This is a genomic window from Hoyosella altamirensis (assembly GCF_014191505.1).
GTDB classification, from domain to species: domain Bacteria; phylum Actinomycetota; class Actinomycetes; order Mycobacteriales; family Mycobacteriaceae; genus Hoyosella; species Hoyosella altamirensis.
In genome coordinates, this window is record NZ_JACHWS010000001.1 from 1,482,618 (window position 1) to 1,595,536 (window position 112,919).

Annotated in this window: 114 protein-coding genes and 3 pseudogenes (2 of these 117 cut by a window edge); 59 read left to right on the forward strand and 58 right to left on the reverse strand. The window is 61.8% G+C overall.

Annotated features, from left to right (window positions below):
• From FHU29_RS07240 to FHU29_RS07255, 4 genes are all read left to right on the forward strand, one after another.
• On the forward strand, positions 1 to 1,213 hold the 3' portion of the coding sequence (locus FHU29_RS07240) for an MFS transporter (RefSeq protein ID WP_064442150.1). The gene continues 11 nt to the left of window position 1, outside the view; 1,213 of the gene's 1,224 nt are visible here — the last part of the coding sequence; its start codon lies off the left edge, out of view; its stop codon occupies positions 1,211 to 1,213.
• A gap of 102 nt (positions 1,214 to 1,315) precedes the next feature.
• On the forward strand, positions 1,316 to 2,347 hold the full coding sequence (locus FHU29_RS07245; protein WP_183377488.1) for an ABC transporter substrate-binding protein: 1,032 nt from the start codon (positions 1,316 to 1,318) through the stop codon (positions 2,345 to 2,347).
• Between the two features lie 270 nt (positions 2,348 to 2,617).
• A complete protein-coding gene (locus FHU29_RS07250) occupies positions 2,618 to 3,379 on the forward strand; it encodes an ABC transporter substrate-binding protein (protein ID WP_183377489.1) in 762 nt (253 codons plus the stop codon).
• Between the two features lie 48 nt (positions 3,380 to 3,427).
• Positions 3,428 to 4,414 (forward strand): TroA family protein, encoded by a 987-nt coding sequence (locus FHU29_RS07255; protein ID WP_064442147.1) that lies wholly within the window; start codon positions 3,428 to 3,430, stop codon positions 4,412 to 4,414.
• Here the strand turns inward: FHU29_RS07255 and FHU29_RS07260 are convergent.
• From FHU29_RS07260 to FHU29_RS07280, 5 genes are all read right to left on the reverse strand, one after another.
• Positions 4,404 to 5,189: an ABC transporter ATP-binding protein gene (locus tag FHU29_RS07260; protein WP_064442146.1), complete on the reverse strand. Its 786-nt coding sequence runs from the start codon at positions 5,187 to 5,189 to the stop codon at positions 4,404 to 4,406. The two genes, FHU29_RS07255 and FHU29_RS07260, sit on opposite strands and share 11 nt — an antisense overlap.
• Positions 5,186 to 6,253: an iron chelate uptake ABC transporter family permease subunit gene (locus FHU29_RS07265; RefSeq protein WP_064442145.1), complete on the reverse strand. Its 1,068-nt coding sequence runs from the start codon at positions 6,251 to 6,253 to the stop codon at positions 5,186 to 5,188. Before FHU29_RS07265 ends, FHU29_RS07260 begins: the two co-directional genes overlap by 4 nt.
• A complete protein-coding gene (locus FHU29_RS07270) occupies positions 6,250 to 7,299 on the reverse strand; it encodes an ABC transporter substrate-binding protein (protein WP_064442195.1) in 1,050 nt (349 codons plus the stop codon). Before FHU29_RS07270 ends, FHU29_RS07265 begins: the two co-directional genes overlap by 4 nt.
• A 213-nt stretch (positions 7,300 to 7,512) precedes the next feature.
• Positions 7,513 to 8,562, reverse strand: coding sequence for an IS3 family transposase (locus FHU29_RS07275; RefSeq protein ID WP_183377490.1), 1,050 nt, complete (start codon positions 8,560 to 8,562; stop codon positions 7,513 to 7,515).
• Positions 8,535 to 8,993, reverse strand: coding sequence for a hypothetical protein (locus tag FHU29_RS07280; RefSeq protein ID WP_232323104.1), 459 nt, complete (start codon positions 8,991 to 8,993; stop codon positions 8,535 to 8,537). The genes FHU29_RS07275 and FHU29_RS07280 overlap by 28 nt, the downstream gene beginning before the upstream one ends.
• 196 nt (positions 8,994 to 9,189) lie before the next feature.
• On the opposite strand from FHU29_RS07280, the gene FHU29_RS07285 reads away from it, so the two are divergent.
• The 5 genes from FHU29_RS07285 to FHU29_RS07305 all read left to right on the forward strand — a co-directional run bounded on the left by FHU29_RS07285 (position 9,190) and on the right by FHU29_RS07305 (position 14,145).
• On the forward strand, positions 9,190 to 10,542 hold the full coding sequence (locus FHU29_RS07285) for a flavin monoamine oxidase family protein (protein WP_064442689.1): 1,353 nt from the start codon (positions 9,190 to 9,192) through the stop codon (positions 10,540 to 10,542).
• Between the two features lie 81 nt (positions 10,543 to 10,623).
• Positions 10,624 to 11,619: a GlxA family transcriptional regulator gene (locus FHU29_RS23640; RefSeq protein WP_064442688.1), complete on the forward strand. Its 996-nt coding sequence runs from the start codon at positions 10,624 to 10,626 to the stop codon at positions 11,617 to 11,619.
• 9 nt (positions 11,620 to 11,628) lie between these two features.
• Entirely contained in the window at positions 11,629 to 12,408 is a 780-nt protein-coding gene (locus FHU29_RS07295) for a DJ-1/PfpI family protein (RefSeq protein WP_064442687.1), read from the forward strand.
• 256 nt (positions 12,409 to 12,664) lie between these two features.
• Complete coding sequence (locus FHU29_RS07300; protein WP_232323104.1) at positions 12,665 to 13,123, forward strand: hypothetical protein; 459 nt, start codon at positions 12,665 to 12,667, stop codon at positions 13,121 to 13,123.
• Positions 13,096 to 14,145: an IS3 family transposase gene (locus FHU29_RS07305; protein ID WP_183377490.1), complete on the forward strand. Its 1,050-nt coding sequence runs from the start codon at positions 13,096 to 13,098 to the stop codon at positions 14,143 to 14,145. Before FHU29_RS07300 ends, FHU29_RS07305 begins: the two co-directional genes overlap by 28 nt.
• A gap of 72 nt (positions 14,146 to 14,217) precedes the next feature.
• Here the strand turns inward: FHU29_RS07305 and FHU29_RS07310 are convergent, their stop codons facing one another.
• The 4 genes from FHU29_RS07310 to FHU29_RS07325 all read right to left on the reverse strand — a co-directional run bounded on the left by FHU29_RS07310 (position 14,218) and on the right by FHU29_RS07325 (position 16,305).
• Positions 14,218 to 14,751 (reverse strand): hypothetical protein, encoded by a 534-nt coding sequence (locus FHU29_RS07310; protein ID WP_064439074.1) that lies wholly within the window; start codon positions 14,749 to 14,751, stop codon positions 14,218 to 14,220.
• Positions 14,752 to 14,833: 82 nt separating this feature from the next.
• Positions 14,834 to 15,454 carry a dihydrofolate reductase family protein gene (locus FHU29_RS07315; RefSeq protein ID WP_064439073.1) on the reverse strand — a complete coding sequence of 207 codons (621 nt, stop codon included), beginning with the start codon at positions 15,452 to 15,454 and terminating at the stop codon, positions 14,834 to 14,836.
• A complete protein-coding gene (locus FHU29_RS07320) occupies positions 15,454 to 15,960 on the reverse strand; it encodes an SRPBCC family protein (protein WP_064439072.1) in 507 nt (168 codons plus the stop codon). The genes FHU29_RS07315 and FHU29_RS07320 overlap by 1 nt, the downstream gene beginning before the upstream one ends.
• Positions 15,961 to 15,963: 3 nt before the next feature.
• Positions 15,964 to 16,305: an ArsR/SmtB family transcription factor gene (locus FHU29_RS07325; RefSeq protein ID WP_064439071.1), complete on the reverse strand. Its 342-nt coding sequence runs from the start codon at positions 16,303 to 16,305 to the stop codon at positions 15,964 to 15,966.
• A 336-nt stretch (positions 16,306 to 16,641) separates the two neighbouring features.
• On the opposite strand from FHU29_RS07325, the gene FHU29_RS07330 reads away from it, so the two are divergent.
• Both FHU29_RS07330 and FHU29_RS07335 read left to right on the forward strand, forming a co-directional pair.
• A complete protein-coding gene (locus FHU29_RS07330) occupies positions 16,642 to 17,739 on the forward strand; it encodes a glycosyltransferase (RefSeq protein ID WP_083962138.1) in 1,098 nt (365 codons plus the stop codon).
• A 62-nt stretch (positions 17,740 to 17,801) separates the two neighbouring features.
• A complete protein-coding gene (locus FHU29_RS07335; protein ID WP_064439070.1) occupies positions 17,802 to 18,491 on the forward strand; it encodes a type 1 glutamine amidotransferase domain-containing protein in 690 nt (229 codons plus the stop codon).
• Between the two features lie 37 nt (positions 18,492 to 18,528).
• On the opposite strand, the gene FHU29_RS07340 is transcribed toward FHU29_RS07335, so the two are convergent.
• The 3 genes from FHU29_RS07340 to FHU29_RS07350 all read right to left on the reverse strand — a co-directional run bounded on the left by FHU29_RS07340 (position 18,529) and on the right by FHU29_RS07350 (position 20,728).
• Positions 18,529 to 18,891 carry a hypothetical protein gene (locus FHU29_RS07340; RefSeq protein WP_064439069.1) on the reverse strand — a complete coding sequence of 121 codons (363 nt, stop codon included), beginning with the start codon at positions 18,889 to 18,891 and terminating at the stop codon, positions 18,529 to 18,531.
• Positions 18,892 to 19,229: 338 nt separating this feature from the next.
• Entirely contained in the window at positions 19,230 to 19,907 is a 678-nt protein-coding gene (locus FHU29_RS07345) for a hypothetical protein (RefSeq protein WP_157094917.1), read from the reverse strand.
• 182 nt (positions 19,908 to 20,089) lie between these two features.
• Positions 20,090 to 20,728, reverse strand: a complete 639-nt coding sequence (locus FHU29_RS07350) for an isochorismatase family protein (RefSeq protein ID WP_064439067.1) — start codon at positions 20,726 to 20,728, stop codon at positions 20,090 to 20,092.
• A 138-nt stretch (positions 20,729 to 20,866) separates the two neighbouring features.
• Between FHU29_RS07350 and FHU29_RS07355 the strand changes: the two genes are divergently transcribed.
• From FHU29_RS07355 to FHU29_RS07370, 4 genes are all read left to right on the forward strand, one after another.
• Complete coding sequence (locus FHU29_RS07355; RefSeq protein WP_064439066.1) at positions 20,867 to 21,835, forward strand: GlxA family transcriptional regulator; 969 nt, start codon at positions 20,867 to 20,869, stop codon at positions 21,833 to 21,835.
• 287 nt (positions 21,836 to 22,122) lie between these two features.
• Entirely contained in the window at positions 22,123 to 22,518 is a 396-nt protein-coding gene (locus tag FHU29_RS07360) for a nuclear transport factor 2 family protein (RefSeq protein WP_064439065.1), read from the forward strand.
• A 95-nt stretch (positions 22,519 to 22,613) separates the two neighbouring features.
• Positions 22,614 to 23,057, forward strand: coding sequence for a MarR family winged helix-turn-helix transcriptional regulator (locus FHU29_RS07365; protein ID WP_064439064.1), 444 nt, complete (start codon positions 22,614 to 22,616; stop codon positions 23,055 to 23,057).
• 778 nt (positions 23,058 to 23,835) lie between these two features.
• Positions 23,836 to 24,495, forward strand: coding sequence for a class I SAM-dependent methyltransferase (locus tag FHU29_RS07370; protein ID WP_074390731.1), 660 nt, complete (start codon positions 23,836 to 23,838; stop codon positions 24,493 to 24,495).
• 457 nt (positions 24,496 to 24,952) lie between these two features.
• On the opposite strand, the gene FHU29_RS07375 is transcribed toward FHU29_RS07370, so the two are convergent.
• The 9 genes and pseudogenes from FHU29_RS07375 to FHU29_RS07415 form a co-directional block, all read right to left on the reverse strand.
• Positions 24,953 to 25,645 (reverse strand): hypothetical protein, encoded by a 693-nt coding sequence (locus FHU29_RS07375; RefSeq protein WP_064439062.1) that lies wholly within the window; start codon positions 25,643 to 25,645, stop codon positions 24,953 to 24,955.
• 42 nt (positions 25,646 to 25,687) lie between these two features.
• Positions 25,688 to 26,986, reverse strand: coding sequence for an NAD(P)/FAD-dependent oxidoreductase (locus FHU29_RS07380; protein WP_064439061.1), 1,299 nt, complete (start codon positions 26,984 to 26,986; stop codon positions 25,688 to 25,690).
• A gap of 2 nt (positions 26,987 to 26,988) precedes the next feature.
• Positions 26,989 to 27,366, reverse strand: a complete 378-nt coding sequence (locus FHU29_RS07385; protein WP_064439060.1) for a hotdog domain-containing protein — start codon at positions 27,364 to 27,366, stop codon at positions 26,989 to 26,991.
• A complete protein-coding gene (locus tag FHU29_RS07390) occupies positions 27,363 to 29,030 on the reverse strand; it encodes a flavin-containing monooxygenase (RefSeq protein WP_064439059.1) in 1,668 nt (555 codons plus the stop codon). The genes FHU29_RS07385 and FHU29_RS07390 overlap by 4 nt, the downstream gene beginning before the upstream one ends.
• Positions 29,031 to 29,145: 115 nt before the next feature.
• A pseudogene (locus FHU29_RS23645) lies at positions 29,146 to 30,503 on the reverse strand (flavin monoamine oxidase family protein).
• Between the two features lie 30 nt (positions 30,504 to 30,533).
• Positions 30,534 to 31,991 carry an aldehyde dehydrogenase family protein gene (locus FHU29_RS07400; protein WP_064439058.1) on the reverse strand — a complete coding sequence of 486 codons (1,458 nt, stop codon included), beginning with the start codon at positions 31,989 to 31,991 and terminating at the stop codon, positions 30,534 to 30,536.
• A gap of 57 nt (positions 31,992 to 32,048) precedes the next feature.
• Positions 32,049 to 33,143 carry a Zn-dependent alcohol dehydrogenase gene (locus FHU29_RS07405; RefSeq protein WP_064439149.1) on the reverse strand — a complete coding sequence of 365 codons (1,095 nt, stop codon included), beginning with the start codon at positions 33,141 to 33,143 and terminating at the stop codon, positions 32,049 to 32,051.
• A gap of 14 nt (positions 33,144 to 33,157) precedes the next feature.
• Entirely contained in the window at positions 33,158 to 33,952 is a 795-nt protein-coding gene (locus FHU29_RS07410; RefSeq protein WP_064439057.1) for an enoyl-CoA hydratase/isomerase family protein, read from the reverse strand.
• Between the two features lie 10 nt (positions 33,953 to 33,962).
• The gene (locus FHU29_RS07415) at positions 33,963 to 35,675 is read right to left on the reverse strand and encodes a class I adenylate-forming enzyme family protein (RefSeq protein WP_232322873.1); all 1,713 of its coding nucleotides are present in this window, start codon (positions 35,673 to 35,675) and stop codon (positions 33,963 to 33,965) included.
• A 147-nt stretch (positions 35,676 to 35,822) separates the two neighbouring features.
• On the opposite strand from FHU29_RS07415, the gene FHU29_RS07420 reads away from it, so the two are divergent.
• Complete coding sequence (locus FHU29_RS07420; RefSeq protein WP_064439056.1) at positions 35,823 to 36,503, forward strand: TetR/AcrR family transcriptional regulator; 681 nt, start codon at positions 35,823 to 35,825, stop codon at positions 36,501 to 36,503.
• A gap of 66 nt (positions 36,504 to 36,569) precedes the next feature.
• Here FHU29_RS07420 and FHU29_RS07425 read toward each other — a convergent pair whose 3' ends face one another.
• Genes FHU29_RS07425 through FHU29_RS07435 form a run of 3 tightly spaced genes read right to left on the reverse strand, consistent with a single transcriptional unit; the run spans position 36,570 to position 39,359 of the window.
• Entirely contained in the window at positions 36,570 to 37,343 is a 774-nt protein-coding gene (locus tag FHU29_RS07425) for a gamma-glutamyl-gamma-aminobutyrate hydrolase family protein (protein ID WP_064439055.1), read from the reverse strand.
• Positions 37,340 to 38,695: a glutamine synthetase family protein gene (locus FHU29_RS07430; RefSeq protein ID WP_064439054.1), complete on the reverse strand. Its 1,356-nt coding sequence runs from the start codon at positions 38,693 to 38,695 to the stop codon at positions 37,340 to 37,342. Before FHU29_RS07430 ends, FHU29_RS07425 begins: the two co-directional genes overlap by 4 nt.
• A complete protein-coding gene (locus FHU29_RS07435) occupies positions 38,688 to 39,359 on the reverse strand; it encodes a hypothetical protein (protein ID WP_064439053.1) in 672 nt (223 codons plus the stop codon). The genes FHU29_RS07430 and FHU29_RS07435 overlap by 8 nt, the downstream gene beginning before the upstream one ends.
• Positions 39,360 to 39,513: 154 nt before the next feature.
• Between FHU29_RS07435 and FHU29_RS07440 the strand changes: the two genes are divergently transcribed.
• The gene (locus FHU29_RS07440) at positions 39,514 to 40,473 is read left to right on the forward strand and encodes an alpha/beta hydrolase (protein ID WP_064439052.1); all 960 of its coding nucleotides are present in this window, start codon (positions 39,514 to 39,516) and stop codon (positions 40,471 to 40,473) included.
• Here the strand turns inward: FHU29_RS07440 and FHU29_RS07445 are convergent.
• Positions 40,427 to 40,957, reverse strand: a complete 531-nt coding sequence (locus tag FHU29_RS07445) for a winged helix-turn-helix transcriptional regulator (protein ID WP_064439051.1) — start codon at positions 40,955 to 40,957, stop codon at positions 40,427 to 40,429. The two genes, FHU29_RS07440 and FHU29_RS07445, sit on opposite strands and share 47 nt — an antisense overlap.
• A gap of 62 nt (positions 40,958 to 41,019) precedes the next feature.
• Here FHU29_RS07445 and FHU29_RS07450 point away from each other — a divergent pair, with 62 nt between their 5' ends.
• The gene (locus FHU29_RS07450; protein ID WP_157094916.1) at positions 41,020 to 42,012 is read left to right on the forward strand and encodes an NADP-dependent oxidoreductase; all 993 of its coding nucleotides are present in this window, start codon (positions 41,020 to 41,022) and stop codon (positions 42,010 to 42,012) included.
• A gap of 137 nt (positions 42,013 to 42,149) precedes the next feature.
• The gene (locus FHU29_RS07455; RefSeq protein WP_064439148.1) at positions 42,150 to 42,776 is read left to right on the forward strand and encodes an HD domain-containing protein; all 627 of its coding nucleotides are present in this window, start codon (positions 42,150 to 42,152) and stop codon (positions 42,774 to 42,776) included.
• A 113-nt stretch (positions 42,777 to 42,889) separates the two neighbouring features.
• Here the strand turns inward: FHU29_RS07455 and FHU29_RS07460 are convergent, their stop codons facing one another.
• On the reverse strand, positions 42,890 to 43,453 hold the full coding sequence (locus FHU29_RS07460) for an LmrA/YxaF family transcription factor (RefSeq protein WP_183377491.1): 564 nt from the start codon (positions 43,451 to 43,453) through the stop codon (positions 42,890 to 42,892).
• Positions 43,454 to 43,578: 125 nt separating this feature from the next.
• Between FHU29_RS07460 and FHU29_RS07465 the strand changes: the two genes are divergently transcribed.
• Positions 43,579 to 45,303 carry a phytoene desaturase family protein gene (locus FHU29_RS07465; protein WP_064439048.1) on the forward strand — a complete coding sequence of 575 codons (1,725 nt, stop codon included), beginning with the start codon at positions 43,579 to 43,581 and terminating at the stop codon, positions 45,301 to 45,303.
• An 11-nt stretch (positions 45,304 to 45,314) separates the two neighbouring features.
• On the opposite strand, the pseudogene FHU29_RS23125 reads toward FHU29_RS07465, so the two are convergent.
• Positions 45,315 to 46,019 (reverse strand): annotated as a pseudogene (locus FHU29_RS23125) (cytochrome P450); the annotation flags it as partial.
• Between the two features lie 21 nt (positions 46,020 to 46,040).
• A complete protein-coding gene (locus tag FHU29_RS23130) occupies positions 46,041 to 46,529 on the reverse strand; it encodes a cytochrome P450 (protein WP_232322871.1) in 489 nt (162 codons plus the stop codon).
• An 84-nt stretch (positions 46,530 to 46,613) separates the two neighbouring features.
• Between FHU29_RS23130 and FHU29_RS07475 the strand changes: the two genes are divergently transcribed.
• Complete coding sequence (locus FHU29_RS07475; RefSeq protein WP_083962136.1) at positions 46,614 to 46,994, forward strand: hypothetical protein; 381 nt, start codon at positions 46,614 to 46,616, stop codon at positions 46,992 to 46,994.
• A gap of 514 nt (positions 46,995 to 47,508) precedes the next feature.
• Positions 47,509 to 48,654 (forward strand): fatty acid desaturase family protein, encoded by a 1,146-nt coding sequence (locus tag FHU29_RS07480; protein WP_064439047.1) that lies wholly within the window; start codon positions 47,509 to 47,511, stop codon positions 48,652 to 48,654.
• 184 nt (positions 48,655 to 48,838) lie between these two features.
• On the opposite strand, the gene FHU29_RS07485 is transcribed toward FHU29_RS07480, so the two are convergent.
• Both FHU29_RS07485 and FHU29_RS07490 read right to left on the reverse strand, forming a co-directional pair.
• Positions 48,839 to 49,747, reverse strand: coding sequence for an oxygenase MpaB family protein (locus FHU29_RS07485; RefSeq protein ID WP_083962135.1), 909 nt, complete (start codon positions 49,745 to 49,747; stop codon positions 48,839 to 48,841).
• Positions 49,744 to 51,624, reverse strand: a complete 1,881-nt coding sequence (locus tag FHU29_RS07490) for a linalool dehydratase/isomerase domain-containing protein (protein WP_083962134.1) — start codon at positions 51,622 to 51,624, stop codon at positions 49,744 to 49,746. The genes FHU29_RS07485 and FHU29_RS07490 overlap by 4 nt, the downstream gene beginning before the upstream one ends.
• A 232-nt stretch (positions 51,625 to 51,856) precedes the next feature.
• On the opposite strand from FHU29_RS07490, the gene FHU29_RS07495 reads away from it, so the two are divergent.
• The gene (locus tag FHU29_RS07495) at positions 51,857 to 52,525 is read left to right on the forward strand and encodes a TetR/AcrR family transcriptional regulator (RefSeq protein ID WP_064439045.1); all 669 of its coding nucleotides are present in this window, start codon (positions 51,857 to 51,859) and stop codon (positions 52,523 to 52,525) included.
• Between the two features lie 62 nt (positions 52,526 to 52,587).
• Here the strand turns inward: FHU29_RS07495 and FHU29_RS07500 are convergent, their stop codons facing one another.
• Positions 52,588 to 53,166 carry a TetR/AcrR family transcriptional regulator gene (locus tag FHU29_RS07500; protein WP_074390741.1) on the reverse strand — a complete coding sequence of 193 codons (579 nt, stop codon included), beginning with the start codon at positions 53,164 to 53,166 and terminating at the stop codon, positions 52,588 to 52,590.
• Between the two features lie 294 nt (positions 53,167 to 53,460).
• Between FHU29_RS07500 and FHU29_RS23135 the strand changes: the two are divergent.
• The 4 genes and pseudogenes from FHU29_RS23135 to FHU29_RS07515 form a co-directional block, all read left to right on the forward strand.
• Positions 53,461 to 54,543, forward strand: a pseudogene (locus FHU29_RS23135) (flavin-containing monooxygenase); the annotation flags it as partial.
• Between the two features lie 234 nt (positions 54,544 to 54,777).
• A complete protein-coding gene (locus FHU29_RS23140; RefSeq protein ID WP_064439146.1) occupies positions 54,778 to 55,575 on the forward strand; it encodes an SDR family NAD(P)-dependent oxidoreductase in 798 nt (265 codons plus the stop codon).
• Positions 55,575 to 56,321 (forward strand): acetoacetate decarboxylase family protein, encoded by a 747-nt coding sequence (locus tag FHU29_RS07510; protein WP_064439043.1) that lies wholly within the window; start codon positions 55,575 to 55,577, stop codon positions 56,319 to 56,321. The genes FHU29_RS23140 and FHU29_RS07510 overlap by 1 nt, the downstream gene beginning before the upstream one ends.
• Positions 56,321 to 57,526, forward strand: coding sequence for an NADH:flavin oxidoreductase/NADH oxidase family protein (locus FHU29_RS07515; protein ID WP_064439042.1), 1,206 nt, complete (start codon positions 56,321 to 56,323; stop codon positions 57,524 to 57,526). The genes FHU29_RS07510 and FHU29_RS07515 overlap by 1 nt, the downstream gene beginning before the upstream one ends.
• A gap of 31 nt (positions 57,527 to 57,557) precedes the next feature.
• On the opposite strand, the gene FHU29_RS07520 is transcribed toward FHU29_RS07515, so the two are convergent.
• Positions 57,558 to 58,817 (reverse strand): PucR family transcriptional regulator, encoded by a 1,260-nt coding sequence (locus tag FHU29_RS07520; RefSeq protein WP_083962131.1) that lies wholly within the window; start codon positions 58,815 to 58,817, stop codon positions 57,558 to 57,560.
• A gap of 142 nt (positions 58,818 to 58,959) precedes the next feature.
• Between FHU29_RS07520 and FHU29_RS07525 the strand changes: the two genes are divergently transcribed.
• From FHU29_RS07525 to FHU29_RS07535, 3 genes are read left to right on the forward strand one after another with little or no spacing between them, the layout of a single operon-like run.
• Entirely contained in the window at positions 58,960 to 60,426 is a 1,467-nt protein-coding gene (locus FHU29_RS07525) for a long-chain-fatty-acid--CoA ligase (RefSeq protein WP_064439041.1), read from the forward strand.
• Between the two features lie 59 nt (positions 60,427 to 60,485).
• Complete coding sequence (locus FHU29_RS07530) at positions 60,486 to 61,907, forward strand: aldehyde dehydrogenase family protein (protein WP_064439040.1); 1,422 nt, start codon at positions 60,486 to 60,488, stop codon at positions 61,905 to 61,907.
• Between the two features lie 30 nt (positions 61,908 to 61,937).
• Positions 61,938 to 63,887, forward strand: a complete 1,950-nt coding sequence (locus FHU29_RS07535; protein ID WP_064439039.1) for a GMC family oxidoreductase N-terminal domain-containing protein — start codon at positions 61,938 to 61,940, stop codon at positions 63,885 to 63,887.
• Positions 63,888 to 63,984: 97 nt separating this feature from the next.
• Here FHU29_RS07535 and FHU29_RS07540 read toward each other — a convergent pair whose 3' ends face one another.
• From FHU29_RS07540 to FHU29_RS07575, 8 genes are all read right to left on the reverse strand, one after another.
• Entirely contained in the window at positions 63,985 to 64,134 is a 150-nt protein-coding gene (locus FHU29_RS07540; protein WP_157094914.1) for a hypothetical protein, read from the reverse strand.
• A gap of 386 nt (positions 64,135 to 64,520) precedes the next feature.
• Positions 64,521 to 64,739 carry an antitoxin VbhA family protein gene (locus FHU29_RS07545; protein ID WP_064439038.1) on the reverse strand — a complete coding sequence of 73 codons (219 nt, stop codon included), beginning with the start codon at positions 64,737 to 64,739 and terminating at the stop codon, positions 64,521 to 64,523.
• Between the two features lie 184 nt (positions 64,740 to 64,923).
• Positions 64,924 to 65,337 (reverse strand): type II toxin-antitoxin system VapC family toxin, encoded by a 414-nt coding sequence (locus FHU29_RS07550; protein ID WP_064439037.1) that lies wholly within the window; start codon positions 65,335 to 65,337, stop codon positions 64,924 to 64,926.
• Positions 65,334 to 65,570, reverse strand: coding sequence for a type II toxin-antitoxin system Phd/YefM family antitoxin (locus FHU29_RS07555; RefSeq protein ID WP_064439036.1), 237 nt, complete (start codon positions 65,568 to 65,570; stop codon positions 65,334 to 65,336). The genes FHU29_RS07550 and FHU29_RS07555 overlap by 4 nt, the downstream gene beginning before the upstream one ends.
• A gap of 261 nt (positions 65,571 to 65,831) precedes the next feature.
• Entirely contained in the window at positions 65,832 to 66,245 is a 414-nt protein-coding gene (locus FHU29_RS07560; RefSeq protein WP_064439034.1) for a type II toxin-antitoxin system VapC family toxin, read from the reverse strand.
• A complete protein-coding gene (locus FHU29_RS07565; RefSeq protein ID WP_064439033.1) occupies positions 66,242 to 66,478 on the reverse strand; it encodes a type II toxin-antitoxin system Phd/YefM family antitoxin in 237 nt (78 codons plus the stop codon). The genes FHU29_RS07560 and FHU29_RS07565 overlap by 4 nt, the downstream gene beginning before the upstream one ends.
• Complete coding sequence (locus FHU29_RS23840; RefSeq protein WP_423785864.1) at positions 66,456 to 66,941, reverse strand: TetR/AcrR family transcriptional regulator; 486 nt, start codon at positions 66,939 to 66,941, stop codon at positions 66,456 to 66,458. Before FHU29_RS23840 ends, FHU29_RS07565 begins: the two co-directional genes overlap by 23 nt.
• Before the next feature lie 347 nt (positions 66,942 to 67,288).
• Positions 67,289 to 67,882, reverse strand: a complete 594-nt coding sequence (locus tag FHU29_RS07575) for an HAD-IA family hydrolase (RefSeq protein ID WP_064439031.1) — start codon at positions 67,880 to 67,882, stop codon at positions 67,289 to 67,291.
• A gap of 163 nt (positions 67,883 to 68,045) precedes the next feature.
• Between FHU29_RS07575 and FHU29_RS07580 the strand changes: the two genes are divergently transcribed.
• The 3 genes from FHU29_RS07580 (at position 68,046) to FHU29_RS07590 (ending at position 69,159) form a co-directional block, all read left to right on the forward strand.
• Entirely contained in the window at positions 68,046 to 68,513 is a 468-nt protein-coding gene (locus tag FHU29_RS07580; RefSeq protein ID WP_064439030.1) for a DUF6653 family protein, read from the forward strand.
• A gap of 95 nt (positions 68,514 to 68,608) precedes the next feature.
• The gene (locus FHU29_RS07585; RefSeq protein WP_064439029.1) at positions 68,609 to 68,800 is read left to right on the forward strand and encodes a helix-turn-helix domain-containing protein; all 192 of its coding nucleotides are present in this window, start codon (positions 68,609 to 68,611) and stop codon (positions 68,798 to 68,800) included.
• A 182-nt stretch (positions 68,801 to 68,982) separates the two neighbouring features.
• A complete protein-coding gene (locus FHU29_RS07590) occupies positions 68,983 to 69,159 on the forward strand; it encodes a hypothetical protein (protein WP_198156508.1) in 177 nt (58 codons plus the stop codon).
• A gap of 105 nt (positions 69,160 to 69,264) precedes the next feature.
• On the opposite strand, the gene FHU29_RS07595 is transcribed toward FHU29_RS07590, so the two are convergent.
• Complete coding sequence (locus tag FHU29_RS07595; protein WP_064439028.1) at positions 69,265 to 69,903, reverse strand: TetR/AcrR family transcriptional regulator; 639 nt, start codon at positions 69,901 to 69,903, stop codon at positions 69,265 to 69,267.
• An 87-nt stretch (positions 69,904 to 69,990) separates the two neighbouring features.
• On the opposite strand from FHU29_RS07595, the gene FHU29_RS07600 reads away from it, so the two are divergent.
• Both FHU29_RS07600 and FHU29_RS07605 read left to right on the forward strand, forming a co-directional pair.
• The gene (locus FHU29_RS07600; RefSeq protein WP_064439027.1) at positions 69,991 to 70,938 is read left to right on the forward strand and encodes an oxygenase MpaB family protein; all 948 of its coding nucleotides are present in this window, start codon (positions 69,991 to 69,993) and stop codon (positions 70,936 to 70,938) included.
• Positions 70,939 to 71,623: 685 nt separating this feature from the next.
• Positions 71,624 to 71,950: an alpha/beta fold hydrolase gene (locus tag FHU29_RS07605; RefSeq protein WP_064439025.1), complete on the forward strand. Its 327-nt coding sequence runs from the start codon at positions 71,624 to 71,626 to the stop codon at positions 71,948 to 71,950.
• A 448-nt stretch (positions 71,951 to 72,398) separates the two neighbouring features.
• Here the strand turns inward: FHU29_RS07605 and fdxA are convergent, their stop codons facing one another.
• Positions 72,399 to 72,719 carry a ferredoxin gene (gene fdxA / locus FHU29_RS07610; protein WP_064439024.1) on the reverse strand — a complete coding sequence of 107 codons (321 nt, stop codon included), beginning with the start codon at positions 72,717 to 72,719 and terminating at the stop codon, positions 72,399 to 72,401.
• Positions 72,720 to 72,729: 10 nt separating this feature from the next.
• Positions 72,730 to 75,198: a molybdopterin-dependent oxidoreductase gene (locus FHU29_RS07615; protein WP_064439023.1), complete on the reverse strand. Its 2,469-nt coding sequence runs from the start codon at positions 75,196 to 75,198 to the stop codon at positions 72,730 to 72,732.
• Between the two features lie 192 nt (positions 75,199 to 75,390).
• Here FHU29_RS07615 and FHU29_RS07620 point away from each other — a divergent pair, with 192 nt between their 5' ends.
• Positions 75,391 to 76,578, forward strand: a complete 1,188-nt coding sequence (locus FHU29_RS07620; protein WP_064439022.1) for an epoxide hydrolase family protein — start codon at positions 75,391 to 75,393, stop codon at positions 76,576 to 76,578.
• Positions 76,579 to 76,603: 25 nt separating this feature from the next.
• Here FHU29_RS07620 and FHU29_RS07625 read toward each other — a convergent pair whose 3' ends face one another.
• Entirely contained in the window at positions 76,604 to 78,025 is a 1,422-nt protein-coding gene (locus FHU29_RS07625) for a lipase maturation factor family protein (protein WP_064439021.1), read from the reverse strand.
• Positions 78,026 to 78,113: 88 nt separating this feature from the next.
• The gene (locus FHU29_RS07630; RefSeq protein WP_064439020.1) at positions 78,114 to 79,082 is read right to left on the reverse strand and encodes an NAD(P)-dependent alcohol dehydrogenase; all 969 of its coding nucleotides are present in this window, start codon (positions 79,080 to 79,082) and stop codon (positions 78,114 to 78,116) included.
• Between FHU29_RS07630 and FHU29_RS07635 the strand changes: the two genes are divergently transcribed.
• Entirely contained in the window at positions 79,069 to 79,794 is a 726-nt protein-coding gene (locus FHU29_RS07635) for a dihydrofolate reductase family protein (RefSeq protein WP_083962152.1), read from the forward strand. The two genes, FHU29_RS07630 and FHU29_RS07635, sit on opposite strands and share 14 nt — an antisense overlap.
• 110 nt (positions 79,795 to 79,904) lie before the next feature.
• Positions 79,905 to 80,963 carry an RNA polymerase subunit sigma-70 gene (locus FHU29_RS07640; RefSeq protein WP_064439018.1) on the forward strand — a complete coding sequence of 353 codons (1,059 nt, stop codon included), beginning with the start codon at positions 79,905 to 79,907 and terminating at the stop codon, positions 80,961 to 80,963.
• On the opposite strand, the gene FHU29_RS07645 is transcribed toward FHU29_RS07640, so the two are convergent.
• From FHU29_RS07645 to FHU29_RS07655, 3 genes are read right to left on the reverse strand one after another with little or no spacing between them, the layout of a single operon-like run.
• Entirely contained in the window at positions 80,960 to 82,249 is a 1,290-nt protein-coding gene (locus tag FHU29_RS07645; RefSeq protein WP_064439017.1) for a glycosyltransferase, read from the reverse strand. The genes FHU29_RS07640 and FHU29_RS07645 overlap by 4 nt on opposite strands.
• Positions 82,246 to 82,692 (reverse strand): SRPBCC family protein, encoded by a 447-nt coding sequence (locus tag FHU29_RS07650; protein WP_064439016.1) that lies wholly within the window; start codon positions 82,690 to 82,692, stop codon positions 82,246 to 82,248. Before FHU29_RS07650 ends, FHU29_RS07645 begins: the two co-directional genes overlap by 4 nt.
• Positions 82,689 to 83,369 (reverse strand): hypothetical protein, encoded by a 681-nt coding sequence (locus tag FHU29_RS07655; RefSeq protein ID WP_064439015.1) that lies wholly within the window; start codon positions 83,367 to 83,369, stop codon positions 82,689 to 82,691. Before FHU29_RS07655 ends, FHU29_RS07650 begins: the two co-directional genes overlap by 4 nt.
• Before the next feature lie 78 nt (positions 83,370 to 83,447).
• On the opposite strand from FHU29_RS07655, the gene FHU29_RS07660 reads away from it, so the two are divergent.
• Positions 83,448 to 84,119, forward strand: a complete 672-nt coding sequence (locus FHU29_RS07660; protein ID WP_064439014.1) for a TetR family transcriptional regulator — start codon at positions 83,448 to 83,450, stop codon at positions 84,117 to 84,119.
• Here the strand turns inward: FHU29_RS07660 and FHU29_RS07665 are convergent.
• The 4 genes from FHU29_RS07665 to FHU29_RS07680 all read right to left on the reverse strand — a co-directional run bounded on the left by FHU29_RS07665 (position 84,076) and on the right by FHU29_RS07680 (position 86,941).
• On the reverse strand, positions 84,076 to 84,786 hold the full coding sequence (locus tag FHU29_RS07665) for a CE1759 family FMN reductase (RefSeq protein ID WP_064439013.1): 711 nt from the start codon (positions 84,784 to 84,786) through the stop codon (positions 84,076 to 84,078). The genes FHU29_RS07660 and FHU29_RS07665 overlap by 44 nt on opposite strands.
• Positions 84,783 to 85,229 carry a MarR family winged helix-turn-helix transcriptional regulator gene (locus FHU29_RS07670; protein ID WP_064439012.1) on the reverse strand — a complete coding sequence of 149 codons (447 nt, stop codon included), beginning with the start codon at positions 85,227 to 85,229 and terminating at the stop codon, positions 84,783 to 84,785. The genes FHU29_RS07665 and FHU29_RS07670 overlap by 4 nt, the downstream gene beginning before the upstream one ends.
• A complete protein-coding gene (locus tag FHU29_RS07675; RefSeq protein WP_064439011.1) occupies positions 85,229 to 86,404 on the reverse strand; it encodes an LLM class flavin-dependent oxidoreductase in 1,176 nt (391 codons plus the stop codon). The genes FHU29_RS07670 and FHU29_RS07675 overlap by 1 nt, the downstream gene beginning before the upstream one ends.
• A gap of 84 nt (positions 86,405 to 86,488) precedes the next feature.
• Positions 86,489 to 86,941, reverse strand: a complete 453-nt coding sequence (locus FHU29_RS07680; protein ID WP_064439010.1) for an Lrp/AsnC family transcriptional regulator — start codon at positions 86,939 to 86,941, stop codon at positions 86,489 to 86,491.
• A 111-nt stretch (positions 86,942 to 87,052) separates the two neighbouring features.
• Between FHU29_RS07680 and FHU29_RS07685 the strand changes: the two genes are divergently transcribed.
• Positions 87,053 to 87,682, forward strand: coding sequence for a LysE family translocator (locus FHU29_RS07685; protein WP_064439009.1), 630 nt, complete (start codon positions 87,053 to 87,055; stop codon positions 87,680 to 87,682).
• 11 nt (positions 87,683 to 87,693) lie between these two features.
• Here the strand turns inward: FHU29_RS07685 and FHU29_RS07690 are convergent, their stop codons facing one another.
• Positions 87,694 to 89,391 (reverse strand): sigma-54-dependent Fis family transcriptional regulator, encoded by a 1,698-nt coding sequence (locus FHU29_RS07690; protein WP_221194692.1) that lies wholly within the window; start codon positions 89,389 to 89,391, stop codon positions 87,694 to 87,696.
• A 182-nt stretch (positions 89,392 to 89,573) separates the two neighbouring features.
• On the opposite strand from FHU29_RS07690, the gene FHU29_RS07695 reads away from it, so the two are divergent.
• The 13 genes from FHU29_RS07695 (at position 89,574) to FHU29_RS23150 (ending at position 103,170) form a co-directional block, all read left to right on the forward strand.
• Positions 89,574 to 91,205, forward strand: a complete 1,632-nt coding sequence (locus tag FHU29_RS07695; protein ID WP_064439008.1) for a ferritin family protein — start codon at positions 89,574 to 89,576, stop codon at positions 91,203 to 91,205.
• Between the two features lie 86 nt (positions 91,206 to 91,291).
• Positions 91,292 to 92,335 carry a 2Fe-2S iron-sulfur cluster-binding protein gene (locus FHU29_RS07700; RefSeq protein WP_064439007.1) on the forward strand — a complete coding sequence of 348 codons (1,044 nt, stop codon included), beginning with the start codon at positions 91,292 to 91,294 and terminating at the stop codon, positions 92,333 to 92,335.
• A gap of 59 nt (positions 92,336 to 92,394) precedes the next feature.
• Positions 92,395 to 93,501, forward strand: coding sequence for an aromatic/alkene monooxygenase hydroxylase subunit beta (locus tag FHU29_RS07705; RefSeq protein WP_064439006.1), 1,107 nt, complete (start codon positions 92,395 to 92,397; stop codon positions 93,499 to 93,501).
• A complete protein-coding gene (mimD, locus tag FHU29_RS07710; protein WP_064439005.1) occupies positions 93,498 to 93,839 on the forward strand; it encodes a propane 2-monooxygenase effector subunit MimD in 342 nt (113 codons plus the stop codon). Before FHU29_RS07705 ends, mimD begins: the two co-directional genes overlap by 4 nt.
• 46 nt (positions 93,840 to 93,885) lie before the next feature.
• Positions 93,886 to 94,929, forward strand: a complete 1,044-nt coding sequence (locus FHU29_RS07715; protein WP_064439004.1) for an amidohydrolase family protein — start codon at positions 93,886 to 93,888, stop codon at positions 94,927 to 94,929.
• Positions 94,926 to 95,669, forward strand: a complete 744-nt coding sequence (locus FHU29_RS07720; RefSeq protein ID WP_064439003.1) for an iron-sulfur cluster assembly protein — start codon at positions 94,926 to 94,928, stop codon at positions 95,667 to 95,669. The genes FHU29_RS07715 and FHU29_RS07720 overlap by 4 nt, the downstream gene beginning before the upstream one ends.
• A complete protein-coding gene (locus FHU29_RS07725) occupies positions 95,666 to 96,691 on the forward strand; it encodes an NAD(P)-dependent alcohol dehydrogenase (protein ID WP_064439002.1) in 1,026 nt (341 codons plus the stop codon). The genes FHU29_RS07720 and FHU29_RS07725 overlap by 4 nt, the downstream gene beginning before the upstream one ends.
• A gap of 38 nt (positions 96,692 to 96,729) precedes the next feature.
• Positions 96,730 to 98,379 (forward strand): chaperonin GroEL, encoded by a 1,650-nt coding sequence (gene groL, locus FHU29_RS07730; RefSeq protein ID WP_064439001.1) that lies wholly within the window; start codon positions 96,730 to 96,732, stop codon positions 98,377 to 98,379.
• 21 nt (positions 98,380 to 98,400) lie between these two features.
• A complete protein-coding gene (locus tag FHU29_RS07735; protein ID WP_041451018.1) occupies positions 98,401 to 98,724 on the forward strand; it encodes a putative quinol monooxygenase in 324 nt (107 codons plus the stop codon).
• Positions 98,721 to 100,091 (forward strand): FAD-binding oxidoreductase, encoded by a 1,371-nt coding sequence (locus FHU29_RS07740; protein ID WP_064439000.1) that lies wholly within the window; start codon positions 98,721 to 98,723, stop codon positions 100,089 to 100,091. Before FHU29_RS07735 ends, FHU29_RS07740 begins: the two co-directional genes overlap by 4 nt.
• Before the next feature lie 109 nt (positions 100,092 to 100,200).
• Complete coding sequence (locus FHU29_RS07745; protein WP_064438999.1) at positions 100,201 to 101,955, forward strand: sigma-54-dependent Fis family transcriptional regulator; 1,755 nt, start codon at positions 100,201 to 100,203, stop codon at positions 101,953 to 101,955.
• Positions 101,956 to 102,097: 142 nt separating this feature from the next.
• Entirely contained in the window at positions 102,098 to 102,322 is a 225-nt protein-coding gene (locus tag FHU29_RS07750; RefSeq protein ID WP_064438998.1) for a hypothetical protein, read from the forward strand.
• Between the two features lie 74 nt (positions 102,323 to 102,396).
• A complete protein-coding gene (locus FHU29_RS23150) occupies positions 102,397 to 103,170 on the forward strand; it encodes an ANTAR domain-containing protein (RefSeq protein ID WP_064438997.1) in 774 nt (257 codons plus the stop codon).
• Here the strand turns inward: FHU29_RS23150 and FHU29_RS07760 are convergent.
• Entirely contained in the window at positions 103,155 to 103,775 is a 621-nt protein-coding gene (locus FHU29_RS07760; RefSeq protein ID WP_064438996.1) for a hypothetical protein, read from the reverse strand. The two genes, FHU29_RS23150 and FHU29_RS07760, sit on opposite strands and share 16 nt — an antisense overlap.
• A gap of 150 nt (positions 103,776 to 103,925) precedes the next feature.
• Between FHU29_RS07760 and FHU29_RS07765 the strand changes: the two genes are divergently transcribed.
• Together FHU29_RS07765 and FHU29_RS07770 are read left to right on the forward strand one after the other, a co-directional pair.
• Positions 103,926 to 104,615: a hypothetical protein gene (locus FHU29_RS07765; RefSeq protein WP_064438995.1), complete on the forward strand. Its 690-nt coding sequence runs from the start codon at positions 103,926 to 103,928 to the stop codon at positions 104,613 to 104,615.
• Between the two features lie 102 nt (positions 104,616 to 104,717).
• Positions 104,718 to 106,985 (forward strand): heavy metal translocating P-type ATPase, encoded by a 2,268-nt coding sequence (locus FHU29_RS07770; protein WP_064439142.1) that lies wholly within the window; start codon positions 104,718 to 104,720, stop codon positions 106,983 to 106,985.
• Positions 106,986 to 107,007: 22 nt separating this feature from the next.
• Here the strand turns inward: FHU29_RS07770 and FHU29_RS07775 are convergent, their stop codons facing one another.
• Both FHU29_RS07775 and FHU29_RS07780 read right to left on the reverse strand, forming a co-directional pair.
• Positions 107,008 to 107,634 (reverse strand): hypothetical protein, encoded by a 627-nt coding sequence (locus FHU29_RS07775; RefSeq protein WP_198156506.1) that lies wholly within the window; start codon positions 107,632 to 107,634, stop codon positions 107,008 to 107,010.
• Between the two features lie 44 nt (positions 107,635 to 107,678).
• Positions 107,679 to 107,933: an SHOCT domain-containing protein gene (locus FHU29_RS07780; protein WP_064438994.1), complete on the reverse strand. Its 255-nt coding sequence runs from the start codon at positions 107,931 to 107,933 to the stop codon at positions 107,679 to 107,681.
• Between the two features lie 275 nt (positions 107,934 to 108,208).
• Here FHU29_RS07780 and FHU29_RS07785 point away from each other — a divergent pair, with 275 nt between their 5' ends.
• Both FHU29_RS07785 and FHU29_RS07790 read left to right on the forward strand, forming a co-directional pair.
• Positions 108,209 to 108,889 (forward strand): ATP-binding cassette domain-containing protein, encoded by a 681-nt coding sequence (locus FHU29_RS07785; RefSeq protein ID WP_083962128.1) that lies wholly within the window; start codon positions 108,209 to 108,211, stop codon positions 108,887 to 108,889.
• Positions 108,886 to 110,400, forward strand: a complete 1,515-nt coding sequence (locus tag FHU29_RS07790; protein ID WP_064438993.1) for an ABC transporter permease — start codon at positions 108,886 to 108,888, stop codon at positions 110,398 to 110,400. The genes FHU29_RS07785 and FHU29_RS07790 overlap by 4 nt, the downstream gene beginning before the upstream one ends.
• A 14-nt stretch (positions 110,401 to 110,414) precedes the next feature.
• Here FHU29_RS07790 and FHU29_RS07795 read toward each other — a convergent pair whose 3' ends face one another.
• Positions 110,415 to 111,404, reverse strand: coding sequence for an LLM class flavin-dependent oxidoreductase (locus tag FHU29_RS07795; RefSeq protein WP_064439139.1), 990 nt, complete (start codon positions 111,402 to 111,404; stop codon positions 110,415 to 110,417).
• Positions 111,405 to 111,466: 62 nt separating this feature from the next.
• On the opposite strand from FHU29_RS07795, the gene FHU29_RS07800 reads away from it, so the two are divergent.
• Positions 111,467 to 112,231, forward strand: coding sequence for a sulfite exporter TauE/SafE family protein (locus FHU29_RS07800; protein WP_064438992.1), 765 nt, complete (start codon positions 111,467 to 111,469; stop codon positions 112,229 to 112,231).
• A gap of 53 nt (positions 112,232 to 112,284) precedes the next feature.
• Positions 112,285 to 112,743, forward strand: coding sequence for a PPOX class F420-dependent oxidoreductase (locus tag FHU29_RS07805; protein ID WP_064438991.1), 459 nt, complete (start codon positions 112,285 to 112,287; stop codon positions 112,741 to 112,743).
• Positions 112,744 to 112,747: 4 nt separating this feature from the next.
• Here the strand turns inward: FHU29_RS07805 and FHU29_RS07810 are convergent, their stop codons facing one another.
• Positions 112,748 to 112,919: the end of a patatin-like phospholipase family protein gene (locus FHU29_RS07810; RefSeq protein WP_064438990.1), read on the reverse strand. It continues 794 nt past the right edge of the window; 172 of the gene's 966 nt are visible here — the last part of the coding sequence; its start codon lies beyond the right edge, outside the window — the gene reads right to left on this strand; it ends in the stop codon at positions 112,748 to 112,750.

The window sequence follows — 112,919 nt, forward strand, 5'->3', positions numbered from 1 at the left end:
GTTCCGCAGGTTGCTGATCGTTCTGCTCGCGGGATTCACGGCACACCAAATGTTGGTGCCGCTCGTTGCACCGCTTGGGCGTGCGCTCGCCCTCACCGAAACCCAGATGGGTCTGGTTGTTTCGGTCTCCGCGCTGTCTCTCGCCGTATCGAGTCCGATATGGGGGCGGGCACTCGACAAGTACGGGCCGACAGTCGTACTCACGTCCGGATTATTATGCGCGACAATCGGACTGGCGGGCTTTGCAATCGCCGTCTCCGCGGGCCTCGATCAGACGCTCGAACCCGCGACGGTGATGACCGTCATGCTCATCACGCGAAGCATCTTCTTCGGTACGGGCATCGCCGCGCTGCCCGTCGTCGCCATCGCAGCAGCCACAGCGTCCGCGCGTGATGAGGCACAGCGCACGAAGGCCGTAGGATTCGTAGGCGCTGCGCAAGGCCTCTCGCTGGTCTTGGGGCCCGCAGCTGGTGGTGCACTTGCTGCGGCGTCTTTGATGGCACCGCTGATAGTTTCACCGATCGTTCTTGGACTGCTGGGTGTGTGGGTCGCGGCACGTGTGCGCCCAGAGGTTCGCGCGACGTCAATCGATACAACACCACTAATCCGTGTCCGCCCCTGGGACACAAAAGTCTTTGCTGCACTTAGCATCGCATTTCTGCTGTACTTATCCTTGGCGCTTATCCAGGTTGTAATTGGCTTTCTGATCGCTGATCGGCTCCTTCTCGGCCCAGAACAGACCGCGGGCGCGGTCGGAATCGCTCTGTTTCTGACGGGCGTCGTGCTCGTCGTCACCCAGGCGGCGCTAGTGCCACGGCTAGGCTGGCCAGCGTTACGGCTCGTTCGAGTTGGGGCGCCGATCGTAATCGTCTCGTTCGCGCTACTGCTCGGCGCAGGTCAGCTGTGGGCTATCACGGCGGCTTTCATGTTTCTTGCGCTCGGACTCGGGCTCGCCATTCCGGGATTCACGGTTCTCCCGACACTCGCCGTCGATGAACGCCAGGCAGGCGCCGTAGCTGGGCTGATCACTGCCACAACCGGGCTGACTTTCGTCATTGGTCCGGTGACGGGCACGGCGCTGTATGAAGTCAGTGAATATGCGCCTATCGCGGCATCGATCGTCGTCGCGACGATAGCCGGAGTGGTTGCGTTCTCGTCCCGTGCGCTGCGCGCAACCAGGCAACCGGGTGCAACGGTTTCTGCACCGCGTTAGCTAAACAGTGTAGGTCTGCGCGAAGGAAATAGGTTAGGTAAGCATTGCCTACTGCAATGGGCTAAAGTTCTACGCGATAGCGAAATAATGATTGGAGCGTCCGTGTCGGCAAGCACCCTGCAACCACTAGGCATTACCGAATCTGTGGCCTTCGACATGATCGTTGGTGACTTGACGCGGAGAAGTTTCTTTACCGGTATGGCAGCGACCACCCTGGCAGCTGCTGCCGCGTGCTCAACTACGGACGCAACCGATGGCCTCGGCAACTCGGAGACACGCACGATCACAACACATTACCGCCCAGTCGAGGTGCCCCGCAGCCCGCAGCGCGTCATTGCTGCATCCTACTGGATACCATTTCAGATGTATGCGATCGGCGTTCGCCCAATCGGCGTGTACGACTACTCGGGCAACTTCGATCAGCTCTCACCCGCCATGCAAGAATTTATCTCCAATGTATCGGTCATCGGGAGCTGGGCTGACCTTGAAATAGAAGCCATCGCCGCCCTGCAGCCGGACCTCATAATCGGTAACGCAATGGAGATCGACGAGGGAGTTTTTGCCTCACTCTCCCGGATCGCGCCGACTGCGGTCTTCTCGGCTGATACCCGTGCTGATTGGATGACGATCCTCGACGGTGTTGCCGATTCGCTAAATCAAGCTGATGCGCTCAACGGACTCCGCGCCGAATACGAGCGGACTGTCGCTGAAATCGCCGAGAAGTACCTGGGAAAGATCAGCGAGCATACCTGGGCTTCAGTGTCATTTGGCCACGGAGAGGGCGAATTTTCCCTGCAGCATCCTGACAGTGCAGCTGGCGCACTGCTCGCGGCCATTGGTGTGGAGTTTGGCCGTGCGGCGGCCGCTACCGGCACTGAATACAGCTACACCACGTACTCAACTGAGAACTTCACGGTGATAGACGACGTCACACTGGTCGTACATCCCGTCGGTGGACGAGGCGAGCCGCTTGCAGCGGTCGAAGCAGTTCTCGCACAACCAACATTTCAGGCCACACCGGCCGCCCAGACCGGTCAGGTCTACGGCGTCCGGTCTCTGTACGACGTCAACGATTATCGCGCAGCGATCGATGCGCTCCGCAACCTTGAAGCAACCGTTCTTGCACAGCTGTGAAAATTAGTCCCAAAAAACATAAGGAAAGCTATGGCAATTGTCGCGCCCGTACGTGTTCGCGAGCGAATTCCTGCGTCCCGCGGAGGGCAAAGACCGGTAGACACGCTCTCTCGCCGCGGATTTCTTGGCGCTTTCAGCGTGTTTGCGGGGAGTGCCCTAGTAGCGTGTGGAGGCGCGTCTCCCGGCTCCCAGAGCACCTCGCAAGGCAGCATTGAATTCGAGTTCGGCGACTACCGTGCTCTTTTACCGCTGCACCCTAAGCGTGTTGTCGTGCTTGACTCTCGCGCTGCGCTGGATTTTGCAATTCTCTCAGGTTTCCCGATCGTCGCGACAAATTGGGATGAAGACAGTTTTCTCACTGGCCTTCTGCCGGACGGAGTCGAACGAATCGGAGGGACTAACACAGAACCGGATGTGGAGTCGATTCTGAGCTTCAATCCGGACATGCTGGTTGTGGGTAGTGGCTGGTTCGATCATTACCGTGAGCACGGGCTGCTGAATTTCGATATGGCTCCCACATTCGTCGTCGCCCAGGGTGATCCGACTAGCCGGTGGCGCGAGGTAATGACGCAGCAACTCCACAGCATTGGGCGGGGGAACGAGGCCTCCCAGGTTCTGCTGCAGTACGAGCAGCAGCTCGACGCGTCCAGACGCCAGATAGGTTCGCTGCTGGACGGAAAGAAAGTAGCTATTGGCGGTGCCTGGCAGGGGGAATACTGGCTACAGGGTGACACCTTCTGCACGTCTGTTGCCGAGGACTTAGGTATGACGCTCGTCCGGGATACGTCGACGCCGCCGCGTGACGGGAACTGGTTCTACAGCGCTGAGACAATCAGCGTTTTCAATGACGCAGATCTAATTATCATGCAGAACATCGATGCCCCGGAAGTCGAAGCGCCAACCTGGCAGCGAATCCCTGCCGTTACTGCGGGTCACGTGGCCGAGTTGACTTACGACAATAACAACGGACTTGCCCTGACCGCGATCGACTTCGCAAAGAGTTTGGCCGATTCCGCTCAGCTTTTACGCTGAGGGATTCTACGAGGAACTAGTCGACGATCTCGAGAGGACCCAGAATATATGACGATTACGCGCGCTTCCGCACCGTATTCCGAAGCCAGGTGGAACCAACTGGTTGATCAGCTGACGCGGCGAGACTTTATGATCGGTTCGGCGTCGCTCGCCGCTCTCCTCAGTGCCTGCTCGGTACAGCAGGGGGACAGCGACCAAGGCGCGTCGGCAACTCGGACAGTAACGACCGCTCTCGGGACATACGACATTCCCCTCGAACCACGCCGCGTCATCGCCATCGATTCTCGACTTGACCTCGAACCGGCTGTTTCGCTGCAGCTACCGCTGGTCGGTTACAGCTACAGCGAAGCCGAGCGGTGGGTTCCCGTGGAAGGAGATCTCGAAGTCTTGACATCACCGGTGAACCTCGAAGAGGTCGCCGCTCTACAACCCGACCTCATCATCTGCACGGACCTTGGTACTGAAGACCCTCAGTGGCCGCGGGAAGCACTAATGCAGATTGCGCCCGTTCTGCCGTTGGACTTCACGCTGCCATGGCGGGAATCACTGACCCAGCTTATTGGCTGGCTTGGCATTTCCGATACGGGAAAAGCACGGGCGGCCACCGCCGAATACGAATCCAAGCTCGAGGACATACGTGGACGCCACAGAAGAGGGTTAGCGGAACACAAGATCGCCCTCATCAATTACGGTTCCGGCGGAGCAAACGGCACTGCACCTTCCGGAATCGCGGCACAGGTTGCGCACGACCTTGGCATTGAACTGTACCGGCCTGTTGAAGGCAAAGATCCCATAAGCCCAGAACGCTATGACCTTCTAGCACCTGCTGACGGGCTCCTGGTCACCACTGCAGTCGATGGTGCCCCAGACCGCGGCACCGACGTGCTGTGGGGTGAGATTCCAGCAGTTGCGGCCGGCGCCGTAATTTACAGCAATGGCAATGTGAATTTTGGCTCCGTTTACACTGCCAGCTATTGTCTCGACCTCTTCGACGACCTCTTAACGCGCCTCAATGCGCGTGGCGTCAATGGGTGAGAACGGGAACCGGACCCGGTTCGAACCTTATCGACAGCCGTCCTGTGGCGTCGTCGACGACAACCTCGGCGCGGACGTTGTACACCGTGGCAATCAGTTCAGTTGTCAGGACTTCAGCGGGCGCTCCTCCAGCAACAACCTGCCCGTCCTTCAGTACGACCACACAGTCGCAGAACATGGCGGCAAGGTTGAGGTCGTGCAGGGCGATCACGCTCGTAACAGGCAGCCGGGTAACGAGGGCCAGTAACTCCAGTTGATGGTGGATATCGAGGTGGTTGGTCGGCTCGTCGAGTAGCAGCTCACGGGGATTCTGCGCGAGAGCGCGCGCGATCTGCACCCGCTGCTTTTCACCGCCGGACAGTGTGTGCCACAACCGGTCCGCCTTTGCCGTGAGACCTGTGTGCTCGAGTGCCGAGGCCACGGCGGTGTCGTCGGTCGCCGGGTCACCACCAAATGTTCCGCGGTGCGGGATTCGTCCCAGACGCACCACATCGCGAACGGCGATGTCGACTTCCGTATCCGCGTGCTGACTCACGACCGCAACAGCACGCGCGATGTCTCTGCGCCGCAATGTCGTCAGGTCGTGTCCGTCCAGTGTCACGACACCCGCAGTCGGGCGAACGACTCCATTCAGAAGGCGCAGGAGCGAGGACTTCCCGGACCCGTTGGGACCGAGCAGTCCCACCGTCGCACCCGGTGCCGGCGTAACCGTCACACCGTCGACGACCAGCGAGCCGCCACGATTCCAGGTGACACTTTCGGCGTGCAATGTCATAGGGCCCTCCTCCGCCGGGACAGAATGACGATAAACACGGGAACACCAATTAGGGCGGTACCGACACCCACCGGCAGCGGTGTGGGAGCGAAAGCCACCCGGGAGATAGCGTCCACCCACACCATGAATACGGCCCCCATAACAGCGGTCGCGGGAATCAGCCGACTGTGCCTTGAGCCCACCAGAAGCCGAGCCGCGTGGGGGAGCACGAGCCCTACGAAACCGATAGCACCGGCGACGCTCACCAGTGTCGCGGTGATGAGTGCGGTCACGACGAGAAGGAGCAGCCGGACCTTCGTGACGGAGATGCCCAGGGACGCAGCGACATCTTCACCAAACGCGAACGCGTCAAGAACATATGCGTAGTGCAAGCAAATGGCGGTGCCGAGCAGCACGATGACGGTGCACAGCACCACGTCGTTCCATCGAACGCCTTCGAGCGAGCCGAGCAGCCAGAACATCACGCCGCGGGTCTCGTCGGAGTCGGCGAACGCGAAAATGACGAACGATGTGAGAGCCGAAAACAGTTGAGTAGCAGCCACACCCGCGAGAATGACGCGGTCATTGCTGCCGCCGGACAGCCGCGCGAGCAGTAACACCAGCCCGAACGCGACGAGCGAGCCGATGAATGCACCTCCGGACAAACCGAGCGCCATCCCTCCGACTCCAAGCACGCCCACGACCACGGCACCCGTCGACGCCCCAGAGGAGATCCCAAGAATGAACGGGTCAGCGAGCGGGTTCCGGAGAAGGGACTGCATGATGACGCCGCACAGGCCGAGTCCGGCACCGCATGCGGCGGCCACTAGCGCGCGGGGGAGACGTTCCTCCCACACGATCGCGTTCTTCGTCGGCCGCACCGGGATGTCCGCGAGCCCTGCGTGATTCAGCAGGACGTCACGGACATTGACCATTGACACGTCCGCGGGCCCTAGCGTGATCGCGACAAGGATCGACAATACGAGCACGAAGAATCCTGCGCACGCGATCAAGGCACCGAGTACCCACCGCTGCCGAACCGGCACGCGTCCACCGGTTTCTGCGGACTCGAGCGTAAGGGTCAAGACGGCACCTTCAGGTCGAGGAGTCCCGCGGCGAGTTTCTCGAGCCCGTCAACGGTCCGAATAGAGGGATTCATTTCCGCGCCGTGCAGTGCGATGTAGTGCCCATTGCGCACCGCATCGAGGTTCCTTGTGAGGGGATCTGATTCGAGGAAGGCAGTCTTTTCCGCCAGGAGATCCCCGGGGAAGCGGTTGCGCAACAAATCACCGAGCACGAGGACATCGGGATTGCGTTCGACTACAGTCTCCCAGCCGACAGGCGCCCAGTCGTCCGTCAGGTCCGAGAACGCGTTCTCGGCGCCGACGCTGTTCGCGAGCAGGTTCGGGGAACCGAGACCACCGGCCACGTAGGGGCTCTTAGTATCGGCGAACCAGAAAGCCAGCGAGACATCCGCTGCCCCGATGCCTGCGAGCGCGGCAGCCTCGCGACCCTGCAACTCTTCGATCAGCTTCTCACCCCGATCGCTGACGTCGAAGATTGCCGCGAGTTCGCGGATCTCCTGATACAGCGCGTCCATCGTCAGCGGACTGGTGCGCTTGCCACCGCCGTTGATGCTCACGCCGTTATCGCAGTCCGTGGGAGAGAGGTATGTCTCCATGCCGGTTTGTTCGAAACGGTCGCGATCGGCCACACCGCCCTGTGCGAAATGCCGGCCGAAAGACGCCGTCACGAAGTCCGGATCTGCGCCAAGGACGACCTCGTAGGTTGGAGCGTTGTCTGCGAGTCGCGAGACCAGCGCGTTGGCTTCCGCAAGATTTTCACGGATAGGATCCGTCCACGACGCAGTGCCCACCACCCGTTCGGCGAGCCCCAGGGACAGCAAGATCTCAGTCGATCCCTGGTCCAGCGAGACCACCCGCTGTGGTGCGGCGTCGACTGTTACTGTCCTGCCGCAGTTATCGAGGACGAGCGGGTAGATCGTCGTGCCCTCTTCATTTGAAGCGGCGGCGCCGCTATCTACAGCCTCAGATTGCCCACATGCCACCAGTGCGCTCGCTAGTGCTGCGGTGAGAACCAAGATGCCAATTCGCCCTGCGGTAATGCTCATAATCGTCAGTGCCTTCTGCTTCGTCCAGATCAATGCGCCACCCGAGCGCAGATCCGTAGACAGTGATCAAAAGGCGCGCGCGAGGAAGCGGGAGAACTCTAGCATGAAGTGAGCCTAACCTAAGTGCCGGTAGCGGGTCATGTGGCGTTCACGCGCGCGCTTCTGCAGATTTCCTCAAGAAACCATCAATGCCCGTAAGAAACACGGTAGCTGTCAACCTGTCTGAGACAGGTGGGGTGGTTTGATGTTGATTCCGGTGGCTTCGGGGAGCCGGGGTGCTTGTGGGGGTTGCCGGAATCGTTTGGGGTGGGCGGCGTAGTACTGGTCGAGGTGTTGTTGCCGCTGGTGCTGCACGTGGTGGGCGGTGCTGTGGTAGACGCTGGCGGGGGTGTGCCAGTTCAGGCCGCTGTGGCGGTGCTGGTGGGCGTAGGTGTGCAGGTACTGCCCGGTCCATTCGCGGGCGTGTTCGATGCTGTCGAAATGGTCCGGGCAGTTCAGGTCGTATTTCAGGGTTTTGAACATTGATTCGGAGAACGGGTTATCGTCGCTGACCCGGGGCCGTGAGTACGACATGGTGGCGCGGTGGGGGATATTTTCGAGCAGGCTGGTCAGCTCGCTGGCGCGCATGGCGGCGCCGTTATCGGAGTGCACGATCGCGGGCGCGCCGTGCGCGGTGAGCGCGGCGGTGAACATGTTTTTCGCGTCCGCGGCGTTCTCGCTGTAGCCGATGTACCAGCCCACCGGGTAGCGGGAGTACACGTCCACGATCAGTCCGAGCCGGTAGCGGTCCTGATTACGCGGCCCGCGCAGTTCGGTGGTGTCCCAGGTCCACAGCTCATTCGGCGCGGCCGCTGCCACGACGGGTTTTACCCGTTTGCTGCTGGCGCCTCGGCGGATCCGGCGGCGGTCCCCGGTGAGCTTCTCGCTGCGGGCAACGCGGTAGAACGTGCTCAGCGAACAGCCGATGTTCTTCGCATCGAAGGCCCGCCAGTACGCCTGCAGCACCGACAAATCCATGTGCTCCTCGCAGCCGAGCAGGTCAATGATCGTGTCACGCTCGGTGTGACTCAGCGCCGCGGGCTGCTCCCGCCGGGCTTGCGGTGTTGGATCGGTGACCGGCCGATAATGCTGATAGCCACGGGTGATGCGGTAAAACGACGACCGCGCAACACCAATGAGCGTGCATGCGGCGAGCACGCTCATCCCGGCCGCGATAAGAGCGAGGAGCACGCCGGTCAGGACAGGTTCTTGCGCTGCAGCCACCGTGCGTACTCGTCCGCGCTCATCAACGCTGGCGGGATCTGTTCGTGCTGCTCGCTGGAGCTCTCGTTGATCCCATGCAAGAGCTCGTAGGCTTTTCCCAGGATTTCCTGAACGGCTTCAGCCTGGGCGACCTTCTTCTTCAGGGCCTCATTCTCGCTGCGTAACCGCGCTAACTCGGCCCGATCACGATTACTCACACGGTTCCTTGACTTCTCTGAGGCAGCCACCATCGCGGTGGTGTATTGCCCCCGATCATATGCCTGCAGCCAGGGGCGAACAGTTGCCTCATCCAGGCTGAACTCGCGCAGCAGCCGGGCCTTCGCACCACGCTCGGTGCAGTCCTGCCAGCGCCGCACAAAATTTACCCGGAAGGCCAGCGGAAACATCCGCTTTCCAGTCGGGGACCGGCCGATCTCAACATCACTCGTCACGGGGATCCAATCCCCGCCCTACCCGTCAGACGGTGTCTCACCACCATCCTGACAAATACGGAACAAACCGAGGAGATCGATGGTTTCTTGAGGAAATCTCGCGCGTGCGAGCCGTAAAGGACCCTGGTGGAGTTCGGGCAGATGACCCTACCCTTGGGGCATCTCAGTCATAGGACTGACTTGACGAGGAGAACGCATGCACGACGTCGACGTCATCGTTGTAGGCGCGGGACTCTCCGGACTGAGCGCGGCGCGCAAGCTCGTGGACGTGGGTAAGTCCGTTCGAGTGTTAGAAGCGCGTGACCGTGTGGGCGGCCGCACCGAAGGTGGTGTAGTTCAAGGGCATCCGATCGAACTCGGCGGCACGTGGCTGGGCGAAGGCCACACCGAAATGTACGCCCTGGTGGAGGAACTCGGTCTCGAAACCTTCCGAACCTGGAACGATGAAGGCAAGCTGCTTCTCCATCTTCTCGGCAAGAAGGCTCACCTCGCCCCAAAGAAAGGGGCCATTCCAAAACTCAACCCGATCGCGCTCGCCGACCTGTTTCAGGGCCTCATCCGATTCGGCCGGCTCGCGCGCACCGTTGACCCCGCCGCGCCTTGGCTGCACCATCGGGCGCGTAGCCTCGACGGACAGACCTACGAGTCGTGGGTGCGCCGAAACCTGCGGACACCAAGCGGCCGTGCCTACTTCCGCCTTGCCGCGGAGGCGATCTTCTCAGCCGACGCGGCCGATATCTCACTCCTCCATGCGCTCTTCTACACCGTAAGCAACCGGGACCTCGAAACTCTGATCTCCGTCGACCAGGGTGCACAGAAGGACCGCGTAGTCGGAGGCTCGGTTCTGGTGGCGCAGCGCCTCGCGGCGGGCCTCGACGTCCGTTTGGGCGCCGCGGTCGGCGACGTTTCACAAGCCAGCACGGGCGTCTCCGTACGTACGCGATCCGGCGAGACACACTCCGCGCGGCGCGTTCTCATCACACTTCCGCCGACACTGGCCGGTCGACTGCACTACGAACCAGCGCTTCCAGCCTGGCGGGACCAGCTCACGCAGAAACTCCCGGCGGGGACCGTCATCAAGAACTTCGCGGTCTATCCGACACCTTTCTGGCGCAGGAAGGGCTTGAACGGGCAGGCGATCTCGGACCAGGGACCAGTGAAAGTGACTTTCGACGTCTCACCGCCCGGCGGTGAAGTGGGCATCCTGATGGGGTTTGTCGAGGGAAGCGAAGCTCGCCATTGGCAGCGCCTGCCCAAAGACGAGCGGCGTGCCGGTGTTCTTGACTGCTTTGTCCGGTACTTCGGTCCGGAAGCCGCCGATCCTATCGACTACGTGGAGAAAGATTGGAGTGCAGAGGAATTCACGCGCGGCTGCTATGGTGCCCACTTCGCACCCGGCGTGTGGACCAGCTACGGGGAGGTCCTTCGCAAACCCGTGGGGCGACTGCACTGGGCGGGGGCAGAGCACGCGATCGAATGGAACGGCTATATGGAAGGCGCAGTCCGTTCGGGCCACCGAACCGCGGACGAGATCCTCGCGGTGCTTTGATAACGCCGCGCCTCCTGGTGTGGCTGAAATCGTCAGTTACTTGTCCTTGCCGCCAACCGTCCTTCCGGAGACGATCAATGAGTGCAGTGTTCAAGCGATGTCCGTGAGGTCGTTGTCGTCGTGTTCGACGGCTGCAACCTGCTCGACATCGCCGGCCCAACGGATGTCTTTCGGACCGCATCGTTGCTGGGCTCGAACCCCGGCTACACGGTTAGGCTCGCGTCGCCGGGCGGCAAGACAGTGCGCACGGAGAGCGGCATCAGCATCGGTGTGGACGCTTCGCTCACTGACGCATCGCAGCAGGCTGGAATCGACACGCTACTCGTGGCCGGTGGTCTGGGTGTTTATTCCTTCGCCGACGATCACCCAGCCGCGATTGACGACCTTCGAACCATTTCGGCCACCACGAGGCGCACCACCTCGGTGTGCTCAGGTGCGGCGATCCTCGCGCGTGCTGGCCTGCTCGACGGTTATCGGGCGACCACACACTGGGCCGCATGCGGGCAACTACAAACTGACCATCCAGCCATAGATGTGGAGGCCGACGCCATCTACGTTCGCGACCGTGACCGGTGGACGTCAGCTGGCGTCACCGCTGGCATTGACCTGGCACTGGCATTGGTCGAGAACGACTGCGGTTCTGAGATCGCACATCAGGTGGCGAGCTGGCTCGTGGTCTTCCTCCGCCGCCCCGGCGGGCAGTCGCAGTTCAGCATGCACATGCGCAATCCACCGGCGCGCACGCCAGCACTGGTGAAATTGCAGCGCTGGCTGCCCGATCATCTGGCGGAAGACCTGTCCGTCGAAACTCTTGCTTCACGCGTAGACATGAGCCCACGGAACTTCGCCCGCTTGTTCCGCAAGGAAGTTGGGGTCACGCCAGCGGTGCTCGTCGAATCGTTGCGGGTCGAAGCGGCGAAAGTCCTTCTGGAAACCACCGATCTGCTCATTCCCGCGATCGCGACCCAAGTAGGGTTCGGGCGCCCGGAGACCCTGCACCGGGCATTTGCCCGACGTGCAGCAACAACACCTGGCCGGTACCGGCAGCACTTTCAGACCAAACCAAAAATTTCCTGAGGAGCAAGCATGCAGATCGCGATCGTGGTGTACCCCGGTATGACCGCGCTTGACATCGTCGGCCCGTACGAGGTGCTACGTTGCATCCCCGGAGCTGACTTGCGTTTCGTATGGACCGAGCCTGGGCCCGTGATCGCTGACAGCGGCGTTTTTGTCATGGCAGCCACGCATTCCTTCGACGAAACTCCCGCGCCGGACATCGTATTGATCGGTGGGTCCGGAGCTGCCAGTGGCACCATCGCAAAGAACCAGCAGTTACTGGAGTGGCTGCGGCGAACACACGAAACCACGCAATGGACCGCGTCGGTCTGCACCGGGTCGGTGGTGCTGGCCGCCGCCGGCCTGCTCGATGGAAAGCCCGCGACTACGCATTGGTCGGAGATGTCCGTGCTCAAAGGACTCGGGGCTCAAGCCATTAGCGACAAGCGAATAGTGCACACCGGAAAGATCGTCACTGGAGCCGGCGTCTCAGCAGGCATCGACCTCGCCCTATGGCTAGTCGGAAGAATCGCGGGGGATGACGTTGCCCGTGCCGCACAGCTAGTGATTGAGTACGACCCGCAGCCGCCTTACGACAGCGGGAGCCTGCAAAAAGCGACTGCTGCCACGAAACGCAGCGTGGCTGCGTTCGTCGGCCGGGAGGCGAAAAAGCTGGCTGTGACCGAACCGCGCGCCTTCCTTCGCGAAACCACCGCCCTGTCCGAACTAGCGTGGCGTATCGCCGTCCGCAAAGCACGACGTCACAGCCCTGGGCGTCGCCGAGCCAGGGGGTCCAGCGGAGCTGCGTGAACGAGTCTGCCGACCATCTATCGAGGTCGGCCTGCGGCCCGCGGATCTGTTTCCCAGCCTTGGTGGCACTGCTCTAAGGGAGCGTCCGCGCTGATAGAAGAATGATGACGATCGCCGGTCGTGTCACTACCTCCGCTCACAGGCGTCGGGCCATCACAGATTTGCGACAGAAACCATGGATTTCCTCAGGAAGTTCCGTATTTGTCAGGATGGTGGTGAGACACCGTCTGACGGGTAGGGCGGGGATTGGATCCCCGTGACGAGTGATGTTGAGATCGGCCGGTCCCCGACTGGAAAGCGGATGTTTCCGCTGGCCTTCCGGGTAAATTTTGTGCGGCGCTGGCAGGACTGCACCGAGCGTGGTGCGAAGGCCCGGCTGCTGCGCGAGTTCAGCCTGGATGAGGCAACTGTTCGCCCCTGGCTGCAGGCATATGATCGGGGGCAATACACCACCGCGATGGTGGCTGCCTCAGAGAAGTCAAGGAACCGTGTGAGTAATCGTGATCGGGCCGAGTTAGCGCGGTTACGCAGCGAGAATGAGGCCCTGAAGAAGAAGGTCGCCCAGGCTGAAGCCGTTCAGGAAATCCTGGGAAAAGCCTACGAGCTCTTGCATGGGATCAACGAGAGCTCCAGCGAGCAGCACGAACAGATCCCGCCAGCGTTGATGAGCGCGGACGAGTACGCACGGTGGCTGCAGCGCAAGAACCTGTCCTGACCGGCGTGCTCCTCGCTCTTATCGCGGCCGGGATGAGCGTGCTCGCCGCATGCACGCTCATTGGTGTTGCGCGGTCGTCGTTTTACCGCATCACCCGTGGCTATCAGCATTATCGGCCGGTCACCGATCCAACACCGCAAGCCCGGCGGGAGCAGCCCGCGGCGCTGAGTCACACCGAGCGTGACACGATCATTGACCTGCTCGGCTGCGAGGAGCACATGGATTTGTCGGTGCTGCAGGCGTACTGGCGGGCCTTCGATGCGAAGAACATCGGCTGTTCGCTGAGCACGTTCTACCGCGTTGCCCGCAGCGAGAAGCTCACCGGGGACCGCCGCCGGATCCGCCGAGGCGCCAGCAGCAAACGGGTAAAACCCGTCGTGGCAGCGGCCGCGCCGAATGAGCTGTGGACCTGGGACACCACCGAACTGCGCGGGCCGCGTAATCAGGACCGCTACCGGCTCGGACTGATCGTGGACGTGTACTCCCGCTACCCGGTGGGCTGGTACATCGGCTACAGCGAGAACGCCGCGGACGCGAAAAACATGTTCACCGCCGCGCTCACCGCGCACGGCGCGCCCGCGATCGTGCACTCCGATAACGGCGCCGCCATGCGCGCCAGCGAGCTGACCAGCCTGCTCGAAAATATCCCCCACCGCGCCACCATGTCGTACTCACGGCCCCGGGTCAGCGACGATAACCCGTTCTCCGAATCAATGTTCAAAACCCTGAAATACGACCTGAACTGCCCGGACCATTTCGACAGCATCGAACACGCCCGCGAATGGACCGGGCAGTACCTGCACACCTACGCCCACCAGCACCGCCACAGCGGCCTGAACTGGCACACCCCCGCCAGCGTCTACCACAGCACCGCCCACCACGTGCAGCACCAGCGGCAACAACACCTCGACCAGTACTACGCCGCCCACCCCAAACGATTCCGGCAACCCCCACAAGCACCCCGGCTCCCCGAAGCCACCGGAATCAACATCAAACCACCCCACCTGTCTCAGACAGGTTGACAGCTACCGAGTTTCCTGAGGAAATCCATGGTTTCTTAAGGAGATCTCGCGCGTGCCTAGCTAGGCCGTTGCTTATTCCGCGCTGCCACTGAACAGGAGAGTCAGAAGGTCCGGCACGGCGGGTTCTGCGGGTGTTGGAGCCCCGCCAGGAATGGTGACAACCCTCGATGCTTCCTGGACCGTGAACGCGGTGGCGGGGAACAGTTGCAGTGTTTCTTCGATGCCCGGGTAGTCGGATACCCACATGGCAGGGTCAGTGTCGTCGCTTGAGCACGTGGCGAGCACGACGTATGTGCCGTCCGGCACGTCGCTAACCGTTTGTGTAGCGCCGCCCGGCTGAACTTCGCCGACGGCGTAAAGCGTCTGACCGTTGCGAAGAACTTCCTCCACCGGCGGCAGGACGCCCTCTGGCGCGGGCGCAAGGGAAGTGGCGCACTGAAGCACTGAACCTGAGTTGTTGGTGATGGTATTGGTGACGCTCGATCCGCTCACCGCGTATGCGTAGCTGACATCGGTGGGCTCGGCTGCTGCGGCCAAGCCGGGGGACGTCAAAGCGAGCGGAAATGCCGCTGCGGCAACGAGTGCGGTACGAGCGATCGGTCGCATCAAGTGTCCATTTCGATTCGAAGTGTCAGACGATGCTCGTCAGCTTCCCACACAATGCCCTAATGGTGTGAGGTAGATGCAGTTACCGCTCCCGGACCGCGTAGGTCAGGTGGGTCACCCGCTGCGTCGGCTCCGCGCGGACCGGCTCCAGGGCCACGCGGGCCGCGTCGACGCCCTCGAACAGGCGGATTCCGGAGCCAAAAAGCATGGGTGAGAGCGCGATTGAGAATTCATCGATCAGGCCGGCGTTCACGTACTCCAGTATCGTTGCGCCGCCACCCGCGATGCGGATGTCTCGGTCGCCCGCGGCCTCGCGGGCCTGCTCGAGCGCGGCCTCGATGCCGTCGTTGACGAAGTAGAAAGTGGTCCCGCCCGGCCGCTCCCAGGGGTCACGCGTCTCATGCGTCACGACGAACACCGGCGTGTGGAACGGCGCCTCCTCCGGCCACGCCTGCTCACCGGCATCGAACATGCGCTTGCCCATCACGCTCGCGCCGGTGCGCTCGAACGTCTCCCGGACGATGTCATTGTCGCGCCCTTCCTCGCCGCCCTTGCCGAGCTTCAGGTTCTCCCGGAAGAACCGTTGCGGGAAGATCCACTGCTGCAGTTCCCTCCACTGCCGTCCCATCAAGTCCTCGACCGACTCAGGCGCAATGAAACCGTCCAGCGACATCGTCACGCTGAAGAACACCTTCCCGGCCATCAGTTCTTTGCTTTCATCTGAAGGGTCTCGGTGACGTAGGCAGCCAGGTTTCTCAGGGTCTGCTGTCCGCCCTCGATCGCGTGGTACTTCTCGACCGCCTCGTCACGCAACTCCTTGGTGGGGAACACCGTGCGCATCTCGATCCGGGTTACTGCACCGTCGGGGGTGAGCGTGATGACCGACTCGAAAGCGTTGGGGTCGCCGCGAGATTCACCGTGGAGTAGCGCGATCTGTTGCGGCGGGGTGATCTCGGTCCAGGCGATCCACTCCTGGTAGTCCGTCCCGTCCGGTCCGTGCATCACGAAGTTCCACTCTCCGCCGACGCGGAACTCGAACGCCCGCGTGGTGGTGGTGAACCCGTGCGGCCCCCACCATTTCGACAGGTGCCTCACGTCGGTGAACGCCTCAAACACCAGTTCCCGTGGGGCACTGATGACTCGGGAGATCACTATCTCCCGGTCAGCCGTCGCTGACTGCGCCGGCGCTCCTCGTCCCATCTCGCTCATCAGCTACTTCTCCTGCGTTGTCTGCTTCAGGTCCTGCACGTATGCGTCCAGTCGGTCGAAGCTCTCGTTCCAGAATTGCTCGAACCCGCCGGTCCACTCGTGGATCGGCCGCAGTTCGCGGGCATCAAGGCCGTACAGGCGCTGCTTGCCCGCCTTGCGATCCCGCACCAGCCCGACTTCCCGGAGTACCCGCAGGTGTTTGGACGCCCCCGGCTGGGTCATCCCCAGTTCCTCGGCCAGCTCGGTCACCGGCCGCTCACCCGCTCGCAGCAGTACCAGGATCTCCCGGCGCTGCGGCTCGGCGATCGCGTTGAAGACGTCCGAAGTTGTCGCTGCTCGTGCCATAAATGCCATCATATTCCGATATCGGCATGCGTCAAGCTATGGAATCTGGCGGTCTGTTACGAGACGTTCGTGACGCTTGTCAGCGGTGCGGAACGCGCATCCCGGATAGGGGACTGATGCAGACGAGTTCATCGAGACTGCAGGGCTAGTCTCACTGGAATGAGGATACTGATCTAGACGCATGGAACTCGCGGCGACGTCCAGCCGTATATTGCACTCGCGCACGCTCTCAAGAATGCCGGCCACTCGCCGACCATCGCGGGGCCACGCTGCTTTACCCACGTCGCCGCGCCGTATGGGCTCGAGTATCTCGGCCTCGATGACCAGTGGAACCGATTGACCGACGACCCGGACGTCCGGTTTGCACTGGAATCGAATTATGCAGGGCTGAAAGGTAAGAAGCTCGCGTTCACCGTCGTCCGCCGTACGCGCCGATACATGGACACCGTGCTTGAAGAGATCGCCGGTGTTGCTGCGCACGCAGACTACGATCTGGTCATCCACCACACGCTCGTTCCAGGTCAACATATCGGCGAGTACCTCGGCGTCGCGGCTGTGCCCGTCGCGCTCCAGCCCGTATGGGTGCCCACATCGGCGTTTCCGTCACCGTTCGGCCCGCAGTCACTCCCAGCATTCCTCAACCGCGCGACATATCTCTCCTCACAACTTTTGTCACGAGCCACAGTGGGCGGCATCGGCTCCTGGCGTTCCCGCCAGTTGGGTCTGGCCAGAAAAAGGCGCGGGATGCACAACCAGTTCCTTCAGCCTGATGGCACCCCGGCCACTGTGCTTCAGGCTTTCAGCAGCTCCGTTTTGCCAAAGGACCCAGACTACCCAGATTCGGTTGTCACAACTGGCTTCTGGTACTTGCCCGACCCCGAAGGCTGGGCTCCCGACGCTGCGCTGCAGAAATTTCTCGACGCGGGAGAACCCCCGGTTTATGTGGGATTCGGATCGATGACCGGCCGCGATCCAGACCAGACCGCAGAGACCGTTGCGGCGGCGCTTCGCCTCGCAAAAGTGCGCGCGGTAGTGGTGACAGGCGAGGGCGGAATCAGCGCCAATCCCTTCACTGAGAACGTATTTGTGAGCGACGATGTGCCGCACAGCTGGCTCTTCCCGCGCATGAGCGCAGTTGTGCACCACGGCGGAGGTGGCACAACCGCAGCGGCGATGAAAGCTGGGGTACCTCAGGTGGTCTGCCCATTCACCGGGGACCAACCATTCTGGGCGCGGAAGATGCACCGAATCGGCGTGGCGACGCAACCCGTGCCACAAGCTGCGACGACACCTGAGAACCTGGCACAAATTATCACTCAGGCGGCCACGAGCCACGGGATGAAGGAGCGCGCGGCAGACGTGGCAGCCGATCTCGCCTTGGAGCGAGGTACAGCCCGTGCTGTTGAGGTAGTCGAAAAGTTGGCACCAATTTGACCCGGCCCCGCTGAACAATTGCAACCACCGCCCAGCAACCACAATTGAGGAGGTCTACGAACGTGGCCCAGCGAATTCTGCACGTCGTCACCAACGTCGATCATTACGACGATCCATCGCACCCGACCGGCCTGTGGCTCTCGGAGCTGACGCACGCCTGGCACGTCTTCGAAGAGGCCGGTTACGAGCAGGACATCGTCAGTCCTAAGGGTGGGTTCTCCCCGCTCGAGCCACGGTCGCTGAAGTTCCCGAACGTCGACAAGACAGCGAAAGCGTGGAAGGCGGATCCCGCCCGGATGGCGCTGCTCGAGAACACCAGGTCGCCCGACAAGATCAACCCGGCTAATTATGACGCGATCTACTACACCGGTGGTCACGCCGTAATGTATGACTTCCCGGACAGTGAAGGTCTGCAACGTATCTCGCGTGAGATCTTCGAGAACGGGGGAGTTGTCTCGTCCGTGTGCCACGGCTACTGCGGCCTGCTGAATGTCAAACTGTCCGACGGTTCGCTACTGGTCGAGGGTCGTAAACTTACCGGCTTTGCCTGGACTGAGGAAGTGGTAGCCCGCGTCGACAAACTTGTGCCGTACAACGTCGAGGAAGAAATGAAGAAGCGCGGCGCGGTCTACGAGAAAGGTCTCGTGCCGTTCACGCCCAAGGCCGTAGTCGACGGGCGCCTGGTGACCGGCCAGAACCCACAGTCAGCGAAGGCGACCGCGAAGAAGGTCGTGGCCGTACTCGAAGGATGACGGGCCGGGAACCAGGGTCGGCACGCCTCTGGGGATACTACTGGCCAAACGTGTAGCGAAGATCCTTGTTGATCAGCTCGTTCAACCGTTTGCACATGTGGCCAATCGCGGATGCATCGTAAACCATCCCGTCGCTGGCGAGGAGTGTCCACCTCACATCTGAGCCACCATGGTGGTCGTCGACAATGTCGAATCTGATGTGAATATCCGGTCTACGCGGCCAGATTGAGCTCCAAGAAACAAGGTTTGGGAAAGCTGCCCCAAGAATTGCCGGTGCGCGCTCATCCTTAAGCAGGATCAGCCATGGCCTCGTCGGGTCGCGATGGAAATCCGTCAGAGCCTCGAAAATTGCATGGGGCGGCGCTGGCTGCCTGCGCCGTCGAGACCCTATCTCACCCACCTACGCACGTTAACCCATCTCATTTGCTGCGCAGGCCGGTTGCGTGACCACAGCTTGGACGGCGCCACGTCGAGCGCGGGCGTCGGTCAGATCATGGCTGCCCAGAGTAGGCGGCTCCGATCGTGCACGCGAGGATCGTGAGGCTGAGCGCTGCGGCGGTGGACAGGAAGGTCCCAAATCGGGCATGCAGTCTGTCTGACCGGGGTTCACGCAATCGCTGATGCCTGCTTCAGCCAGCGCCAGTACATCCACGTTGCTCACCGTCCTGCTTCGTTGGCCCTGAGAAGCTTTCGCCCTGGTAGGGCCCATCCTGGTCGATGGTCGGCGCGGGGACTTCTCTACTTTTGCTGCCAGATCTGGATCAGGTACGTCTCATCGGTGACGTTTGTGAACCAGCCGCGGTTTTCGAGGCGCCCGTTGATGTGGATTCTCACTTGGTAGGTCCCGGGCTTATCGGTGAGGGGCTCATTGATACCGGGGAAGCGTGTTGCCATGCCTGTCCAGAGGTAGAGATCGCCGGTTGTGGAGGTGACATGGGTGTCAAATACCTCTTGCCATCCTGTTTCAGGCTGTGCCGGCGGGGCGGGCAGAGTTTCGACGGTGACCGAGATGTCACCGTATTGTGCGCCGGCGCAGACAAAGATGATCTTTCCGTCCGTAGCTGGGGCGATGCAGTCGTCCGGGAGCAACGGAAACCGCGGTAGCGCGGTGGGCTCGTCCATGATCGTGAAATGTCCATCCGATTCACCTGCATCGTGCTGAACGATCCTGTCCTCCATCTTGCGCTCCGAATGTTCAGTAACCATTGGCGTGGTGGCGGACTGTTCGGCTTCGCTTGGGGTGTTCGCGCATCCTGCCGTAACCGCCGCTGCGACAGCGAATCCCGATCCCCATGCTGCGAGCGCCTTTCCAGGTAGCCGCGCGTGTAAGCGGGAAACGGACTCTGAACAGAGGTCACCGAGTGCTTTCACGCTTGAGGCAACGCTGCTGCAAGTAGCCGAGTGCGATCGAGTCATATGCGCAATCATGGCTAACCGTTTCGGTGACATCGGCAGCGGGTGGGGTAGTTCGACCATGGCTGAGCGTCGAGGCCTGCTTGTACCTCTGGACGCCGTTCATCCAATACCGGTACCCCCGTAGCGAAACCCACCCTGCAGGTGGCTCCCGCTACGGGGAGTGGTTTTCTTGGGCTGCCTCGTCATACGAGGGCGGCTGCTGAGCGGCCTTCCAGCGCGGAGACGACCAGGTTGCTTTTGGCCAAAGCCGAGTTGGTGTGCACGGCGTCGGCCCATTGCGCGGTCGTGGTGACGGCGGCGAGGTTGGACTGCAGCAACACCATGAGTGTCTTGTGGAGTTCTTCGGCCGATACGCGTCCCGCCTCGTTCGCGAGGTGGATAGCACCGGAGGCATCGGACAGGATCTCCGTCGCGAAGCCCAGCCCTTCCGCCTCAACAGCGGTGGCGATGTCGCAGTTGTTGGTCATGTAACCAGCAATGGTGATGGTGTCGACATCCTTCGCGCGCAGCCACTCCGCAACGTCGGTGCCCGCGAACACGCTCGAGTACGTTTTGTTCACGTGCTTCCATGCTTGGGTGACGCGCTTTTCGATCTCTGGGTGCAGCGCCCACCCTTGCGAACCCTCCACGAAAACCGGTGCACCCTCTGGCATCTGGTGCTGGACAATTACGACCGGCACGTCGTTCGCGGCAGCGGCCTCGACCACGGTGACGATGTTGGCCAGAGACTCGTCGCGGGGCGGGTACTGGACCTGCAGCGGTCCGTCGAAGTATTCCTGCTGTACATCGACAACGATGAGGGCGCGGCGTGGTGGGGTCATGGGGTTCGCTCCTTGCGTTGGATCAACTCGTGTGTCGGGCCTGTATTGGGCAGCCGCCTTCGATTCTGCGGTAGGTCTATCCTTGAAACGAGTGGCATGAATGCAAAGTTTCGATGAGATTGGGCCAAAGGAGGCATCGTGCGGATTGCCTTATACGCCTTCGACGGCATCACGATGTTTCACCTGGCCGCGCCCATGATGGTCTTCGGGGAAATACGCCGCCTCGGCATCGCCGACGACTGGGAGACACGGCTGTGGTCCGACCGAGCCGGAGCAGTCCGGACGGAGGAGGGATACTCGATCGGCGATGTTGCGGGACCTGGCACCGCTGACTGGGCTGATATCGTCATTGTTCCTTCCTGGCCACTGGCCCTGACTCCGCCCAGCGACACGTTTGCCCGCACGCTGACCGGCGCCCACACGCGCGGCGCCTTAGTTGCCGGGCTGTGCCTCGGCGCATTCGCGGTCGCCGACGCGGGCCTGCTCGACGGTCGAGCAGGAGTCACACACTGGCAAGCGATGCCACAACTCGCTCAGCGGCGCCCCGGAATCCAGGTCGATTCCTCCGTGCTCTACATCGACCACGGTGATGTGATCACTTCCGCCGGAACAGCATCAGCGATCGACGCCTGCCTGCACATCGTGCGCAAGCATCTGGGATCCGCGGTCGCGGCACGCGTCGCGCGCAGCCTCGTCGTCGCGCCGCACCGGGAGGGCGGCCAGGCGCAGTACATTGAACGTCCGCTCGCGCAGCCTGCCACTGACACCGCGATCTCTGAGTTGATGAACTGGGCGCTCACGCGCCTCGACCAGCCACTCACAGTCGACAAGCTCGCCAGACAGGCTCGGATGAGCCGTCGTAGCTTCATCCGCCACTTCCAGCAAGCCACGGGCACCACTCCAGCCCGCTGGATACTCGAGCAGCGCTTGCATGAGGCGCGCGCGCTCCTGGAAACCACCGACTGGAGCATCGATCGAATCGCCTCAGCCTGTGGGTTTAACAGCACCATCACCTTTCGCCAGAACTTCACTACTGCATTCGCAACCACACCCACCACCTACCGCAGGCAATTCACCAATACGCCGGAGGCGCCGGCCGACTGTTAAAACTGACCCCGCGCCGGAGCCGCATTGGGGCGAGGCGTAGGGCGCGGGTCGGGTGACCGCTGCCGGGTGGGACGCGTAGGTTCGGGCTTTGTCGCCGGTCAACGGAGAGTCGTTTGGGGTGCTGCCGCTAGGTCGGCTCGGCCAGAACGCACATAACTGGAATATGCTTCCTAGGAATATACTTACGTGTTAGCATTTTGGCTGAATGTTCAAGGTTCACGCCCGGGCCGCCCGGGGTGGACAACTAGGCCACCTTCACCGGAGGCACAAACAAGGAGTGAAATCTTATGACCGAGCAAAATATTCAGGTCGCCCGCAGCTACTTCCAGGCAGTTCAGAGCGGGGACTTTGCCACCGTCGGCGCGTTGCTCGCCGATGACGTCCTCTGGCACCAGCCCGGCGCCAACCAATTCTCCGGCAACCACCAAGGCCGCGACGCAGTGTTCGCGATGCTCGGCGCCATGATGCAGGCCAGCGAGGGCAGCTTCGCCATCGACACCATTCACAACTTCATGAGCAACGGCGACCTAGTCGCGGCCCCACTGCATTTTGCGGGTCGCCGTGACGACGCCGCGATGGCCATGGACGGTGTTGACCTGCTGCGCATCAACGACGGCAAGATCACTGAAATGTGGCTGTTCTCTGCCGATCCGGCCGCCGAAGACGCCTTCTGGGGCCAGTAACCTTTGACCTGCAGGAATCTCGGACCACTGAGGAAGCGTGACGTACCGCGGTGGTCGAACGTCACCGGCGCACTGACCTAAATGGAGTATCGGAAATGACCGACCTGAAGTCGCTGTTCGACAACCTGATTCGCACGGAGATTTGGCTGTGGAACGTCGTCGACAACGCTCTGCGGGACGAATGCGATCTGCAGCTGACCTGGTTCGAGATCCTGCGGTTCCTGGCGCGTGACGGCAGCGGCCGCGTCCAGGACATCGCGGCGGAGTTCGGCATCACCGTTGGCGGCACCAGCAAGGTCGTCGATCGTATCGAAGCCGCCGGATACTGTGCGCGCCGCGCCAATCCCAATGACAGGCGTTCCTCACTCGTCGAACTCACTCCTACCGGACATGACGTACTCGACCGTGCCATGGCAGTGTTCGAACGCGAACTCCAGCACCGCATCGGCACGGTACTCGACGGCCAGACCATCGCAGCCGTCACCGCCGCCCTCGCCGCACTACACACCGCCCACCAGGCACCCGCCGACCGACAGTGAACGGACCCCAGCACACCCGCCGTGAAGAGCACCGCAGGCGGATTCGGCGACGTGTTCAGGTCAATCGGCAACGAGTACGGCCGCACTGTGCCTTAAATGTGCTGTGCTCGCGTTGCCGACGGATCACGTACCAGTACGGAGCGATCCCCGTCGCCCCGTCGGTTTGAAACACCTTTGCGACGTCTTCGAAGTACCGCTCGACTTCTTCGGCCCAGAAGAAGAGTTCGAACGAATCAAAACGCACCTCGGCCGGCTAGCTGCTGACCAGAGACCCGCAGCAGAAGACCCATCAATGCACGCACCAATGACGACATGGATGAAATAGCTGCTGCAGCAAAAGAACTCAGCGATGAGGACCGAAGCATCATCCTTGACCTCGTGCGCCGACTGCGTACCAGGCGCCGCAAATAGAAGCCATCCCTCTCTCCCCTTGAGATTGCTGCACCGGGTGAGCACCAGCATTGCTCACGCCGCGGTATTCCTTCACTGGATGCCGCCCAGGCACTCTGCAAAGACATCGACCCCACAGCCACCTAGGCCTGGCCGGGCTCGGGTGGCGCTTGAATCAACTCGAGGCCATTCCGGCAATGGTGGTTCCTTGCTCACGCGGCTCTGAGCTGCTCACACTCCCTGTTCGCGGATTCAAAGGGCGGTATGTCGACGGCGCTCGAAACTGGACAGTAACGGCGCCCTGCGCCGCGCCCAGGAACTCGAAGATGATGCCGCCGACGCACTCGAATCAGTCGGTTGAGACCCTATCGCCCATGATGAGGAGATAATGCGAACCGTGGATGACCACGATTTCCTCACGGGGACACGCACCGGCTACGACCGCACTGCAGGCCGATACGCCGAGCGCTTCCACACTCACCTCGATGACAAACCCCTGGATCGCGCGATGCTCGGCGCTTTTGCTGAACTCGTTGCAGCGACGGACAACAAGCAGGTCATCGATGTCGGCTGCGGCACTGGGGCGACCACGAAGATCCTCCATGACCACGGAGTCGAGGCATTCGGCATTGACCTGTCACCCAAAATGATCGACCATGCTCAACGCCTCAATCCGGACCTCACCTTCGAGGTCGGATCGATGACCAACCTCGCCATTCCCGACGCCAGCGTCGGCGGCGTTTGCGCTTGGTATTCGATCATCCACATCCCCGATGGACACCTGGATCGCGTGTTCGACGAGTTCGTTCGCGTCCTGGCCCCCGGTGGCATGGCTCTATTGGCGTTCCAAGTCGGAGACCAGCCCCGAGTTCTCGAGGAGGCATTCGGCCAGCAGATCGAATTGACGTTTTTCCGCCGCCAGCCCGACGACATCATTCGCAGGCTTGAGCGGACTGGCCTGCGCAGGTATGCCGAACTCGTCCGCGAACCCGCAAACGACGGGTTCGAGTCCACCCCGCAGGCCTACCTAATCGCCCAAAAGTCGTGACGGCCAGGAAGTTCGATCAGCCAGAAGCGAAGATGCCGTATGAGTACCGATGTCGCCCAATCGTAGGGGCCAGCGGATCTTGCTGATGCCGCCGACGTAGATGGTTGTCCATCCGGGCACGGGACGTGGAGCAGAGCGCGGCGATCGCCGTCGAAGGATGTACAGGCTTTCCGAAGATTGACGGAGGGGCCGGTAAATCTTCATCGGCAAGTAACTGCAGTGCCGCCGGGGGAGAGGGCACTCAGATGAACTTCGGTTCATTGAAGCCCACTCGCCGGTAGAGTTCGGCGACGGCGGACTCTGGTGGATAGGGCGGTGTACGAAACCGCTGATGAGATCGGCATGACGGTCACCGGATGGTGGCGGTGGCCGCCTTTCCTGTAGTCATAGTTTCCGGGTATGACACGAGAAGCCCCTCGGCGCAAGCAATCTTCCGCGGCCGCGGCCGCGGCGCAGCTCAAGCCGTGGCTGGTACGGTGCTCAGCGCCCGAGAATCGACACGCTTGTTGTACGCGTCGAAGGCGCGGTAGGCGCGGTAGTAGGTGAACATCTGCAGACCCCACGTGGTCAGCGCCAGAGTGTAGAAGATCGTGCGCTCTGCGTCATCGCCTGGGATGTGGACGAAGTCGTAGGTCGCGGCAATGAGGAACCCGCAGGCGGTGGCAATGCCGGCCCACACTGCGTGGCCGCGTTCGCCGATCTCCCACAGGCGTTTCACGAAGTAGATCAGGAAGATCGTGGTGAGCACGTTGGCCACGATGTAGAAGATCTTGCCGGAGAGACCGATCTCCTCCGCAAACCGACTGAGGATGAAGCCCGCTACTGCAGCGAGGGCGAACACACCGATATCCATTGCCGCGGACGGCTTATACCGGTGGGTGACCTTCATCAGCCCGAGGACCAGGATCAGCGTGATACCGATGGATCGGGAAAAGGCGTCCAGGAAGTACGCCATGGAGTACATCGGACTTTCCTGGCCAGCCTGCAGGAGGGCGTAGATGAGGAAATTGGTCCCCGACGTCGCGACAATGATCCATTCCAGGCCGAGCAGGTAGTTTCTGAAGTTCCGGATGAACAGGACGCCGTAGATGAAGCCGACGGCGATCATCCAGATGTCCGCGACCATGAAGAGTAGTTCCCAGATGGCCATGATTTGCTCCTTGAGGGTGACACCAGCCGACCAGCGGCGTGGTCATTTCGTTAGGGTTGCCAAACGGTCGGAGGCGCGGTCGGCGAGCCAGCCCGCGTACAGCGCGGGGCTGCTGACGAGGCTGGGCCAGAAGCGCTTGCGGCCGTGCCAGATTGCTGCCAGGTCGTCGTGCAGTGGTGTGCCACAAGCCCGGTCCGCCAATAAATTGCCGACATACTGGGCCTGGGCGAACCCGTGGCCATTGCAGGCGAGCGAATAGAGCACGTTGTCAGACGCCTCGCCGGCAACGGGAAGCCACGTGGAGCTCATGCCGATCCAGCCGCCCCACGCCCGCTTCGGTTTGACGTCGCGCAGCCCCGGGAAGCGATCGCGGAATCCGCGCACGAGGTCATCGGCGACACGACGGTCGGGCGTGCGGTCGGGCAGTGGGTTCCGCCCAGTCTGTATACGGCGGGTGCCAAACACGATTGTGTTCTGCGGGGTGACGCGGTAGCTCTCGATGATCATGTGCAGCGTGACCATCGGGGCACGGCTGGTCCAGCCGATCTCGTCGAGTCGCTCGGAAGCGACGGGTTCAGTCTCGACCAGAGAGGTCCACACTGGTGTCGCGAGGTTCTTCGGCGCTATGGAAAGGCCCCCACTGTAGGCGTTGGTGGTTAGCAGCGCCTTGCGAGCCCGAACCGTGCCGCCCGGGGTTTCGACCGTGACCTTCCCACCAGTGTCGGTGACGTCGCGGGCAGGGGTGTGCTCGTAGACGCGCACACCGGCAACGATCGTCGCGGCACGCAGGCCTAGAACGAATTCACCGGGATTGAGCGTTCCACCGACGCCCTCGCGCACTCCGCCCAGGAATCCGTCCGGAAGCCCCGCCGCACGCCCTTCGACGAACTCGGCAGACGATCCGGCGTCCGCCATTGCCTTAGCGTTGCGGCGTGCCCGCCGCAGTTGACCTTTGGAAACGGCAGCCATCACAATTCCGGCCTGTTGGTAGCCGCAGTCGATTCCGTGGTGGGTGATGGCGTCCTCGGCGAAATGCACCGCATTTTCGGCGTACCGGTAAAGGTTGCGCAGCCGCTCGGGCTTGAGCAACAGTCGCAGCATCTCAGGATCGGCGGCGATCGAATTGGTGATGTATCCGGCGTTGCGGGAGCTGGCGCCCCAGCCGAGGGTCTGCGCCTCGAGCAGCACCACGTCGACGCCCTTGCCGGCGAGGCGGAGTGCGGCCGACATGCCACCAACACCCCCGCCGATCACCACCACGTCGCAGGCGATGTCAGTGCTAAGAGATTGTTCGGTACTGGCAGGTGGTTCGGCCCAACCAGTCTCGTGGATCAACTTCATCGTCACCCCTCCGTCTCGGCTGCGGGTATGACGGCGGTACCGCGAGCGCGCACTGCGACGATGGCGGGTTCGACGAGCTGCGACCGGCCAGTCTCACCGACGGCGCGGCAGATTACGCGCAACTCGAAATCGACTGTGCGACTGCGGTTCCCCTTCTTCACCAGTCGGGCCTCTGCTTCTACGACGTCGCCGCCACGCACCGGGGCGAGGAACTCGACCGACGAGTAGCCGGCGAAAAGGCCCTCGTGACCGTCGGTCTCGATCGATAGGTTCGTGCCGACGTCGCCGAAGAGCTTCAATGCGTAGGCGCCGTCGACGAGGTTGCCCGCATAGTGCGCGTCGGAGAAGGCTACATAGCGCCGGTGGACCGTCCTGCTCATGAGATCTCCTGATGGATGGGGCCGAGTTGGCGGGACTCTGATTCGCCGTCGATCGCGATCCCGGGATAGCCGCGTTTTGCGATCTCGGTGCACATGCGGCGGTACTTGCCCACACCGCCGACATAGCCCATGAAGGTGTTCGGCTTACCCTTGACATTGGAGCCGCGATACCAGGAGTCGGTGGTGGCGTACAGGGTGTCGGCGACGGTTTCCTCGCTGATGTTCACCCAGTCGTTCTGCCCCTCGGTGGTGGCCTCGACTCGCGTCGCGCCGTTGTCGCGGGCGTGTTCGATGAGGTCGGCGATCCAGTCCACGGCCTGCTCGATGGTCATCACCACGTTGCTGGCGAGAGCGGGGCTCTGCGGTCCCGCGACCATGAAGAAGTTGGGGAAGTCCGCGGTCATGATCCCGAGGTACGTGCGGACGCCGTCCTGCCAGGCCTCCTGAAGCTTCTTCCCGGACTCGCCAGTGAGGTTCAGCCCGTATAGCGGACCGGTGAAGGCGTCGAACCCGATGGCGAGCACCAACGCGTCCGCCTCGTACGTCTCCTGCGAGGTGACGATCGCGTTCGCAGTCATCGTCTCGATCGGCTCGTCGCGCAGCGACACCAACGACACGTTGGGCCTGTTGAAGGTCTCGTAGTAGTCCGTCCCGAAGCAGCTGCGCTTGCCGCCCAGCGGGTGGTACTTGGGCACGAGCAGCTCGGCAGTGGCCGGATCTTTGACGATTTCGCGGATCTTGTTGTGGATGAATTCTGAAGCGGTCCGGTTCGCCTCAGGGTCCGTGAGCAGGTCGATGAACTCGGCACCGACACCGTTGAAGCCACTAAGCTGGTAGGCCGCCTCGTAGCGCCGCTGCCGCTCTTCGTCCGATACGTCGAATGCTCGGTCCGTCACGGGACGCTCGGGGATTCCGCCAATCGAGTGTCGGCACTCCTCGCGGATCTCGAGATAGTCATCCTTGATGGACTGGATTTGCTCGACGGGGAGTTCGGAGTTACGCGCCGGCATCACGTAGTTCGGGGTGCGCTGGAACACCGTGACGTGCTCCGCGACCTGAGCGATTAGCGGAATAGCCTGCACACCAGACGATCCGGTGCCAATCACGGCGACGCGCTTGCCCGCGAGGTCATCGAGCGAGATGTTCCAGCGGCTGGTCGACACCTGCAGGCCGGTGAAGTTCTTCAGGCCCGGCACGTCGAAGTCCTTAGGGGTCGACAGGCCTCCTGCACCCGAGATCAGGTAGCGGCTGCGGCGCTTTTCGCCGTTGCCCAGCTGGACCTCCCACAACCTGTCGTCCGCGTTCCACGTCGCGCCGACCACCCGCGTATTGAAGGTGAAGTGCTTGCGCAAGTCGAAGCGGTCGGCCACATGTTCGATGTAGCTGAGGATCTCGGCCTGTGGCGCGAATCGCTCGCTCCACGTCCACTCCTGCTGGAGCGCCTCGTCGAACGAATACGAGTAGTAGATGCTCTCGACGTCGCAGCGGGCACCCGGATAGGTGTTCCAGAACCAGGTGCCGCCGACACTGGGCCCGGCTTCGAATCCTGCGAAAGTCCACCCGGCGGTTGTGAGGCGGTGTGCGAGGTAGAGGCCGGAGAAACCGGCGCCGACGCCGATGATGTCGACGACTTCGGAAGGTGAGGTAGAGGGGGAGGAGTTCATCGCATTCAGGCTTTCGTCGAAGGTGGTCAGATGACTCGGTCAAATGACTTAGTATGAGTAAACCAGTGGTACCAATCACAGTCAAGGGGTGAACGCTGGATTGACGTGGCGTCGTCTAGCGCGCTTGGCGCAGGCTCGCCAGTACGGCCTTGGCCGATTGCTCGCCGGACGTGGCCGCGTCAGCGAGAGACGGCATGTCAAGCTGGTAGTCGCCGGCGAGGTAGATAGGTCCGAGCGGGTCACGCAATGCCGGGAGCGAGTTCCTGCGGCCAGGTGCCCAGAAGGGCACGACCCGGCGGTGCCGGCGCACGATGCCCTCACCCAGCTTCCCGTCGAGCTCGGGGAATACGGTAAGCAGGTCCTTCGCGAACTGCGACACGATCTCTTCGCCTGGCAGGTCGAGCAATGCGTCGGCTTTAACGCCGCCCGCGAAACATGCCAGTGCTCCACCCGGCTTTCGGTCGCCGCCACTCCGCAGCGCCGCAGCGTGGTTGAACATGGCCTGGAACGACAGTTGCGGAGTGGAGACGGCGAAGTAGTCGTCCCATCGCTGCGGACCTGGTTCGTCTGTAAAGAATCCGACTACCACGTATCGCCCGTAGGTGATGTCGTTGAAAGCGTTCCGATACTGCTGCGGGAGATCCGGGATAATCCGCTCGGCGACATCCGCGGGTGTGGTCACGATCGCGCGCTTGGCCCGCAGCCGCGCGGGGCACTCGCCGTCGAGGTAGTCGACGACCACGCCGTCAACGTCGCGGCGCACTGAGTGCACGGCGAGTTCAGCCGGATCCGGCAACCAAGTTCTTTCGCCAGGACGTCGGTCAACGTCTGGTTGCCGCCCACCGGCAGCGAGAAGTTCGGGATCTTTTCCGGGTCGGCCAGCGCGAGGCCCACTGAGGTGACGAACTGGGTGGCGGCAGTCTCGTCCACCTCGCATCCCATCCATTGCGCCGACCACGATCGGACGACAGCGCTAGCCAACTCTGACCGGACTCCCTTGAGGAGGTACGAGGCCAGCTTAGTGTCGAGCTTGGCGCGCACCCGTTGTGCGATACGGTTCTGTGATTCCAGGAACGGCATAACCGCGAGGATGCGTGCACCGACGATGGCCATCCCGATGCGGTCGGTCATGGTCATCCGCGTGCGGAACATGAGCGCGACGGGATTCGACGTGTCGACCAGCTCGCCGTTCAGGTACAGCGCGACGCTCTTGCCTGCCAGCGAGCCCATCTCGATGCCGTGACGGTCGAGGGCATCGATAAGCGTGCCGGTGCCCTCGGTGAACTGCGTGCCGACGTTAATCCAATAGTCGCCCTGCCGGACGGTGTCTACACGCCCGCCGGTGCGGTCACCGGCCTCGAGTACAACCACGTCGGTCTCAGGCGACAACGTGGTCGCCGCCGTCAAACCCGCCATACCGGCGCCGACGACGACCACCTCAGTGGTCTCTTCTTGTACCTCGTGCGTGGTCATTTGCGTTTCCTTACTCCCGATCGACGGTTGCTACATGGGAAGGCTGGGTGAGTCGATACCGACGACGCGGTCGCCGCAGAAAACCCGTACGGACTCACCTGGGCCGTGACCACCTATTCCTGACGTGCCCCAGAAGCTCTGTGCAGAACCGTCGGCGAGATCGGCGATCTTGGCTCCGTTGACGCGCACCTCACCCGACAGCACCCGCGATCCGACCTCGATGGCGCGGTCGAGGTCGGAGCCGAAAACATACGCGTCCAGGCCCGACGGACTGGCGTTGGCCACACGCAGGGCGTCCTCGTCGGAATCCACGGCATGCAGGCTGACGATTGGACCGAACAGCTCGTCGGTTGCCACCGACGCGTCGACGCCCGAAGCGACGGTGGGCGACAGGAAGAATCCGTCAAGTGCGGGGAGCTTTGCTGGCTGATGGATCGTCGCGCCATGGGCCCACAGTCTGTCGATCCGGCTCTGCAGGGTGGCGAAATGTGGGGCGTTCGAAACTGGACCCAGCTGCGTATTCTCGTCGAGTGAGTGCCCCACCTCGATGCGGGCGACACGATCCAGCAGCGCTTCACGGAGCGGCTCGAGGAGGCTCTTGTGCGCTAGCACTTTTCCGGGTCCCTCGCACCACTGACCGTTTAGTTTGGTCATCCCTTCGAGGATCCCGTCGGCTGCCACATCGATGTCCGCGTCGTCGAGGACGAGGGCCGGGTTGTTACCGCCGAGCTCGAGCTGAAGCACCTTGAAGTCCTCCGCGGCCGCGCGGGCAATCGCCCGGCCCGCGTTGGGGCCCCCAGTGAACGAAACGATCTTCACGCGGTGATCGCCCGTGATCGACGCGCCCACGTCACCGGCGCCGTGCACGAGTTGCAACGCACCATCGGGCAGCCCGGCCTTGATGAAGCACTCGACGATGATTTGCGCGCTGCTCGGCGCATGCTCCGACGGTTTCAGGATTACGGGGCAGCCGGCGGCCAGCGCACTCGCCATCTTCGCGGCGGGGATGAAACTGGGGCCGTTCCACGGGGTGAGGATGGCCGCGGGACCCCACGGGACCTTGTAGAGCCGGACATCGCGGCCGTCGGCCGCCAGCGACGTGCGCCGGGGGATGGTGCGCAGCTCCGCAGCCGAGGAGCGGATCCGATGCGGAAGGAACTGCGCTACCATACGCGCGTTCGCGATCGGGACGCCGCTGGTGAGAGCATCGGTTCGAGCGATGTCCTCGAGCCGGGCCTCGACGATGTCGGCCGCGCGCTCGAGGACAGCGATGCGCTCCTCGCTCGCGGCGTCATCCCAGCGTTCGAATCCGTAGGACCGCTCCGCGTGGTGCAGAGCTCGTTCCACATCGTCCGGGCTGGTCGTGACGGCACGGTGAACGGGCTGTCTCGTGTTGGGGTCGAGGTTCCACGAATCCGGGATCGTCCGGCACTCGGACCACTCGTCCGCGATGTAATTGATCGGCTGAGGCAGTTCCAGGTTCGGCATCTGCGGCCTCCTTCGGTGGGTAGTTCAGGTATGGGTGGATTCGTGGACTCGGTGTGATCAGGCGGCGAGGTCGGCAACGATGCGGGTGACCTCGCCCGACTTCATTGCCTCGAAACCCTTGTTGACCTCTCCGAACGGGATGACGTCACTCACCATCTCGTCGAGCAGCAGCCGGCCCTGCAGGTACAGGCGTGCGAACTGAGTGATGTCCTCGTGCGCCTGGCCCGAGCCCATGTAGGAACCGATGAGGCGCTTCTCGCCGAAGAAGAAATCCGATGCCGGCAGAGTGAGGTCGGTGCCGTCAGGTGCGATGCCGACCAGACACGCGGTACCCGTGGCGCGGAGGACGGACATTGCTGTCGCCGCGGTACGCGCGGAACCGACCGCCTCGAACGAGTAGTCCACCCCGTCACCGAGGACCTTACGAATCTCGGCAGCGACATCGGCTGCGCCATTCACGACGTGCGTGGCACCGTACTTGCGTGACGCCGCGAGCCGGGCATCGTCGAGATCCACGGCGACAATCGCCGAGGCACCGGCGAGCCGGGCACCCTGGATGATGGCCGAGCCCACGCCGCCGCAGCCGATCACGGCCACTGTGGCACCTGGGCGTACTTTCGCGCCGCGGAACACGGCCCCGACGCCGGTGATGATGCAGCACGAGAGCAGGCACCCGACGTGCAGCCCCACCTCGTCTGGCAGCTTCACCAGCGAGCTCTCCCGCATCAGGGTGTGGCGTGAGAACGCGCCGATGTCGCCGAGCCGCTCGACGGCCTGGCCTCCGGGCAACTGGAAGGCAGGGCGGGGACGCTGCCGGATCTGCGGGACGCGCTGGCACTGCGTCGAGTGCCCAGCTGCACAGTTGCGGCACAGCCCGCACGAAGGGGTGAGGGCCCCGACGACCCGGTCCCCGGGGCGCAGCGAGATCACTGCGGAGCCCACCGACTCGACGACGCCCGCCACCTCGTGCCCAACCACGACAGGCAGGTCGGCGTGCACGGTGCCCGTCATGTAGTGGAGATCGCTGTGGCACAGGCCCACGTTGGACACTGCGATGCGGACCTCGCTGGGCTCGGGATTGTCCACCACGATCTCGGTGAATTCCAGTGGTTCGTTCAGCGCGGTGAGAACTGCTGCCTCAGTGGTGATCATCATCGTCTCCGATCTCAATTGCTCTGTGCGGGCGCTGACGGCGCCGCGTTCTTCAGCGCGGAATTTTTGGATGTCCAGAAGCCCTCGATGCCTTCGCTGAAGGCGCCGGATTCCCAGGACTGCCGGGCGGCGTCGTCTTCTCGGGCAAACGCGGCCTCGATATCTTCGGGACGGGGGCGCAGCAGACTCAGGTGCAGCGCGGTGACGCGCGGATCGGAGTTCCACTGTCTGACCACCTCGACCGCGCGGTTCACCAGCTCGTCCGGGGCAGCGATCTCGTCGAGAAGCCCGATGCGCAGGGCTTCATCCGCGCCGATCCGCTGGGAGCCCAGGATGATTCGCATCGCGTGATTGCGTACGAGTCGACCCATCAGGAAGCTCGAAGCGTTGGAGATGATGATCCCCCGGTGGTTTTCCGGCTGGTAGTACTCGGCGGCGGGGTTTCCGATCCGCGCGTCACAGCACAGCGTGATCTCCGAGGCGCCGCCGACCGCGATCCCGTTCACGGCCGCGATCACGGGAACCTTCGCCTCGAGAATGGCGCGGGTGATGTCGTGGAAGGTCGCGAAGGCCTCGCGAAGCTCCTCGTAGGTGCTCGGCACCGTCTGCAGGTCTTCACCGGCGGAGAAGGCCCGCCCCGTGCCCGTGAGAACGATCCCGCGGACGCGGTCACCGGTCCCGAAGCGGCGGATGGTTTGCGCGAGCAGTACCCGCGTGGCCACGTCCATCGCGTTGAGTTTCCCGGGGCGGTTCAGCGTGAGTATCGCGACATCGTCGACGATGTGCACGTTCAGGTAGGCGTTGGTCATATCTGACTCCTTAGTTGCCATTGCCCGCTATGCGCGGTGGCTTCAGGTCATAGGTGATGCCGGGTTGATCGGCGGAGCGCGCCTTGAGCACCGGCTTGGACACGCGCTCGGAAGGGGTCCGCGGGAAGTCCGCAACGAATTCGACGTATCGCGGAACCTTGAAGCGTGCCAGCTGATTTCGCGCCTGAGTGATGATCCGCAGTGCCGTCGCGCGGTCCTCTGCGACGCCGGGGAACAGCTGCAAGTAGGCTTTGACTTCCTCGCCGAACAGCTCGTCCGGTACACCGACCACTGCCGCAGCAACGACGCTGTCGTCGCGCTCAAGGACGCGCTCGACCTCGGCGCTCGCGATGTTCTCCCCGCCGCGGCGAACCATGTCCTTGATACGGCCGACCAGCCGGTAGCTATCCGCCTCGCGGAGCGCGATATCGCCGGTATGCAGCCAGCCGTCGCGCAAAACCTGGGCCGTGTCTCCGGGCCGGTTCCAGTAGCCGAGCATCATCGGTCTGCCTGAGGTGATCAGCTCGCCGGATTCGCCCTCGGCGACGTCCCGGCCCTGCGGATCGACCACTCGGACCTCCTTCGTGGGAACCGGCAGCCCCAGCCGGCCGCTGCCGATGTCGGCCGTGTTTTCAGGAAGGCTGACCAGATCAACTCCGCTTTCGGTCATCCCGAAGATCTCCCGCCACGGTGCGCCCCAGCGCTGTTCGAGCTGAGCATGCAGGGCGACGGGAATGGCCGAGCACAGCACAAGGCGCAGATCGTTGTTGCAGTCCTGCGGGCTCGGTGGCTGCTTGAACAGCAGCGTGGGCATCGAGCCGAGTACGTAGCAGAACGTGGCCCGGTGCCGACGTACGTCGGCCATGAAACCCGACGCGGAGAACCGGGGGAGGACCACCAGCGGTGCACCGATCGTCAGGCAAAGTGAGGTGTTCCACTGCGGGTCCATGTAGGAGAACGGCTGCGAGGTGAGTACGACGTCGTCAGGCCCGAGGTCCGCTGCGCCCGCGCAGACCCAGCCCAGCCGGATCCAATAGTCGTGGGTCAGCATGCACGCTTTCGGGAATCCGGTGGTCCCTGAGGTGTACTGGAGATTTGCGAGAGTATCTCCGGAGATGGCGACCTGCGGCCGGGCCGCCGGATACTGGGCGAGCTCGTCGCTCGACCTGACTTCCACGATCCGGATGTGGGCCAGATCGGCGTTCGCGGCGCGCACCTCATCGACAAGCGTGGTGTGCGCGGCGTCGGTGAAGATCAAATGAGCGCCGGAGTCCCGCAGCACGAATTCCAGGTCGGCGTGCTGGTACGACGAGTTCACCGGCACCGCAACGCCACCCGCCTTGAGGATCGAAAGCCAGGCAATTGGCCACTGCACGACGTTAGGCAGCATGATCGCGGCTCGGTCACCCGTGCGGACGCCGTCTTCGGCGATCAGGCGGTGCGCCAGGCGCGAGGTCCACTCATCGACCTCGCCGAATGTCCAGGAACCTTCTGCAAACCGAAGGAACTCGCGGTCGGAGAAGTTGTCGGCCTGGTTCGCCAGGAGGTCGATGAGGGTACCGAGCGGCGGAGCCATAGCCATGCGATCGAGTGCGATCGCGCCCTCACGGCGCACTACTTTCACTTCGGTCATGTCGTCCTCTGCGAGATTTCTGGGTTCCGGTCGCGTTGCCGCGCAGCGGGACTGCCGCGGAACCCGGGACTTGAATGTGATTGCTGTCATAACGATAGCGCGAGTTGGTCGTACGATCAAGTCATATGACTTATACATCTGAGGGAGCGAATTGACGCGTTTTCACTTTTCTGGGCAGGGAGAAGCTGTTAGATTGACTTGATCAAACGTCCGTAAATGCTTTGACAGGAGGGCCGCATGCCGCGCATTCCCGCCGCCGAACGTCGCGCCGAACTTGTGGCAGCGGCCGTGCGCGTGATCGCCGCGCATGGCGTGGACGGTGCCACCACACGCCGCATTGCTCAGGAGGCGAAGGCTCCGCTGGCAACGCTGCACTACTGCTTCGCCACGAAGGAGGAACTGTTTGCGGAGGTCTTCGGGTACGTTGCTGGGCAGTATCGAGAAGTGCTGACGCGCAATGCCGTCCACAGTGAAGTGGAGACCAGTGCGCGCGCTCTGCTGCGAGGGCTGCTGGAGTGGTACCTCGACAACCGGGACTTCGGCGCTACGATCATCGAGCTAGTTAGCTGGGCCCAGCGCCAGGAGGGCGAGCAGGCCGAGATGATGTACAACGAGGCCTTCGCAACCATGCGGCCCATTCTTGAGACCGCCGAGACCGCTGCTGGCCAGTCGGTTGACTCAGACACCGTCGATGCGCTGACCTACATCGTGTCCGCGCTGTCTGACGGGTTCGCGCTTAACTGGCTGGTGTTCACCGACCGCACGGCAGCGGAGCGACAGATCGAGCTCACTATCGGAGTGCTCGATAGCTGGATGGCTGCAAACCTTGGCGACGCCACCGAGCCTGCGCCCCGGGCCTCGAAAGCTCCCTCCGAGCAGAATCTACGGTCTCTCGTTTCCTGGGTAGGCGTGGACTAACACCGCACTGACCCGAAAGTGACTGTGGGCCGCAACCGTTCGGTAGCGGCCCACAGTCTTCCTCATTCAGATTCGCCTACTGCCCTCGGTAACGATCCAGCTCAACGTTGGATCGTCGCGCTCCATCCACTCGGGATGCCACTGGACACCGAGCACTGGCGAGCCTGGCAGCTCGACTGCTTCAACGACGCCGTCAGCCGTGCGCCCGGTGACCACGAGGCCGGCGCCGCAGCGGTCAACTGCCTGATGGTGCCACGAATTTGTGACTGCGCTGGCGCCGAACAGCCGCTCGGCAATCGAACCAGGCTCGAACGTCACCTTGTGGTCGTCGAAACCGTCGGTGAGCGGGGGAGACGCTGACAGGTGCTCGACGGAGCCGGGCGGCAGGTGCGGGACCAGCGTTCCGCCAAGTGCGACGTTCAGAACCTGCAGGCCGCGGCACACGCCGAGAATCGGGATGTTCCGGTCGAGCGCTGCCTTAGCGAGCGCAATCTCGAAGGCGTCCCGTTCGGCGTCGTGGACCATCGGATCATCTCGTGGATCCACATCACGAACTACCGAAGTATCACCGCCCCAGCACGTGGGATGGACATCTTGGCCGCCGGTAATCACCACGCCGGACAGCCAGTGGCACAGTGCATCCGGGTCGGCGTCGTAGGGCAGGTTCACCGGAATGCCACCGGCCCGTGCGATTCGCTCGGAGAAGTCGGACATGAAGGTGTCGGTGAACAGGTGACCGTACCGTGTGTCCAGACCCTCGACTAAGCCAAGCCGAACCCGGCGGCCGGTTGTGCCGATGATCGGGCGGACGGCGCCCTGCGCCGCGTTGCCCGCGGTCACGGGAACTCGAAGTATCGGGCCGACTCCCACTCGGAGAGCTCAGCGAACGGATCTCCGCCCGTAGTGTGGAACTGCATCCACTCCCAGCGCCGGGTGCCGACCCAGTAGTCGACGAACTCATCACCAAGCTGCTCGCGCAGGATCAGGTCCGTCTCGAGCGCCTCCGCCGCCTTGGTGATGGTGTCCGGCAGCCGCTCGAGGTCGGGCACACACCACGCCAGGTCACTGACTGGATCGGGCGGCTCGATCTCGCCGTCGACGCCAGCGATCACACCGGCGAGAATCGTCGCGACCGCGAGGTACAGGTTCACGTCGGCGCCCGGAACGCGGTACTCGAGGCGCGAGTACTCCGGATGCCCGCATACCGCTCGTACCGCAGTGCTCTTGTTGCTGATGCCCCACGTGACCGTCGTCGGCGGGCCGCTCAGGTCGACCAGGCGGCGGTAAGAAGTAATTTGCGGAAGCATGATCGACGTCGCGCCCCGCATTGTCGCGAGGAGTCCGCCGACGGCGTGCAGCATTGTCGGCGACGGCCCATCGGGAGCATAGAACACGTTGACGCCATCACGCTGCAAGGACATGTTGACGTGCGAGGCTTGGCCATACCCCGCGGTCGGCTTGGCCATGAAGGTCACGGTGTGGCCGCGCTCGAAGGCCACCTCGCGCATCACCTGCCGGGCGCGCGCCCAGGCGTCGCATACCGAGATCGGATCACCCGGGACCAGGTTGAGTTCGACTTGTCCTGCTGCGTCCTCGTCGCTCCACGCCTCCCACTCGATGCCGATCTCGTCGAGTCGGTGCGCGACCGCCGACATGTAGTCATTCCAGTCCTTCGATTTTGCAAGGTGGTAGGCGGTGCCCGCGGAACCACCGAGCGGGGTTAAGTCGCGATATCCCTTTGCTCGTGCCTCGTGGATGGACTCCTGAAACAGGGTCGCCTCGATCTCGACGGCCACAGTGGCTGTGAAACCGCGTGCTGCGAGTCGGTCGACCAGCTTCCGGGCGAGGTTGCGCGGACAGATACCGACCGGGGTGCCGTCCGCTTGCCAATAATCACCGATGACGGACTGCAGGCCCGGACTCCACTGCACGAGCGTTGTCATGTCCGGACGGAAGTTCAGGTCGGCGAGGTGACCGCGCCAATCGGGGTAGGCGAATCCAAAGGCCGGCGCGTTACCGAGATCGAGGCCGAAAAGCAGATCGGCGAACGCGAAGCCTGAGCCCGCGCTCGCAGTGAACTTCTTGGGCGCGACGTTCTTTCCGAGGAAACAGCCCTCGTGATTCGTGGCCTCGAGCCGGACCGTGTGAACAGCGGGAGCAAGACCCGTTGAGGTAGTGGTGATTTCAGACATTGAAGCGAACCTTCCAGGATGCGGCGACTAGGACCGATAGCTGCGAGAGCGTGCCGCGCACGCCGATCAGACCAGTGGACAGGGCGGCGACTAGGTCATCGGCGCCCGTGAAGATGCCGGTCAACAGATCTGGGGGACCGGCGATCACATAATGAGACTCGCCCTCTCCGACGACCTGCTGGTCCAGCCCCTCGGGGCCGTCGGCGATCGCAACAAGAACGTCAGGAACCCCCGGTACCGACCGGGCCGCCGCCCAGAACCTCTCCGCTGCGACTTTCCAATCCGGAAGTGGTGGCGACAGCAGCGTCAGCGTCACTGCGGCAAGAGCATCGGCACCCGCACCCACAGGTTCTCCGATCAGTGCGAACCGGCCGTTCAGATCGACAGTCAAAGTGAGGTCGGGCTCGGCGAACACACCGTTTGATACCGCAACGGCGCCGTTCGAGATGCTGATTGTCGCAGCCTGCGGAGTCTCGTGGGAGCGGAGAGCGATGGTGCCTTCCAGCCCTTCCAGGATGGAGTTCGCACTGTTCGCGCGGACGGAGTCAGCGATCGTCCGGCCAATCAGCCGAACGATCGGACTCGCATCATCCTCGATACGAACTTCGACCCCGCCGAGCTCGTCAACCCCGCATGTCGCGGGGCCGATCGTGGTTTCGGTCATCCTTCTATCCTTTCGATTGTGACGAGATCGCCTGTGCGGTGACCGTCAGCAGCAGATTCCAGGGATCGCCCTAGTTCTGTTCATTTGTCTTGGTCATATGACTATGATGGTGAGGCACAGATCACTACTTGTCAACGGCTTGCGAGGTCCTGAGATGAACGACGACACTTCCGCTTGGTGGAACCTGCTGGACGACAACGCGAAAAGCGCGGCCCACATGATTACCCAAGTTCTGCGGAAACCCATTCGGGAGCTGGGGCCTGAGCAGGCTCGCGCCCTCTTGAACACAACCCCGACGGCGGCGTCGACCGCGTCGGTGGACCATTTCGAACAAATGACCGTGCCGACCCGGGCGGGCACAATCGAGGCCCGCCTGTACCGCGGGGACGGTGCCGACGGCAACAGTCCTGCCCTGGTCTACCTGCATGGCGGCGGTTTCGTCATGGGAACCCTGGACGGACCCGACGATGTGTGCCGTGCGATTGCCGCCGGGTCTGGCTGGTCAGTCGTGTCCCTGGACTACCGTCTAGCTCCCGAGAACCCGTACCCGGCAGCGCTTGAAGACTGCCTCGATGCCTACGCGTGGCTTTTACGCACAGCGCCGAAGTACGGCATCGATCCGAACCGTATCGCGGTCGGGGGCGACTCCGCGGGTGGCAATCTTGCCGCCGCCCTGTGTCTGAGCCGACGGGACAAAGACCGCCCCCTCCCTGTGACTCAGGTGCTCGCTTACCCCGCAGTCGACGGGACGTTCACCGCGCCATCATGGTCGGAGTTCGCCGACTCGCCGTTTTTGGGCGCGGCGGATGCGCGCTGGCTCTGGGATCAATACGTTGGCCGAGGATGCCGAGTGGACGACCACCTCGCGGCACCTATGCGTGCCCAGTCACTTCGCGGCCTGCCGCCTGCGCTGATCCTGACCGCTGAGGTCGACCCGATCCGCGACGACGCCGAAGCGTACGCGGCGCGGTTGCGCCAGGACGGTGTATCCGTCTCGCTGATCAGGTACACCGGCGTCTTTCACGGATTCTTCACGGAGGTCAATGTATTCGCGCAGGCGAGGCGAGCTATTGACGAGGTTTGCCGGCACCTGCGTGATTTTGCGCGCGCATAAGCTCCGCTCCGTCCCGGCTGCTGCGGTCGCCGTCCTCGGTCAGCAGGCCCGGTCCCGGTGCCAGCTCAATATCGCGGGCGGTGAGATCGTCTCCGCAGCAATCGCATTCGAGCCGCACGTGCGCTTCGCCGGAGCAACCGCGGTGCTGATAGTGCACGGGCGGGCCTTCCGGCGCCATGTAGACGTCGCCCCAGTCCTTGATCGCCATCAGAATCGGGTAGAGGTCGTGTCCCTTTTCGGTGAGTCGGTATTCCTCATGAGCGCTGCCGGGAGTCTTCTGTTTGGCCAGGATCGCGTGATCGACAAGCCGGTCTAGGCGGTCTTGCAGCCGACTGCGGGACACGCCGAGCGCGCGCTGGAACTCGTTGAACCGCCGGATGCCGGTGAACGATGTTTTCAGCACCAGCAGCGTCCAGCGGTCGCCGAGGATCACCAGCGGGCGGGTGATCGAGCACGGGAAGTCGGCGAGATCGTCATAGCGCATGCATCGATCTTACCCTGGCTAGTTTCAAAAGAAGACTGCTCGTGCTAGCGTTCAGTCTCGAAATGAGACTATGGGAAGAAGGGGACACGATGGAAGCGGTTTACTTCGAGCGGCACGGGGGACCAGAGGTCCTGCACTACGGGCAGCGGCCCACTCCTCGGCCAGGGCCGAACCAGGTGCTCATCGAGGTGCACGCGGCAGGAGTCAACCCACGTGACTGGATGCTGCGGCAAGGAACCTACGTCGGCCGATACCTAGTCGGCCGACCCCCGACCATCCCCGGAAGCGACGTATCCGGTGTGGTCGTCGAGGTAGGGGCTAAGGTCGAGGACTTCGCGGTCGGCGATGAAGTCTTCTCTATGCAAAGCCAACTCGGCCACATGGGCGGTTATGCACAGTACATGGCGGTCAATGCCTCGTGCGTGGCGCTGAAGCCACCGGCGATCAGCCATATCGAAGCAGCGGCAGTGCCGGTGGCGGGACTCACCGCCTGGCAGAGCCTATTTGGTATAGCCCGCATCTCGGCGGGCTCCAAAGTCGTTGTGGTGGGCGCGTCCGGCGGGGTGGGGCACTACGCGGTCCAGCTCGCCAGCCATGCCGGAGCACACGTCACCGCCGTGTGCAGCGCAGCCAACGCCGAGTTCGTCCGCGGCCTCGGAGCAGCTGCGGTCGTTGATTACACCGAGGAGCGATTCACCGACGTCGTTAGTGGCCAAAACCTTGTCTTTGACACCCTCGGCAGGGAGAGCCTGGACAGCTGCAGCAATGTACTGGCCCGCGACGGGCTCTACATCACGACGGTGCCCAACCTCGCTACCTTCGCGCGATGGGCGCAGTCCACCGTGCGTTCCCGCATCCTCGGTGGCCAGCGTGCATCGGTCATCGCCGTGAAAGCACGAGGCCAGGAGCTGAGTGCCATCGCCGACTTGATGACGCAAGGGCACATCCGGTCCGTGGTCGACAGTGTCTACCCCCTAGCCGAGGCGGCCGAGGCGCACCGTAAGAGCCGAACCTTCCGCACCCGCGGCAAACTCGTGCTGCAAGTCCGCGGTTAAAAGCGCAAAGCAGTGACCGCGCACACGCTGTCGCACCCCTGTGTCACTATGAATCGTATCTGGAGCTGGGCAGGAGACTGCGTACAACGGTGCTGGATCGCGTTCTCCTCGACATCGAACCATCCCAGAGAAAGGTGATGATTTTGACCGAGCAGACCATGAAGATCGATCCGGTGAGATTGGCCGAGGCGGTGGCATTTGCTGCCGACAAGCACAGTGACCAGACCCGCAAGCGCGCCGAGGGGGACAGCCGGCCGCGAATTCCGTACATCAGTCACTTGATGGCAGTATCCGGAATGGTGATCGAGGATGGCGGTGACACTGATGAGGCCATTGCGGGCTTGCTGCACGACTACATCGAGGACGTCGATGAAAATGGGGCCGACGCGCTCGAGCAAAGATTCGGTGCGCGGGTCCGCGACATCGTGATCGGGTGTTCCGGTGCCAAGAAGGAGGAGATCCCGGACTTCCGGACCCGCAAGCAGACCTACCTCGATCACCTGACCGCCACCCGAGACCCAGCGACAGTGCGCGTCTCCCTGGCCGACAAGGTCCACAACGCGCGTTCGACTGTCAGCGATCTTGAGACTGATGGCCCCTCAATTTGGGACCGATTCAATGCTGGCGTGGAGGATCAGCTCTGGTGGTACATCTCGCTCTCGGCGGCCTACACCGACCACGCGAACGACGGTCGCGCTGATGCGCAGCGGGCTGCGGAACTGCGTCGCCTCGTCGACCGGATGACAGAAATCAGCAGGCAGTGACCGCGCGCGGCACTTCTCGACAAGTGCCGAAGAATGCACGTCAGTTCCAGGGCGAATTGGTTCGTTTCTCTGCACGAGTGCACAGTCCTCACAAGCGCGGCGATCTTGTCCTCTCAATCGCGTACCTCGAGGTTCGCATCTGATTGGCCGAATCCTCTGATCATGGGTATCAGGACCTCTTTCGCGTTGGCGAGCGGGCTGATTGATCGGCTTGCTCGACTTTGCACAATGGCGCCTTCAATGGTGGAAATGGTTACGTCCGCGATCATCTCTGCGGTATCTATTGGGATGGCGTACTCAACAAACGCACCGACAAACTGGTTCCTCCATGCTGTGAACACATCAGCTGCGGCGGCCTGGATGGCCGGTTCCGACGGTCCCGACTGGGCCGCTGCGTTTATCGGACAACCACGTACGTAGTCGGTCTCAAGCAAAGTTGAGATCCAGTCATCGATGAGCGCTTCGACGCCCGAAGCCGGGCCGGCTTCAAGGAATTCCGCGATCTGACGGGATAGATGGCGTCCCGCCACACGAGTTGCGTATTCGATCAACTCCGATTTTCCGCCCGGAAAGTTCTGATAGATCGATCTGCGTGCGGTTCCACTGTGCTCAAGCAGTTCCCTCAGCCCCGTGGCATGGACACCTCGTTCGCACATCAACGCGATGGCGCTGGTCACCAACCGCTGCCTCGGTCCTTGTGTCATCGTCGTCACCCCCTGTAGACCAATCAATCTACTTCTGCGTAGACTCTGCCATTGTAGATCGTCCGGTCTACTTTCGCCGTGATGTGAGGACTGATTTCATGAAGACCGACTGGGACGCCATCGTCATTGGCAGCGGAATGGGCGGAATGACCGCAGCGGCGTATCTAGCCGCCAATGGAAAGCGCACACTCGTGCTCGAGCAAGGTGACGTTCTTGGCGGCTGCACCCATGTGTTCCGACGAAAGGGCTACGAGTTTGAGGTAGGGGTTCACTATCTCGGCGACTGCGGACGACCAGAAGGAAACATCCCCACAATCTTGCGAGGCGTCGGCGCAGAGGGACGGATCGAGTTTCAGGAGATTGATCCAGATGGGTTCGACGTCCTCAACTTTCCATCAGTTAGGTTCAAGGTGCCGCGAGGTTGGGACCTCTACCAAGACCGGCTCATTGAAGCTTTCCCCGACGATGCCGCTGCGCTGCGCCGCTACATGCGCATCATCCGCAAGCTGGCCAACGCAGTGGACCGGGCAACCACCCCCGCCTCGACGAAAGGCTTAGCCGCCACGATACTGCGGGCCGGCTGGGCCGCTCCGTTCGCGATCATGCCATTGACCCGCGTCTTCGACGTGTGCGGCATCGGCCCTGCACCACGACCAGTGCTCGGAGGACAGACACCGGCGTTCGCCTCGCCCGCGACCCGCGCACCTGCAATCGTCCAAGCGGGGTTTCTCAAAAACTACATTGAAGGCGGTGCCTACTTCCCGGTCGGTGGGGGTCAGTCAATGTCCGCAACCATGGCAGAAGTAGTTCGCGCCAACGGCGGTGATTACCGACTCAATGCGCGCGTGCGCCAAATTCTGGTCGAGGACGGCGCGGTGACCGGGGTTTTGGTTGACGGTGGCGACGTGTTCACAGCACCGGTCGTGGTTTCGAACGCCGACCTTAAGCGCACCTATCTCGAATTGCTCGACCCCTCAGATGTGTCGGCGGTAAAAAAGGCGATGGTGTCGAACTATTCGATGGCGTGGCCGCTGTTCAACACCTACTTTGGCCTCGATATCGATCTGGCTAAGACGATGACCAGCTCGCAGATCTGGAAGTTCCGTGCCGACGCTGACTTCGGTCCAATGCAGGATGCGATCAACTGGAAGAAGGCCGGGGGAGACCGCGAGGTCTGGTTACGGGCCGTGCGCGAAAACGTCTGCGCGATGATCCATATCGGAACCAACAAGGATTCTGCGACTCCGCTGGCACCTGCGGGCCATTCAGTTGTCGAGGTTATGACCTATATGCCTGCCGATCATGACCTGTGGGGCATCAGCGATGATGGGCCGGTGGGCGGTGAGAAGTACCGCGATAACCCGACGTATCTTGCGACCAAGGACGCGGTCACCGATATTCTGATCGACCTCGCCGAGGAAGTGATTCCTGGTTTCCGTGAACATATCGTGTGGCAGGAGGCCGGCACCCCGATCACCCAGGAGCGGTACACCCACTCCACCGCGGGCGGGTCGTACGGCATCGAGATGAACTTACGCCAGATCGGGCCGATGCGACCGGCCCCAAAAACCGACATCAAGGGACTGTACCTCGCGGGCGCGAGTATGGGATGGGGCCCCGGTGTTGAGGGCGTCATGCTGTCCGGTGTCGGCGCAGCGGGCGCCGTCGTCTCGAAGGATCTGTTCAAAGAGATTCGCAACGGAAAGGTCTTCGGCGTAGCCGACCAGATGCCGCCCAAGGGTAATTACTGGGACCCGCTGGCCGTCGCGACCGACACGGTCCTGCGCGGCGCCAAAGCGCGCCCTAAGGTCGTAAACGACTAGGTGTACCGACGTCACTTCTCCGATTCGCGAGGCCGGTAGAACAGCCGCGTTCCATTGCGGGGGACGACAACGACCGACCGACGGACCGGTGACTCTTCCTTTGTGCTGGCAGGTCTGAAGTCGCCGTGTAGTAGCAGTGTGTGCAGCACAGTGGTCAGCTCGATCATTGAAAAACTTGCACCGAGGCACCGTTTGAGTCCGCCACCGAACGGAATCCAGGCGTACATGTTCGGACGCTGGTGAAGGAATCGTTCTGCGTGGAATTCGTGCGGCTGCGCGTACGTCTTTGGGTTCTTGTTGACGGCGTCAATGTACAGAACGATTCGCGTACCCGGCTCGAGGACGTGGTCACCGAGCCGATAGGAGGTCGTTGTCACGCGGCTGGTGAACGGCACAGGAGGACGTAGCCGAAGCGTCTCGTTGATCACTGCGTGGGTGTACCCAGTCTCGCCGGTCTCTGCCTCAGCACGGACTCGCGCCAGTACCTCGGGTCGGTGCAGCAGCGCATCGAACAGCCACGACAAGGTGGTCGCGGTGGTTTCGTGTCCCGCAAGCACGAGCGTGACGAGGTCATCGCGGATGGCGCTATCGCTCAGTCCGTTGCCGTCCTCGTCGCGCACCTTGAGCAGCACGCTGAGTACATCGGTACGAGTCGCCAGGTCGGGGTCAGACCGACGTTCGGCGATGAACGGGAGCAAGACGGACGCCAGGTCTTCGTTAACACGGTCCCGGTGGCGTCACCATCGCAAGGTGCCGAAGCGGCGCAGCGCATAGCGCATCGTCGTTTCTTCGGTCAGGCCGAGATCAAGGAGTTCCTCGAATGGGTGACCCAACCGTTGGATGTCGCCCGGATCGTTCACCCCGAAGATCACGCGCACGATCACATCGAGAGTCATCGCCCGCGCTGCGTACAGCAACTGAAAGGGGCGATCGGTCGGCAGTCGGCCATCGCTCATCGCGTGGCGGACTCGATGATCGGAACGTAGGAGCGCAGCGCGTCGCCGTGCAGCGGTGAGGTGAGCAACCGTCGCCCGCCGGAGGTGCTCCGGTTCTTCCTGCACGAACATCGAGTCGTGCCCATATATCGCGGCTGCCGGGCCGACACCCTCGCCGCCAAGCAGCACCTGGGGGTTTTCGGTTAGCACCTGTTTCACGAGACCGGGTTCGGAAACGAGGACCAGGTTCCCAAAGCCGAATACCGGAACGCTGACGATCGGACCGTACATCCCGAATAGCTGCTGGCCGAGGCGTTCCCCGCCTATCAGATAGCCGACAGCGTAGAGGAGTCCGAATACGATCAGGCTCTCGAGATGCTGATTCTGCTTAGCAGGGGCGCAGCCGACGCCGAACTGTCGGATCCGGACGGTGAAGCGATCGTTTCTGGCGTCCTCGCCGCCCTGGCAGGACAGCCCGCGTTTACTCGAATGTTCTTCCTCGAAGCAATGGCGGCAGGGCAGCGGATCCGCGAACGACGAGACAAGGCGATCGACGACTTCGCAGCGGCCGCGCGGCCAAGACTCAATTCGTTTCGAGCCGCCAGCAACCCGCCACTGGCGCCCCTTGAGCAAGAGGACGTTTTGACCCTTGTCGGCGCCTGGATCGAGCTGATAATCCACCACCTAGTTCGTCACGAGGCATCGACGTTGCCCACATTGACCCAGCGGATTCTCCGGCAGGTGCGGCGGTTCTAAAGCGACTCCGCACCTCAAGCGGCGCATCGAAATGTGCGGGGCGGGTGAGCCTCATCGAGCGAGGACCGAATGCAACATCGTTGGCTTTACCGGCACCTCTGCACATTCCCGAGGCGGGCAAGACCATACAAGCGAAGGCAATCTTCGGAGCCTGATGCGCCAGCTCGCCTGACAGCACGCGAAGGTGTCGACAATGGGCGTTGCCGTGCGGGGCGCCGGCAAAACTTCTCGACATGAGAGTGAACAGGCCAAGCCGTCTTCGACACACTTACACACCCCCACTGAATCCACTCCCATTCGTTGTATTCGCTGTTCGCAACGTCACAGCGCCGCACATTGCCAAATTGAGACCGATTGGTCTACCGTTTTCAGAGAACAACCGTTCACTGATATTGACACTGACGCATGACTGGTTGCTCCAGCCTTGACCCCATCCAGGCTCCCGCAGCGTCCTCACGGGCGTGCCCCATGTCCGGCCGAAGTCAGCCACACACTCAACCCGTAGGAAAAAGCGATGCCTGACACCAAAAGACTGACCCCCGAACAGATCGAAGAATTCGGTAAGGAAATGGAGGGAATACGGGCCCGCGTCGTTGCCGATTTGGGGGAGCGAGATGCCACGTACATCCGCAATCTCATCGACGTGCAGAAGAAGCTCGAATTGGCAGGGCGCGCGATGCTGTTCTTCGGCTGGCTGCCCCCGGCCTGGCTCGGTGGCATCGCTGCTCTCTCACTGTCGAAGATTCTCGACAACATGGAGATCGGCCATAACGTCATGCACGGTCAGTACGACTTCATGCAGGACCCGGCCCTGACCTCGAAGAACTTCGACTGGGACAACAGCATTCACGCCGACAGCTGGTTGTACACACACAATTACATGCACCACACCTTCACCAACATTATTGGCAAGGACCACGACGCCACCGGCTACGGCGCCTTCCGGATCACCGAGGAGACCCCTTGGCATCCGATCTGGCTGCTAAACCCAGTCTTCAATCTGGCGCTGCAGCTGACCTTCCAGTGGGGGACTGCCCTCCAAGAGCTTCAGTTAGAGAAGTTCATCTCAGGCGAGAAGTCGTGGGACGACATGAAGGAAGGCCTCGCTCGCGTCCGTGGCAAGGGTGGGAAACAGGCATTGAAGGACTACGTCATCTTCCCGCTGCTGTCGGGCCCGGGTGCGCCATTCACATTCGCCGGAAATGTCGTTGCGAACGTGGTTCGCAATCTGTGGGCATCAAACGTGATTTGGTGCGGCCACTTCCCGGAGGGGGTCGAGACCTTTTCCATCGAAGAGACCGAGAATGAGACTCTCGCTGGCTGGCACTATCGTCAGATCCTCGGCTCGGCGAACTTCACCGGTAATCGGTACGTCGACATCCTGTCGGGCAATCTGACCTACCAGATCGAGCACCACGCGTTCCCAGACCTCCCGGCGCACCGCTATCGAGAGATTTCGGCCGAAGTGAAGGTGATCTGCGAGAAGTACGGAATCCCCTACCACGAGGAGTCGATGGCCCGGCAGGTATACAGCACGTGGAAGAAGGTCTTTCGACACGCGCTCCCTGACCACTTCTACACGCAGTCGCCGACCGCGACGCTAGCCGACATTGCGATGCTCCCGGTGCGGACAGTACAGCGCCAGCTCCAGGCGGCTTAGGTTCCGCATCGCAGGGAACGCTCAATTCCCCGGCTCGCCCAACACTGAGGCCGGGGATTTGAGCCGATCGGCCACGTATCGATTCATTAGGCGGTTCCAAACTAATCTGCACTCCGCGATAGAAGGCAAGTTGCTTCAGGGGTTGGCCTGGCCCGCGCTCCGATGGGAGCCGCACCGACTGCGGTCAAGATACGGACGGATTGGCAGTGCGCGGCTTGTAGCCGACTCTCGACAGATGGGGACAGGGTCCGTAGCTGGCGCCGAAGTGGTCAGCCCACGATCGGTCCTTCGAGTCAGGGAGAAGCCTCCGCGCCAGCGCGTACGCACGTAGCGCGAACTTCACGGCCTGCCGAACTGCTGCGCTCGGGCGTTCGATGTGCAGAACGTCGAGAAGTTCGTCGCCGCAGAGCACGGTCGCAGCTTTGAATCCGAGGGGTTTGAGATGTCGCGTTAGCCAGCGAGCTGCGAAGTCGTCGAGCACCGCACGGGCAACTGCCTCGCCACCGGCTGAGTGTGCCCAGTTGTCCCGTTCATAGCGGAGCATCCACTGCCAGAAATCGTCGTAGTAGCCGGGGATGTCGTGCAGGCCCATCGCGACGCCGACTCCGTGCCAAAACAGCTGGTTGGCTAACTTCTCGTCGTCGGTCAGGAGCGTTATACCCAGCTCTGACGGAATCCGATCGGCCTCGAAACTGAGCGAGGCGAGGGTATAAAGACTCTGGTCGTTCGTGATCGGGAAGGGAGCGTGGATCTCGTTCAACCGTGCGATGGCGGCCTTCCCGCGCTCCGACGAGTAGCCGTTCTTCATAAACTCACCGAAGAACACCAAGGTGTCGTCGTTTCGTTTGCGGCCGTCCTTGATCATCGGACCATGACCGTTTCGATGCACGACTGCAGCGATCGAGGGAACTGCCATCTGACGGCAGAACGCGACGGTGTACAGCGCTGCGGCGAGGACGGGATCTCCGAATCTGACTTCCGCCACCAAATGGGTCATCCGCTCGTGGTCGAGCCGGGCGTCCAGTGTGGACTGTTCCGTTCGGGCCCAGCGCGCACGCCGCCGAAGACTACTGAGGAATGACTTTGACTTCATGACGGCCTCCCAGGTCGATTTCGATGATTGCTTCGCCCCTCACATCGGGGGTGAGGTCGGAACTCGCCGCGCCATGAACGCGGTACGTGCGATTGGGGTTTAGCCGGGCAATGCACAGTGTCGTGCGGACCGGGCCGGACCCAGGCCGCAGGACGAGATCGAGCGCCTTGCCGTCGGTGACTGCCTTGGCGACCAGAACCTCGGGATAGGCCGTGTCGGCCAGGATCGGGCCGGTCCGCCACTCGGCGGGGGGCGCCATAGGCGACGAAGTCCCGAAAGCCGCTAGCCCGGTTGAACCGGCTGTGGAGTGCGTACAGATTACCGAGCCCGGAGAGGGCTGAGTAGCGACGCGCGCCATTCTCCTCGACGGGTTCACCACCGAACTCGAGCTGTGCGATCGCAGCGGCGGCGGTTTGCTCGTCGCCCATCTCGCGGGCCGCCATCGTGATCATGGCCTGGCCGTAGGCGTCGTTGCCGAAACGGTAATTGCCCGCGTCGAGCCGGGTACTGACACCGACTGGGAACGAGACTCTGTCGCCGTCCCGGCGGATCTCCTGGTCGCGCACGATCCACCAGGTCCGTTGTGCCAGGTCGGGGAGACCGGCGTGCATCCAGAACGCGGTGGTGAGCTGGATCGCCGGTCCGGCCCACACGTTCCATGACAATCCCAGACGATCGCATCGAACGCCGATGATTCGGCCATCGGGGCGAAGGAATTCGGTCTCGTAGGAGTTGTGCAGGCGTTCGATCACGTCGTCGGCAAAGTGGGTTCCGTGCAGTCGATCATGAGTGATCAAGGTGTTCAGCCCGAAGGTATTGCAGACGGTGTACGTCCAGTTCGGTTCGCAAGCGAACAGCGTGTAATCCGAGGCAAGCATGTTGCGGTGGATAGACTCGGCGAGAGTCGTGAAGCTGTTCTCGTAGGCGCGGTCTTTGTTCCAGCGAAAGGTGAGCGCACCCGGCGCCGAGAAGCGGGAATCGTTGAGCGTCTCGTACATGCCGACTTGGAGGCCGAGAAAGCCCGTCAGCATGATGTTTTCGCGATCGACCGGGTCCGGATTCCAGCGCAGATTGCCCCAGAGGTTCTCCAGGGCCCAGTAGCCCCATACTCGTCGGTCGAGCATTTTCAGTACTGCATTTTGCTGTGCCTCCGCGAGATACCCGGCAAACGCTGGAGTGCGGGTGTATTGCGCCGTGGAGAGCGCGTAGCCGAGCGAGTTCAGCTGGTACCGGATCGCGGATTCACGGAACTGGTCGATCTTGGTGAATCCGGTGAATTCGTCGATGGGTTGCAGCGCGAGGTCGAGGGCATAGCGGAGTGCGGCAAGGTCCTCCTCCGAAGATTCGGTTACCTCGGGTATTCCGGGCGGGCCGGTTATGACGAACTTCTGCCGGGCAAGCCGCGTGTTGATCTCGCGGCCACGCGCTTCCTGACTCCGGAACCGGACTTCGTGAATCGCCACCGCGACCGTCAGAATAACCACAGGGATCGCGAGAATAATTGTGGGGGAGACGGTCTCGCCACCGCCTATGAATGCGGGCAGCAGCGCCAGCCCGATCCAAACGAGCAACGGAAGAACGATGGGCCCGGCCGCCCACCATATCGCGACAGCCAGAACCAGCACGATCACACCGACGACCGCGAGGACTGGGTGGCCCGCATACGACAGGTCTCCGCCAGGCATCGTCATGCCGAGCGCGAAGGCTGTCACAGCGACTGGAGCGCCGACCGTCACGGTGATCAGCGCGGCGAGCCACAGTACACCCAAGCCGGCGATTGATCGCGTGATCCGGCGTCGGGTGACCGGACCAAAACGTCGAGGGTGATCCGGCAGGAGCACCGTTCGGGCGTGGGTAGTGCGACGTGGGGTGGTCACGCGATCCTCCGTTTGAGCGGCGTGTGAGGCTGGCGACCGCGCGTGAACTGCCAGCCCAGATGTGCGCCCAAAAAGCTGACTATCGCGAAGGCCACGATGTGCGCAACGAGCAGCCACGGTATCGCTGGTGTGGGTCTGCGGTGATGCATAACTGACACACTGTCAGGTTGACTGACAGCGTGTCAACTTTGTGTTACTCTGCGAATGTCCGTACGACGAGAAAGGCGCACTAGTGACGCAGGCTGCCCCCCGCTCAGTGGCTGGCGATCGTCGCGCGCCCAGTCGGGGCGACCGACAACGCGCCCTCATAATCGATGCCGCCGTCAATCTGCTCGGTACAGTCCCGATCGCAGACTTGTCGGTCTCGCAGATCGCGAAGCGCGCGGGCGTCACCCGACCGGCGTTCTACTTCTACTTCGAATCGAAGTACGCGGTTGTCGCGGCTGCTCTCGAGCAGGTCTGGCGCGAAGTCGAACAGGCAACGCAGGGGCTGGATTCATGGGAGTTCTCGGAGAGCCCCGCAGGACTCTCCGCCTCGATGATCAACAACATGGTGAGGGTGTGGCGTGCCAATTCAGCCCTCCTCACCGCGTGCGCGCAGGCGCGTTCGTCAGACGCGCAGTTGGCCAAAATGTGGACCGATTTTGTCGACCAACTGACCGCTCGCGTGACCAGGTTCGTCGTAGCCCTTCGCGATACCGGGCAGATCGAGCCGGCATCTGACGACGTCCCAGCTCTCGTCAAAGCACTTATCGCCATGCCGATCGCGATCCTGCTGGATGAGCCGGGCACGATTCCCACCGACCGTTTGATCGAAGCCGTCAAATCAGTCTGGTATGTGTCGATCTGGCGCAGTGGCCCGAGAGCACATACAGTCCCACTCGGCGTGAACGAGTCCTGACTTTTCACCCCGCCGCCGATGGCTGTGGTGCCTGATCTTTCGCAACCGTGGCGACGCTGTCGTCAAACTTGCTGGTCGTGGCCCAGGACCCGTGCCGCCATAGTGGCCGTGAACGATGCGATTCGTTCTGGCGGAAAGTCGTCAGGTTCCTCAAGCGCGATGCGACCCGCGTCGAGAACCAGGGCCAGTAGGGCCTTGGCCAGCATTTCGACGTCCGTATCCTGCGGCATCGACGCGCGTGCTCTCTGCTCGAAGATGTCGGTGATCAGCTCCTGCCCGCGCTGCAACCGCTTGCGGAACGCGGGCGGGTAGCCGGCTGGCAGCAGAATCGCCCGCCAACGCTTCGGTTCAGCGAGAACCGCACCGAGATAGGCCTTGATCATCTCGGCGATGTTCTCTGGTGCCGAAGTCTGACTGGCCGTTCCGAATACGTCCGTCAGCTGGGCAAGTGCGCGGGCTTCTTCGCGTTCCAGAACTGCCCGGAGGATGTGATCGCTGTCGGTGAACTGGCTGTGAATCACGGGCCGGGTTACGCCGATCGCTTTGGCGAGTCCATCGACGGTCACCCGTCCCACGCCGTGTTCGACGATGACATCGAGAGCGGCATCGAGGATCTGCTCGCGTCGCTCTTCAGGTGCCATGCGGGGAGCGTAAGGCCGCTTCTTTGAGCCGTTTCGGGTAGTGCCTGATGTCATTGTCACTCCTTCATCTGCGCTCGCAGGCACGTCATCTCGAGTTCTCCTAGCTCCGCGTTGGGCTGTCCTGCCAGCTTATCGATCGATGGGAGTTTGCTGTTGCCTGCCGTGAACGCGCGGTGAGCCCGAACATCAGTTCCCTAAACAGGTCTTGACAGATCATGGCCCCACGAGCAATATACATCTTTGTAGCTACAGTGCTGTATATTCACGGCGTAGCAATATTAGAGAGGTCAGTTGATGCGCGAACGTCGGTACTGCGTCATCGGGGCCGGATATGCCGGCCTCGGAATTGCCAAGGCGTTCATCGACGCTGGGCTCGACTACGACCACTTCGAGGCGACGGACCATGTCGGTGGCAATTGGGCTCACGGCGTTTACGACTCGACGACGATGATCAGCTCGAAGCAGGCATCGGCCTATTCGGATTACCCCATGCCGGACGACTATCCGATGTTCTGCTCGGCGGCGCAGATGCGCGCCTACCTGCAGGATTACGCAGACCATTTCGGCGTCACCCCGCGCATTTCCTTCAACACCGAAGTCACTGAGACCACCCCGATCGATGCCACTGGCATGGCTGGCTGGACTGTGCGTCTGGACTCAGGCGAAGTCCGGCGGTATGCCGCGGTCGTGGTCGCCAACGGGCATTACTGGGCGCTCAACATCCCGACGTATCCGGGTCAGTTCACGGGAAAGCAAATTCATTCGAAGCGGTACCGGAACCCTTCCGATGTTGAGGGCAGGCGGGTGCTGGTCGTCGGCGCGGGCAATTCAGGGTGCGATTTGGCGGTTGAATCCGCAAACGCGTTCGGTTCCGCGGATCTATCCATGCGTACGGGCTACTGGTTCATCCCTAAGACTATGTGGGGTGTTCCGGTCTCATCGCTGGACCAGATCTGGGCGCCGCGTTTTGTTCAGAAAGCCGCCTTCAAGGCCGCGCTCATGGTGACAGTCGGTGCGTACGAGCGGTATGGACTGCCCAAGCCCGGCCATGACCTCTTCGACAAAGACGTCACCGTGAACAGCACGATGCCGTACGCGGTTCTCCATGGGAAGGTGAAAACCCGGCCGGAGATCAAGCGGTTCGACGGTCGGACAGTGCACTTCGTCGATGGCTCGAGTGGCGAGTACGACACCATTCTCTGGGCCACCGGATTTCGGACTGCCTTTCCGTTCCTCGCGCCTGACCTGCTCGAATGGCACAACGGACAGCCCCTCCTTTACCAACATGTCGTGCCACCGCGGCTGGCGAACCTGTATTTCTTCGGGAACGTCGCGCCGAGAGCCGGTGCCGGCAAGCTGATCACCGAGGGTGCTCGCCTCATCACGAAAATCGCCCTGATCCAAGGCGAGGTTCCCGTTCCGTTGTCGAACCTGCTCGCGAAGATTCGCAAGCCACAGTCGACGATGCTCGCCGGCCAATCCGAGCTTCTCCTCGACATCGCGGTGCTTCGCCGCCTCATTAACACCTATACGGCAATCGACCGAGCCGCGCTCGGCCTCCCGAGCCAAACGATCCCCGTACTTCCACGAAACCCATTGACGGAGAAGAGAATGTCGCTTCCCAAACCAAATCCGGCCCGGCCTGCGGTCGTCACCGGCGCATCCTCGGGCATCGGCACAGCCCTCGCCGAAAATCTCGCCGCGCGTGGCTACTCCCTGATACTCGTAGCACGCCGCAAGCAGCGCCTCGATGAACTTGCCGTCCGCTTACGCACCGGCCACGGAGTGAACATCGAAGTGATCGCGTGTGACCTGTCAGATGCGGAATCGCGCGCGAAGCTCGCAACTGACTTAGGCGGCCGAGAAATCGCAATCCTGTGCAACAACGCTGGCTCTGCCACCTATGGGCGGCTCGTTGACATGGACCCCGATGCGGAACGCGACCAGGTGTCACTCAACGTCAACGCCGTGCACGACCTCACGCTTGCCGTCCTTCCGGGGATGATCGCGCGGCGCAGCGGCGCAATTCTCATCACCGGCTCGACCGCCGGCAATCAGCCGAGCCCAAACAACGCGACGTACTCCGCGAGCAAAGCGTTCGCGAACACGTTCGCCGAATCGCTGCATGGCGAACTCGCAGGCATCGGGGTGACCTGTTCACTGCTCGCTCCCGGACCGGTGCGCACCGAGTTCGCCGAGGCCGCCGGTATCCCGTCGCTGGAAAGCCTGCTCCCTGGTTACCTGTGGGTCAGCGCTGAAGACGCAGCCAAAACCGCGATCGCCGGTCTCGCGGACGGCCGACGCCGCATCGTGCCCGGACTGTTCGCCAAGGCCCAGACAGCGGGAGCGGCTCTCACGCCCAGCAGACTGTCGAACCCGGTCCTGCGCGCGGTCTACGGACGGCTGTGATGAACATTCTCGATGGACTCAAACACGCGTCCCGGCTTGCCGCCCTTCCCGATCGTGGCTTGATCTATCGCGATGCGCATTATCTGACGGCTGTCGTCGAGATCGACCCCGAGAAGATGCAGCCGTGGCTGCCCGCGGGCGTTGCGCTCGCTGAACCCGCAATCGCGGACCTGTTCTGCGCGTGGTTTCCCGACTGCAACTACGGCTCGGTCTATCACGAGGCCGGCCTCTTCGTGCACATCAAGACCGGTATCGGTCCGTTCGCCACGACGGGCATCCATTGCCCGTGGATGATCCTCGACGACGACGCCGCCCTCATTCTCGGACGTGAGGTCCTTGGATACCCGAAGAAGCTCGGCTCGATCGATTGGTCGATCGATGGTGACGCCATCAAAGCGACGGCCACCCGCCGAGGCACAACTCTCATCGAGATGCACGGCACCCTCGGAGTCGTCATCGACAATGCCCCACCGATCCTCGGCCGTCCGCACCGCAACGTCGTCGGCAGTGTCTTGCCATACATGGTCGCGTTCACTCCTGGCGAGCATGCCATCGAAGTTCGCAGCGCGAACCTCGACGTTTCGGTCGCCAATTCCGAGCGCGACCCACTCCGGAACATGGGTGTTGGGCGAGTTATCGAATCCCGCCTGCATCGCGTCAATCTCTCGGCAGGATCACCGCCCGTACCCATCCGGCCTGTTCTGCCGACCTTCACCACGTCCCGCCTCAACGGAAGAATCCTCTGATGTCAGTCACCATCGCCAGTCCGCTCACCCTGCCGTGCGGAATCACGCTGAAGAACCGCATCGCCAAGGCAGCGATGAGCGAGCAGATCGCGGAGGCCAACGGCGCACCCTCGGAGACGCTCATCCGGCTCTACGCAAACTGGGCCCACGGGGGAGTCGGCATGCTGATGACCGGCAACGTCATGATCGACCACAACGCGCTGGTCGAGCCCCGCAACGCGGTTCTCGAAGACGACAAGCACCTCGACCTTGTCGCCCGCTGGGCACGTGCCGGAAACGCTCACGGTGCCGCCATGATCATGCAGATCAATCATCCTGGACGGGTACCGGTCCTGCCGCTGCTGCGACAGCCGGTCGGCCCCTCGGCGATCCGTCCCGGTCAGCTCGGCTACAACCTGCGTAAGCCACGCGCCCTGTCGAAGACGGAAGTCAAGGACATGATCGCTCGCTACGCGCGCACCGCCCAGCTTGCGGTGGAGGCCGGATTCAACGGTGTGCAGGTCCACGCTGCTCATGGCTACCTGTTGTCGCAGTTCCTCAGCCCCAAGGCAAACCACCGGGACGACGAATACGGTGGCGATCCCAAGCGCCGCATGGCAATGCTCCTCGAAGTGGTCGAGGCCGTTCGTGCTGCGATCGGTCACGATAAGGTGCTATCGGTCAAGCTCAACTCGTCGGACTTCGAGAACGGCGGCCTCACTGCAGAGGAATCGTTGGACGTTGCTCTCGCTCTTGAGGCCGCGGGAATCGACTTGCTGGAGATCTCTGGCGGCAACTACGAGGCACCGGCAATGACTGGCGTCGTCAAGAGCAGCACCGCCAGCCGGGAGGCGTACTTCCTGTCTTACGCCGAACAACTGCGTGAACTCAGCAAGATTCCCTTGATGCTCACCGGGGGAGTGCGCACCGCCGAATTCATGAACGAAGTCCTCGGTGCGGGCGCAGTCGATGTCATCGGCCTTGGCCGACCCATGGCTCTCCACGCCGACTACCCCGCCAGATTGCTGGCCGGCACCACGCAGGAGGAGTTGCCCAGGGCGCCGAGGGCCGGATTCGGTCCCGTCGACGCCTGGATGCAGCTCGCCTGGCACGCCGCCAACTTCGAACGCATCGCCAACGGTTCTCCGAAGCCCCTCACTCCCGGCCTGATCAGGGGACTGGCGAAAGCGACCGCGACGATGTCCCGAAAGGCCCTGACTCAGTGACACGAGCACGGCATCGGCATCACCTGACCGCTTATGCAGTCTGTCTGCTCCACTCGTCAACGGTGCCGAATGCGTCGACAACATTGAGCGCAAGTTCCACGTAAACGCGGCGCTCGTCCACAGGGTGACCGAGCAGCTCTTCAGCTTGCCGGATGCGGTATCGCACCGTATTCGGGTGGACGTTGAGAAGTGCGGCAGTGGAATCCGCATTACTCGACTGCGCCAGATACAGGCGGACCGTGTCACGCAGTCGATTAGTCGTGTTGTCCGATGCGGCAAGTCCGCCCAGTTCTCGGCTGACCAGTACCTTCATGCCGTCCTCGCCCATCAACCCAGCGGCAAGACACGCCAATTCGGTATCGACATAGTACGTAACCGGAGGCTGAGGGCTGCGCCGCGTTGCAACCGTGTGCGCCGCGCGCGCTTCGCGATGACTTTGTCGAAATCCATCAACTCCTGGCGAGGACGTGCCGACCGCGACGTGGACGTGCTCGCCCAACCCGGCGACCGCCTGGGGTGACAAACCGTGTGCGGGTTTTCGCGTGGCGACCCAACACCACAGGGTCCGAGCCCCGGATCCGATCGATAACGGCCGACGGCCACCGATCGCCGTACCGATTGTCGTCGCGGCCGTTTCGAGCAGACGTTGTACGTCGGCATCGGGAGCGTCGTCGGCGACCCACAAGATGAATGCGGCGTGCAGCTGATTGAGTGGGTAAGACAGTGCAACGCTGGAGGCGTCGAGGTCTAGCGGCCGCTTCGCCAGAATGGCCTGCACGGTTTCGACCCGTCGGGCCATTGAGCCCCGCTGCCACTGCTCGCGTTCGGTGTTGAACGCGAGAATCATCGACTCGATCGCGGTATCGAGCCATTCGGATAGCCGAGTCCAGAATCGCAGCAGCACCTCCGAGCGGAGGTCGGACTCGGGGACCTGCGTCGTGAGGACCTCCGTGATGTAGGTCCAGACCGAGCGCTGTCCAACCCGGTAGATCGTCAGCAGAACCGGCAGGTCGAAACCACGACGAGCAATAGTTCGTGCCAAATCGAATGCCTCGGGAGCTAGCTGCACCTCGAAGTTCTCCCGCGCCACCATCGAGAGGAAGCCGCGCCAGTGGGCGCGCGTACTCCCGTGTAGCTCGGCGACCAGTGTTGCGTCGGTACTTAGCTCCGGGATCGCCTCCAGAATCTGAGCGTCGACAATTCCGACCAGCCGATCCAGAGTTTCACGATCCTCGCCCGCACGAGCGAACCGCTCCAACCACTCCCGGGTCTTCGATGCCTCGGTGGGCATGGTCGCTCCTTTGTTCCACGCAACAGAGTCACAGAAGTTTGTTGTCGTGCTGACCCAAGAATATGACTCCCGTCACCCCTGATGCTCGTAGTGGTCCTGTTCATACCGACAAATTGCAACGCTACTCGAGGAGTTACATCTCATGAATCTGGCCGCAAATCTGACCGCGACGGCTCAGCGCCGCCCAGACAAGGTCGCGATTCGACTCGACGACGCGGTACTGACCTACGCTGAGTTCGATCAGGCGAGTCAGCGGATCGCTGGTCTCCTGCAGCAACGCGGAGTACGCGCCGGGGACCGGGTCGCGCTGATGGCGCCCAACGTTCCGCACTGGGCGATCGTCTACTACGGGATACTCCGCGCAGGTGCGATCGCAGTGCCAATGAATCCGCTGCTCAAGGGACGCGAAGTCGCCTACTACCTGAGCGATTCGGGTTCAAAACTCCTGTTCGCCTGGCACGGGTTCCGGGAGGACGCGGAAACCGGTGCCGAGATCGTCACCATCGACCCCGCCACGTTCGGTGACATGCTGGCTTCCTTTCCTGCCGTCGACGAAGTCGCCAAGCGCGCCGACGATGACACCGCCGTGTTGCTGTACACCTCAGGCACCACGGGAGCGCCGAAGGGCGCCGAACTCACCAACGCGAATCTGACCCGCAACATCGACATCTGCGCGCACGATCTGTTCGCCGCCACCAGCGATGACGTGATCTTCGGCGGTCTGCCGCTGTTCCATGTCTTCGGTCAGACGTGCGGGCTCAACGTCGCGGTCGCCGTGGGCGCCACGCTAACCCTGCTGCCGAAGTTCGAACCCGCCCGGGCGCTCGAGATCGTGCAACGCGACCGGGTCACGATCTTCGAGGGTGTTCCGACCATGTACATGACGATGCTTAATCACCCTGAACGCGGACAGTACGACGTATCGAATCTGCGCCTGTGTGCGTCCGGCGGCGCGGCGCTCCCGGTCGAGGTGCTCACCGGTTTCGAGCAGACTTTCGGTGCGGCGATCCTCGAAGGGTACGGACTGTCGGAAACGTCTCCAGTCGCGTCGTTCAACCTCGCTGACCGGCGTCGCGCAGGTTCTATTGGCACGCCGATCGCCGGCGTCGAGTTCCGCCTGGTCGACGACGCCGGCAACGACGCCGCACCGGGAGAGGTCGGCGAGATCGTGATTCGCGGCCACAACGTCATGAAGGGCTACTGGGGCAAACCCGACGCGACCGCCGCCGCCATCAAGGACGGCTGGTTCCATTCCGGTGACCTCGCACGCCGTGACGACGATGGGTATTACTTCATCGTCGACCGCAAGAAGGACCTGATCATCCGCGGCGGCTACAACGTCTACCCGCGCGAGATCGAAGAAGTCGTGTACGAGCATCCCGCGGTCGCCGAAGCCGCCGTCGTCGGCATTCCGCACGATCAATGGGGTGAGGAGGTCGGCGCGGTCGTCGCACTCAAGCCGGGCGCGAACGCCACCGACAGCGATATCCAGCAGTTCGTCAAAGACCGGGTCGCCCCCTACAAGTACCCCCGCGTCGTTCGGATCGTCGATGCCCTCCCGAAGGGCCCTACCGGAAAGATCCTCAAACGCGAAATCCGGTTGGGGTGAGATTACAAACCACCGACAGACCCTGAACTCACTCGTCTATTCACGACAGGAATGACCCCATGATCCAGCACGACTCCCACTTCATCGACGGTCACTGGCAGATCTCGCACGGCATCGACCGCCTTGAGGTGGTCAACGCCGCCTCCGAGGAGGTGATGGCCACGATCCCCGTCGGTGACGCCCGAGACGCCAACGCCGCGGTCAGCGCCGCACGGACCGCGTTCGAAGCCTGGTCCGCGACGCCGCCTGCCGAGCGCGCCGGATATCTCAAGCGTGCAGCCGAAGCACTCCAATTGCGGCAGACCGAAATCGCCACCCTGATCAGCCAAGAAGTCGGTATGCCTTTCGCCTACAGCAATGTGGTGCAGGCGGGACTGCCGGTGCAATCCTTCGTCTCGATCGCCGAAATGGCCTTGAGCTACCCGTTCGAGGAAGAGGTCTACAACTCGCTCGTCGTCCGGGAACCGATCGGCGTGGTCGTCGCGATCACGCCATGGAACTACCCGCTGCACCAGATCGTGGCGAAGGTTGCACCGGCCTTGACGGCCGGATGCACGGTCGTGCTCAAGCCCAGCGAGGTCGCGCCGCTCAACGCCTATGTGCTGGCCGAGGTGTTCGCCGAGATCGGCCTGCCACCGGGCGTGTTCAACCTGGTCACCGGTACCGGAGCGAGCGTTGGCGAGACGCTCGTCGCCCACCCGGATGTCGACATGGTGTCACTCACCGGCTCTACTGTGGCCGGTCGGAGAATCGGTGCCGTCGCCGCTCAGACCATCAAGCGGATCGCTCTCGAACTCGGCGGCAAGTCGCCGCTCATCGTGCTCGACGACGCCGATCTCGTTGAGGCGGTGACCGCCGGACTCAACGGGTGCTTCCTCAACTCCGGCCAGACGTGCATCGCCCTGACCCGGATGATCGTGCCGCGCTCGCGGCTCGCCGAAGTCGAAGCGATCGTCAAGGCGGGAACCGAATCGCTCATCGTCGGTGACCCATTCGACCCGTCCACCGTGCTCGGCCCGCTGGTATCGGCGACGCAGCGCGACCGGGTCGTCGAATACATCGAGAAGGGTGTCGCCGAAGGCGCCCGTCTCCTCACCGGCGGACCCACCGCGCCCGAGGGCCTGGGCCGCGGATTCTATGTTCGTCCTACCGTCTTCTCCGACGTCACCCCCGACATGACGATCGTGCGCGAGGAGATCTTCGGACCCGTGCTCGTGCTCCAGGCGTACGACGGCGAAGACGAGGCGGTGCGCCTCGCCAACGACACGATCTTCGGACTCAATGCCGCCGTCTACTCCGAGTCGCAGGACCGCGCTGTCGCCGTCGCCCGCCGGATCCGGGCCGGTCAGGTCCAGATCAACGACGGCGCCTTCAACATCCACGCTCCGTTCGGCGGCTACGGCCAGTCCGGAAACGGCCGTGAGTTCGGCAAATGGGGGATCGACGAGTTCCTCGAGACCAAGTCGATGCAACTTCCCTGAACCTCACCAACTTACCCAAGGAACACGATCATGGAATTCACACCGAAACAACGCCGGACTCTCACCGCGGTCGTCGACACCTTCGTCGCCTCGGTCCCGCGCGACGACGATACGGACGGCTTTTTCGCCACCAAAGGCAGCGACGTCGGTGCCGATCTTGCCGCCGAGCAGTATCTGTTGGCCCATCTTCCGGCGGATCATTTCGCTGGGTTGCAGCAACTTCTCGACACTGCCGCCCTCGTCGGGCTCAAGAACCAGCCGCAAGCTGTACGCGAGTCGATCGTCGGGAATCTGGCGCGTATCAGCCCCGAGACACAGGGCGCGATCGCCGCGCTCTACCAACTGTCGGTGATGTTCGCCTATGGCCTCACCGATGCCGAGGGACGTAATCCGTTGTGGACCGGCATGGGCTACCCCGGGCCGCAGCAGTCACCGCCACAGACACCGAAGACGCTCACGACGGTCACACCGACGAGCGATACGACGCTCGACGCGGATGTTGTGGTGATCGGTTCGGGCAGCGGTGGCGGCGTCGCGGCCGCACTGCTCGCCGAGTCCGGAAAGCGCGTCATCGTGCTCGAAGCCGGTGGCTATCGCAACGAGTCCGACTTCATCCAGAGCGAACTCGCCGCATACCAGAACCTGTTCCTGCGCGGTGGATTCTTTCCGACCGCGGACGGAATGGTGAGCCTTGCTGCCGGCGGCACAGTCGGAGGAGGCAGCACGGTCAACTGGTCCAATTCGCTACAGACCCCGCAGACCGTGCGTGAGACGTGGGCCGACGAGTTCAAGCTCACCGACGTCGCCGGACCCGAGTTCGAGGCTCAGCTCGCGGCAGTGTCCGCGCGGATGAAGGTCAACGACGCGGTCGCCACGCAGAACGAGCCCCACCACCGACTGTCCGAAGGTGCTGCGGCGCTGGGCTATTCGTACCGACGCGCGAATCTCAACGTTGACCCCGACCGCTACGACCCGAACCTGATCGGCTACAGCGGGATGGGTGATCAGACCGGAGCCAAGCAGGGCACGATGAGGACGTTCCTTCAGGATGCCGCGGACTCGGGTGCGCAACTGCTGCCCAACGCGAAGGCGCAGCGGATTCTGACGTCGGAGGGAACCGCCACCGGCGTCGAGGCGACCTACACCGACCCAGAGACGAACCAGACCTATCGAGTCGTCATCAACGCGACGCAGGTCGTCGCGGCTGCGGGCAGCCTCGAGACGCCGGCCCTGCTGCTGCGCTCGGGCATTGGGGGCCCCGCAGTCGGGGCTGAGCTTCGGCTGCATCCGGCTAGTCTGGTCACCGGCATTTATGACGAACCGCAGGATCCGTGGTTCGGTCCGGCCATGGCCGGCGTTGTCAACGAGTTCGCCGAGGCCCACGACGGCTACGGCTACCTCATCGAGTGTGTACAGCATCTTCCCGGGCTGTTCACCACGGTCGTGCCCTGGCAGTCCGGTGCCCAGCACAAGGAGCTGACCCACAAGTATCGTTACCGCGCCGACTGGGTGTTCCTGGTCAAGGACCGCGGCGCCGGCAGCGTCACGATCGACGCGAATGGCGAAGCGGTGCACTGGTATCCGTTCACCGACGAACTCGACCGCCAGCACTTCCGGGAAGGCGCCGAGACCGCGATCCGTATGCAGGAAGCTGCTGGCGCACAGCAGATCTTCCTCGCCGGCCAGCCGTTTGCTCCGTGGCAGCGTGGTGAAGACCTGGAAGCGTTCATCCAGAAGGTCAACCAGATCCCGATAGGCCCCGGCGGCACCCCGGTGTTCTCCGCACACCAGATGTGCAGCGCGAAACTCGGCAACGACCCGCTGACCTCGGTCGCCAACACGCTCGGCGAACTCCACGACACGCAAGGCGTCTGGATCGCCGACGCGAGTGGCATGCCGACGTGCTCCGGCGTGAACCCCATGATCTCGGTCATGGCGCTTGCCCGGCGGACGGCGACCAACATGCTGGCTGCGCACTGACCCAACCCAAATGAGCCGCGGTGCCGCCAGTTGTCTTCCGGATTGGGACAGCGTCCGTAGCTGGCCAACGTGGTCAGACCACGATCGGTCAGTAGGCTCAGGGAGAGTACTTCGCGCCAGGGCGTACGCACGTAGCGCAAACTTCACGGCCCGCCGAGCCGAGCGCGTTCAACTGATACCGGATCGCGGCTTCGCGGAACTGGCCGATCTTGGTGAATCCAGCGAATTCGTCGATGGGTTGCAGCACGAGGTCGAGGGCATAGCGGAGTGCGGCAAGGTCCTCCTCCGAAGACTCGGTTACCCACCGGGATAGCGAGAATAATTGTGGGGGAGAAGGGTTCGTCGTCGACTACGAATAGGGGCAGCAGCGCCAGGCATCGTCATGCCGAGCATTCGGCAGAAACACCGTTCGGACGTGGGCAGTGCGACGTGGCGCAGTGGCCCGATAGCACATACCGTCCCGTTCGGCGTGAACGAGGCCGCCTGAGTATCGGCTCTGACGATGCCCCAGGAAGTCGAACGAACTGCGCATCGCAAATCCTTGGCTTGAAATGAGCGTCCCCAGGAGCCGAAATGCTTCAGGTTTCATCTGACGAATCAACCTGCAGTGGTTAGATGGGAACCCTGCGTTGGTCATGCGACCGTGTTGCGGCGCTGCTGCACATGTCGGTCAATACGTTCCTGCAGCCGGGCGAGTCCTTCTTCCACAGTGATACGTCCTTCGACGTATTCCTGCATGTCGTCCTCGGTCTCCTGAGATACCTCGGCACCCTCAAGCCGGGCCGAGTGAATAGCTGCGGCAACACTGCCCTGGCGGCGCATCTCCTCGGCAGGAGAAATGTGCTGTGCCACTGTGCTCTACCTCCGTTGCGGTGTGGCCTTCATCGTACGGTCGTCGTTTCCGGCAGACGCTGACACGGCACTCCCTTCTTTCAAGCTGGTGCATCGTGCGAGGACGGCGCCCGCTAGCGCGGCACACGATTTCCTTCGGTGTGCCAGCTTGGCGTCGACTCTGCGGCCCGCCGGCCTACGCGGTTCAGGTATCGCGTCTGGTGTCGATCGTCGGCGAGAGCGCTCCTTGGATCATGATGGGGTCGCTGGTAGCGAGGGTGAGCGCACGTCGGGCGGCTTGCGTAATGAGCATGCGGTCGAAGGGGTCTCGGTGGGGCCAGGGGAGTGCGCCCGCCATGATCGCGTCCGCGCTGTCGATCGCGATGGTTTCCGCGCGGAGGTTGCTGATGGTTTCGTCCCAGACAGATAACAAGGCTTGCCCGCCGGGGAGTTTCCCGGTGTGGGTCTTGATCGAGACTTCCCAGGCGGACGCGGCCGATACCACGAGTTCGGTCGACGGTGTGGCGAGGAGTTCGAGTACCTGTGGCGACATCTTGTCTGGCGCTGCGGTCAGCCAGAGCACGGCGTTTGTGTCCAGCAGGACGGTGCGCGTGATCACTCGTGACCTTCCCAGAGTCCGAGCTCAGATTCGTCGAGGGGTGCGTCGAAGTCGTCGGGAACGGTGATCTTCCCTTTGAGTTGACCGAAGGTGCGCGGTGTCGGCGCCGATGGCGACAGGATTGCCACGGGCCGACCGTGGCTGGTGATTGTCACCGGTTGCCCGGTCGACTCGACCTCGGCCAGGAGTGCGTTCAGTTTCGTCTTAGCCTCGGTGCTGCTGATCATCCTCATGGGTACCAGGATATCCGGGTACCATCAATACAACTAGTAGCACTAGTCCGAAAAGTGCGACAACCGGCAATCCGCGATGCTGCATGTTGAACCAGCGGGCCGGAAGAGGTGCATTTAGCATCGCATCCGTCGACATGACACTGGAGGTTGCTTCGTCAGGAATGTCGCCGCATAGGGAGTCAGCTTCGGCGTTCATGATCGAGGAGATGAAGCTCGTCGTCAGGATGCGCAGCACGTCGGGGGTGGGTCGTAGCGGGAGTCTCAGACGTCAACCACGGTCAGGCCGTCAATGCCCTCGAAGTCCTGGCCGTTCCGGGTGTACAGCGGAAGCCCGTTGGCGATTGCCGTCGCCGCGATCAGCGCATCGTATGCTCGGGCTTTCGGCTTGCGTCCCGCCCGCCTCAACGACGCTGCAACGACGCCAAACGCACGCGCAGCATTGGCGTCGAAGGGGACCGGATCGAAGTCTGACTCGGCCTGCTGCAAGTGCGCCTGCCTGGCCGCGCGTTCGGCGTCCGAACCTGCGACGTGCGGTCCGACTGAGAGTTCGGCGAGGGTGATTGCACTGATGAAGCATTCAGCGGGGAGGGCCGCCTCGTCGAGTTCGGCAAGATCGATCAACGCCGAAGTGTCGAGCAGTCCGTGCTCTGAGCGCGTCTCTAGGGGATCGTTCACAGCTCAGCGTCGATGAGTTCGTCGATCTCAACACGCATCAGATGAAAGTCAATCCGGGGGAGATGCTTTCGGCTCGCAATCAACGCAGCAGGGCGCGCTGCACGCCGAGGAGACGGCCGGATCTCAGCGACCTCGGCACCATCGCGTGTCACCCTCAGTGACTCACCACGAGCGACGCGGTCCAGAACAGCACCGCCATGATTCCTCAGCTCACGAACGCTCACACTCTCCATTCCGTAAGTGTATCACCGGTGATACGTGGGACAACTCGGCCGTTTGGTCATTGCGGGTGGGAAACTTCTCGTAGAAACACCGTTTCGACAAGCCTGCACGCGCACTGACATCGTCAATGGTGACCGCTTCTCGGGTTCGCTCCGCGAGCGCACTGAGTCCCGCGTCCAGCAGGGCATCACGGCTCTGCCGCACCCGATCCGCATCGTTCAGCCGAGCATTCGGCAGAAACACCGTTCGGACGTGGGCAGTGCGACGTGGCGCAGTGGCCCGAGAGCACATACCGTCCCGTTCGGCGTGAACAAGTCCGCCTGAGTATCGGCTCTGGCGATGCCCCAGGAAGTCGAACGAACTGCGCATCGCAAATCCTTGGCTTGAAATGAGCGTCCCCAGGAGCCGAAATGCTTCAGGTTTCATCTGACGAATCAACCTGCAGTGGTTAGATGGGAACCCTGCGTTGGTCATGCGACCGTGTTGCGGCGCTGACACTGCTGAGTATCAAAAACCCTCGCTGACCCAGCGTCCAGGCCCACTCTTCGCCAGTCAATCTCGTTGGAGTGCAATATCACCGCTTCCCTCGGGATGGTGTTGAAGGCGTGCGATCCCGGGCTCCTCAACGACTTGTCAACGACCTTCCCCGGCTGTGACAGGCGCAGTGCAGCCACCAACTAGACCGGGAAGGAGTACTACAGGAAGCCGCAGACGTTTGGTGAGATACACGCACAAGGCACCTCGAGACTGTCCCAGTCTCCAACAAGCTCCGAGACAGCCACACTGGCTAGGGCTGCGGGGGAGCACGCGACCTCTCGAAGCTAAACGTGCCGTAAAAACGTTTTCAGTGCCGCGGGGGTGAAGTATTGATGCGTCCGCATCCCCAAAGGCTCGGCTGAGGCTACGTTTGCGGCGCTGTCGTCGACGAAAATGCACCGGTTAGGTGCAACTCCGAGTTGCGTGGCAACCTCAAGATAGATCCAGTGGTCCGGTTTCGCTGACCGAAGCACCGAACTGTTGAACACCCAATCGAACTCGTTGTTAAGGCTGAGCTTTTCAAGATCCTCGTCCAACCGGTCGGTAGCGTTAGAGAGTAAGACAACCGTTCGTTCCTTCCGCTGTTCCCGCACGATGTCCAGCACTGCGTGATTCACAGTTCCGACAGCGTCAGACCACAACCGCACGGCTGTTTCCGCGGCTTTTCCGTACCGGGACGAGAGCCTCGCGCAGATCTCTGTACGCCACCTAAGGTCGCTGATCTCGCCCGTCACCGCTAGCCTGAGCAGGTCGTGGTGGCCCAAGACGATTCCGGAAAGAGCTCCGTCCGGTAAACCGCTGGCAGCCTCCGCAGACGACATGATTGCCGGGTCCCAGAGACGAACGACGCCATCCAGATCGAGAATCAACGATTCCATGTGCCAAGTGAACCACCTTGCGGACGGCCACGCTGACCCTGCGGAACCGCTGTAAGGCGGCAGAGATGCGTAAGGATGTGTGCTGCTCCTTCGGGGCATCGTGCAGACCTGGCTATCTCCCATATGATTCGGTTTCGGCATCGACAGTATCCGGAGGCGTGAGATGGGCTGGCGGCATACCAAGCGGGCGTTGTTCGCGCGGCACAGCAACCCGTGGAGCGCTTGGACGCGCTGGGCGAGCGCCCCGCTGATTCTAATCCCAGTCTGGCGACGTAGCTGGCGCGACGCCGCACTCGTCGGCGCGTGGATGGCGATCAATCCGGTCGTGTTCAGCAAACCCGCCCACGACCGAGCATGGTCCACTCGGGCGATCCTCGGCGAGGAACTGTGGATCGAAGAACGGCCTATGGACGCCGCCATGGCCGTCGACGCCGCCGCGACCGCGGCCGGAATCACTGCGATGATCGCGGCCCATCGACACCGAACCGTCCCTGCTGCAGCCGCCACCGCCGCGATGATGGGGTTGCTGATGGTGTACTGGGAGCTGATGGCCCGGTACCTCGACCGCAACGTGGGCCTTGACAGGGAAGCGCCCAGTCTCAAAAGACTGGTTCGGACTGATTCCCCGTGACCATGCTCAGGCTGTGCGCGACTTATTGCAACTTGCGCTGCAGGCTCGGAGGTGGTGATCGATCGTGAGTACTGCAGGAACCGAAGGCGTGCCGCGTGCAGTGTGAGTCCCAGTTGCTCGATATCGCTGCCGAGCAGATAGCGCGGACCGGCTATGCCGGGTTGTCAGTGGGAGACGTCGCGATGCAGGCCGGGGTGTCGAAGCCGCTCGTCTACGCCTACTTCGACACCAAGGACGCCACTGGATTCGGAGTTTGGCGGCTTGCCGGTGGCATCGTGCGCAGGTGAAGTCACCGGTGCTGCGTGGGCGCCCGCGCACGGTGTTGCAAGCGTTGACCTCAATCGTCATCGGCAATCACCCGTGCGGGTACCGGTCAAGTACCAAGCCGTCGGACGACCAGCACCGACGAAGGCCGCACTTCTCGCGCGATTCGTTCAGGATGGCATCGTGGACCTCGACGATCTCTACAGTGACTACCAACGGGCGTGCGATCGCCGAACTCATTCCACTGCGACGTTGCCGCACCGTCACTCGCGATCAATTTGCCGCAGGATCTCGAAACGCACCGATCGTCGACGTAGAGCGGTTTCGTTCCGACCTTAGCGATACGCTCGCCGACGACCTGACCGACCCGTATGCAGACTAAAGGGGAGGACGGCCCCCTCTGTTGATATCGAGCACGAACCTGCGGATCATCAGAGATGACCAGGTCCAAGGCATCGAAGTATGGGGATAGGCTTGGGCCGTACCGTTACTTCCGTGCGGCGGTCAGTGCGGTTTCTCGGGCAGCGAGGAACAGATCGGTACAGCGGTCGATCACGGCGTCGCGGTGATAGCGACCGTTGTCTTTAAGAAGCGCAGCAACCAGTTCGGCGAAGCCGCCGACGAGGAACATAGCGGTGATCTCGGCAGTTTCGAGATCGACCTCGCGCATCGGATCTGTGGCCTGCGCAGTGACAACGATGATCGCTCCGATCATCCGTAGCCCCTGCTCGCGAAGGGGCACGAGAGCCGGAGTGGTCAGCGAGTCGATCACCAGAATCCGGCCTTTGGCGGGCTCGCCGACCAGCAATTCCGTTGTCGCACTGAGCGCGTCCCGTACTCGTGAGCGCATATCTCGGCGGGTGTCGGTCGCTGGGGCGGTCCCGGCAGCGACGACTTCCTGGAGTACCTGATCGAAAATCGCCACGATCAACTCGTCGAGGTTGGTGAAATTCTCGTAGAAGTAGCGCGGTGCCAGCTTCGCTCGCTCCAGCACGCCCCGCACCGAGACCGCCTGCACGCCGCCCTCGCCGATCAGTGCCAGTCCGGCGCGTAGTAGTTGCTCACGTCGCTGGGCCGTACGGGCTGAGGCTGATTGCCCGCCGTAGGCGCGTTGTTTCACCACCATCCATCCATCTTGACACAGGCGTTGGCAGACTATCTAATTGTGGTAACACTCGTTGGCAGATACGTGCCTGGACGCAAAGGAGCGACCATGACCGCCGTACGTGACCTCTCACTCTCACAGGGGGAATCGGACCGGTTCGAGACAGTTTCGCCGGGCTCAATCACGGTCAAAGCGATTGGCGACTGGCGATTGCTGCTGTTGTCGGTCAACGCCTTGGTCCTGCAAGCGGCTCACCCGGTCATCGGGGCTGGGGTCGAGGATCATTCGATCTACAAGACTGATCCGTTTCGCCGGCTGGACCGCTCGTGGTATCCCACTGTGGCACTCGCGTTCTACGGTTCGAAGTCCGTTGAATACGGCCGGGACCTGCGAGCGGCGCACAAACGCATCGGCGGGGTCGACCACCTCGGGCGCCGTTACCACGCCTGGGATCCCGAAGCGATGTTCCTGACTCTGGCCACCGGGTTCGAAGCAATCGAGAAGACCGCCGAACTGTTCGGCGATCCTCTCACTCCGCAGCAACTTGATGACGTCTACGCCGATATCCGCCGGATGTGCGCGCTGGTCGGAATTCCGGACCGTGCCATGCCCTCCGATGTGCCCGCCTACCGCGCATGGTTCGAGACCATGGTCAATGAACGCCTCGAAGACCACCCCGCCGCCCACGAAGTACTGGATCTGCTCGGCCACCTCGGGGACTATCCACCGCCGCTGCCGCTTCCCGCATTCCTGTGGCGCCCAATCGGCAACACCATCGGTGCGGTGATGGAACTGGTCACTGTCGGAACCCTGAATCCGGTCATGCGTGAGCGCCTCGGGAGGAACTGGACCGCCAGCGATCAGCGTCGCTTGGAGATATTCGCCGTCGGAGTTCGCACCGTGAACAAGATACTCCCGACGCCGCTGAGACAGATCTCGAAGACCCTCGCCCTGCGCCGCCAGCCCGCCATCACCGCCGAGATCGCCCGCCAAGCCGCCACCGCAGTCCCCGCACCCACCTGCCCAATCGGAGCGCACGGCCAAACCGGCACATAAACCTGGGCGCAATCTCGGAAGGTCCTGCTTGCCGGCGCAGCGTGCGTTTCAGTGACGCCGTAGCTGTAGCCGAGCATTTCGGCGACGAGTGGGGCGGGAGTTACTTGCGCTTGGCCGGCGCGATCGCGACCTCGAGCTCGGCTTCGACAGTGACTTCCCAGTCGATCGGGGAGGCGGCGATCTCCGCCAGGCCGATGCGCTGTTATCGCATTCAGTTCTACATGGCGGCATGACTAGGACCACCCGGCTACGCGGCGCAATAGTCGGGGCCCTGCTTACGGCAGATGCAGTCAAGGCGTCCATCACATCGCTGTCGTCGGCGCCATGAGCATCCGACTGGCTACAGCGTCGACGATTGTCGCTGCCGCTCGCGGTCACCCGCGTGCGTGCACACGAGTACGGACATTTGTGCACTCGACTTCGAACATCGACACGACCGGCGGGGACGGCGTTTGCACTCGGTTACCGGTACCGCTGCATGTTCGATCCGGTCGTATTCAGTTGATGACGACGCTTTTCGAGAAACGTGTCAGCAGATGAAGAGGGGGAGTCGCGTGGGCAGATGCAGTCGGCTACGTCGCCCCCCTCAGGCCGACAATGAGGAGGCTGATGGCGTGTTCAAATGCGGCGTTAACCCGCTCGGTTTCGTCCGTCGCAGCTAGGTCGAGGTGCAATCCACGTATTAATGCGAGCACGATTGTCGCGGTCGTTCGCGCGCGGTCCTGCGAAGGCCGCTCGAGTGAACTTTGATGCGGTCACCGGGCCTGTCTTGGTTGTTTCGGGTGAGCTTGACCGCGTTGTCGTGCCGGCGATTGGCCGTGCGACGGCTAAGAAGTACGCCAACGCGACCTACGTTGTGATCCCTGGTTCCGACCATATGGTCCTTTCCGGCGCGGCCCTGCCCACAACGATGGGACATATCGATCGTTGGATGGAAGCCAACAAGACGGCGGTGAGGGAAACCTCGGCCGAGGCTTTCGATCTCGTCGTACTTCCTGAGAAATCGGCCTAACGCTGTCGGCGCCGGGAGTCCTGAAGGCGTGCCCGCATCTGCACTCAACTTCGGCGAGAGCGGTTACAAAAGTCCGGGCCTGGCAGCTGTGTTGCATCAGATGCAATATGCAGTTGTTTACTTTACATAATGTAGATTATCGGCTAAACGCAGAAGACCCGTTCAGCCACTCAATCCGTCGCGTAAATACTCGTCCGCACAATCACTCGTCTCATAGACGGCACGGCATCTGCGCAGATTTGGAGGCCGACGGCACACGGCCGCTTAGTGCTTCACTGGCTCACGCGACAACTCTCGTCGCGTTGCGCGGTGACTAATGTGGTGCGCGCCAGTCGGCCTTCATGCTCGGTTATCCGGCAACTGAGCACCCACGCCTCTAACCGTCACGTGACGTTTAGAGGGCATCTGTCTGGGACCGACTGGTACCTAAAAGGCCGTTCTTAACGTGCTATTTGGTGCTCACGGGAAACGCCGCGATGAATGGTGAGTCATAGCCTGTCTTGCCAACCTTCGATGCTCCGCCTGGCGAACCAAGCTTGTCGAAGAAGTCTGCGTTGGCTCCGATGTAGTCGCACCACTCGTCGGGTGTGTCGTCTTCATAAAAGATCGCCTCGACGGGACAAACCGGTTCGCACGCGCCGCAGTCCACGCATTCGTCGGGATGGATGTACAGCATGCGTCCACCCTCATAGATGCAATCCACGGGACATTCCTCGATACATGCCCTGTCCATGACATCGACACAAGGCTCAGCAATGATGTAAGTCATAGATTTCCTGTCAGATTGCTTCCAGCCGGGCGGGAACATATTTGTGCCAAGGGGTTCCAGCGAACGCGTCGCGTAATTCGGCTGTTGTGAGCTCGTTCGGCGCGACACCCGCGCTTACAGTGCCTTCCCCGTCAGGGAAATCGACACCGAGGCCGTTGGGCAGGGCGATGTTACCTCGCTGCATCATGTCGCTGACCTCGATAAGAACCTCGGCGGACCCACCACTGGTAACCAGGCGCGCACGGTCACCATCTGAGATTCCGAGCATGGCAACGTCATCAGCGTTCACGCGCAGTGCTCCGTCACGATCACGGCGACGCCATTCAGGGTTCCGGATGATCGTGTTTGCTGTAAACGACCGCCGCTCCCCCGCGGCGAGCACGAGCGGATACTCGTCAGTGGTCCACGAGGACCGTGCGGTGGCGAGGTTGTTCACTTCCTCAAGCAGATCGTCGATAACAATCGTGAACCGCCGGTCTTTCCGGGAAACGTAGTTCCAGACTGTGTCCCACGTGTCCGAGGTGAACACCACGCCCGTGTCGGAGTCGAAAATCTTATCGAACAGCGCGTTCCCGGGTGCGAGTCCCGAACCAGTGAACCCTGCGCGGGCGACGGCGTCAGGGTTCGCCGCCGCACACATCTGGGCCGCGCCCCACAGTACTGCGGCGCCCCGCATGCGCTCGGGCAGTGTTTCACCGAACGTTTCATACAGGATGTACGGCGCGAGATTGGCGATCTGTGGCTGGGCCACGCTGAGCGCCATAAACGTGGCACCAAAGGTGTCACGACCAGTGTGTGCTGCTGTCCGAAGCTTGGTGAGTGTCGCTTCATCAACAGCGTTCATGCGCCGCAGAATCCGGGCATAAATCTCGGGTTCAGCCATCGTCCCCGGTAGCGGCTCAAATACCGGCTTACGCAGGTGGAAGACGTTGTGCGGAAACTCGAAATTGAAGAATGTCGCCTCTGGCTTCTCAAACTGGCTGGCGGCCGGTAAAACGTAGTCTGCGTTGCGTGCCGTTTCGGTGAACGCCACATCAACGACGACAGTCAGGTCCAGCGCACGCATTGCTGCCCGGAACCGTTTCGAGTCCGGAAGTGAATGGGCGGGGTTGGTGCTATCGAGCCACATGGCCCGGAACCTCTTAGGGTGGTCGGTCAGGATCTCCTCGGCGATCGAGTTACACGGAATGAGGCCCCCAATGATCCGCGCACCGGTCACGGGTGTGCGCCGCGCTCCGCCCCCCGAATTGCTGACTTGAGGTGGTCCCCCAAGAAGCGGTGCCAGCGTCTCGACAAGCGCCCGCGCACTAGGCTCGACCACGCTTCTGAGCCCCGGAGTGCGTGCTGCGGCAGGGAACAGAGTTGCGGCGGCTGCGGCACCCGCCTGAATCGCCTTGTTGACGGCGCGTTTCTGTACGCGCTGTAACGGTGTCGGAGTCTTCTTCGTCGCGCCTCCTGCACCTCCCCCGGCGAGAGGTACGAAACTCGAGTGCAGGAACATTGTCCCTGGCCTTCCGAAATTGCCGGTGAGGATCCAGGGCATTTTGTTCATGTAGGAGACCAGAGTGCTGTTGGGTGCCTGCTGGGTGCCCAGGTCTTCGTAGACGCACACACTGCGTGCGGTTCCGATCCGACGTGCCGCCGACCGAATCTTCTCTTCAGGCACACCACAGATCGCGGCGAAGCCGGGAATGTCAATATTCGTGAACACGGTTCGGACCTGCTCAAACCCCGTCGTATGATCGGCGATGAACTGTTGGTCGACGAGCTTCTCCTGCACAAGGACGGCCACCATGGCTGCGATTAACCAGGCATCGCGACCGGGCTTTACTTGCAAATGATGGTCGGCGAGAGCCGCGGTTTCGCTCACTCGTGGATCTACCACGACCATCGATTTCTCAGGGTCTTTCGCAACAGCTTTCAGAAGCGGCCGGGCGCGGGGGAAGCTATGTGACTGCCACGGGTTCTTGCCGATGAACACAAGTACCTCGGCGTTCTCAAAATCGCCTTTGGTGTGGCCTCCGTACAGCTTGCCGTCAACCCACATCTCGCCGGTTTTTTCTTGGGCGAGAGCGTTCGAGTAGAACTTGCTGCCCAGCGCTGCCCGCAGCGCGACCGCGTTTGCGGAGCCTAGATGGTTCCCTTGCCCGCCACCGCCGTAGAAGAAGATGGTTTCCCCACCGTACTGGTGCCTGATGCCAGTCAGCTTGGCGGTAATTTCGTCGAGAGCAGTGTCCCAGTCAATTTCCGCGTATGTGCCGTCCGCCTGGCGTTTCATAGGGCCGCTTATGCGGTGCGGACCGTTCTGGTACAGGTCGAGGCGCATCGCCTTCTCGCAGGTGTACCCCGCGGACGCGGGGTGCGACTTATCACCGCGGATCTTCGCGATCCTGCCACCATCGATGTCCAGCGTGATACCGCAGTTGCACTCACAGAGCACACATGCCGAGTTTTTAGTCGTTAAAGCCTTGGGGTTCATAGTGCTCCTCGACAGTGTTCTGAACAGTGGCCGCGTTCAGTCAGGCATTCCAATAGTAGCTAGTATGACAGAAGACATACTAGCGTCACGTGTTGAACACTCCTTGGTTTATCGCGCGACCGATTCCGAACGTGCTAGAACCGTCTTGCCGGTGGCGGGGACAAGCCGGTTCCTCAACGACCAGGAGGTCTCATGCCCACACATCGTCTAGCCAACGAGGTGCAAGCATTCGAAGCCCACGCAACTGACGCTGACCTCAACGATCTGCGCGCGCGACTGGCCGCGGCGCGGTTACCGGAAGCTGAAACGGTCTATCCCGCCGCGACCACCCCCCGCCGATGGGAGCAGGGCGTTCCCCTCGCAGACCTCGTCGAGCTAGTGAACTACTGGCGCACCGGGTACAACTGGCGGTCATTCGAAGCGCGCCTTAACGGTATCGGCCAGTTCCGCACGACCATTGACGATGTGGGAATCCACTTCCTGCACCGCCGATCCGCGCGCAGAGATGCCACTCCTCTTATCTTGACGCACGGCTGGCCAGGCAGCGTTGTTGAGTTCATCGATGTCGTAGACGAGCTAGCAGATCCGAAGGACCCAAACGCCCCAGCGTTCCACGTTGTGGTGCCATCGCTACCCGGCTTCGGTTACAGCGACAAGCCGGCCACCACAGGCTGGGGGGTCGGAAAGATAGCGGCCGCGTGGGTGGAACTGATGGGAAGGCTCGGCTACCGCCGGTTCGCAGCTCACGGCGGCGACTGGGGAGGTGTGATCACCACCGTTCTCGGAGGCAGGTTCCCCGCGCATGTCCTTGGCATTCACACGACACTGGCGCAGGCACCGCCCGGGCTGACGACGGACGGGCTGACCACCGTCGAACGCAAGTGGACCGAGGAAACCCGCGATTTCTGGCGCCACCGCGCGGCGTACGCAAAGCAGCAAGCGACCCGGCCGCAGACCATCGGCTACTCCCTCGTCGACTCACCAGTCGGGCTTCTCGCCTGGATCCTCGACAAGTTCGCTGAATGGACAGACACCGAAGACAGCCCGTTCGAGACGATCTCAAAAGACAGAGTTCTCGACGACGTCACCCTGTATTGGCTGACGCGGACCGGCGCATCGGCGGCCCGTATCTACCGCGAAAGCCACGGCGGTGTGAATTCGCTCGACCCTGAACTTCGTGTCGATGTGCCCTCAGCAATCACCATGTACCCCCGTGACATCGAAAAGTGTCCGCGCCCCTGGGCACAGGAGCGGTACCGACGAATCGTTCGATGGAGGGAGCCTGAAACCGGGGGGCATTTCCCGTCACTGGAGGTTCCCCAGTTCTTCGTCAAGGACATGCAAGATGGCCTCGCCGCAGTGCTGGCCGCCAATCTGTGAACATGCCTGCGCCGGATACGCCGCATCATCCTCGACCAACCGGAGCCATGTAGTCACTCACGAACTCCCGGTGCCACCACGCGCCGGTCCGCTCTCGCTCCGCCCGAGTTGTGAATCTATAGACGTACATCCGTGCCCGCACCCACCTGGGAGGAGTCTCCGCAAACGGATTATGCCTGAGCAGCTTCAGTGTTGCGGGATCATTCTCGACGAGCTTACGCGCGAGACGTGGCAACCACGTTTGCGCGTATCTCGGCGAGATCGCTGCGAACCACATCAACCAGTCGAGGCGCAAATGGTAGGGCGCAAACTGCCGTGGCCTCCGATAAGGGTCGCCGGGTTTGCCTTTAAAATCATATTCTCGCCATTCGGCGTCGTCTGTCGGCTGATCCGCTTCGGTACCTTCGAGGATCACTTCGTACCGTGTGCGCGTCACCCGGCCGAATGCTCCGTACGTGTTTACAAGATGGAGCTTGTCGAAGCTGTAGTTCATCAATTGTTGCCGCGAGAAGAGATTCCGAGCGGGCCGGAAACTCAGCGCAATTACGAGCGCTGTCAATGCGATTGCTGCGATGGCGTGCCACTTGGGAACCGGCTCTGCCACAGGCGCATTAAGTGGTATCACCTTCGACCACCACGCGCCATCGATCACCGACAGCGCAAGCACGATCGTCAAGATATTGAGCCACGCGAAGTTGCCGCTCACCACCAGCCAGGTCTGGGTCACGACAATGATCACCGCTGCGAGCGAAGCAACTGGCTGCGGCGCGAACAGAAAGAATGGGACCACGAGCTGGGCGAAATGGTTGCCAGCTACTTCTAGCCTGTGGAGCGGCTTCGGGAGATGGTGAAAATGCCAGCTCAGCGCGTTAGGCATGGGCTGTGTTTCGTGGTGGTAATACAGACACGTGAAGTCTCGCCAACAGTGGTCGCCATGCATTTTGATCATCCCCGCACCGAACTCGAGGCGGAAAAGGACCCAGCGCAGTAGGAACAGCACCAATACGGGCGGTTCCGCAGGTCCCGCTCCGATGAATATCGCGAGGAAGCCTACTTCGAGAAGCAATGACTCCCAGCCGAATCCGTACCACGCCTGCCCCACGTTCACGATCGACAGGTACAGGATCCACAGGAGCGCCCACATGGCCATGGAAGCCCAGAGCGGGAGCAGATCGCCGATACCGAACATTGCAGCGCCCGCGAGCACCGCACCGCACCAGGCGACGAGGGCGAAGAAGCGGTCCGAATAGTAGATGTGGAAGATACTTGGTGACTGCCGCCAGCTACGCTGCTCCAAGTACCGCGGTATGGGCGTCAGCCCCCGGGAACCGATCAGTGCGCGAAACTGGTTCGCTGCGACGAGGAACGCAACGAGGTACACGAGACCGAGCCCGCGCTGGAACATCCAGCGGCTCAGCCAGTATCCGGACTCTCCGAACCACTCCATGCCGCACCTCGGTGACTCAGCTAAGCCTACAACGCTGCGCCGCCACCGGTCACTTGGGGGCGAGGTGCACGACCGTGACGTTCAGCGCCTAGCGCTCCCCGCCGTCGCCCGACACATCCCCAACCATGATCACAATTTTGCCCTGGGCTCGACCAGAGCGGCTGCGGTTGTAGGCTTCTTGGGTTTCTGCGAATGGAAAACGACTGTCGATGATCGGCTTGAGTTCGCCTGACTCGATCATCTCGTTGAGTGTTTCGAGGTCACGCCGGAGCGGGCGGACTATCACGCCTCGCTCACGAGGGCTGAGACTTGTTCTTATCGCAATGACGGATCGAACATTGCCGCCGGTCGAAACGAAATATCCTTTCGGTTTCAGGATCGCGGCACATGATTTTGGTGTCTCGTAGGACGTGACGTCGAATACCAGATCGAAGGGACCCGAGTCGCGCCGGAAATCACCTGCGGTGTAGTCGATCACGGCATCGGCACCTAAATCGGTCACGCGCGACCGGTTGCGTCCGCTGCATACGCCAGTGACGTGGCAGCCGAGCGCCTTGGCGATCTGCACGGCGAGAGTGCCAACGCCACCGGAAGCACCGATGATCAGAACTTCGCTGCCCGGCATCGCTTGTCCGATGCGCAACCCTTGCAAAGCGGTCAACGCAGCGAGCGGTAAAGAAGCCGCTTCGGCAAAATCGAGACCCTTCGGCATGTGAGCTATACAGCCCTCGTCGATCACGGCTTGCTCCGCCAGCGACGCAGTGCGCGGACGCATGTCCATGCCGTACACCTTGTCGCCAACCTTGAAGTCTGTGACGTTGGCGCCGGTGGCGCGTACTTCACCCGCGAGGTCATCGCCGAACAGCGGCGGCAGCCTCTTCGTCAAGATTGGTGTAGCTAGGATTGCCGCAGTTCGGTTGAGCTTCCAGTCCTTCGGGTTCACCGAGGCTGCCTTCACGTCAACCAGAACATCATTCGGTCCGGGTTTCGGTGGTGCACTTTCGCCAACGACCAGGCGCGTTCCTAAACCTAATCCTGCTGTCTTGATTGCTTTCACAGGGCACCTCCATCTACTACAAACCTACCGGGGTGTCGCTTTTCAATGTGTCGCACGATCAGCCGGGCTGCTAACTGAAAGCTACGCGGGCTCAGTCACTGCACCAGCAGCGGTGGAAGGATTTCGGCACCTCTCGCTTGACGGGGTAATGCAGGGGTGCGGCGGCCCCGATGAAGATCGAAGCGGCGGATTCGAGCGCGGCGGATGGATCACCCCGTACTTTGATGACGAGGGGGGTGCGTTCATCGTCGACGTCTATCAGCGCGCGGATGCATTTTTGTTCGGGCGGCGAACGTATGAACTCTTTGGCAGCTACTGGGGAAAAATGGCGGACACCAACCCCATCGCGACCGCTTTGAACAGCCGTCCGAAGTACGTCGCTTCGACCACGCTCACCGAACCTCAATGGAGCGGTACGGCCGTCCTCATCGGCGACCTCGCCGCCCGCATCCGCGCACTCAAGGCGGAGACCGGGCGAGAACTGCAGGTTCACGGCAGCGGTAAACTAATCCAGTGGCTGCTCGCCAATGGCTTTATCGACGAAATCAACGTGCTGATTTTCCCCGTGATCGTCGGCCAGGGCGCTCGACTATTTCCGACCAGCGGCCCGGATATTGCACTTAGCCTCCTGGTCTCCCAGACCACCCCGTCAGGTGTGACGATCCAGACCTATCGGCCAGCCGGGCGTCCGCGGTACGAAACAGCTGGCTAGGGTCGACAAGGACAACTCTGAGGGATCGCGGGCCCACAGGTGACACCGATGAGGTTTTCGCAAAGAAGACGTCTCCATATAAGACAGCCAACTACTGTCGTACAAAGGAGATGACGAACGTGGAAACGACGAACACACGCAGCGAACCAGGCCCGATTGGCGTAGCCGAGGCGCAATTCATGGCAGCCGCTCAATCAGAGGACACTACGCAGTTCGCGCTACTCACAGAGCAGTATCGCCGCCAGCTGCAGGTGCACTGTTACCGGATGCTGGCCTCGTATGAAGACGCACAAGACATGACCCAGGAAACGTTCCTGCGTGCGTGGAACCGGCGCGAAACGTTTCAGGGCAGAGCGTCGCTGCGCACCTGGCTGTACCGCATCGCAACCAACTGCTGTCTCGATTTTCTGGAGAAACGCAGAGACCGCACCCCCGTACCTGCCGAGTTGCCGGAAGCAGGTACTGAAGTCCGGTATTTACGGCCTTATCCCACGCACATGCTGCCCGATGATCCCCAAGAATCAACGGTGGCGCGTGAAACCATCGAGCTCGCCTTCATCGTCGCCGTCCAGCATTTGCCTCCTCGGCAGCGCGCCGTGCTCATCCTGCGTGACATCCTCGGCTGGCCCGCACGCCAGGCGGCGGACTCGCTTGATCTGAGCGTCGCCTCAGCGAACAGCGCCCTTCAGCGTGCCCGGGCAAGCATGCGAGAGCAGCTTCCCGATGGCCGCCTGGACTGGCGTGCCGCTTCAGTCCAGACCCTGACCGCAGATGAGCGTGCACTTGTCGACAAGTACATGGCGGCACACGAGCACCTCGACATGGAGAAACTGGCGGCATTACTTCGCGACGACGTTCGCTTCGCCATGCCACCTCAGCCCGGTGTCTGGATCGGCCGCGAAGAGTGTGTCAACGCCTGGGTCGAAGGCGGTCTCGGCGCTCCCGGGCTGGACGACTGGCGTTGTATCGCCACAACAGCAAACGGGCAGCCCGCCGTCGCAATGTATCTGCGCAAACCTGGCGATTCCGCACATCGTTCCTTCGCCATTGATGTCCTTCGAGTTGCCGACGGAATGGTTGCGGACATCACGGCGTTCAGCGACGACGTTTTCGGCTCGCTCGGATTGCCTGAGGTGTTTGAGGAGGCGGAGCCCTCCAGCAGGGTTTAGGCGCGCGCCGCTAGCTCAGCCAGCCGCTTATCGATGATCTCGTACGGTCTGTACGCTTCAAGTTCGGTGCGGATCCGCGCGACATTCCCGCTAATCTGCTTGTCCGCAAGTACTTTCTGCAGGGCCGCGCGGATTTGCCTGGCACTCGGTCGCTCGGTGCGCAAGTCCACACCGAGCCGGTGATATCCGATGCGAGCGTTGTCATCGTTTTTTCCCTCACGGGTGCCGGCGCAAACTACTGGGATGCCGTGGCGTAGTCCAGCTAGCACGCTGCCGAAACCACCATTGGTGACGAATGCATCCGCATGCGGGAACAAGTCGTCGTAGTCGATGAAATCTGTGATCACAACATTCGGGCTTGTGAAGCGGGTGCGCAGCTCCTGAGCGTTCTTCCCACCTGTGGTCGCCACGATCACTTCTGGACCGCCAGCTAGCGCCGTCAGTGTGGGGATAATTAGCTTGCCGGGGTCGTCATTGTCGACGGTTCCCTGGGAGACGACGACGACGGTCGACTTAGGGTCGAGAACTTCGTCCGGGACTGGTGAGCTAAACGCGGGGTCGCGTTTAGCTGGCTTGAGCGGGCCTATGAACTCGGCGTTGCTGGGCAACTGCAACTGGGGGTACTCAAGCCCTGGCGAGCCCACGAGAAACACTCGTTCCGCGCACTGAAGGGGCACGCGGAGCAAGCCGTCGCGAGGTATCGCGGGAAGTCCTTCCTCTTCGAGCACCTCGTTATAACGCAGCACGGCCCGTTTCATCGTGCTGTTGCCCAGGGTGCGCGCAACACGCTCCCGCAGTCGCCCAGCTATCGTCCTCGCAGGCTGTAATCCGAAGAACGGCGGAGGCAAACCCGCAACGCCGACGTAAGGCGCGGGCGCCACAGCGAAGGAGAACACCGGTACCTCAAGCTTTTCCGCGACGAGCTTCGCCGCGTACAGGGCTGCGTCACAGAACGCGACCTCGAACGGAAAGTCGTCCCGGATTGCGGCGATGTCACGGTAATGGTTTCTCACATTCGCGACGAAGAATTTCTCGGCATCGAAGGAAATTCGTTTAGGCCCTTTCAGGTGTCCGCGTTCGGGATACAGGTCGTTGAGGTTGTCCCCTGTGATCTCGGTGGCCCAGCGGTACGGGAGCGAGGGTATACCCAGGGCATCAACTTTCGGCTGATAGACCGGCCCGGCGTACCAGCGGACGTCGTGACCGCTCGCGAGCAGATGGAGTGCCACGCCCGTGAGCGGATTGAAATGGCCCTGTGCGGGGAGGGTAGCGAAGAGGATCTTCACTCCTCCGGCCGCCCGTCCTCCATCAGCCGCTTGAGGTCCGCGAAGTTCTTCTTCATCTCTCGCTTCAGTTGCCACGCAGTGATTCGGTCAATCGCCGCGAGGAGCCCTGACTGGTTCATCCGCATGTGACCGCTCACCCGGGTGCCGGAGCCAGAGGGCGCCGTGCGGTAGGTGAATTCGAATGTCATCGAGGCGGATCCGCCTGTGAACGTAACCTCGCGGTCAGGTTCGAAGCTGGTGTACTCGTTGTCGATTCCCAGTCGGCGGCCGAGGAACCGACGCACCGCGCGGTGCCTAGTACCTACGCCGATTGGACCGTCGGTAATGCGCATAACCTCGTCGAGGCCGTCCTGCCAGCGCGGACCGTTGGTTTGATCGGCTATGAACGAGAAGACGTCGCCCACCGGCCGCTCGATCACTGTGCTGTCCTCAACGTCGATCATGATCTACCTCGATTCCGCATGTGTGGCTTATTGGGGTGCAGCAGTGTCCAGCCGAGCGCAGCAAAGAGCAGCATCCATCCTGTGATGGCGAGCCGGGCCCCAACGAATGACATCGCCAGCGCCGGCATCATCGGAGCGAACACCCAGACTCCGGCGGCAAGGGGCACCCAACTCCGCCAACCGCCCCATATGCGCGCCTTTCGCACGGCGACGCCCGCTGCGACAAGTCCGGCACCGATAACGATCGACGTCACTCCGTAGACCGCGCCAAGTCCCGCAACAAGTGTTGTGGTCATGGTGTCGAAGCGGGCGGTCACGGCTGCGATCTCGGCTACGGTGAGTCCGGCCATTCCCGCCAGCGCGGCGTAACAACCCCAGCGCCCGGTTCTAGACGCTCCTGTCGCGCCTGACCACAACAGGCCCAGCAACCCGAGGAGAAGCCCAAGATGCTGGATGGCGAACCAAACCTGGGTTACCGCGAAAGCGCCCGGTGACTGCGGGTAGCTCCACATGTCTTCCGACACCGCTGGCGTCTGCGCGGCTACGGCCAGGTAGATGCCGGACGCTGCTCCGAGCAAAGCTGCGACGAAACAAGTGAGGCCAAAGATGCGGAGCCTCGATGCGAGGGTGGTGCCTGCCCTGCCTTGTGCGGGCACCTTTTCCACACTGATGTTCATGAGGAGCCTCCGAAGGAAGGCGAATAATTTTTAGTGTAGCACTACACTAGTGGGTGACCCTAGTGAAAGTTGCAAGCTATGCCGCCAGGTGTACGAGCTGAGCGCGCCCGCGCGACCCGCCGCAGGATGGTTGCCGCTGCCTACCAACTGTTCTGCGCGAACGGCTACCTTGGCACATCTATGGCTGCGATCGCGGCTGAGGCTGGCATCGCGGTCCAGACGCTCTACTACACGTTTCATACAAAGGCGGAGCTCCTCGGAGAGGCCATCGGTGCCGCCGTTGTCGGCTTCGAATTATGGGTGAAGCCTCCACCTGAGCCCATCGAAATCACCGACCTGCTGACCTGGAACGACTGGTGGCCAGACTTTGATGCTGCGCCTGACTCCCGCACGGCACTATTCGTCTACATCAGCAACGGCGTCAGCATCCTCGAACGCATGGGCCCGCTGGTCACTGCGATGCACGGCGGGACTGGGGATCCGGACGCCGAGGCAGTCGTCCAGATCGCGGAGCAGCGCAGAATCGCGACCTACCGGGAGATCGTAGAGCGGATCGCTCACAAACCGGGTGGGCTGCGGGACGGCATGACGGAGGCCGAGGCGACCGACATCCTGGTAGTTCTCTTCAGCGCCGAGGTGTTCCACAGCATGGCCAGCGGCCGCGGGTGGTCGCGAGATCACTGCACGCGGTTCTTCGTTGAAACCCTTACAAGTCTGCTGCTCGGGCCCGAGCTCGCGGAGTGCCATTGACCACTCCACCACCGGCGGCGAGCCGCATCAGGTCGGTATCGACATCAATTGACGTCTCTGATCCTCCTGCGCTGCCGAACTCGTGCTGATAACTCCCCCACGACTCGTCGCGGACTTTGGACGCGAAGCCGCTCTCCATGATAAGCACAAGTTCCCTCGCAGCACGATCAATACGTTTATTCAGCTCGCTGTCGCTCCAGTCCTCCGACGACGCGAACAGCGATGTCGGAACGGTCATAGTGCGCAGATAGGCGAATAGGCTGCGCATCTGTTCGTCGACCACGAGCGCGTGCCGCGCGGTTCCGGCGGTGGCTGCGAGCACCACCGGTTTGGCGATGAGCAGGTCGTTGTCCAGGACATGGAAGAAGGAGCTGAACAGGCCGCTCGGTGCTGCTTTGTACACCGGTGCTGCGGCGATAATCCCGTCTGCAGCAGCGAGTGCCTCTACCGCCTTGGTCATCTTGGCGCCCATCAATTGCGAGACCAGCGCTGTGGTGATCTCGGTGGCAAGTTCGCGGAGGTCGATGACGGTGAGGGTGATCGAGCCGTTTCGTTCGCGGGTCAGAGTCTCGACGCGCGCCGCTATCCGGTCAGCGAGTAAGCGCGTCGACGATGGGTCGCTGGTGCCGCCGCTGACGACGACGAGCCGATAGGGCGTGCTGTTCATTCTGCGTCCTTTCCGTATGCCGCGAGCTTTGCGCAGAGTTTTTGGAGTTCCTGCATTTCATCGTCTGTTAGCGCATTTCTGAGTGCCCGTGCCACACTCACGGCGTGCCGTCCACCCACCTGGTGCTGAACTTTCCGCCCTTCATCAGTGAGTGCGAGCCGGACTCCCCTGCCGTCGAAGGGATCTCGTGTTCGTTCAATTAGCCCTCTTTCCACCAGACGCTCGACCATTCGTGACAACGCTGGCTGGCTGAGTAAGACGTGGTCATTCAATTCAGCGAGCCGCTGCGGATCGCTGCACTTGGCTAGGGCGTACAGGACGTCATACTCACGCATGGTGAGCCCCCGCCACACGTCCTCCGCCGCAAAGCGTTTCATCAGAGTCGCATGTGCCGTCAGAAGCGCCTCCCACGCGTGGTTGGCGCTTCTGCTTGCGGTCGACATTAACTGCCAGCCTTAATGTCTCGGCTGTCCTGGTAGGGGGAAGTTCCCGTGAGATTGTCGCCCCGGTTCGCGTTCGGGCGAGGCTGCCGGGCAGGCCGGTCCCCGTACTTAGCCGTCACGCGTCTGGAATGCGTTGGTGCATCAGCTGATTCAGGATCGCGCCGGGCCGCAAGTTCCTTGCGGAGGACGGGTACGACTTCCCCGCCGAGCAACTCGAGCTGATCGAGGACGACGTTCAGTGGCAAGCCAGCATGGTCAATCAAGAAAAGCTGCCGCTGGTAGTCGCCGATCTCGTCGTGGAACGTCAGTGTCTTGTCGATGACTTCCTGAGGACTTCCCACGGAGAGCGGTGTCATCTCGGCGAACTCCTCCATTGTGGGCCCATGACCATAAACGGGGGCCTCATTGAAGTAGGGGCGGAACTCCTTCCACGCGTCCTGCGACTTCTTCGCGATGAAGGCCTGGCCGCCGAGTCCAACGATGGCCTGCTTTGCGGTCCCGTGGCCATAATGTTCGAAGCGCTGCCTGTAGAAGTCGATCAGCCGCTTCGAATGTGAGGTCGGCCAGAAGATGTGGTTCGCGAAGAACCCATTGCCGTAATAGGCAGCCTGCTCCGCAATCTCTGGGGTACGGATCGAGCCGTGCCACACGAACGGCGGTACATCATCGAGCGGACGCGGCGTCGACGTGAATCCCTGCAAGGGTGCACGGAAGTTACCTTCCCAGTCGACGACATCTTCGCGCCACAACCGGTGCAGCAGGTTGTAGTTCTCCAGTGCGAGCTGCAGGCCCTGACGGATGTCCTGGCCGAACCACGGATAAACCGGCGCAGTGTTGCCACGGCCAAGCATCAAATCCATCCGCCCCTTCGAGAGGTGCTGCAGCATCGCGTAGTCCTCTGCGATCTTCACCGGGTCGTTGGTGGTGATCAGCGTTGTCGCAGTCGTCACGATGAGTCGTTGCGTGAGGGCAGCGATGTGTGCGAGCAGTGTCGTTGGTGAGGATGAGAAGAACGGCGGATTGTGATGCTCACCGATCGCGAAGACGTCCAGTCCCACTTCCTCGGCCTTCTGCGCAATCCGGACGACAGCGTCGATGCGTTCGGCCTCACTCGGGGTCGTGCCGCTTACCGGATTACGGGTGATGTCGCTGACCGAGAATATTCCGAACTGCATCAGAGCCTCCCACGATAATTTCAATGCGTTTGCATCTACTCCAACCGGGAGTAGTTGAAAGTTATTCCATCTATCCCGTGGTTCTTACAGTGGCAACGGACGTTCGCGCACCACGTGCTTCATCACCAGTGTCGACGCCACGCGCTGAACCCCAGGTAGCCGAGTGAGTTGCTCGTCGTAAAGACGCTGGTAAGCCGCCAGGTCCTCACTTACTACCCGCACCAGATAGTCCGGCTCACCGAAGAGTCTCTGCGCCTCGAGCACGTTTGGTATCGCCGCGGCGGCTTCCTCGAACCGCACGAGCGTCTCGTGATTCGCTTCGCGCATGGTGATGAACAGCAGCGCCTCGAATTTAAGCCCCAGCGCCTCTGGGTCGAGCGCTGCCCGGTAGCCCCGGATAACACCGGACTCCTCGAGTTCACGCAAACGGCGGTGCGTAGGCGATACCGTCAGCCGCACCCTCGAAGCGAGCTCAGTGATACTGATTCGCCCATTCATCTGCAGCTCAGCAAGAATATTTCGATCGACCGCGTCCATGGCGATAATTCTTCCACCTGACACCGGGCGCGTGATCAATCTTAGGAACCTATTTGGCGTATTTCGGCATAGGTTTTGCTAGAACCTCGAATACTGCGGAAGGATCTGCTGATGAGCCCGACTCAGGTGGTGGGATTTTGGGTGATTGCGGTACTGCTGATCGCCCTCCCTGGACCAGACTGGGCGTTCACCATCGCCGCTGGCGTCCGTGACAGAACGGTCTATCCCGCGGTTGGCGGACTCATGGCGGGGTACGTCCTTCTCACCGGCGTTGTCGCTGCTGGGGTGGGCGCACTGGTCGCGGGAACACCAGCAATCCTTACCGTGCTCACGGTTATCGGTGCCGCATACTTGCTGTACCTGGGCAGTTCGCTTGTGAAGGACCCCGGAAGTCCGGGCCTAGAACTTGAAAATGCAGCGGAAGCCGTCCCGTGGTGGGCAAGGTCGCTGCGCGGCGCTGGCGTGAGCAGCCTCAACCCGAAGGCCCTCATCCTCTTCCTGGCGCTTCTCCCCCAGTTCACCGACCCCAGCGGTGCCTGGCCGATCCCGGTGCAGATAGCGCTCCTCGGAGCGTTGTACATCGTGACGTGCGGTGCGTTCTACTCAGCAGTGGGCGCGGGTGCGCGCGCTGTGGCGCTGACCCGGCCACGTGTTATGAGAGCAGTACCCCGAGTCTCTGGTTTCGCGATGGTTGCGCTCGGGCTGGTGATGCTCGGGGAGAACGTCGTTCCGCTGCTCTGACGCCCACCTAACTAGATCCTGATACCGAACTCCCGAATCTTCCTGTATACCGTTGCCCTGGAGATGCCCAGCGCCGTCGCAGCACCGGCCTTGTCGCCTTCGTGGAGAGTGAGCGCATCGACGATAGCGTCTCGTTCCAGTGTCTCAATTTTGCTGAGCGTCCGGCGCGTTGTTGCTTTGCACTCGGGCGGCAGTTGGTGCGGCTCGATCAGGCCGCGGCGGTGGTGCCGGTGCAGTTCCTCGAGGACGCTCCGTAGCTGCGCAGTGTTTCCCGGCCACCGCAAACGAGCCAGCTGGTTAAGGGACGCAGCTGAGAGGACAACGTCGTCCGCGCCGATCGAGCGCAACAGGTCACGGCTGAGCTGAGGAATATCCTCAGCACGGTGGCGCAGCGGCGGCACGGTTACGGTCTTCGGGAAGAGCCGAAAGCTAGCGAACGCACTGCAGACATCACCGGGACGCACGGTAAGCGCAATCCAGGATTCCGCTGCATGCGAACCTTCACGTACGGGCTGAAGCAGATGGGCAAGCGCGTCGAGGTCGGCGTCACTAAGGGAGTCAGCGTGCCGGATCAGCAGATCCGAACCGCCCTCCAATTCCGCGTCGGCTTGAGCGAGCACTTTGCCACCGAGTCGCGCGGCGTCGAGCACAACGAGGGCACGGCCACGCGTCACATGCTCATGTGCGGCTCGCGCCAGTGCCGCTTTGCCCGTTCCCGGTTCCCCATCCAGGACGAGCCACTCTCGCCGCCTGCACGATTCCGCTACATCACGGAACGTGTGGCGCCACAACGCACTCATCCTCGCGATCGATGGAGGATCCGGGTCCTTCGCGATTCGCGGACCACGGGAGCGTCGGACGGTCTCCTTAATACGAATAACCCCACCAGCCACTCGGTCGTTTACGATCGCCGGTTCATATGACAGTCGTGCTGTGACCCCACTCGGCAGGTCGGCAAGCAAGGTTGCGGGTTGGGCCCGGCCGCTGGTGTCACGCGTCCGCTCGATGATGACAGCCTGGTCCCGCGAATCGAACTGCTCCTGGGCCAACGCATTCACCATCAGGACGTCTTCCCCGATCGCGATGACTGGGCGCCCCGAACGACGGCAAGCCGCATGGTAGCTGTGCAGCAAAGCACGTTCCCGCTCACTGGCATCGTCGAGAATGCGCTCACGTATCCGGTGCGCCGCTAGCTTCGCGAACGGCAGCAGCAGCGAGTTGGCGTGTCTCGCCTCGGTTGTCAGGTCGATCACGCCCAATAGCGCGCCCGAAGTGGGGTGTGTGATGAGCGCACCCGCACACGAGAACGATTGCAGCGGCCCCGCGTAGTGCTCGGATCCGTCGATCAGGATCGGAGCGCCGACTTCAAGTGCGGTGCCGATGCCATTGGTGCCCACTGCTGACTCCGCGTAGACAAAGCCGGGAGCCAGATGAACACGATCGAGTGCCTTCAGCAAGCCACTGTCGCCCCCATCCCGGCTGAGAACAGCGCCCTCGTTGTCGGTGAGTATCAGCGAAACGGGTTCGTTCTCAATTTCTGCGGACATCGCTGCGAGTACCGGGCGAGCCGCACGAAGGAGCACCGAGTCTGTGACTCGCTCTTCCACGAAAGCAGCGGTCGGCGAGTCATTGTCACCTAGTGCTTCCCGGGACCTCCGCCACGAGATCCGCAACCAGTTTCGGATCTCGTTCGTCGACTCGATTCTCAAGGACGCCTCCTATTCTCAGCGCGGCACTTCCTGCAGCTTCAAACAACATAAGAACTCCTGAATGTGATGCCCGTCTCATAGTGAGACAAATGCAACGCGCCTCACGGTGTTGTATCGAATTCGCACCGTCCCCCACACGAGCTGGCAGTCCAGTCCAGCTCCCGAGCAAGGAGGCGCATCCATTGAGTAGGCAGAGCCTGACCAAGGCGCATGCAAAAATCACCGAACTGTCGTGGGAACCCACATTTGCCACCCCAGCAACACGTTTCGGTACGGACTACACGTTCGAGAGGGCTCCGAAGAAGGATCCTCTCAAGCAGATCATGCGGTCTTACTTCCCGATGGAAGAAGAAAAGGACAACAGGGTCTACGGCGCCATGGACGGCGCGATCCGCGGAAACATGTTCCGCCAAGTTCAGCAGCGCTGGCTTGAGTGGCAGAAACTCTTCCTTTCCATCATCCCTTTCCCGGAGATTTCCGCGGCACGCGCGATGCCGATGGCCATCGATGCGGTACCTAACCCAGAGATCCACAACGGGCTGGCGGTACAAATGATCGACGAGGTTCGCCACTCCACAATCCAGATGAACCTCAAGAAGCTCTACATGAACAACTACATCGATCCAGCCGGATTCGATATGACGGAGAAGGCGTTCGCGAACAATTACGCGGGCACCATCGGCCGGCAGTTCGGCGAGGGCTTCATTACCGGTGACGCAATCACCGCGGCGAACATCTACCTCACGGTTGTCGCGGAAACTGCTTTTACCAACACGCTTTTCGTGGCGATGCCGGACGAAGCAGCGGCCAACGGTGACTACCTGCTCCCCACGGTGTTCCACTCGGTGCAGTCCGACGAATCACGGCACATCTCGAACGGTTACTCCATCTTGTTGATGGCGCTCGCCGACGAGCGGAACCGCCCGCTGCTCGAACGCGATCTGCGGTACGCGTGGTGGAACAATCATTGCGTCGTCGACGCCGCGATCGGCACATTCATCGAATACGGCACCAAAGACCGGCGCAAGGACCGCGAGAGCTACGCGGAGATGTGGCGACGCTGGATTTACGACGACTATTACCGCAGCTACCTCCTCCCGCTGGAGAAGTACGGACTGACAATTCCGCACGACCTGGTCGAAGAAGCGTGGAAGCGGATCGTCGACAAACACTACGTCCACGAGGTAGCACGGTTCTTCGCTACCGGCTGGCCGGTCAACTACTGGCGCATCGATGCCATGACCGACACCGACTTCGAATGGTTCGAAGAGAAGTATCCAGGCTGGTACTCCAAGTTCGGCAAGTGGTGGGAAGCGTACAACCGGCTCGCGTACCCCGGGCGGAACAAGCCGATCGCATTCGAAGAAGTCGGCTACCAGTATCCCCACCGGTGCTGGACGTGCATGGTGCCCGCACTGATTCGTGAGGACATGGTGGTGGAGAAAGTCGACGAACAGTGGCGCACCTACTGTTCGGAGACCTGCTACTGGACCGACGCTGTGGCGTTCCGCGGTGAGTACGAAGGCCGGGCGACGCCGAACATGGGCCGCCTCACCGGCTTCCGTGAATGGGAAACGCTTCACCACGGCAAGGACCTAGCCGACATTGTGCAGGACCTTGGGTACGTGCGTGACGACGGCAAAACCCTTGTTGGGCAACCGCACCTACAGCTCGACGATCCGAAGAAGTTGTGGACCCTCGATGACGTGCGTGGCAACACGTTCCAGAGCCCGAACGTGCTCTTGAACGAAATGTCCGACGCTGAACGCAATGCCCACATCGCCGCTTATCGGGCGGGATCAGTCCCGGCCTGACTCAGGCTCGGTGGGTGGCGCCGCGGTCACTCCGGCGCCGCCCACCGCTACCAGAACACTACTTTTCAGAGCTCAGGAGAAGGCCCATGGCCGACAAGCACCGTATCAACTTCGAGCCCGTCGACATCGAGATGGAAGTCGGTGAAGACGAGTACATCCTCGATGCCGCATTCCGACAGGGTATCCACCTGATGCACGGCTGCCGCGAAGGGCGGTGCTCGGCCTGCAAGTCGTTCGTCCTCGACGGTGATATCGACATGGATAACTATTCGACGTTCGCTTGCAACGAATCCGAGGTCGACGAAGGCCATGTACTGCTCTGCCGGGCGACCGCGTACAGCGACTGCACAATCGAACTGCTGAACTTCGACGAGGATGAACTTCTTAGCGGCGTCCCTATCCAGAACGTGCGCACACAGGTTGCCGCAATCGAGTCCGTGACCAAAGACATTGTCTCGCTACGGTTGCAGCCCGTCGAACCGACAACATATGTGTTCAAACCCGGCCAGTATTCCGACTTGACAATCCCCGGGACTGAGGACCACCGCTCGTTCTCCATGGCGACGACACAATCGACGCCTGAGCAGGTCGAATTCCTCATCAAGAAGTACCCTGGCGGCAAATTCGCCGGGCTGCTCGACGACGGGATCACGGTCGGTGACGAAATTGCCCTCACCGGCCCGTACGGATCATTCACCCTCAAGGAAGGCCACGTTCTGCCGATGGTCTTCATTGGCGGCGGCGCAGGTATGGCTCCGCTTCTGTCGTTGCTCCGGCACATGAACGAAACAGACAACACCAGGCGGGTGCACTTCTACTACGGCGCTCGCACCCCACAGGACCTGTTCTACGTCGATGAGATTCTCAAACTCGGAAAGGGATTGACGGACTTCACTTTTGTGGCCTGCCTCTCGGAGTCAATGGATCCGCCTCCCCTAGGTGAGATCACGGTGGAGAACGGAAACGTCACCGACGTTGTCGGCCGAACCGAAACGGACCTCGCCAAAACCGAGGTGTACCTGTGTGGTCCGCCGCCGATGGTCGATGCCGCCCTGGAACTGCTCGAGGCCAACAACACCCCGCACGACCAGATCTTCTACGACAAGTTCACCAGCCCTGCCTTCGAATAGGCGTCACAGAATTCACGTAATCCACAGCCCTCCTCCACCGACAAGAACTGAGAGAAGAGATGACCGCAACTACCGGGAAAAAGCAACGTAGCTTCCCCACGATTGAATTCACTGACTCAGAGGCCGGGGCGCTTGAGTTCCCCAGCTCTCGCAGCCGATCATTTACCTATTACACGCCGGCCAAGAAGCGGTCGACGACGTATGAGGACGTCACCGTCGATGTTCAGCCCGACCCAGACCGTCATCTGACTCAGGGCTGGATCTATGGCTTCGGTGACGGGCCCGGTGGGTACCCGCAGGAGTGGACAGCCGCGAAATCGTCGAACTGGCACGCGTTCCTCGACCCGAACGAGGAGTGGGACCAGACGATCTATCGCAACAACTCTAAGGTCGTGCACCAGGTCGAGTTGTGCCTGTCCAACGCCAAGCGCGCCCGCGTTTACGACGGTTGGAACACGCCGTGGCTGACGTTCATCGCCCGCAATCTGGGGGCGTGGATGCACGCCGAGAACGGGCTGGCGCTGCACGTCTTCACGTCCATTCAGCGGTCCTGTCCGACGAACATGATCAATACCGCCGTCGCAGTGAATGCGGCGCACAAGATGCGCTTCGCTCAGGATCTGGCGCTGTTCAACCTGGACCTTTCTGAGGCCACAGCAGATTTCGACGGTGCGCTGCACAAGGAGGTGTGGCAATCGGCACCCGAATGGCAGCCAACCCGCGAGGTTGTGGAACGTCTTACTGCCGTACCTGACTGGTGTGAGCTGCTTTTCGCGACGAACATCGTGTTCGAGCAGCTGGTCGGCTCCTTGTTCCGCACCGAACTGGTCATGCAGATCGCTGCCCGCAACGGCGACTACATCACGCCCACCCTCGTCGGTACGGGTGAGCATGATTACGACCGCGATGTCACCTACACCAGGAACCTGTTCCGCCTGCTTGTCCGGGATGCGGAACACGGCGAAAGCAATAAATCCCTCTTCGCCGAGTGGCTGGATACGTGGGTGCCGCGTTGCCTCAACGCTGCGCAGGCGCTCCAACCAATCTGGTCGCAGCCCGCCGACAAGGCAGTGACATTCGCGTCAAGCCTCGAAGCCGCACAGGCGAAGTTCAGTTCTCTTCTCGAGGAAATCGGCCTCGACCTCCCTAAGGAGTTGCACAAGTGAGCATGCAATTCGGTTCAGCCACAGAGTTCTCCAACATGTGTGGTGTCACCCTGATGAATACCCCTATCGGACGCGTTGTGGCTGACGTCATGGGTGCCAAGGAAGACGTACAGCTTACGGAGTATCCCTCCATGATCCGCGTTGACGGCGTAAGGCTGCTGGAGTTCGACTACGAAGAACTCACCGATGCGCTCGGCTCCGAGTTCGACGGCTCGATCTTCGAAGAAATCAGCTCCACCCACTACGGGCGGATGGTGCACCTCGACGACAAGACGATGCTCTTCGCAAGCCCCGAGGACGCGGCGGAGTACATCGGCTTCGACCTCACCGCGCACTGACACAGAACGACGGTGTGCCCATCTACCCAAGCAACAGGAGTCTGTTATGTACGAGAAGGACGGCGAAAAATACTTCATCGTCGATGGCCACGTCCACATCTGGGACGGCCGCAAGTCGAATCAGCGCAATATCCACGGACAACAGTTCATTGACTGCTTCTATGACTACCACCAGAACCTGAGTCCTGAAGAGTACGTGTGGGATTTCGACAGCTACGCCTACTACGGCAGCGAGCGCTTCATGAAGGACGTCTTCGTGGACGGCCATGTCGATCACGCGATCTTCCAGGCCACGCTGCTCAGCGAGTTCTACCACAACGGGTTCGGCCAGACCGAAGAGGCGTTCGGACTCACTCAGGAGCATCCTGACAAGCTGACATACAACCACGCGTACGATCCTCGCCACGGCGAGAAGGGGCTCGAGCAGCTCAGGCGGGACGCCGAACGGATGAATCTGAAGGGCGTAAAGCTCTATACCGCGGAGTGGTTCGGCAGCTCACGGGGATACAAACTCGACGAGACGTGGTCGCGGCGATACCTGGAAGAGTGCATCAAGCTGGGGATCACCAACATTCATGTTCACAAAGGCCCTACAATCCGTCCACTTGACCGTGATTCTTTCGACGTCGCGGATGTCGACAAGGTCGCTACGGACTATCTGGAACTGAGGTTCATCGTCGAACACGTGGGCCTCCCCCGTCTCGAAGATTTCTGCTGGATAGCGACACAGGAATCGAACGTGTACGGCGGCTTGGCTGTCGCGATGCCATTCATTCATTCGCGGCCACGATACTTCGCGCAGATCATGGGCGAACTTCTCTACTGGATCGGCGAGGACAAGATCCTCTTCGGCAGTGACTATGCGCTATGGACGCCGAAATGGCTCATCGAGAAGTTCGTGGACTTCCAGATTCCCGAAGATATGACCGAGTATCCGGCGATCACGGTGGAACAGAAGAAAAAGATCCTTGGGCTCAATGCGGCAGCGCTTTACGATCTCGAAATACCGGCCGAGTTCGCGCCGCGTGAAACAGCCGGGCAGGAGAAGGTGGAGGTTGCGGCTGGAGCGCGAGAGGCCGCGTCGCTATGACCGCGCCGTCCGTATGCAAGGCAGACCAGGTGATCGCAGCGCTCGGAACCGTTTCGGACCCGGAGCTCGATGAGCCGATCACCGAGCTGGGCTTCGTCCGGTCCATTACGTTCGACGACCACGGCGTGATCGTTCATCTCCGGCTTCCCACCGCGTTCTGTTCTCCGAACTTCGCCTACCTCATGGCTTCTGACGCGCAAGATGCGCTGCGCATGGTCGACAACATCGGCAGCGTGCACGTACTCCTCGACGACCACCATGACAGCCAGAAGATCAACGCTGGTCTCGCGGCAAACGCAGGCTATCGGGGAACATTCGGTGAGGAAGCGGAGGAGAGCCTTGCGGAGTTGCGCCGGACATTTCTCCGCAAAGCCCACACGGCGGCGATGGAACGGTGCGTCGAGGCCCAGTTGAAGCGAACGGGCGTGCGGCTAGATGAAATTCATCGATTGACTCTTCGCGATCTGCCCGCAGGCAAGCAAAAAACGGCGCTGCTGAGACGGCGCGTTGATGTTGGACTCAGTATCTGTCCGTCGTCGCGTGTCGTCGTCGACGACGCTGGTCGTCCGCTTTCCCCCGATGCAGTTCCGGCCCGACTCCGGTTCGCCAAGTCAGTACGCATCTCAATGGAAGGCAACGCCCATTTCTGTCGCGGACTGCTTGCGACGCGCTACTCCGACGGCGGGAACAGCAACACACCCCAAATACTCGACATCAGGACAACGAGGAGGCCGGCATGAAGGCCGTACAAGTTGTGGGTTACCACACGAAACTCCAGCTCAACGACATCCCCGTACCCACGGTCGAGAGCCCATTCGACGTCATCGTGAAGATCGGCGGAGCAGGGGTGTGCCGGACTGATCTTCACATTCTTGAAGGCCAATGGGAAGAAAAAACCGGTGTCGCACTTCCCTACACGATCGGCCATGAGAATGCGGGATGGGTGCACGCCGTCGGCAGTGCAGTCACCAATGTTTCGGAGGGTGACAAGGTGATCCTGCACCCGCTGATCACCTGCGGGCTGTGCCGCGCCTGCCGATTTGGCGACGACGTGCACTGCCAGAACAGCAGTTTCCCTGGAATCGACACGAACGGCGGATACGCCGAATACCTCCGTACTACCGCCCGCAGCGTGGTTCGAATCGATGACGGACTTGCCCCCGCTGATGTTGCCGCGCTCGCGGATGCAGGACTCACTGCCTACCACGCGATAGCGAAGGTAGCCCGGACAACTCGGCCCGGCGACGTGTGCGTCGTCATCGGGGCTGGAGGCCTCGGCCACATCGGAATCCAGGTGCTGAAGGCGATTTCCGGCGTGACGATCGTTGTTCTCGACCGTAACCCCGCTGCCGTCGACCTGGCCGTGAAGATCGGTGCAGACTTCGGGATCGTCGCTGATGGCACACAGGTGGAGCAGGTGCTGGAACTGACGGGCGGTCATGGAGCTGAGGCGGTCGTCGATTTCGTCGGCGAAGGTGGCGCCACCCGCGAGGGCGTGGCGATGCTGCGTCGCGCCGGAAACTACTTCGTCGTCGGATACGGCGAGAACATCGACGTCCCGACGATCGACATCATCTCCACCGAAATCAACTTCATCGGCAATCTCGTGGGTTCTTACAACGACCTGCAAGAACTCATGGTGCTCGCAGCCCAGGGGAAAGTCACCTTGCACACCACGAAGTACAAGCTCGACGAGTTTCAGACTGCGCTAGACGATCTCGACGCTGGACTAGTGCGGGGCCGCGCGATTCTCGTTCCATAACACCCACCACACATCACTTAGGTATGAAAGGAAATGCCATGGCAAAGGAGCTGCGGTACAACAAGGACGCACGTCTGCGTCTCGAGTACGGCGTCAATGCCCTCGCCGATGCGGTCAAGGTGACCCTCGGCCCCAAAGGCCGCAACGCGGTCCTCGAAAAACTCACGGGCCCACCGACCATCACGAACGACGGTGTGACCATCGCGCGGGAAATCCAGTTGCGTGACCCCTTCGCGAATATGGGGGCCCAGCTGGTCAAAGAGGTTGCGATGAAGACCAACGGTGTCGTCGGTGACGGCACGACAACCGCAACTGTCCTGGCGCAGGCGATGGTGCGTGAAGGGCTCGCCGCGGTCGAATCCGGCGCGAACCCGATGCGCGTGCGGCGCGGCATCGAGCGGGCCGTTTGCGTAATCGTCGACTCGCTTCGTGCGCAGGCCGTGGACATCGTTGGCAAGGAGGATCTGCAGCGCATCGCCGCCCTTGCCGCCAGCGATGATGAGGCGATCGGCGAGGCCATAGCGACGGCGGTCAACTATGTGGGGAGAGCGGGGGTCGTCACAACCGAAGAGAGCGATGTGCTCGGGATTTCTGTCGAAGTTGTAGATGGCATCGAATTCGACCATGGTTACATTTCTGGTTACATGGTGACTGACCAGGAACGCATGGAAGCAGTTCATGACAACCCACTGATCCTGCTCACCAACAAGAAGGTGACCAAGGTTCAGGAGATTATGCCAGCGATCGAGGTCGCGAAGCGCGCCGAACGCCCACTTGTTGTCCTCGCGGAGGATGTCGACGGCCCCGCGCTGCAGTTGCTGGTCGGCGGCAACATGCACAACACCATGCAGTCCGTGGTCGTGCGAGCTCCTGGCTTCGGGCACCGACGTGTCGCTGAACTCCAAGATCTTGCGGTTGCGCTTGGCGGACACGTCGTCGCAAAGGACACCGGTGTTGAACTCTCCGAGGTGACGCTCGAACATCTCGGTTCGTGCGACAGGATTACCGTCACCGAGAATTCGACGACGATCGTTGGCGGTCACGGTGACCCGAGGCTTCTCGACGCCCGGATCGGACAACTCGAAGCCCAGTTGGAGAGAGCGAAGATCGAGGCCGATCAGGACAGTTTGCAGGCGCGCATCGCTCGTTTGAGTGGCAGTGTCGCCCTCATTCGTGTTGGCGGCGCGACCAGTGTCGAACTGAAAGAACGCATGCTCCGCGTCGAAGATGCCCTCGCTGCTACCCGAGCGGCCCAGGAGGCCGGGATCGTGTCTGGTGGTGGCACTGCTCTCGCCCAATCACACCGCGCCACTGCCGAGCTTGAATTGACTGGCGACGAAGCGATTGGCAGCGAAATCGTGCGCCGGTCACTGACCGAACCTATCCGGTGGATCGCGAACAACGCGGGTTACGACGGTGATGAAGTCGCAAGTGTCGTACCGGATCTGCCACTGGGACACGGCTTCAACGCTCTGACTGGTGAGTATGGCGACATGTTCGATGAGGGCGTCATAGACCCGTTGAAGGTAACGCGCGCCGCGCTGGAAAGCGCGGCATCGATCGCAGCGCTGCTCATCACCACCGAAACCGCGATTGTCGAAGAGATCGTCGGCAATCCCGGTGCGATTATGGCTCCGGGTTTCGGTGATCTCGCTGAGGGCATGGTCCGACCGTCGAATATCTACTAACACGCAGAATCGAGATACGTGATGATCTTCATCGTGGTGCGGTTCAAGGTCAGGCCCGAATTCCAGGACAGTTGGCTGGACATCACAAAAGAGTTCACTGCAGCCACACGCTCGGAACCAGGGAATCTGTGGTACGAGTGGTCACGCAGTGTGGACGACCCAGCGGAATTCGTGCTCGTCGAGGCGTTCCTCGACGGGCAGGCTGGTGCGGAACACGTCAATGCCGACCACTTCCGTCGGGGCCTCGACGCGATGCGGCCGGCGCTGAGCGAAACTCCCCGCATCATCCACACTGAAGTTCCCGGCACCGAGTGGTCCCGGATGGGCGAACTCGAGGTCGTATGACCCAGGCCGTCGCGGGCATTGTCCGGGAACTAACAGCATCGCTCGGTGGTGCCGTGATAACGGATCCCGTTCTGTCAGTTGGTTATCGGCGCGACCAATCGCACCTCACAACCTTCGGTACGCCCGCAGCGGTGGTTCGCGCCCGCGACGTGAGTGATGTCGTCGCCACTCTGCAGGCCGCGCATAAGTACGGCGTTCCTGTGGTCACACGCGGGGCTGGCACCGGGCTCGCGGGCGGGGCCAACGCGGTCGACGGATGCATCGTCCTGAGCATCGAACGGATGAACCGGATTCTGGAGATTGACGAGGAGGCGCGCACAGCTGCGGTCGAGGCCGGCGTGATTAACGGTGACCTCGCTTCCGCAGCGGCGGCGTGTGGACTCTGGTACGTCCCTGATCCGGGCAGCCGTGATATCTCGACCATCGGCGGCAACCTCGCCACAAACGCAGGCGGTGCGTGCTGCGCGAAATATGGTGTGACAGCAGATCATGTCGCGCGCATCAAAGCAGTGCTCCCGGACGGCCAGATCATCCACACGGGTGCCAGCACACGGAAGAACTCTGCCGGCCTCAATCTCACTCAGCTGCTCGTCGGTTCGGAAGGAACGCTTGCCGTAATCGTCGAGGCCACTGTGCGGCTTCGACGCAAGCCAGAGGGGGTGACCACCCTCGTCGCGAGCTTCCGGGACCCGGCGGATGCGGTCTGTGCCGTGATGAGGATGCAGTCGGTCGCTGACCCGTGTCTTGCCGAACTCATGGATCGAACAACCATCGCCGCCGTCAACCGGATGACGAAGATGGGGCTCGATGAGTCTGCTGGCGCGCTTCTGCTGGTCCAGTGCGACGGGGCTGGCGCAACCGAGGAGGTGAAATGCTGCGCCCAGGCGTGCAGCGACTCACGTGCCACAGAACTGTATGTGACCAGCGATGCGGAGGAAGGCGAAGCCCTGATGCGAGCGCGACGGGCGGCTCTGACGGCGCTCGAGCAACTTGGCAGCACACTATTGGATGATCTCGCGGTCCCTGTACCGCAGCTCACACACATGCTCGAAGCGATTACGCACATCGCCGATCGGTATGGCCTCCTCATTGGCACGTTCGGTCACGCCGCCGATGGAAACCTGCATCCGACAATTGTGTTCGATTCGCGGGATGAGGAGATGGTGCTGCGTGCTCACAACGCGTTCGATGAGATGGTTGCCCGCTGTCTGCAACTCGGCGGCTCGATCACGGGGGAGCACGGGGTTGGTCTCCTCAAACGGCGCTACCTCACGCGAATGGTGGGGGCAGCGGAACACCAGCTGATGGCTGGGATCAAGTCAGTCTTCGACCCTGGTGGGATCCTCAACCCCGGCCGCTCGCTCTGAGTCTCATTTTGAGACGCACACTGAACCCCGGAGGACTACGCTATCTACAGGTCGCCGAACTTCGCAGGAGAGGCATTTGCGGCGAGACGGATATGGCAGGCGCTGAAAGATGACAACGAAGGACGTGCAGGTAGCGCGGGAGCGTTTTCTCGCGGATAACGAGCTCGACCGCTCCGTACGGGCGGCGATCTCCACGTCATGGCGGCGCTCGAAGGCCCTCAGCGTCCCCACCGACCGTCTCGACTTGGTATTCGTCCGTGAACCGAAACTTGACAGCCCGCTCATGAGAGCTGCAGGTCCCGTCCTGCAGCAACTCGCCGATGGCCTGGCTGAGGAACCGGTGAGCGTTATTCTCACCTCAGCTGACGGTGTTGTGCTCAACCGGATCACCGCCAGCCGACGCCTCGATAGTGCCCTCGACAACGTGTATCTCGCGCCCGGCTACAGCTACGCCGAAGAGTACATCGGTACCAACGGCATCGGCACCGCCATTGAGACCCGTCAGCCGACCCTGGTGGTTGGCGCCGAACATTATGCTGACTGCCTTGGTCAGCTCGCATGTGCGGGCGTTCCGATCATCCACCCTATTTCGGGTGCCCTCGCGGGAGTTCTCGATCTAACCGGATGGGTCGACGACGGCGGTCCCCTACTCGCCACGCTTGCACGATCGGCGACGAATCAGATCGAGGGCCGACTACTCGCACAGGCAAGCGCTGCGGAAACGGAGCTGCTCAACACCTATCTGAGTGCATGCCGCCGCGCACCACAGATAGGCACGCTCGCTGTCGGTGATGAGGTCGTGCTGATGAACCGTCGGCTGCGCGTCGCCCTTGACGCCGAGGATCAGGCTGCGCTGCTCGAGCATGCCCTCGACGCGATGCATGTGCCTACGGGAACCAACGTTATCTGCGAGCTCCCCAGCGGGCAGACCGGGCGTCTGACGCGAATCGACAACTTTGCGTCAGAACTACGGCTCGATATGGCGTTGTTTCACGTCCACCTCAACGACTTTTCTGCGCCGCATTTGTTGCCTGCACTCGAGCCCGCGCACCCCTTGCCCGGGCTTGCAGGAAAAAGTGCCTCGTGGCGGCGCAGCTGCGGGGAGATTTCTCGCTGTGTGCGCGACCGACAGTGGGTCGTGGTTGCGGGAGAGCGCGGTACCGGCCGGTGCGAAGCGCTTAAGGTCTCCGTCGCACAGCATCGGGCGGGCTTGCACCCGCGAGTCGTCGCTCCAGAGGACTTCGCGGACATCTCGCGGCTCAGCCAGGAAATCGAGCAGGTGGTGGCCCGCGAGAACTTCACTCTTATCCTGCGCGATATCGACACGCTCAGCGACGCCCAATTGGCCGTAATCGCTGACCTATTGCAGGGACACGAGAACAATGGCTGGGTCGGTGCGACCGTTGGCTGCGCCGAGCACAAAGCCGCGGTGGGAGCCCTGATCTTGCCTTTCTTCAGCCGCACAATTAGCGTGCCAGCGCTTCGCCACCGCATCGAGGATCTTGCTGATCTCGTCCCCCACTTCCTTCGGCAGCTCAGCCGCGGCTCGGACTTGACGCTTTCCCCAGCCGCCATGCAGCAGCTGCGGAAATATTCGTGGCCTGGCAATGTGCGGGAGTTGCGGCAAGTGCTGCGCGATGTCGTCCAGCGGCAGCGCTCCGGAATCGCCGATGTCCATCAACTCCCGGCGGCGTGCCGCGTTGTCAGCCGTCACGCACTCACCCAGATCGAAGCACTCGAACGCGACGCAATCCTCCGTAGTCTTGAAGAGAACCATGGGAACAAGAAGGCCGCAGCTGCAGCTCTGGGCTTCTCCCGTGCCACGATCTATCGAAAGATCAAGGAATTCGGCATTACGCTCTGACACGGGTTGTGTCGGAATATGAGACGTCCTCGGTGTTTGATCCGCATGACGATTGATCTGCACGCATCAGACATCAAGCGCCTCATACACGGATGCTGCACCGGTCCGTCCAGAGGTGTGTCCAGCAGGAGGACCAATCGCCATGACTACCGTCGAACGCCCAGCGGTCAACACCACTCGCGTCTGGCTCGCCGCGCCGCTATGTCGTGCACCGGAGCCCAGTGACCGCCCAGTCGTGCGGGACGACCTGATGCGTACGTGGGTTCCTGCCGTGGGGGCCGTCTATTGCAGTGCCGATGGACGCCATCGCGCCACGTGGCAGCAGCTACGCGTTCAGCATGATCTCGTGGAAGTCCGTACACGCTAAGCCGCGTCCAGCGAACCGGATCCCGATAAACTGGCAGTTCGGGATACACCATCCGTCGACAGGAAGGATGCGCATTGGCTGGCAATTCGGCACCGACACGGTCTGACAACTCGTTTTTCCAGCGTGCTGAAGGCAAGTTCTCTGCAAACGAAGCGTCGACCGCGTGTTTGCTTATCGACCGGGACTTTCGTGTCCGGGGACTCAACGCAGCTTTCGCGGAGGCGACCCGGCGTCCCCGCGGCGAACTGCTTGATCAGGCTCTTTTTGACCTTTTTCCGGATAACCCGAACAATGCTGAGGACCAGGTCGACCGAGTCGCACGATCGTTCGAACGCGTACTGCGCTTCCGTCAGCATGACACCCTCTGGGTCCAGCGTTACGAATTCCCAGATCCCGCCAAGCACGGCGCTTTCATCCCGAAAGTCTGGACACTGAATCATCAGCCAATATTCGACAGCGACGGCTCAGTGCTCGGCGTGGTTCAGCACAGCGAAGACATAACAGCCCTCGATGCGGCTTTGGCGTCGCTCGCTGACACGCTGGCCGCTGCAGACGCTGATGAGGACCACTGGTGGCACGTTCTGCGTCGGATCGGCTCGGCAGGTCGCGCTCTGCCCCGTTACCGCGAAACGTATCGGGCCCTCGCCCAGGAGAACCATCAGCTGCGCGAAGCTCAAGCGGCTCGCGCTGTGATTGAACAGGCCAAAGGCGTTTTGATGGGACAGCGCCGTTGCTCACAAGATGAGGCTTTTGAGATCCTCCGGGAGATATCTCAGGCGACCAACGAGAAGCTTCGGGACGTGGCTGCGGCGCTCGTCGCGGACACCACCGGTCATACGTCTGCGTGATCTAGTCTCGCCAGCGTTGTTGTCTCACCCCTGCGCTCTGCAAGGGCAAGACCGGCATCCCAGCCCGGTGCTCGACCGCCACCGGGTGGAGTGACGACCGACATGTCGTGTCCACTGGACGCAAGTAGCCATGAGACAAGCGAATTCGAGTTCCACATGTCGCCCACGCGCAACTGATCCCGTCCCCACGTCAGCGGCGGAGCCAACCGAACGAGCGTCATTACACGCTGCACACGGCCCTCGTCGCTACTCACGCGCTGCGGGCTGTCAACCGCATCGGCGATGTCCGGAATGAAACCACCCTGCCAGCAGCGAACCTCGTAGCGGAAGAGCCGGAACCGTCCCAGCCAGCGCGCACCCACAGGACCGACGCGAACAACTCCCCGCTGCGTGGCCTTTAAGTTCCATACTGGGGCCATTTCGATCGTGTAGCTGCCGCTGCTGTCGCCCACGATGAGGGCGGAATGATAAATGTCCGCGGCAGGCCTGTGGCTGCGTCGCGCGGAGATTGCCTCGTACAATCGTCCATTCCAGCGCACCACTCGTCCCCCCGCTCCGAGGGGAATCCAGTAGAGGTCGATACTCGATTTTCGCGCCGCTACCATCGCTTCTCCATCCGCCGCCCTACATCAGTGTGGGCCGGACCGTTGTCCGAACATCAGAGCCTCCGGGCACCCGAAGCGGGGCCCTAGGTCCTCACTAGCAAGGGCCCGGAGTTACTTGCCCTTCGCACCCGATAGGACGACGCTTGGAAGATGAGGCACCTTAGCCGCGCTGACCTTCCCGCTGCCCGCACGATCATGCGAACAATCATCGAGACGTTCAGTGGCATCGCCCTGATAAAAATCCATGTGCTGCTGGGACGGCCCCTCCGGAAGTGGCGGACCACATGGGGCACAACAGCGGCTGAACGGCAGCGAGGTTATCCGGGAGACCAACTGCTGCCCAATCCGAGTTGGCGTTATACACACGCTGTGACGATCGATGCGAGACCAGCTCAGGTATGGCCCTGGATCGTACAGATTGGGCAAGGCCGCGGAGGGTTCTACAGTTACGAAGCACTCGAGAATCTGATCGGCTGCCGCATCTCCAACGCACACGAGATACTGCCCCAATTCCAGGATCTCGAGGTTGGCGACACAATCCGGCTGCATCCTAAAGCGCCTCCGATTCCGGTCGCGCTGATCGAGGCGGAACGCCATCTGGTGCTTTTCGCGTCGGATGCCGAATCGAGCGACGCGACAGTATGGGGGTTCCACCTCGTGCCACTGGACGGTCACCGCACGAGGCTCATTGAACGTGGCGGCAGCACTCACGGTGACACCCTCCGCAGCCGACTCGCTTTCGGCCGCATGCTGCTAGAACCGATCAGTTTCGTGATGAGCCGGAAAATGCTGCTCAGCATCAGAAGGCTCGCGGCTCGTGATGTTCTAGTTAGTTCCTAACACAACTGCCAGCTGCTTCTTTAGTGCCGAAAACTGGCAAGGTGGGGACCAAATACCCTATGACTGAGGCCCGGCAAATCGGACGCTCAGTGTATGTACCCCATGCACGTCGATCACCCGACGACGTTTCGTCTGACCGTCCCGAACATGAATTCGGATCATTGCGCTGGCATCGTCACGGCATCGCTGCGGCGTCTACAAGGGATCCACGAAGTGCACACGAGTATCGCGACTCACTCGGTCAGGGTGTCGGTTGCGGACGACACCACCATCACAGCACTCACAGATGCTGTTGAGCGAGCCGGATACGAAGTTGTTGACGCCATCGCAGAACATGATCAGTCGGCCAGCAGCGTGCTCGATCCTGACCTTGTAGAAGAACGGCACTTTGCGGTCGCCACTCGGAGACTCGTAATCGCGGCGGTACCGACTACCCTCATCATGATCCTGATGATGGTCCACATGCTGTGGCTGCCAGTTCCAGGTTACCTAGCCATCGTGGCTGCTCTGGCGTTCCCTGTGGTGCTTCTCTACGGCGGCTGGGCAACCCACCGGTCAGCGTGGCTGTCGCTGACAAATCGCACCGCCAACATGGATGTGCTGATCTCACTGGGCAGTCTGCCGCCTTATCTCATCGGTCTCGCCGGCTTCATCTACCCGATGACATCGTTCATCGAAATGGCCGCAACGATCATGACCTTCCACATGTTGGGCCGATACCTCGAAGCCCGTGCGAAGGGTAGCGCCTCCCAGGCGATTCGCCGTTTACTCACCTTGGGAGCGAAGACCGCGAGTGTTCTGCGCGATGGCAACGAGGTGGAAGTTCCCGTCGCCGAACTCGAGGTCGGTGACGTGATGGTCGTGCGTCCCGGCGAGAAGATCCCCACCGACGGTACGGTGATCGAGGGTACGTCGCACGTGGACGAATCGCTCGCGACCGGCGAATCGCTGCCAGTTGCGAAGCAGGATGGTGACACAGTACTCGGAGCGACAGTCAACAAAGAAGGCCGATTGAAGGTCAAGGCCTCTCGCGTCGGCGCCGATACATTCCTGTCGCAGGTCATTCGCCTCGTCGAGGAAGCCCAAGGATCGAAGGTACCGATTCAGGAGTTCGCGGACAGGATCACAGCTCGATTCGTGCCCGCAGTGATTGTGATCTCGCTTGGCAGCCTCGCGGCCTGGCTCGTGTTTGGTGAGCGCCTTCGCCCGATCCTCACTTGGGGCGCGGGCTTCCTCCCTTGGGTCAACCCCGAGGCATCGATCCCGGTGGCAGCTGTGCTCGCAGCGGTAGCAGTTCTCGTCATAGCGTGCCCCTGCGCCCTTGGGCTCGCCACGCCCACTGCGTTGATGGTGGGTTCAGGGATGGGCGCCGAACACGGTGTGCTCATTCGATCAGGTGAGGCCATCCAGACGTTGAAGGACATTAAAGTTGTTGTCCTCGACAAGACGGGCACGATCACCCGAGGCGAACCTGAACTCACCGATGTCGTTGCGGCGCCGGGTATTGATGAGACGCAAGTCCTTTCGATTGCAGCTACGGTGGAGAACGCATCGGAACACCCGTTAGCGAGAGCAGTGGTCGACGGTGCACGCCAGCGAAACATCCGCGTTGGCGACGTCCACAACTTCCGTTCCGCAGCCGCCCGTGGCGTTGAGGGAACAATCGGCGCGAGCAGGATCCTCATCGGGAACAGGCGTCTCCTTGAGGAGTCTGCGGTTGAAGGACTTGCGGCGCTCGACGCGGATCTAGCGCAACTGGAACAGCGCGGCCGAACTGTTGTGCTTGTGGCTGAGAACAACGTCGCGATCGGGCTCGTGGCGGTCGCGGACGCCATTAAATCCGAATCCAGGAACGCGATCGCCGCGATGCACACGCTCGGGATCCATGTCGTCATGCTCACCGGTGACAACGAACGCGCTGCCGAAGCTGTCGCCGCGGAGGTCGGTATCGACGAAGTCCATGCAGGCGTACTACCCGAAGGCAAAGTTGATGAGATCCGCACCCTGCAAGCGCGTTTCGGCCCGCATATCGTCATGATCGGCGACGGCATAAACGACGCTCCCGCTCTCAAGCAGGCGAACGTTGGGATCGCCATCGGCGCGGGAGCGGACGTTGCCATCGAGGCTGCAGACGTGACACTAGTGAGCGGCGAGTTGACCAAAGCTGTCGAAGCGATCCGGCTGTCGCAGGCCACCTACAGGAAGATCGTGCAGAATCTGTTCTGGGCGTGGTTCTACAATGGCGCCGCAATCCCGATCGCAGCGATAGGGCTGCTTCACCCCATGATCGGTGTTGTCGCCATGACAGCCAGTTCGTTGTCGGTCATCGGCAACTCCGTGTTGCTGCGGCGCACCAAGCTGACGGTGTGACTCAGGCGCTTCGCAATAGTGACTACTCGCTGTGACCGAGTGACTGAATGAACTCTCCGTGCCACGTGTGGTACCACACCGCGCCAGTACGACCATGGACTGAGAGCATTCCCACGGTATGTCCATCGCGCTCAGTGTGGAGTGTGTAGTAGCCGGGAAACGAGTGAAGCTCGCCAGTCCGGAGTTCTGGCCGAGACTTCTCAAGCCATTCATCTGCCAGTGCGCGCGCTCGTTCCTCGTCAATGTTCGGTCGATCCGCCCGCGTATGCACGGGCATCATTCCGTACGCGGTATTCCACATCATCGCCGGGCCCCACTCAACCTGCACGTCACCGGTTTCCCGGTCGACAATCACCTCTGTTGCGCCCCCGCCATCTCGCTCAACGAGTTCAACGTAGAAGTGGTTGCTGAACTCCATGACTTCGCCGACGTGCAGATCCCACTGCGCTGCGAGTCTCTCGGCGCGGCTAGTTGCCTCACCGATGTTCTGGATTTGTCCGGGCCCCGCGATGAGCACGCCCATGCCGCCAGGCGCCATGGGCGCCATCATGTGCTGACCGTGTCCGGTCCAGCTACCCGGGCCCCACTCGGATTCGACGGGCGCCCCGAAGCTCCAGACAAGCGTTCCCACGAGCGCAGCGGAAGACACTGCGATCACCGTCAAAGGCATGATTTGTGAGCGCCGCACCACACTCACCGCAATTCCCGGCGATGTTCCGAAAGACGCTTACGGGCCGCCCCGTACTCGTCGGCATCGATCTCACCGAGCGCGAAACGACGATCAAGTATTTCCTCCGGAGATTCCCGATGGCTACTTCCGCGTTCCGGTCCGGGGCCGCCTTGAGCGAGACGCATGACCGCCCAGACAATCAGAACAATCAGACCGATCCACAGCACTGGCATTAGCATCATCCACAACCATCCAGCCCCGTCCCATCCGTACATCATCGCTCGCCTCGCTCGAGTATCGGTTATCGGCGGAATGCCCTAATCATGAAGTATGCGCCGGTCGGTCGCCCACAGGTCAGCGCCAAGAGTCTCTCGTCAAGAGGACCAAAGTCCTCAGTCTTCCGCACGGACTTATCAAGCCGTCGAGGTTAAGGACCCTTGACCTCTCCACAATCGACCTTCGCCTCTTTCCCTCGCGCTTGTTTGCTGGCGATCCTTGAGGAGTCAGACGAAAACAGCTCTCCCCAGGACTAATCCTTGTTGGAGGGAAGCCCATGCACATAAACACACAACACACAGTTGAGACCACTTCTCCAGCTACTGACGTCGTCCTTGAAGCCACTGGGATTGAAAAATCGTACGGGCGGGGATGGTGGCCAGCACGCCGCCACCAAGTGGTGCTCCGGGGCGCTGACGTCACATTGCGCCGCGGTGAGGTGGCTGGACTCGCCGGTGAGAACGGCTCAGGCAAGTCCACCCTGATGAAGATTCTCGTCGGAGCGTTGCGGCCCGACTCTGGCAGCGTGATTCTTTCGGGCCGAATGGGCTATTGCCCCCAGGCGCCGGTTGTTTATGAACGGCTCACTTGTAACGAGCATTTCGAACTGTTTGGGCGCGCATACAGAATGACACCCGATGCGGCGCGCCGATCCAGTCGGAACCTCTACGCCGCGCTAGGGTTTGAACGCTACGCCTCCACACGAACCGATCAGCTTTCTGGGGGCACTCTAGCGAAGCTCAACCTCGCGTTGGCGCTTCTAGCAGATCCGGATGTGCTGCTTCTCGACGAACCGTACGCAGGCTTCGACTGGGATACTTACCTCAGGTTCTGGGAATTGGTTGAACAGCGCCGCGCGTTAGGACGCTCTGTACTGATTATCAGCCATTTCCTTGCGGACCAAGAGCGTTTCGACCGCCTCATCGATCTCAAGAACGGTCTGGCGGTCGGCAGATGACCAGCGCAACGCGCACTGGAAGCCGCCGCGCACACAGCATGTTGTTTGTACGGGGATTCCTCGTTGACTATGCGCGCAACCGAGTCAACCTGATTGTGCTCGTGTTGGTTCCCGTCGTTTTTGTCATGGTGGCTTCAGGTCCTCTGGCGGACTTCTCCAGATTGCTCGGAGGGGAGGGGCCTTCGGTAGAAAGCGTGACAAGCGGCTGGGCGGCTGGGTTTCTCGCCGGTATCGCTATGTACTTTCAGACCCGTGCCGCGCGTACAGCCGATAGGCGACTTGTGCTCGCAGGATTAAGTCCTCTCCGCCTCGTTGCAGCGAGACTCACCACGGGCATCCTCCTCGCATTGTTCGTCTCTGCAGCCGCGGTGCTGGCTTTGACTGTCCGCACCGGAGTTGCGGCACCAGGTCGCGTGCTGTTCGGCACATTGATGTTTGCTCTTATCTACGTGGCGATCGGGGCGGTGGTAGGCGCGCTCCTGCGCGACCCCGTCAACGGCACTGTGCTGATCTTGTTCATCTGGATTATTGACGTCTTCTTCGGTCCCGCTTTCGTCTCGCCGGAAGAGATCACAGCACGTTGGCTTCCCACACATTTCGTCACATTGTGGATGGTGGATCTGCCTTCCCGCCATGGCGGGCAACTCGACGACCTCGGCTGGGCACTGGCATGGACCACCGGTGGGATTCTGGTGAGCGCGTTAGTGGTGACGAAGACTACTCGGACAATGCACCCCTCTGGCACAGAACGGTCACCGGGTAGCTTTCAGCAGCTGAAAACCGCCGTCCGGATGGGGTTGCGCGCAATTGGTCGCAACGTGGTCTTATGGGCATTGCTCGTCGCTATTCCTGTCGTATTCATCGTGTTTGCCTGGGCGACAACACCCAAGCAGTTTATGACGCTGACTTTGATCGACGGTGGTCAGCAAACCAGTCAGACGTTCTGGCTGCCCGAGATCCACGCGGGAACTATGACTCCCATTGCGGTGGCTTCTCTGTCAGCCCTGATTGGACTTTTCGTGGTCCTCGACACCCGGATCGGAGATCAGCGGCTCTCGCTCGCGGGCTTTCGTCGACTCACACTGCTCGCCGCCCGGCTCACGGTCATCGCCGTTGCAGTAGTTCTTGTGGCCGGGGTGTCCCTGCTGGTAACTGCAACTGTATTCGATGCCGAGCAACCGCTCGTGTACGCCGCCGGCAATGTGGTCCTGGCGTTTACCTACGGGTTAGTCGGCGTCTGCCTCGGACCGGCTCTCGGCCGAGTGAGCGGGGTTCTTGTCGCGTTCCTTGTGCCATTCCTCGACGTCGGGATCAGTCAGAGCCCGATGCTGCGCCCCGAACCCGGCTTGTGGGCGCGCGCGCTTCCCAGTTACGGATCGAACCGAGTAATTCTGGATGGTGGACTAACCAGGCATTTCGACGAGTTCGCAAGCGCCGCCCTCGCTCTAGTGTGGATCGTCGTGCTATTGCTGACCGCAGCGTGGATATTTCGCCGCTCCCCCGGCCGGTAGTTCGGCTATTAGGGTCACTTCTCTCTCAGTTCGCTGATTTCAGAAACGATTTCCAGGGAACGCAACCACGCGGAGCGGTCGGTGGCTGCTGATAACACGATCAACTCATCGGCATCAGCGTGCCCCGTGAACTCATCGAGATACCGCTTTACCTCGGACGCCGTCCCAACCGCGGAATATCGGCCCATTTGCCGAACTTGCTGGCCCGCGGGAGAATCGAGGAGCAGGTCTGCTTCTTCTTGAGTGAATGTTTTCCCCCGCCCCACCAGTCGAGTCGCCCGGAACCTTTGCGCGTCCTCGAACAGGCGTATGGCTTCGCTCTTGGTGTCTGCTGCGATCACATTGACCCCCGCGATGACGTAGGGGTGTTCGAGTTGCGGAGACGGCTGAAACTCACGCCGATATGCCGAGACCGCGGCTTCCAGAGCGTCCGGGGCGAAGTGCGACGCGAATGCGTACGGCAGGCCGAGCGCTGCTGCGAGGCGGGCCCCGAAAAGCGACGAGCCAAGAATGTAGAGGGGGATGTGCGTTCCTTTCCCAGGGGTCGCTTCCACATCCGGGATCACGGATTGGTCGGAGAGGTAACCCTGGAGTTCGAGGACGTCACGCGGGAAACTGTCGGCAGACGCTGGCGTTCTCCGCAGGGCACGCAGCGTCTTCTGGTCGGTGCCTGGCGCGCGCCCGAGCCCAAGGTCGATACGCCCGGGGTGCAGCGTTGCGAGGGTCCCGAACTGTTCAGCGATCACCAAGGGTGAATGGTTCGGAAGCATGATCCCGCCGGCACCGAGGCGGATCGTCGACGTGTGTGCCGCGATATGTCCGATCAGCACGCTCGTTGCGGATGATGCGATCGACTTCATGTTGTGGTGCTCGGCGTACCAGATCCGTCGGTAGCCCCACTTCTCGGCGTATTGCGCCATGTTCGCGCTGGCGGCGAAACTGTCACGAACGGTTTCATCGTCCGCGATCGAGGCGAGGTCAAGTATTGAGAGCGGCACCGTAATTCCAACAGCAGTCAGCTCTGTAGTATTTCCCGGTGCAGTGGCGAGCGTGAGGAGGAACGCGCATGGAGATGGTTCCGCTCCTTTTCGTCGCAGCTGCCGCGGGCTGGGTTGACGCGGTTGTCGGTGGAGGCGGTTTGCTCCTGCTCCCCGCATTGTTGCTCGTCTTTCCTGGTGCCGCGCCTGCCACCGCGCTCGGTACCAACAAGCTCGCAGCGGTCTCTGGGACGGCGTTTGCTGGCTGGACATACTTTCGCCGAGTTCCGGTCAACGCGAATCTCCTGTTGCCCATCTTTCTGCTCGCGTTCGCATTTGCCGCTTTGGGTGCGTATGTCGCGTCAAGTCTTCCGGCTGAAGTTTTCAAACCGATCATCCTGCTGCTGCTAGTGACCGTGGGCGTGTTCGTGGCGGTGCGGCCACGTTTCGGCGCGGCCCCCGACGCGCCCGCCACCCCTACACGGCAGAAAGCCCTCATCGCTGTGGTGCTGTGTGGCGTTGTTATCGGCTTCTATGACGGAATACTCGGGCCCGGTACTGGAACCTTCCTCATCATCGCGCTCACCATGTTTCTGTCGCAGGGATTCCTGCAGAGCGCCGCGATGGCGAAGGTCATCAACACCGGCACCAACCTCGGTGCCCTCACTGTATTCGCTGCCCAAGGCCACGTGATGTGGCTCGTTGGGCTTGGACTCGCCGCAGCGAACATTATTGGCGCCCGGACCGGCGCCCACATGGCGATCAACAGAGGTTCGGGATTCATCAGGATTGTGCTGCTCGCGGTAGTTATCGCGATGGTTGTGCGCCTGACGTTCGACCTTGTCGCACCATAACGCCCACTACTCTGAAACTCGTCGCCAGCTTCCGCGTATGTGAGGGGTGCATAATGGCCGTTGCAACCGCCAAAGAGGTTTCCCGCGAAGAACTGCTCGGGTTTTTGCGGACCCGCCACCGCAGCGTGCTTATTACGCACAAGCACGCTGGTGGACTGCAAGTCTCCCCCGTCACCTCCGGGATCGACGACGAGGGCCGCGTCGTTATCTCGACCTACCCCGAACGCGCGAAGACCGTCAACATCAAGCGCGAACCGCTTGTGACCCTCTGCGTACTGTCAGACGAATTCAACGGCCCGTACGTCCAGATAGATGGCTCGGCCGAAGTGCTTGACATACCTGACGCTGTCGAGCCCCTTGTGGAGTATTACCGGTGCATCGCCGGTGAACACCCCGACTGGGACGAGTACCGTGCCGCCATGCGTAAGCAGCGCAAGAGTCTGATTCGCGTCACGATCACGTCATGGGGTCCGATCGCCACTGGTGGTTTCCCGCCCGGGCGGGAAACGTGACTGATCAGAGCGCCACGGACTCGCGCGCAAAGTAGTTGCGTACAGCTTCTCTGCCCATTTCGACGCTGCGCCGGAGCACCGATTCGCGGCGTTCGACCGTGCTCACCAGCGGGGCGCCCTCAGGTGGCCTGACCTGGACAGCCGCTGGCGAACCACAGGACATGTGCCTTTCGAGT

Excerpts from the sequence above, each read along its gene's own strand:
- FHU29_RS07435 (WP_064439053.1), bottom strand. The coding sequence starts at position 39,359 with ATGACCGAAACCACGATCGGCCCCGCGACATGCGGGGTTGACGAGCTC.
- FHU29_RS07315 (WP_064439073.1), bottom strand. The coding sequence starts at position 15,454 with ATGGCCGGGAAGGTGTTCTTCAGCGTGACGATGTCGCTGGACGGTTTC.
- FHU29_RS07745 (WP_064438999.1), top strand. The coding sequence starts at position 100,201 with ATGACAACGAAGGACGTGCAGGTAGCGCGGGAGCGTTTTCTCGCGGAT.
- FHU29_RS07625 (WP_064439021.1), bottom strand. The coding sequence starts at position 78,025 with ATGGAGTGGTTCGGAGAGTCCGGATACTGGCTGAGCCGCTGGATGTTC.
- FHU29_RS07720 (WP_064439003.1), top strand. The coding sequence starts at position 94,926 with ATGACCGCGCCGTCCGTATGCAAGGCAGACCAGGTGATCGCAGCGCTC.
- FHU29_RS07605 (WP_064439025.1), top strand. The coding sequence starts at position 71,624 with ATGCGAGCACGATTGTCGCGGTCGTTCGCGCGCGGTCCTGCGAAGGCC.
- FHU29_RS07485 (WP_083962135.1), bottom strand. The coding sequence starts at position 49,747 with ATGAAGTCAAAGTCATTCCTCAGTAGTCTTCGGCGGCGTGCGCGCTGG.
- FHU29_RS07450 (WP_157094916.1), top strand. The coding sequence starts at position 41,020 with ATGAGACTATGGGAAGAAGGGGACACGATGGAAGCGGTTTACTTCGAG.
- FHU29_RS07770 (WP_064439142.1), top strand. The coding sequence starts at position 104,718 with ATGCACGTCGATCACCCGACGACGTTTCGTCTGACCGTCCCGAACATG.
- FHU29_RS07520 (WP_083962131.1), bottom strand. The coding sequence starts at position 58,817 with ATGCCCACCGAGGCATCGAAGACCCGGGAGTGGTTGGAGCGGTTCGCT.
- FHU29_RS07650 (WP_064439016.1), bottom strand. The coding sequence starts at position 82,692 with ATGATCGACGTTGAGGACAGCACAGTGATCGAGCGGCCGGTGGGCGAC.
- FHU29_RS07380 (WP_064439061.1), bottom strand. The coding sequence starts at position 26,986 with ATGAAGTTGATCCACGAGACTGGTTGGGCCGAACCACCTGCCAGTACC.
- FHU29_RS07595 (WP_064439028.1), bottom strand. The coding sequence starts at position 69,903 with ATGGTGGTGAAACAACGCGCCTACGGCGGGCAATCAGCCTCAGCCCGT.
- FHU29_RS07455 (WP_064439148.1), top strand. The coding sequence starts at position 42,150 with ATGATTTTGACCGAGCAGACCATGAAGATCGATCCGGTGAGATTGGCC.
- FHU29_RS07785 (WP_083962128.1), top strand. The coding sequence starts at position 108,209 with ATGCACATAAACACACAACACACAGTTGAGACCACTTCTCCAGCTACT.
- FHU29_RS07725 (WP_064439002.1), top strand. The coding sequence starts at position 95,666 with ATGAAGGCCGTACAAGTTGTGGGTTACCACACGAAACTCCAGCTCAAC.
- FHU29_RS07365 (WP_064439064.1), top strand. The coding sequence starts at position 22,614 with ATGACCGACCTGAAGTCGCTGTTCGACAACCTGATTCGCACGGAGATT.
- FHU29_RS07390 (WP_064439059.1), bottom strand. The coding sequence starts at position 29,030 with ATGAACTCCTCCCCCTCTACCTCACCTTCCGAAGTCGTCGACATCATC.
- FHU29_RS23130 (WP_232322871.1), bottom strand. The coding sequence starts at position 46,529 with ATGTACGGTCCGATCGTCAGCGTTCCGGTATTCGGCTTTGGGAACCTG.
- FHU29_RS07530 (WP_064439040.1), top strand. The coding sequence starts at position 60,486 with ATGATCCAGCACGACTCCCACTTCATCGACGGTCACTGGCAGATCTCG.
- groL (WP_064439001.1), top strand. The coding sequence starts at position 96,730 with ATGGCAAAGGAGCTGCGGTACAACAAGGACGCACGTCTGCGTCTCGAG.
- FHU29_RS07800 (WP_064438992.1), top strand. The coding sequence starts at position 111,467 with ATGGAGATGGTTCCGCTCCTTTTCGTCGCAGCTGCCGCGGGCTGGGTT.
- FHU29_RS07420 (WP_064439056.1), top strand. The coding sequence starts at position 35,823 with ATGCCGCGCATTCCCGCCGCCGAACGTCGCGCCGAACTTGTGGCAGCG.
- FHU29_RS07515 (WP_064439042.1), top strand. The coding sequence starts at position 56,321 with ATGTCAGTCACCATCGCCAGTCCGCTCACCCTGCCGTGCGGAATCACG.
- FHU29_RS07580 (WP_064439030.1), top strand. The coding sequence starts at position 68,046 with ATGGGCTGGCGGCATACCAAGCGGGCGTTGTTCGCGCGGCACAGCAAC.
- FHU29_RS07715 (WP_064439004.1), top strand. The coding sequence starts at position 93,886 with ATGTACGAGAAGGACGGCGAAAAATACTTCATCGTCGATGGCCACGTC.
- FHU29_RS07410 (WP_064439057.1), bottom strand. The coding sequence starts at position 33,952 with ATGACCAACGCCTACCTGAACGTGCACATCGTCGACGATGTCGCGATA.
- FHU29_RS07675 (WP_064439011.1), bottom strand. The coding sequence starts at position 86,404 with ATGCAGTTCGGAATATTCTCGGTCAGCGACATCACCCGTAATCCGGTA.
- FHU29_RS07500 (WP_074390741.1), bottom strand. The coding sequence starts at position 53,166 with ATGGCACCTGAAGAGCGACGCGAGCAGATCCTCGATGCCGCTCTCGAT.
- FHU29_RS07685 (WP_064439009.1), top strand. The coding sequence starts at position 87,053 with ATGAGCCCGACTCAGGTGGTGGGATTTTGGGTGATTGCGGTACTGCTG.
- FHU29_RS07655 (WP_064439015.1), bottom strand. The coding sequence starts at position 83,369 with ATGAACATCAGTGTGGAAAAGGTGCCCGCACAAGGCAGGGCAGGCACC.
- FHU29_RS23140 (WP_064439146.1), top strand. The coding sequence starts at position 54,778 with ATGTCGCTTCCCAAACCAAATCCGGCCCGGCCTGCGGTCGTCACCGGC.
- FHU29_RS07260 (WP_064442146.1), bottom strand. The coding sequence starts at position 5,189 with ATGACATTGCACGCCGAAAGTGTCACCTGGAATCGTGGCGGCTCGCTG.
- FHU29_RS07480 (WP_064439047.1), top strand. The coding sequence starts at position 47,509 with ATGCCTGACACCAAAAGACTGACCCCCGAACAGATCGAAGAATTCGGT.
- FHU29_RS07740 (WP_064439000.1), top strand. The coding sequence starts at position 98,721 with ATGACCCAGGCCGTCGCGGGCATTGTCCGGGAACTAACAGCATCGCTC.
- FHU29_RS07345 (WP_157094917.1), bottom strand. The coding sequence starts at position 19,907 with ATGACTCGATCGCACTCGGCTACTTGCAGCAGCGTTGCCTCAAGCGTG.
- FHU29_RS07440 (WP_064439052.1), top strand. The coding sequence starts at position 39,514 with ATGAACGACGACACTTCCGCTTGGTGGAACCTGCTGGACGACAACGCG.
- FHU29_RS07705 (WP_064439006.1), top strand. The coding sequence starts at position 92,395 with ATGACCGCAACTACCGGGAAAAAGCAACGTAGCTTCCCCACGATTGAA.
- FHU29_RS07270 (WP_064442195.1), bottom strand. The coding sequence starts at position 7,299 with ATGAGCATTACCGCAGGGCGAATTGGCATCTTGGTTCTCACCGCAGCA.
- FHU29_RS07385 (WP_064439060.1), bottom strand. The coding sequence starts at position 27,366 with ATGAGCAGGACGGTCCACCGGCGCTATGTAGCCTTCTCCGACGCGCAC.
- FHU29_RS07805 (WP_064438991.1), top strand. The coding sequence starts at position 112,285 with ATGGCCGTTGCAACCGCCAAAGAGGTTTCCCGCGAAGAACTGCTCGGG.
- FHU29_RS07700 (WP_064439007.1), top strand. The coding sequence starts at position 91,292 with ATGGCCGACAAGCACCGTATCAACTTCGAGCCCGTCGACATCGAGATG.
- FHU29_RS07400 (WP_064439058.1), bottom strand. The coding sequence starts at position 31,991 with ATGCCGAACCTGGAACTGCCTCAGCCGATCAATTACATCGCGGACGAG.
- FHU29_RS07310 (WP_064439074.1), bottom strand. The coding sequence starts at position 14,751 with ATGCGACCGATCGCTCGTACCGCACTCGTTGCCGCAGCGGCATTTCCG.
- FHU29_RS07510 (WP_064439043.1), top strand. The coding sequence starts at position 55,575 with ATGAACATTCTCGATGGACTCAAACACGCGTCCCGGCTTGCCGCCCTT.
- FHU29_RS07640 (WP_064439018.1), top strand. The coding sequence starts at position 79,905 with ATGACGAACGTGGAAACGACGAACACACGCAGCGAACCAGGCCCGATT.
- FHU29_RS07665 (WP_064439013.1), bottom strand. The coding sequence starts at position 84,786 with ATGAACAGCACGCCCTATCGGCTCGTCGTCGTCAGCGGCGGCACCAGC.
- FHU29_RS07475 (WP_083962136.1), top strand. The coding sequence starts at position 46,614 with ATGCTGATTCTGCTTAGCAGGGGCGCAGCCGACGCCGAACTGTCGGAT.
- FHU29_RS07375 (WP_064439062.1), bottom strand. The coding sequence starts at position 25,645 with ATGGCCATCTGGGAACTACTCTTCATGGTCGCGGACATCTGGATGATC.
- FHU29_RS07405 (WP_064439149.1), bottom strand. The coding sequence starts at position 33,143 with ATGATCACCACTGAGGCAGCAGTTCTCACCGCGCTGAACGAACCACTG.
- FHU29_RS07600 (WP_064439027.1), top strand. The coding sequence starts at position 69,991 with ATGACCGCCGTACGTGACCTCTCACTCTCACAGGGGGAATCGGACCGG.
- FHU29_RS07760 (WP_064438996.1), bottom strand. The coding sequence starts at position 103,775 with ATGGTAGCGGCGCGAAAATCGAGTATCGACCTCTACTGGATTCCCCTC.
- FHU29_RS07415 (WP_232322873.1), bottom strand. The coding sequence starts at position 35,675 with ATGACAGCAATCACATTCAAGTCCCGGGTTCCGCGGCAGTCCCGCTGC.
- FHU29_RS23840 (WP_423785864.1), bottom strand. The coding sequence starts at position 66,941 with ATGACCAACGCAGGGTTCCCATCTAACCACTGCAGGTTGATTCGTCAG.
- FHU29_RS07615 (WP_064439023.1), bottom strand. The coding sequence starts at position 75,198 with ATGAACCCCAAGGCTTTAACGACTAAAAACTCGGCATGTGTGCTCTGT.
- FHU29_RS07565 (WP_064439033.1), bottom strand. The coding sequence starts at position 66,478 with ATGGAGAGTGTGAGCGTTCGTGAGCTGAGGAATCATGGCGGTGCTGTT.
- FHU29_RS07320 (WP_064439072.1), bottom strand. The coding sequence starts at position 15,960 with ATGAGCGAGATGGGACGAGGAGCGCCGGCGCAGTCAGCGACGGCTGAC.
- FHU29_RS07735 (WP_041451018.1), top strand. The coding sequence starts at position 98,401 with ATGATCTTCATCGTGGTGCGGTTCAAGGTCAGGCCCGAATTCCAGGAC.
- FHU29_RS07370 (WP_074390731.1), top strand. The coding sequence starts at position 23,836 with ATGCGAACCGTGGATGACCACGATTTCCTCACGGGGACACGCACCGGC.
- fdxA (WP_064439024.1), bottom strand. The coding sequence starts at position 72,719 with ATGACTTACATCATTGCTGAGCCTTGTGTCGATGTCATGGACAGGGCA.
- FHU29_RS07445 (WP_064439051.1), bottom strand. The coding sequence starts at position 40,957 with ATGCGCTATGACGATCTCGCCGACTTCCCGTGCTCGATCACCCGCCCG.
- FHU29_RS07465 (WP_064439048.1), top strand. The coding sequence starts at position 43,579 with ATGAAGACCGACTGGGACGCCATCGTCATTGGCAGCGGAATGGGCGGA.
- FHU29_RS07620 (WP_064439022.1), top strand. The coding sequence starts at position 75,391 with ATGCCCACACATCGTCTAGCCAACGAGGTGCAAGCATTCGAAGCCCAC.
- FHU29_RS07780 (WP_064438994.1), bottom strand. The coding sequence starts at position 107,933 with ATGATGTACGGATGGGACGGGGCTGGATGGTTGTGGATGATGCTAATG.
- FHU29_RS07430 (WP_064439054.1), bottom strand. The coding sequence starts at position 38,695 with ATGTCTGAAATCACCACTACCTCAACGGGTCTTGCTCCCGCTGTTCAC.
- FHU29_RS07575 (WP_064439031.1), bottom strand. The coding sequence starts at position 67,882 with ATGGAATCGTTGATTCTCGATCTGGATGGCGTCGTTCGTCTCTGGGAC.
- FHU29_RS07680 (WP_064439010.1), bottom strand. The coding sequence starts at position 86,941 with ATGGACGCGGTCGATCGAAATATTCTTGCTGAGCTGCAGATGAATGGG.
- FHU29_RS07295 (WP_064442687.1), top strand. The coding sequence starts at position 11,629 with ATGCAGATCGCGATCGTGGTGTACCCCGGTATGACCGCGCTTGACATC.
- FHU29_RS07670 (WP_064439012.1), bottom strand. The coding sequence starts at position 85,229 with ATGTCGACCGCAAGCAGAAGCGCCAACCACGCGTGGGAGGCGCTTCTG.
- FHU29_RS07360 (WP_064439065.1), top strand. The coding sequence starts at position 22,123 with ATGACCGAGCAAAATATTCAGGTCGCCCGCAGCTACTTCCAGGCAGTT.
- FHU29_RS07255 (WP_064442147.1), top strand. The coding sequence starts at position 3,428 with ATGACGATTACGCGCGCTTCCGCACCGTATTCCGAAGCCAGGTGGAAC.
- FHU29_RS07325 (WP_064439071.1), bottom strand. The coding sequence starts at position 16,305 with ATGGCACGAGCAGCGACAACTTCGGACGTCTTCAACGCGATCGCCGAG.
- FHU29_RS07525 (WP_064439041.1), top strand. The coding sequence starts at position 58,960 with ATGAATCTGGCCGCAAATCTGACCGCGACGGCTCAGCGCCGCCCAGAC.
- FHU29_RS07660 (WP_064439014.1), top strand. The coding sequence starts at position 83,448 with ATGCCGCCAGGTGTACGAGCTGAGCGCGCCCGCGCGACCCGCCGCAGG.
- FHU29_RS07285 (WP_064442689.1), top strand. The coding sequence starts at position 9,190 with ATGCACGACGTCGACGTCATCGTTGTAGGCGCGGGACTCTCCGGACTG.
- FHU29_RS07750 (WP_064438998.1), top strand. The coding sequence starts at position 102,098 with ATGACTACCGTCGAACGCCCAGCGGTCAACACCACTCGCGTCTGGCTC.
- FHU29_RS07765 (WP_064438995.1), top strand. The coding sequence starts at position 103,926 with ATGAGGCACCTTAGCCGCGCTGACCTTCCCGCTGCCCGCACGATCATG.
- FHU29_RS07535 (WP_064439039.1), top strand. The coding sequence starts at position 61,938 with ATGGAATTCACACCGAAACAACGCCGGACTCTCACCGCGGTCGTCGAC.
- FHU29_RS07790 (WP_064438993.1), top strand. The coding sequence starts at position 108,886 with ATGACCAGCGCAACGCGCACTGGAAGCCGCCGCGCACACAGCATGTTG.
- FHU29_RS07350 (WP_064439067.1), bottom strand. The coding sequence starts at position 20,728 with ATGACCCCACCACGCCGCGCCCTCATCGTTGTCGATGTACAGCAGGAA.
- FHU29_RS07555 (WP_064439036.1), bottom strand. The coding sequence starts at position 65,570 with ATGAGGATGATCAGCAGCACCGAGGCTAAGACGAAACTGAACGCACTC.